The following is a 115,343-nucleotide window of genomic DNA, read 5'->3' as shown; positions in this document are numbered from 1 at the left end:
GCCTCACACGGTTGCGCGGCGCCGAAGACGCCGTAAGGCGGCCCGGCGAGGCCGCGCGGGAGGCCGCTGGGGAGGCCGCGCGGGTGCGCCCTGCCGGGCCCGCCAGCGCCGTTCGGCCGGCCGCGCCGCCCACCCCGGGTGCCGCCGAGGCGAAAAGGCGTTGGGGCGGCGGTGGCGTGTGCTTGGCTCCGGGGCATGGATGAGGTGCGCGAGTTCTACTCGGTGACCGGCGCCTGGTGGGCCCGGGCGGATGCCAGGGTGACGGAGCGGGACGCGTCGCGCGTCGAGGCGCTGCGCTCGCACACAGGGCCCGGCGTGCGGCGGGTGTTGGAGCTGGGCGCCGGTTACGGGGCCACGGCCGTGGCCACCGCGCGCGCCGGCTACGCCGTGACGGCCGTCGAACTCAGCGACCGCGCCGACCACGCGGCAGGGCTCGCGACTGGCCTCGGGGCCGGCTCGCTGACGTTCCACAAGGCGGACTTCTACGCCGTGCGCCTCGACGGCCGCTTCGACGCCGTCACCTACTGGAACGGCTTCGGCATCGGCGCCGACGCCGATCAGCGGCGGCTGCTGCACCGCATCGCCGACCACTGGCTGGCCCCCGCCGGGGTGGCGCTGGTCGACGTGTTCAACCCGTTCGTCTGGGCCGGCTGGGACGGCGACGAGGAGCACCTGCTGCCGGACCCGGAGGCCGGCTACGACCACGAGTTGTACGAGCGGACCCGGTTCGACCCCGTCACCTGCGCCGCGACCGACACCTGGCGTTCGGCCACCGAGCCCGGGCGCGAGTTCAGCCAGACCCTGCGCTGCTACACCCCCGCCGACCTGGCGTTGTTGCTCGCCGGGACCGGCCTCGAACTCGCGGACATCGTCGTCGGCGGCCGGTCGATCGGTCCGCCGGGTGCCCCCGCGGCACCGTCCACCGTGACGCGCGAACTCCTCCACCAGCACCACGAGTACCTGGCCGTGCTCCGGCACGCTCCCGCGTAGCAGCCGCGTGCCACGGCTTCCCGGCCTTCCGCATCCGGGCCCGTGACGCTGGCACCCGGACGCCCGGTTTCGCGTCCTCCTTCCTGGACGAACGCGGCCGAGGAGAACCATGAGCACACGATCGAGCTGGTGCAACACCCATCGGGGCCCCACCGAGCGGGCCATCGCGGTGGCGGTGATCGAGGTCAACTCCGGCCCCGGCGGCACCGTGTGGTCGTGCCCCGACTGCGTGGCGCGGTACGGGATCGTCCCGCTCGACGAGCAGTCACCCGACCACCCGGCCTCCCGCATCCAGTACCGCGACGCGCGGCCCCCGCGCGACGTGGCCGCTGACGCGCCCGTCACCGACGCGCCCGCCGCCGACGCGTCCGTCGCTACCGAGGATGCCGCTGCCGAGGATGCCGCTGCCGAGGACGCCGCCGGCGCACCCGGCCAACCGTAGGCGGGCGGCGGCCAGGCCGCCGAGAGGGCCGCACCGGGCCGGCCCGCGTGGCCACCGGCGCGGCGCGCCGGTCAGCGGAAGCGGTCCGCGTGCTCGGCCGCCCAGTCGGCGAAGCTCCGCGCGGGACGGCCAGTGACCTCCCGCACCGTCGGCACCACCGTGTACCCCTCGGGCGGCGGGTCGCGGTGCCACTCGGCCAGCATGTCGACGGCCTCCGGCGAGGCGCCCGACTCCCGCCACCGCTGGCGCGCCTGCTCCTCGGTGAGTTCGACGTAGCGCAGGTCGCGCCCGAGCGCCGCGCCCAACGTCGCGACCTTCTGCGGGACGGTCAACGCCTCGGGGCCGCTGAGGACGTAGCGCCGGCCGGCGTGGCCGTCCTCGGTGAGCGCGTGCACGGCCACCGCCGCCACGTCGCCCTCGTGGACCGAGGCGTTGCGCGCCCGCGCGAACGGCTCGCGCACCACGCCCTCGGTACGGATGGAATCCGCCCAGGTCAGCGCGTTGGACATGAACTCGCCCGGCTGGATGAAGGTCCAGGGCGTGGGGCCCTCCCGCAGCGCCTGCTCCACGCTGCCCTCGGAGCCGCTCCACAGCACCGAGACCCGCCGCGCCCCGGACCGCTCCACCAGCCTGGCGAGTTCGGGCCCGGTGGTCAGCGCCCCCTGGTCGGCGTTGTACGTCATGAGGTGGACCGCGCTCAGGCCCTCGAACGCCGCGTCCAGCGTGCCGGGCTCGGCGAGGTCGCCGCCCACCACCTCGACGCCGGCCGGCAGCGCGGCCCGCCCGGGGTCACGGCTCAGCGCCCGTACCCGGTGCCCCCGCTCGATGAGTTGCTCGACCACCTCGCGGCCCACGTTGCCGGTCGCCCCGGTCACCAGAATCGTCATGGCTGCTCACTGCCCCTTCGGGAGGTCCGCCCGGCCCCGCCACACGGCGCGGGCCGACCCGCCGCGGAGAGCGGGTTCGGTGAACGTAAAACTTCACCTAAGGTTCAAGTCAAGGCGAATCCGGTGGAGCGGCGCCGGGCACCCTGGCTAGGCTCGCGCGATGACCACTCGAACCTTCCGCATCATGGTCCGTGGCGTCTTCGACGGGCTCAGCGACGAGCAGCGGGCCGAACTGCTGGCGCGGGCCGCGGAGCACGACGTCCTGCGGGCGTCGTTCACCACCGAGGGCCACCTCAGTTACGACCTGGCCGCGCGGTCCGCCTTCACCTTCCGCTTCGCGGACACCGGCGAGGCCGAGGAGGACATCCTGGCGGCGACCGAGCGCGCCGAGGAGTGCGCCCGGGCCTGGCTCGACCAGCGCGGCTACGGCTACCGCGACCTCAGGGCGCGGGCCGAGGACCTCTCCCAGGCGCCGCTGGGCAAGCGGCAGCGCCGGGCCGCCGCCCAGCGGAACGCCTGACCCGGCGCGGGCTCCGACACCGGCCCCGACGCCGCTCCGGTACGGGCCCTGAAGCCGCCCCCGGCGGTGCGGCGACGGGGCCGGTCCGGGGCCTACCCCTTGACCGCCCCGCCGAGCGCGAACCCGCCGCCGAGGCGGCGCGCGATCAGCACGTACAGCAGGATCACCGGCGTCGAGTAGAGCAGCGAGAACGCGGCCAACTGGCCGTAGACGACGGAGTCGCGGCTGCCGAAGAAGGTGAACAGGGTGACCGAGGCGGGGAGTTGGTCGGGGGTGAGCAGCAGCATGAAGGGGACGAAGAAGTTCCCCCACATCATGATGAAGCTGTAGATCGTCACGACCGCCAGGCCCGGCCCCATCAGCGGCAGAATGATCCGCACCAGCGCCTGGTGCCAGGAGGCGCCGTCCGTCCAGGCGGCCTCCTCCAGGGCGATGGGCACGCCGTCCATGAAGTTCTTCATCAGCCAGATGGCGAACGGGAGTTGGGTCGCGGCCAGGAAGAGGGCCGTGCCGAGGAGGCTGTCGATCAGCTCCACCTGCACGTACAGGCCGTAGACCGGGACCATGATCGCGGTGACTGGCAGGCAGGTGGTGAACAGCACGGTCAGCAGGTACGGGCGGACCAGCCGGGAGCGGTAGCGGGAGAGCGGGTAGGCGGCCAGCGCCGCGCACACCACCGTCAGCAGCGTGGCCCCGCCGCACAGCAGCAGACTGTTGAGCATCGGGCGGAAGGTGATCTCCTCGTTCCACACCGCCTCGAAGTTCTCCGTCGTCGCGGGCGACGGCGCGCCGACCCGCAGGTCGGCCTCCGCGTCGACGGAGGCGAGCACCAGCCACACCAGGGGCAGGGCGAACAGCGCGGCGACGGCCAGGAGCACGAGGTCGACGCCCACGCGCCGGCGCCACCGGCGCCGCTCGGTCGGGGTGCGGCGGGCCGCGCGCGGCGAGGGGGCGCTGGGCGCGGCCACCTGGCCGGCGGCCGGCGTGGACGGGGCGGGAAGGCTGGGCGACGTCACGGTGCTCATACCTCCGTACGGAGCAGGCGCAGGTAGACGGCGGCGAACAGGGCCCCGATGAGCAGCAGCAGGAGGGCGACGGCCGTGCCGTAGCCGATGAGGGCCTTCAGGAACGCCTGGTCGTACATGAACACCGGCAGTGTCTGGCTGCGGTTGCCGGGGCCGCCACGCGTCATGGCCCAGATCAGGCCGAAGACCGAGAGCGTCTGCAACGTGTTGAGCATGAGGTTGGTGCCGATGGAGCGGCGGATCATCGGCAGCGTGATGTGCCACAGCCGGCGCCAGCCGCCGGCCCCGTCCACCTCGGCGGCCTCGGTGATCTCGCGGGGGATCTCGGCGAGCGCGGCGGAGTAGATGAGCATCGAGAACGCCGTGCCGCGCCACACGTTGGCCAGCGACACGGCGATGATGGGCGCGCTGTACAGCCAGTCCTGGGACGGCAGGTGGGCCCAGTCGAGCACGGCGTTCAGGGTGCCCTCGTCGCGGAAGAAGGCGTACAGCAGGAAACCGGCGACGATCTCCGGGACCACCCAGGCCGCGATGGTCAGCGAGCCGACCAGCGTGCGCACCGGCCCGGACGCGCGCCGCATCAGCAGGGCCAGGCCCAGGCCCAGGGTGTTCTGGCCGACGAGCGAGGACAGCACGGTGAAGACGAGGGTGAGCACGACGGCGTTGCGGAAGTGCTCGTCCTGGAAGGCGTGTCGGAAGTTGTCCAGGCCCACGAAGCTCGTCGAGGAGGAGCCGGTCAACTGCATGTCGGTGAAGGCGATGGCGACGCAGTAGACGATGGGACCGCCGAGGAAGAGCAGCAGCAGCGCGGTGGCCGGGGTCAGCGGCAGCCAGCGCAGCGCGCGGCGGCGCTGCCGGCCGCCGGTGGCCGGCCGGCCCGGCTTGGGCGCGGGGGGCCGCGAGGCGAGGGTGGTGGTCATCGGCCCCGGTTCACCACCTTGCCGTCGGTGATCGAGTCCAGCTCGTCGTCGTAGTCCCTGGCCGCGGCGGCCGGCGAGGTGTCGCTGGTGGTGACGGCCTCCATCGCCTCGCCGATGGCCGAGGAGACCCGTGGGTAGACCGGGAGCGCGGGCCGGTAGTGGGTGTGCCGGACCAGGCCGGTGAAGAACTCGATGCCGGGCATCGAGGTGCGGTAGCGGCGGTCGGCGGCGACGTCGGCGCGCACGGCGATCTGCGCGTCCCGCAGCGACCACTCGACCGCGTTCGGCTGGCTCTGCAACGTCTCCACCAGCTTCCACGCCAGGTCCGGCTTCTGGGACTTGGCCGGGATGGCCCAGGTCCAGCCGCCGGACATGCTGACCTTGCCGGGTGACTGGCCGTACTGGGTGGGCATCGGGGCCTGGCCCAGCTCCTTCGACCAGGCGGGCCAGGGGCGGCCGCCGGTCTTGATCCAGAACTGGCCCATCCAGGAGCCGTCCAGGGCGATGGCGACCTTCCTCTCCGGGAGGAGTTCGGTGGCCACCCGGGTGGGGACGTTGGGGTCCACCGCGTCCGAGGGGTGCGGGCCGAGCCCCTCGCCGTAGACCGTGTCGAGGAAGGTGAGCGCGTCCTCGAACCCCTGGCCACCGGCGACCCACCTGCCTGCCTTCGGGTCGTAGAGGGGGTCGGCGCCGGTGCCGTAGAGCAGCATCTCGAAGCCCTGCATCACCGACGCCTCGCCCGGGCCCTTGCCGGTGTAGACGTTGAGCGGGATGACGCCGGGGAGCCTCTTCTTCAGCGTGCGGGCCGTGCTCAGCAGCTCGTCCCAGCTCCGGGGCTGCCAGTCGGTGGGCAGTCCGGCCTTGGCGAACAGCTTCTTGTTGAACCACAGGGCCCGGGTGTCGGTGCCCATCGGCACCCCGTACGTCCTGCCGTCCTCGGCCCGGGCCGCCGCCCTGGCCCGGGGGAGGAACCGGTCCCAGTCGCGCCAGCGCTCCAGGTAGCGGTCGAGGGGGCGTAAGTAACCGCTGGCGACGTCGGAGTTGATGATGAAGGTGTCCTCGTACACCACGTCGGGCGTGGTCTTCGCCGAGCGCATCATCTGCTGGACCTTCACCCAGTAGTCCGGCTGAGCGGCCTGGATGGGGATGAGCTTGACCTTCTTGCCCGGGTGGGCGCGCTCGAACTCGTCCTTGACCCGCGACAGGTAGGCGTCCATGTGCCGGACCTTGTTGTCCGTGTTGCGCAGGTAGACGATCTTGAGGGTGTTCGGGTCGGTGCCGAACGCGCCACAGCCGGTGAGCGAGGTGGCCGCGACGGCGAGGGTGGCAGCGAGGATGAGCGGGGCGGTGGGGCGCACGGGCACGGCCTCCTTGGGCACAGCGCACCGCGGCGCGCAGGAGGCGCCGACGGGACGCGGCTGTGACTGCCCGGTGACCGTACGATCAACTCCGAGCGTCGGTCAATGACTCCGACCTCCCCTCATGACCGGGACCACCGGTACGGCGCAGTGCGGCGCGCCGCCCGGGCACGCGAGCGGCCCGGCACCGCGGGGGTGCCGGGCCGTGGGAGCGCGGGTGGGGCTCAGGGGGTCCAGAAGTTGTGCGTGACGACCAGCATCGACTGGAGCTGGATGCTGGCGGAGAAGTAGTCGTCGGAGCCGGGCGCGGTGGCGACCATCTTCTTCCACAGCGCGTCCAGCCACGCCTGACCGTCGGCGTCGTTCATCGCCGCGACCGCGAACGGCGCGAAGAACGCGGCGTCGTTGCCGTCGCCGTACGCCGTGCCGTTCAGCCGGTAGCCGTTGACCAGCTTGGACGGGTTGCCGCCGGCCTTCGACCTGGACCACGAACTCAGCTTGACGGCCGCCTTCTTGGAGGCCGCGTCGCCGGTCTGCGCGGCGTCGGTGCCAAGGCGCCACGGGTCGCGGCAGGCGTTCCAGTGGTAGTCCCCGTCGTGCGGGTCCTCGAGCACCTCGCCGGACGGGGGCCGGGGCGTGGAGGTGGTGTTCTCCACGAAGTCCGGCAGCAGCCCGGTCTTGGCCGCGTGCTTGGCCTGGAGGTCGGCGGTGACCTGCTGCGTCTTGTTCCGCACCGCGTCCCAGGTGCCGTCGCCGGTCGCCTTCTTGAACGCCTTGAAGTGGCCCGGAATCCAGTCCGACGTGCGCGAGACCTGGTCGTAGTCGCCCGACGACCAGTCGCCGAGCTTGGTGAGCTTGGTGCCGCTGTGCACCTCGCTCTTCTTGATCGCGTTGATCCGCTTGACCGCCAGCGCCTTGTAGTCGTACGCGCCGGAGCTGCCCCACTGCCGGTCGGCGAGGAGCAGCCCGTACGCGATGTCCAGGTCGCCGTCGGTCGCCGAGTCCGTGCCGTTGACGCTCTTGCAGCTCGCGTTCTGCTCGGCCGCGTGCAGGTCCTTGTTGATCGACGAGGGGTGGTCGAGGACGTACTTCAGGATGCCGTCGAAGATCTTCCGCGCGTCGGCGTCGGCCCCGGCCATGGTCGCGGTGATGACCATGCCGTAGCCCTGCGCCTCGGCGACGTAGTCGTGGTCGGCGTCGGGCGAGTACACCTGGTACCAGCCGTTGCCGCAGTTCTGCTTGATGAAGTTGGCCTTCCACTTCTGGTAGAAGGCCAGCACCTTGGCATCGTTGTCCTTCTGGCTGCCGGAGGGCTTGAGGGCGCCATCGGCGTACGAGAAGGAGTGGCTGCCGAACGGGATGGCGACAGCGGCCCGGGCGCGCGGGCCCTCGGCGACCGCGCCCCGCGCGGGGGCGGCGTCGGCGGTCTGGCTGCCGGGCACACCGGCGAGCCAGAACCCGCCACCACCGGCGAGGGCGGCGACAGTCAGTAGGGCGAGCGATCTGCGGTTCCTCACCATTGCCACGTCATGTCTCCATCCTTGGACGGGAGTTGGGGAGGCGAACGCTAGCGAGCGGGCGCGGGCGCGACAAGACGATGGTTAGGAAAGCTTCCTGTTTACCTCCCGGCCCCGCCACGTGCGCTCTCGTGTGCTCACCGGCCGCCGATGGGGGAAACGGAACGTCAGGCGCCGGGTGCGGCGGCCCGGACCCGGCGCCCCGGGCCCGGCCCCGCCGCGCGCCCTGGCGGAATGCCGCCGTCGGCGGGTGGCGGGGTGCCGACGCCGGCACGGGGCCGGCGCCCCGGCCCGGCGGGAGCGCCGACGCCGGTGGGCGGACGCGCCGTCGGCCCCGGCGGGGTCACGGGGCGGCGGGGGAGACCCAGCGGTAGGAGAGTTCGGGCCGGCCGACGGCGCCGTACTGCGGGGTGCGCGCCGCGCGGCCGGTGTCCACCAGGTGCTCCAGGTAGCGCCGGGCGGTGATCCGCGAGATGCCGAGCGCCTCCGCCGTGGCGTTCGCCGAGATGCCGGCGCTGGCCGCGCGCAGCACCTCGGTGACCGCCTGGAGGGTCGCCAGCGTGAGGCCCTTGGGCAGCTCGGCCGGCGCCTGCGGCGCGCGCAGCGCGGCGAGCGCCCGGTCCACCTCGGCCTGGCCGCTGGCCTCGCCCACGGTCACCGTCGCCCGGAACGCCGCGTACCGGGTCAGCCGCTCCCGCAGGGTGGCGAACGTGAACGGCTTCAGCACGTACTGGACTACCCCGAGCGAGACGCCCTCCCGGACGACGGCCAGGTCGCGCGCCGAGGTCACCGCGATGACGTCCACGCCGTGCCCGGTCGCCCGCAGCGTGCGCAGCAGCCGCAGCCCGTGCCCGTCGGGCAGGTAGAGGTCGAGCAGCAGCAGGTCCACGGCGGTACGGTCCAGCGCGCGGCGCGCCTGCGCGGCGGAGTGCACGGTGCCCACGACGGTGAAGCCGGGCACCCGGCCGACGTAGAGGGCGTGCGCGTCCGCCGCCAGGGCGTCGTCCTCCACGACGAGTACGCGGATCGGCCCGTCGGCCGCCGCGGGGCCGTTCTCCATGGCGCTCACGAGGCCACCCCGCCACCGGGCCCGTCGGCGGTGGGCCCGCCCGTGCTGGGCCTGTCCGCGCTGGGCCCGTCCGTGCTGGGCCCGGCCGTGCCCGGCGCGGGTTCGGCGGGTCGGGGCTCGGCGTCCGGGGGGGCCTCGTCCGTGGTGCGCAGGGGCAGCCGGACCGTGAACTCGGCGCCGCCCCGTGGGGAGCGGCCCAGCGTGATGGTGCCGCCGTTGCGGTGCACCGTCTGGCGCACGATGGCCAGGCCGAGCCCGTGGCCGGGCACGGCCTTGGTGCTCCAACCCCGCTGGAAGATCTCCTCGGCCGCGCCCGGGCCGACGCCGGGGCCGTTGTCCCCGACCCGCAGCGTCAACTCCTCGTCCCAGGCCCGAACCGTCACCGTGACCCGCCCCCGTCGGCCGTCCACGGGCGCCCCCGAGCGGCGGCCGGGGCCCGGGCCGCCCCGCGCGGACGGGGCGGTCTGGCCGCCCGCCGCGTCGATGGCGTTGTCCACCAGGTTGCCCAGGATGGTCACCAGGTCCCGGGCCGGCAGGCTGGCCGGCAGCAGCCCGTCGTCGATGTGGCTGTCGGGCGTCAGCTCGAAGTCCACCGCGTACTCGCTGGCCTGGGCCGCCTTGCCGAGCAGCAGCGCGGCGAGCACCGGCTCGGCCACCGCGCCCACCACCTGGTCGGTGAGCGCCTGGGCCAGTCGCAGCTCGGCGGTGGCGAACTCGACGGCCTCGTCGGCTCGGCCGAGTTCGATGAGGGAGACCACGGCGTGCAGCCGGTTGGCCGCCTCGTGGGCCTGCGAGCGCAGCGCCTCGGCGAAGCCGCGTACCGAGTCCAGCTCGCCCGAGAGGGCCTGGAGTTCGGTGTGGTCGCGCAGGGTCACCACGGAGCCGCGCCGGCCGTTGCTGCTCACCGGCGCGGTGTTGACGATCAGGACCCGGTCGGCGGTCAGGTGCAGCTCGTCCACCCGGGGTTCGGGGTCGAGCAGCGCCGCGGTCAGCGGCGGGGGCAGGCCGAGTTCGCCCACGTGCCGGCCGACGGGTGGCGCGCCGCGCCGGCCGGCCCGCGCGTCGATGGCGGGGGCGGCCTCCGACGAGCCGGCCGTGGCGGCGGCGTCCGGGCGGGGCAGGCCGAGGAGTTCGCGCCCGCCGTCGTTGATGAGCGCGATCCGGCGCTGCCCGTCGAGCATCACCAGGCCCTCCCGCACCGCTTGCAGCGTGGCCTGGTGGTAGTCGTGCATCTGGCTCAGCTCGTTGGCGTTCATGCCGTGCGTGTGCCGGCGCAGCCGCGCGTTGATGACGTAGGTGCCCAGCCCGCCGAGCACGAGCGCGGCCAGCGCGACGCCGGTGAGGGCGAGCACCTGGCGCCGCTCCCGCTCGGTGATCTCCTTGATCGTGATCCCGGCGCTCACCAGCGCGACCACCGGGCCCGGGCCGTCCGTGCCGCCGCCCTCGCGCACCGGGGCCACGACGCGCACGGAGGGGCCGAGGGTGCCGGTGTACGTCTCGGAGAACACCTCGCCGCGCAGCGCGGGCCCGGTGTGGCCGAGGAACTTCTCGCCGATCCGGCCGGGTTCCGGATGCGTCCAGCGGACCCCGCGCGGGTTCATGATCGTGACGAACGCGACGCCGGAGTCCAGCCGCACGCGCTCCGCGTACGGCTGGAGCACCGAGGTCGGGTCGGGCGAGCGGGCCGCCTCGACGACGGCGGGGGAGTTGGCGATGGTGGTGGCCGCGGTCAACGCCTGGCGCCGCGCGGCCTCCTGCGCCTCGCCCTTGGCCGTGACGTAGGTGAAGACGGCGCACCCGGCGACCACGGCGGCGACCAGCACGACCTGCATGGCGAAGAGCTGGCCAGCGAGGCTGCGAGGACGGGGGATGCGCATCGGCTCAGTCTGCACGCTGTCCCTGGCGTGAACGTAATGTACGCAAGGGTGACCGCCGTCACAGCGCGGTGCATAGTCGCCGGGACATCCCGCACGTGAGCCGCGCGTACCCCATGGCGCGGCCGGGCCGGATGTCCTCAGCAGCGGTGGCTGGGCCGTACCCACGCAGCTCTCAGCCCTGCCGAGCGGCAATGCACGACCGAAGGAGGCAGCCGTGGCTGCGCAGACCTCGCCGTCGGAGCCGGGAGACACGCCCCCCGACTCCGGCTCGACATCGCGACGGGCGGGACAGGCGACCGGGGAAGGCTCCGGGACGACACCGGGATCGAAGGCGTCGGGACCGAAGGCGCCCGGGCCGGCGAAGCGGGACAAGACCCACTATCTCTACATTTTCGTGATCGTGGCCGTGCTCCTCGGCATCACGCTGGGCTTCGCGGCGCCCGACTTCGCCGTGGAGCTCAAGCCGATCGGCACCGGCTTCGTGAACCTGATCAAGATGATGATCTCGCCGATCATCTTCTGCACGATCGTGCTCGGCGTGGGGTCGGTCCGCAAGGCCGCCAAGGTCGGCGCCGTCGGCGGCCTCGCGCTCGGCTACTTCCTGCTCATGTCCACCGTGGCGCTCGCCATCGGCCTGCTGGTCGGCAACATCCTGGAGCCGGGCAGCGGGCTGCACCTGACCAGCGAGGCGGCCAAGGCGGGCCAGGGCGAGGCCGAGGGCGCCAGCGAGTCGACCGAGGAGTTCCTGCTCGGCATCATCCCGACGAGCATGCTCTCCGCCTTCACCGAGGGCGAGGTGCTCCAGACCCTGCTGATCGCCCTGCTGGTCGGCTTCGCCCTACAGGCCATGGGCAAGGCGGGCGAGCCCGTCCTGCGCGGCATCGGCCACCTGCAGCGGCTCGTCTTCCGGGTGCTCGCGATGATCATGTGGGCGGCCCCGGTGGGCGCCTTCGGCGCCATCGCGGCGGTGATCGGCGAGACCGGCACCGACGCGCTGCGCTCGCTCGCGGTCATCATGGTCGGCTTCTACGTCACCTGCCTGATCTTCGTGGTCGTCGTGCTCGGCACGATCCTGCGCCTGGTGGCGGGCGTGAACCTGTTCCTGCTGCTGAAGTACCTGGCGCGGGAGTTCCTGCTGATCCTGTCGACCTCCTCGTCCGAGTCGGCGCTGCCGCGGCTGATCGCGAAGATGGAGCACGCGGGGGTCAGCAAGCCGGTGGTCGGCATCACCGTCCCCACCGGCTACTCCTTCAACCTCGACGGCACCGCCATCTACCTGACGATGGCCTCGCTGTTCATCGCCGAGGCGATGGGCGACCCGCTCTCCGTCGGGCAGCAGATCTCGCTGCTGCTGTTCATGATCGTGGCGTCCAAGGGGGCCGCGGGCGTCACCGGGGCCGGCCTCGCCACGCTCGCCGGTGGCCTCCAGTCGCACCGGCCGGAGCTGGTGGACGGCGTCGGGCTGATCGTCGGCATCGACCGCTTCATGAGCGAGGCGCGGGCCCTGACGAACTTCGCCGGGAACGCGGTGGCCACCGTGCTCGTCGGCACCTGGACCAAGGAGATCGACCGGGACCGGATGCGCGAGGTGCTGCACGGACGGATCCCGTTCGACGAGCGCACGCTGCTCAACGATGACCACGGCCACGCGCCCGACGACGAGCCCTCGGACGGGCCCGCCGAGCGGGTCGCCCTGGCCAAGCGGGCGGCCGCCGAGGCGGACGGCAAGGAGGCGGCCAAGGTCTGAGGCCCGCCGGGCCGGCCGCCACAAGCCTGGCCGCCCGACCGGAGGTCCCCACGGCCACCGGTCGGACTGGGACGCCCGCTGGCGGGGCAGGCGTACACCAGGAGGCCATTTCGCGGGGCGAGACCTCACCCCATCTCGCCCCACCCGCCGCCCCGTCCCGCTCCTCCGGGACGGGGCGGCGCTTTTGCCGGGACGGGGCGGCGCTCTGCCGGGGGTACGGGGCGCGGCCCCCGGTGTCGCCCGTACCGCCGGTCGGCCGGTGGCGCTACGCCGGCCGCAGCCAGACCGTCGCCAGCGGGGGCAGCACCGGCACGACGGAGGCCGGCCGGCCGTGCCAGCCGTACGGTTCGGCCTTGAGCGGGTCCGGGTTGCCGACCCCGCTGCCGCCGTACCGCTCCGCGTCGGTGTTCAGCACCTCCACCCAGGCCGGCACCTCGTCCGGGACGCCGATCCGGTACTCGTGCCGCACCACCGGCGACATGTTGCTGACGCACACCAGCGGCGTACCGTCCGCCGCGTGCCGGGAGAAGGCGAACACGTTGTCCTGCGCCGCGTCCCCGTCGATCCAGGCGAACCCCTCCGGCGCGGCGTCCCGCTGCCACAGCGCGGGCGTGGCCGCGTAGACCGTGTTGAGGTCACGCACCAGGTCCCGCACGCCGCGGTGGTCGGGCTCGGCCTCGTACGACGGGTCGAGCAGCCACCAGTCGGGTCCGTGCTCCTGCGACCACTCCGCTCCCTGCGCGAACTCCTGCCCCATGAAAAGAAGTTGCTTGCCCGGGTGGGCCCACATGAAGCCCAGGTAGGCGCGGTGGTTGGCGCGCCGCTGCCACCAGTCGCCCGGCATCTTGGAGACCAGCGCGCGCTTGCCGTGCACCACCTCGTCGTGCGAGATGGGCAGCACGTAGTTCTCCGAGTACGCGTACACCATCGAGAACGTCATCTCGTGGTGGTGGTACGCGCGGTGCACCGGGTCGTGCGCGACGTAACCCAGCGAGTCGTGCATCCAGCCCATGTTCCACTTCAGCCCGAACCCGAGTCCGCCGAAGCCGCCCGGCCTCACGTGGTGGGTCGCCCGGGTCACGCCGTCCCAGGCGGTGGACTCCTCGGCGATGGTCACCACGCCCGGGCAGCGCCGGTAGACCGTGGCGTTCATCTCCTGGAGGAACGCCACCGCGTCCAGGTCCTCCCGGCCGCCGTACGCGTTGGGCGACCAGGCGCCCGAGTCCCGCGAGTAGTCGAGGTAGAGCATCGAGGCCACGGCGTCCACCCGCAACCCGTCCACGTGGAACTCCTCGCACCAGTACACGGCGTTGGCCACCAGGAAGTTGCGCACCTCGCGCCGCCCGTAGTCGAAGACCAGCGTGCCCCAGTCCGGGTGCGCCGCCCGCGCCGGGTCGCCGTGCTCGTACAGCGGCCGGCCGTCGAACTCCGCGAGCGCCCAGTCGTCCCGTGGGAAGTGCGCCGGCACCCAGTCCACGAGCACGCCGATGCCGGCCCGGTGCAGCGCGTCCACCAGGTGCTTGAAGTCGTCCGGAGTGCCGAGCCTGGCCGTGGGCGCGTAGTAGCCGGTCACCTGGTAGCCCCACGAGCCGCCGAAGGGGTGCTCGGCCACCGGCATGAACTCCACGTGCGTGAACCCGAGGTCCTTGACGTACGCGGGGAGTTGCTCGGCCAGCTCCCGGTAGCCGAGCCCGGGGCGCCACGAGGGCAGGTGGACCTCGTAGACCGAGAACGGCGACTCGGTCACGGGCCGCCCGGTCCGGCCGGCCATCCACGCCTGGTCGTGCCAGCGGTGGTGCGAGGCGTGCACGATCGACGCCGTGGCGGGCGGACACTCGGTGCGCCGCGCCATCGGATCGGCGCGCACCGTGTGCGAGCCGTCGGGCCGGGTGATGTCGAACTTGTACAGCGCCCCCTCGCCGACGCCCGGCAGGAACAACTCCCACACCCCGCTGGCCCCCAACGACCGCATCGGGAACGCGGTCCCGTCCCAGCGGCAGAAGTCCCCGACCACCCGCACGCCGAGCGCGTTCGGCGCCCACACCGTGAACCGGGTCCCGGTCACCCCCTGGTGGACCATCGGCCGCGCGCCCAGCGCCTGCCACAGTTGTTCGTGCCGCCCCTCGCTGATCAGGTGCAGGTCGAACTCGCCGAGCGCGGGCAGGAAGCGGTACGGATCGTGCACCTCACGCCCACCGCCCCGGCCGTCGCCGCCGTCTCGACCGTGACCGCCGTCCCGACCGTCCTCGGCGTCGCCGTCCGCGTCGTACGAGACCAGCAGCCGGTACTCCGGGACCTCGCGCAGCGGCAGCACGCCCGAGAACAGGCCGTCCCCCTCGGAGCGCAGCGGCGCCCGCAGCCCGGGTGCGACCACCACGACCGAGCGGGCGAAGGGCCGCAGCGCCCGGAACCGCACCCCGGCCGGCTCCGAGTGCGCCCCGAGCAGCGCGTGCGGGTCGTGGTGCGCGCCGTCCAACAGCCGCCGCCGCTCGTCCCCCGCGAGCGGCGCGGCGGCCAGCACCACGCCGTGCGCCGCCTTCTCCCGGGACGGTGCCGGCCGCGCCGCATCGCCTCGCGCCGCCTCGCCCTCCTGGACCCCGTCCGGCTGTGCCGTCGAAACGGCGGGCGGCGACTGCGGGTGGGGCAGCGGCTGCCCCAGCACCCGGGCCGGGGGCCGGTCGCGGGGGCCGGCGGGGTGCGTTGGCCGGGGCTCGGGGGACGGGCGTGCGGTCACGTGGGGGCCTCCAAAGCTGAGGGGACGTCCGGGACCCGGCTCATGCCGTGTCCCGCGCGGCTGGCCCGGCGAGGCGCCGGATCGCGGACAGGGGGACGGGAAGCCAGTCCGGCCGGTGCCTGGCCTCGTAGAGCACTTCGTAGACGGCCTTGTCGGTCTCGTACGCGCGCAGCAACTCCGGCTCCGCGCGCGGGTCGTGGCCGCAGGCGGCGGCGTACCCGGCGCAGTACGCGGCCCGGCAGCGGCGCGCCCACTCGCGCGGCTCGCGCGGTGCGACGGCGCCCCCCGGGCCGCCGTGCGCGCCGCCGGCGCCCACCGCCGCCGCGTAGTCGAACGACCTGAGCATGCCGGCGATGTCGCGGACCACGGGTTGCAACCGCCGCCGCTCGGCCAGCGGACTCGCGGGCTCGCCCTCGAAGTCGATCAGGCTCCACCGGCCGTCCCGCGTGCCGCGCAGCGCCTGCCCGAGGTGCAGGTCGCCGTGGATGCGCTGGGCCGGCCAGGCGCGCCCGCTGTCGCCGAGCGCGGCGAGGTCGGCGTAGGCGCCGCGCAGCGCCCGGCGGAAGGGCCGGAGCGCGGGGACGGCGCCCGCCGCCGCGTCCAGCCGGCGCGACATGGCGGCCGTGAGGTGCGCGATCTGCGGGGGGCCGAGTTCGGCGGTCGGCAGCGAGCGCGCCAGCGCGAGGTGGACCTCGGCGGTGGCCTGCCCCAGCGCGTACGCGGCGGCGGTGAAGTCGGCGCCGCGCGCCAACTGGTCCAGGGCGTACTGCCAGCCGTCGGCGCAGTCGGCGAGGTAGGGCTGGAGTAGCCCGAGCGTCGCCGGGGCGCCAGGCCCGGCCGCCTCGAACCACGCGGTGGGCGGGGGCACCCGGCGGCAGCCGGTCCGGGCGAGGGCGAGCGCCACCTCCAGGTCGGGGTTGATGCCCGGCGCGATCCTGCGGAAGACCTTGAGGATGTACGCGTCGCCGTACACCACCGAGGAGTTGGACTGCTCGGCGGTCAGCGGGCGGGGCGTGAGTCCGGCCTCGATGGCGGCGCCCGGGGCACGCCGGAAACGCAGCGGGCCGAGCGTGCCGGGCAGCCGCAGGCGTTCGAGGAGCAGCGCGGCCTGTCGCGGGTCGGCGAGCGCCTCGTAGAGCAGGGCTCCGGCCAGCGGCCCGGTGGCGGGCCGGCCGATGAGGGCGTGGGCCAGCCGAGGCGGCAGCGCCGCCGCCTCCCGCGCCACGGCCCGCTCGCCCGCCCCGTTCGCGGCGGCGGGCCCGGGCTCGGCCCGCGCCGCCCCGTCCGCCGGCGGTGGCCCGGCGCCGTGCGGGTTCGGCGGCAGCACGCCGAGCAGCAGTTGGTAGCAGTCGGCCGGCTCGGCGGCCGGCCGCCGGCGCGCCCGGGACGCGGAGGATGGTTTCGCCAACGCCCCGGCCCCGGCCGTGGCCCGGCCGGCGGGCCCCGCCGCCCCGTCGCCCACGCCCGCGTCGGCGCTCACGCCAGCACCCGCCCCGTCGCCCACGCCCGCGTCGGCGCCCGGGTCGCCGTCCGCCTCGCCGCCGGCGCCACCCTCGACGCCGCCCTCGCCGCCCGCACCGTCCTCGTACGGACCCTGGTGGGCCCGTACCAGCAGGTGCAGCAGGCCCGCCGCGCTGTCGCGCGCCGCGCACGGGAGCAGCTCCGTCGCCGAGACCAGGGTGAAGCCCCTGATCGGGCGGCCCTTGCCGGCGAACCAGCGCTGCCGTGGCAGCCACTCGGTCAGCAGCGGCGCGAGCGAGGCCAGCAGCCCGTCGTCGGCGCCGCCGGCGGCCGGTCCCGCCGCCGTGACCTGGCCCGCGCCGCCGGTACGCGGTCCGGCCCCGCGCGGGCCCGTGGCCGGGCCCGTGGGGCGAGGCCGCGCTGCGCTCGCCGTCGGGGGCGAGGGGGTGGGGGGTGACCCCCGGGACATGGAGGAGTCCGACATGACGTCGCGTCCTTTCCCCGGGGCACACGACAGATAGGACGAAGTGTCCCGGATTGCTCCAATTTCTGGGCGGCGACGCGCTGTGGACGTACCTCGGGGAGCCGCCCGGGCGCGACGGTGCGGGGTGGCGGTCGGTGGACGCGCGGGTCGCTGGCGCCGCGCCACGGGCGCGCGAGACGTCACACGCGGGGGCTGGCCCGCCATGAGGGTGAAGAGGAACGAGCGCCGCGAGGGGGGCGCGGACGCGGGCCCGGTCGGGGGAGCGAGCCCGCCGGGGGCGCGGTGGAGAGGGGGCCCGTGCGGGTGGGGGAGCGCGCGCGGTGTCGGTCCGGCGGCACGGGTGGGGCGCCGGACCGACGGTGTCGCTCAGCCCACCGCCACCTGGTCGAGGGAGTCGTGGGTGTCCGCGCGGTCGGCGCCGTCGGCGGGCCGCAGTCGGAACCAGTAGAAGCCGTGGCCGGCCAGCGTGAGCAGGTACGGCAGCTCACCGATGGCGGGGAAGCGCACGCCGCCGATCAGCTCGACCGGGTGGCGGCCGTCGAACGCCTTGAGGTCCAGCTCCGTCGGCTGCGGGAACCGCGAGAAGTTGTTCACGCACAGCACCAGGTCGTCGCCGTACTCGCGCAGGAACGCCAGGACGGCCGGGTTGCTCGACGGGAGTTCGGTGAAGGAACCGAGCCCGAAGGCCGGGTTCTGCTTGCGGATCTCGATCATCCGACGGGTCCAGTGCAGCAGCGAGGACGGGCTGCTCATGGCCGCCTCGACGTTGGTCACCTGGTAGCCGTAGACCGGGTCCATGATCGTGGGCAGGAACAGCCGCCCCGGGTCGCACGAGGAGAAGCCCGCGTTGCGGTCCGGCGTCCACTGCATCGGCGTGCGTACGGCGTCCCGGTCGCCCAGCCAGATGTTGTCGCCCATGCCGATCTCGTCGCCGTAGTAGAGGATCGGCGACCCCGGCAGGGCCAGCAGCAGGGCGGTGAACAGCTCGATCTGGTTGCGATCGTTGTCGAGCAGCGGGGCGAGCCGGCGCCGGATGCCGATGTTGGCCCGCATCCGTGGGTCCTTGGCGTACTCCGCGTACATGTAGTCACGTTCCTCGTCCGTGACCATCTCCAGCGTCAGTTCGTCGTGGTTGCGCAGGAAGATGCCCCACTGACAGCCGGAGGGGATGGCCGGCGTCTTGGCGAGGATTTCCGAGACCGGGTAGCGGGACTCGCGGCGCACCGCCATGAAGATGCGCGGCATGACGGGGAAGTGGAAGGCCATGTGGCACTCGTCGCCGCCGCGCTCGAAGTCGCCGAAGTAGTCCACGACGTCCTCCGGCCACTGGTTGGCCTCGGCCAGCAGCACCGTGTCCGGGTAGTGCGCGTCGATCTCCGCCCGCACCCGCTTGAGCAGTTCGTGCGTGCGCGGCAGGTTCTCGCAGTTGGTGCCCTCCTCGGCGTACAGGTAGGGCACCGCGTCCAGCCGGAAGCCGTCGATGCCCAGGTCGAGCCAGAACCGCAGGGCCGCGATCACCTCCTCCTGCACGGCCGGGTTCTCGAAGTTGAGGTCGGGCTGGTGCGAGAAGAAGCGGTGCCAGTAGTACTGCTTGCGCACCGGGTCGAAGGTCCAGTTCGACGCCTCGGTGTCCACGAAGATGATGCGCGCGTCCGGGTACCGCTTGTCGTCGTCGGCCCAGACGTAGAAGTCGCCGTACGGCCCGCTCGGGTCCTTGCGGGACTGCTGGAACCACTCGTGCTGGTCGCTGGTGTGGTTCATGACGAAGTCGATGATCACGCGCATGCCGCGCTGGTGGGCGGCGTCCACGAACTCGACGAAGTCGGCCAGGTCCCCGAAGTCGGGGAGCACGGCGGTGTAGTCGGACACGTCGTAGCCGCCGTCGCGCAGCGGCGAGGCGAAGAACGGCGGCAGCCACAGGCAGTCGACGCCCAGCCATTGCAGGTAGTCGAGCTTGGCGGTGAGGCCCTTGAGGTCGCCGATGCCGTCCCCGTTGCTGTCCTGGAAGGAGCGGACCAGCACCTCGTAGAACACGGCCCGTTTGAACCAGTCCGGATGGCGGTCCCCGGCAGGCGTGTCCTCGAAGGTGTCCTGAACGGGCTCGTTGACGATCATGGTGTGGGTGACCCTCCGATCGGTGAGGACGGTCGCAGCGAGAACACGTGCGCGGGCGCGATGCCGCTGCCCGGCTCTAGGCGCACGTAGTTGTCGCTGCCCCAGTGGTAGGTGGTGCCGGTGAGCTCGTCGCGCACCGACAGGGACTCATGCCAGTCGAGGCCGAGTTCTGGCATGTCCAACGACACCGTCGCCTCGTGGGTGTGGTGGGGGTCGAGGTTGACCACGGTCAGCACGCAGTCCCCGCCCGCGCCTCGTCCGGCCGCCGCGTCCGCCTCCCGCCGCGCCCCGTGGCCCGGCCGCGCCCCGGGTCGCCGCGGTGCCGGCGGCTCGGACCTGCGTTCGGGCACCCGCTTGGAGTAGGCGATGACGGCGTCGTTGTCCGTGCGGTGGAAGCGCAGGTTACGGAGCTGGCGCAGGGCCGGGTGGTGCCGGCGCAGCCGGTTGAGCGTGGTGATCAGCGGGGTGATGGTGGCCCCGGACCGCTCCGCGCCGGCCCAGTCGCGCGGGCGCAGCTCGTACTTCTCCGAGTGCAGGTACTCCTCGCTGCCCGGGCGTAGCGCCGTGGCCTCGCACAGCTCGTACCCGGCGTACATGCCCCAGGACGGCGACAGCGTCGCCGCGAGGACGGCCCGGATCTCGAACGCGGACCGGCCGCCCTCCTGGAGGTAGGCGTGCAGGATGTCGGGGGTGTTGACGAAGAAGTTGGGCCGCATGCAGGCGGCGGCGTCCCCGGTCAGCTCGGTGAGGTAGTCGGTCAGCTCCCGCTTGGTGTTGCGCCAGGTGAAGTACGTGTACGACTGCTGGAAGCCGACCGCCGCCAGGGTGCGCATCATCGCCGGCCGGGTGAACGCCTCGGCGAGGAAGACGACCCCGGGGTCGGTGCGGTTGATCTCGGAGATCACCTTCTCCCAGAAGACCACCGGCTTGGTGTGCGGGTTGTCCACCCGGAAGATCCGCACCCCGCGCGCCATCCAGCAGCGCAGCACCCGCAGCGTCTCGCGGACGATGCCGGGGAAGTCCGCGTCGAAGGCGATGGGGTAGATGTCCTGGTACTTCTTCGGCGGGTTCTCCGCGTACGCGATCGACCCGTCCGCGCGGTGGTGGAACCACTGCGGGTGGCTGGTCACCCACGGGTGGTCGGGCGAGCACTGGAGCGCGAAGTCGAGGGCCACCTCAAGGCGCAGCTCGCGCGCCTTGGCGACGAAGTGGTCGAAGTCCTCCAGGGTGCCCAGGTCGGGGTGGATCGCGTCGTGCCCGCCGTCCGCTGAGCCGATCGCCCACGGCGAGCCGACGTCGTGCGGGCCGGCGGTCAGCGCGTTGTCGGGGCCCTTGCGGAACGAGGTGCCGATCGGGTGGATCGGCGGCAGGTACACCACGTCGAAGCCCATCGCGGCGATGGCCGGCAGCCGCTCGGCGGCGGTGCGCAGGGTGCCGCTGACCGGCGGCGCCCCGTCCGCCAGCACGGCGCCCTCGGAGCGCGGGAACATCTCGTACCAGGAGCCGAACAGCGCGCGCTCCCGCTCCACCTGGAGCGGCGCCGCGCGCGAGGTGGTCACCAGCTCGCGCAGCGGGTGACCGTCGAGGGCGGCGACCACCTCGGGCGCGAGCGCGGCGGCCAGCCGGTCCGCCACCGGGCGGCCCTCGTCGAGCAGCGCGTCGACGGCGCTGAGGACCGCCTCCCGGCCGGCGTTCTTGGGTACGTCGGCGGCGGCGCGCTCGTGCAGGTGGGCACCCTCGGTGAGCACCAACTCGGCGTCGATGCCGGCCGGCACCTTGACCCTGGCGTGCGCGCGCCAGGTGCCGATCGGGTCGCTCCACGCCTCGATGGTGAAGGTCCAGCGGCCCTCGCGGTCGGGGGTGACGTCCGCGCCCCAGCGGTCGGTGCCGGGTTCCAGCTCGCGCATCGGCGTCCACGGGCCACAGCGCCCGGCCGGGTCGCGCAGCACCACGTTGGCCCCGACCGCGTCGTGCCCCTCGCGGAAGACGGTGGCGCTGACCTGGAACGTCTCGCCCACCACCGCCTTCGCCGGGCGTCTGCCGCAGTCAACGAGCGGGCGGATGTCCAACACGGGGATACGGCCGATCATGGGATCACCTAACGGCGTCGCTGGCGTGCGGGGCATTGGTTCTTTCTACCGGGTGGGCAGGCCCTTCCCGGGGCACGCGCGGGGCCGCCGTGCGCCGCGTTCACCCGGCTGGCCGGACGCGACGGACCCGCCGCCGGACCGTCGCTGGTCCGGTCGCTGGCCGCCGTGGTGGTGACTGTCCGTCGCGGTGGTCGCGGCGGCTACGGCGCCTTCGGGCCCTCCGCGCGGGCGTCGTACGCGGCGCGGGCCTCGTCGATCCGGGACAGGTGCGCGACGCTCCACTCCAACAGCGGCGCCGTGGCCTCGCGCAGGGTGGCACCCATCTCCGTCAGCTCGTAACTGACGTGCGGCGGCATCACGTTGTGGACGGTACGGGTCAGTGTTGCCCGCCGCGTCCAACCCGTGACCCGGCATGTACTCGAACCGTACCGAGGCACGAAAGGTAACCACCAGGACCGCGCTCCGGCGGCCTCGACGTGGCCGTGCCCCGCTCCTCGTTCTCCCCGTACGACGAAGGGTCGACCTCCCATGTCCACATTCCTGTTGGGTGCACGGTGCCTGGCAGAGCGGACGGTGCTGGGAGCACACGGTGGCTACTCCTCGGGCCGGCGGACCAGGAAGACCTGGCGCCAGTGCTCGGCCGAGCGCGCGAGGTCCTCGCTGACGTGGTGGAGGAACTGGCTCAGGTTGTCGAGGCGGGCCCCGGCGGGGGTGGCGGGGTCCAGCGCCTGGGCGTGGCGCGCGGAGGCGGCGGCGATCTCGGCGTCGACGCGCGTGCTGGCCATCACGGTCCGGAACCACACGTCGTCACCGATGGCGTAGCGCTCGGCGCGGCGATGGGGGTCGCGTTGGCGCTGGATGACCCCCATCGTCTCCAGGACGCCGACGGCCTTGGAGACGGCGGCGGGGCTGACCCGCAGGCGCCGCACGAGTTCGGCCGACGAGAGGCTGCCGCTGTCGGTGGTCAGCAACGCGGCCAGGACCCTGGCCGCCATCGGCCGCATCCCGGTCCGTACGAACAGTTCCGTGGTGCGCGCGGTCACCTCCGCCACGACCCGGGGGTCGCGGCCACCGAGGTCGGCGCCGCCCGCCGCCGGGGCCGTCACGGCGGTCGTGGTCCGGCGCTTCCTACGCGTGCTGGCCTGGTGTGCCTGGTCGGCGTGGTAGCCCGTGGGCCCGCCGTTGCGCATCACCTCACGCGTGATGGTCGAGGTGGACCGCCCGAGCCGGCGGGCGACGGCGGCGTAGGTGAGTCCGTCACGCAGTCCCGCGGCGATCTCCCGCCGGTCCTGGCGGGTGAGTCTCTCTCCGGGCATCGGTGTCCTCGTCGGTCGGCGGTGGCACGAGCGTAGTGCAACAACGGCATTTGCATTAAGAGGCAGGGTCCTTGCAACGATTTCACGCTTCTGAACTGGCACTCTGCTATTAAGCGCGCTCGCGGTTGATTGACGACTTCGTGTATGCAACGTAATTTTCACCGCGTCGTGAAGATCCTCAACAGGCGGGAGCGGTGAGCATGAGCGAGACCGACGTACAGCGGGCGCTGGACTGGGCGGTGGCCAAGGGGGGCGTCCCCGGCATCGTGGCCGACGTCAGGGACGGTGACCGGAGGTGGTTCGGCGCCGCCGGCGTGGCCGACCTCGAAACGGGCGCCCCGCGCCGACCGGGCGAGTACGCGCACACCGGCAGCGGCGGCAAGGCGTTCATCGCCACCGTGCTGCTGGCGCTGGCGGCCGAGTCCAGGCTGAGCATCGACGACCCGGTCAACACCTGGCTGCCGGGCGTCCTTGACCACAACGGCTACGACGGCGACAAAATCACCATCAGGCACCTGCTCAGCAACACCGGCGGCCTCTTCTCCACCGGCATGGCGCCGGAGTTAACCAGCAGGTACGCCACCCGTGCCGCGTTCGCGAAGCACCGCTTCGACGCGTTCACCACCGAGCGACTGCTCGCCATGACGGTGTCACAGCCGCCGGTCGGCGCCCCCGGTGAGCGCTTCGAGTACTCCAACGGCGGCTTCTACGTCGCCGAGGCCATCATCGAGAAGGTCACCGGCAACAGCCTGGCCGAGGAGATCGAACGCCGGATCATCCGGCCACTCGGCCTGACCGGCACCTCCGTACGCTCCGCCGAGGACGCGCGGTACCCCGATCCGCACCCGCGGGCCTACTCCACGCTGTTCTACAAGGACGGCACCGACCCGGCCGAGGTCACCCCGGAGAACTGGGAGTCGGCGATGGAGGAACCCGGGCTCGACCCCCTCGACGTCACCGAGTTCAACACCTCGTGGGCGCCCGCCAACGTCGTCTCCACCACCGGCGACATGATCAGGTTCGTCGGCGCGCTGGCCGCCGGCACCCTGCTGCCGCCGGAGCAGCACCGCGCGATGTGGACCACGGTCTCCACCGAAGGGGGCAACTGGACGCCGCACACCCGGTACGGCCTCGGCGTCTTCGAGTTCGACCGGGCGGCCACGGGCGGCCTGACGCTGCGCGGCGTGGGCGGCAGCTTCTGGGGATGCCTCTTCTACACGGTGGGCACCGCCGACGGCGAGCACACCCTCTCCCTCCAGACCAACACCGAGTGGAAGAGCTGGGACGTGCTCTTCCGGCTCGTCGACGCGGAGTTCGGCGTCCACCTCGGCGGGTGAGGGCCGCCCGCGAACGGCGCCGTCCGGGCCCGCCGCACCGGGCGGACCCGGCGCGGCGGGCGCGCGGGGCGCCCGGCACGGCTAACGTACGGCCCGCTCGGCACGGCTAACGTACGGCCCGCCCGGCGCCTCGGGCCGTCGCCGGGCCCGGTGTCGCGCCCGCCGCCGGCGCGTCCGACGCCGACGGCACGCCCGGCGCGGTCGCCACGGAGCCGGCCAGCAGCCGCAGGCCCGCGTCCGAGGCCGAGTCCGGCTCCGCGCTGAAGGCCAGCACGCCCTGCCCGCCGGAGTCGGGCAGCCGCAACATCTGGAACGCCAGCTCCAGCGGCCCCACCAGCGGGTGGTGGAACACCTTCACGCCGCTGGTGCAGCCCCGCACCGGGTGCCGCGACCACAGCGCGGCGAAGTCCGCACTCTTCATCGTCAACTCACCGATGAGTTCCGCCAGTTGGCGATCGTCGGGGTGTTCGCCGGCGGCCAGGCGCAGCGAGGAGACCGCGCGCCGCGCCTCGAACTCCCAGTCCGGGTACAGCTCGCGTACGTGCGGGTCGAGGAAGAGTAGCCGCTGCGTGTTCGGGCGCTCGGCGGGTCGCTCCGGCGCCCCCGCGTCCAGGTGCCCGGCGAGCAGCGCGTGCCCCAGCGGGTTCCAGGCCAGTACGTCGTACCGCGCGTCGAGCACGAGCGCCGGCACCGCGCCCATCGCCGCGATGAGCTGACGGGTGGCGGGGCGGGCCGTGGCGGGGCGCGCGGCGGGGCGGCGCGCCGCGCGCCCGGGGCGGGCCAGGTTGCGCAGGTGCGCGTGCTCGTCCGGGGTCAGGCGCAGCGCGCGGGCGAGCGCGTCCAGGACGCCGTCCGACGCGTTGCCGCTCTGGCCCTGTTCCAGCCGGGTGTAGTACGCCACGCTCACGCCCGCGAGCTGCGCCAGCTCCTCGCGGCGCAACCCCGGCACCCGGCGCTGGCCTCCGTAGGAGACCAGCCCGACGTCGGCGGGCTGGAGCCGGGCGCGGCGGCTGCGCAGGAAGTTTCCCAACTCGGCTGGTGTGTCCATGCCCCCAGTCTCCGTCAGCGCCGCGCCCGCTGCCTGCCCCTGTCAGTGGCAGGCAGCGGCGGGCCGGGCCCGCCGCACGCGCGGAGCGGGCGCGCGCCCCCGTGGGCGCCCCCGCGCGGGGTCGGGGTCACCCGTTCAGGCAGTCGCAGAACGGATAAATGGCGTGGCTGCCTACAGACACGCGGAAATCTCTTGGATATGGGCGAATCGACCGGGTGACCGCCGTTACCGTCGGAGCGTGAAGGCCATTCGTCGTTTCAGCGTGCGCCCCGTCCTCCCGGACCCCCTCAGACCGCTCAGCGACCTCGCGCGCAACGTGCGCTGGTCCTGGCACCCCGAGACCCGCGAGCTGTTCCAGGCACTGGACCCGGACGGCTGGCGGGCCGCGGGCGGCGACCCGGTACGGCTCCTCGGCTCGGTCCCGGCCGACCGGCTGGCCCGCCTCGCCGCCGACCCCGTCTTCGTACGCCGCCTCGCCGCCGCCGCCGACGAGCTGCGCGCCTACCTGACCGGCCCCCGCTGGTACCAACAGCAGGTCGAGCGGCGCTCGGCCGACGGCGGGACCGGCGACGGCGGGACTGGCGACGGCCCCATGTCGGGCGCGCTGCCGCGGGCCATCGCGTACTTCTCGCCCGAGTTCGGCATCACCGCCGCCCTGCCCCAGTACTCCGGCGGCCTCGGCATCCTCGCCGGCGACCACCTCAAGTCCGCCAGCGACCTCGGCGTGCCGCTGATCGGCGTCGGGCTGCTCTACCGGCACGGCTACTTCCGGCAGACCCTCTCCCGCGACGGCTGGCAGCAGGAGCACTACCCCGTGCTCGACCCGAACGACCTGCCGCTCACGCTGCTGCGCGAGGCGGACGGCCGCCCCACGCGCGTCACCCTCGCGCTGCCGGGCGGGCGCTCGCTGCGCGCGCACGTCTGGCAGGCCAGCGTGGGCCGGGTGCCGCTGCTGCTGCTCGACTCCGACGTGGAGGAGAACGCGCAGCGCGAGCGGGACGTCACCGACCGGCTCTACGGCGGCGGCAGCGAGCACCGGCTGCTCCAGGAGATGCTGCTCGGCATCGGCGGGGTGCGCGCCGTGCGCGCGTACTGCGCCCGCACCGGGCACGCCGCACCCGAGGTCTTCCACACCAACGAGGGGCACGCCGGCTTCCTCGGCCTGGAGCGCATCCGCGAACTCATCGCCGCCGGGGCCGACTTCGACACCGCCCTGGAGTCCGTGCGCGCCGGCACCGTCTTCACCACCCACACCCCCGTGCCCGCCGGCATCGACCGCTTCGACCGCGAGCTGATCGCCCGCCACCTCGGCGACGGTGGCGAGCTGGGCGAACTACCCGTCGAGCGCGTCCTCGCGCTCGGCCAGGAGACCTACCCCGGCGGTGAGGATGGTCTCTTCAACATGGCCGTGATGGGGCTGCGGCTGGCCCAGCGCGCCAACGGCGTCTCCACGCTGCACGGCCAGGTCAGCCGCGAGATGTTCGCCGGCCTGTGGCCCGGGTTCGACGCCGCCGAGGTGCCCATCACCGCCATCACCAACGGCGTGCACGCCCCCACCTGGGTGGCGCCCGAGGTGGCCGGGCTCGGCGCGCGGGTGGCCGAGCGCACCGCGACCGACGCCGGTGCCCGACCGGCGGACGCGACGGCGGACACCTCCGACGCGGATCTGTGGGCGCTGCGCCGCACCCTGCGCGAGCGCCTCGTCGTCGAGGTGCGCGAACGCCTCGCCGCCTCCTGGCGGCAGCGCGGCGCCGACCGCGCCGAACTCGGCTGGATCGACGGCGTCCTCGACCCGGACGTGCTCACCATCGGCTTCGCCCGCCGCGTCCCGGCGTACAAGCGGCTCACCCTGATGCTGCACGACCGGGAGCGGCTCACCGAGTTGCTGCTGCACCCCGAGCGGCCGGTGCAGATCGTCGTGGCGGGCAAGGCGCACCCGGCCGACGACGGCGGCAAGCGCCTGATCCAGGAGCTGGTCCGGTTCGCCGACGACCCGAGGGTGCGGCACCGGCTGGTCTTCCTTCCCGACTACGGCATGGCCATGGCCCAGCGCCTCTACCCCGGCTGCGACGTGTGGCTGAACAACCCGCTGCGCCCGCTGGAGGCGTGCGGCACCTCCGGCATGAAGGCCGCCCTCAACGGCTGCCTCAACCTGTCGGTGCGGGACGGCTGGTGGGACGAGTGGTACGACCCGGACTTCGGCTGGGCCATCCCCACCGCCGACGCGTCGGCCGCCGTCGGCGAGTCGGCCGAGGCCGACCAGGACCGCCGCGACGCGCTGGAGGCCGCGGCCCTCTACGACCTGCTGGCCCACCAGATCACCCCCCGCTTCTACGAGCGCGGCGCCAGCGGCCTGCCCGACCACTGGCTCGCCATGGTGCGCCGCACCCTGACGACGCTGGGCCCCAGGGTCCTGGCGGGGCGGATGGTGCGCGAGTACGTGGAGAAGCTGTACGTACCGGCCGCCCGGGCCCACCGCGCCACCAGCGGGCCCGCCGCCCGGGAACTCGCCCAGTGGAAGGCCCGGGTGCGGGCGGCCTGGCCGGGTGTCGCGGTGGACCACGTCAAGGCCGAGAGTGAGCCACCCGAGGCGACCGCCCCCGCCTCGCCGCCCGCGCCGGCCGCGGCGTCGGGCGAGGGGGAGTGCGCCACGGTCGAGCTGGGCACCACGCTGACGCTGCGGGTCAGGGTCTCGCTCGGCGACCTGACGCCGGACGACGTCGAGGTGCAGGCGCTGGCCGGCCCGGTGGACGAGGCCGACCGGATCGGCGCCGCCCGCGCCGTCCCGCTCAAGCCGGTCGGCGGGCCGAGCCTGGAGGGGCACTGGTCGTACGCGGGCCCGCTCGCCCTCGACCGCTCGGGGCCCTACGGCTACACCGTCCGCATTCTGCCTTGCCACGAACTCCTGGCCAGCGGCGCCGAGTTGGGGCTGATCGCGGCGCCGACGGAGCGCACCGGCGAGGAGGCCGGGGTGCTGATGCGCTGAGCCGCGCCCGGCGCGCGGTCGCGCGGAGGCGACGTGGGGCGGGCCCGGGGAAGTGTCCCCGGGCCCGCCTCGCGTGCTGGTGCGGCGCCCCGCAGGGCGGTCGCCGATGTGCTGTGTCGGGTTACTTGACGCCGACGCCGGCCCAGGCCGCGTCCACGCCCTTGACCTCGGCGCTGTCCGCGCCGTACAGGTCGGTCGCCGCCTTGAGGGTGGCCTCGCGCGCGGCGGCGTAGTCGGTGTTGGAGGTCATGTAGGTGGTCAGGGCCTTGAACCAGATCTTCTCGGCCTTGTCCCGGCCGATGCCCTCGACCTTGGAGCCGTCGACGGTCGGGCTGTCGTAGGCGACGCCGTTGATCTCCTTGGCGCCGCTGCCCTCGGAGGCCAGGTAGAACCAGTGGTTGGCGATGCCGGACGAGTAGTGGACGTCCACGTCGCCGGCGTTCTCGTCCCAGTTGTCGAGCGAGCTGCCGTCCTTGGAGGGCTTGTCCATGTACCGCAGCGGGCTGCCGTCGCCGCGGATGTCGATCTCCTCGCCGATGAGGTAGTCGCCGACGTCCTCGCCGTTGTCGGCGTTGAACTCGACGGCCGTGGCGAAGATGTCGGAGGTGGCCTCGTTGAGGCCGCCGGACTCGCCGCTGTAGGTGAGGTTGGCGGTGGCCGAGGTGACGCCGTGCGTCATCTCGTGGGCCGCGACGTCGATCGAGGTCAGCGGGTGGGTGTTGCCCTCGCCGTCGCCGTAGGTCATGCAGAAGCAGGAGTCCTGCCAGAACGCGTTGGAGTAGTTCTGGCCGTAGTGCACGTTGGACGTGGCGCCCTGGCCGTCGCCCTTGATGCCGTCGCGACCGTGCACGGACTTGTAGTAGTCCCAGGTCAGGGCCGCGCCGTAGTGCGCGTCGACGGCGGCGGTCTGGGCGTCCTCCGGCTTGCCGGTGCCCCACTTGTCGTCGTCGTCGGTGAACGCCTCGCCCTGGCTGCCCTGCCCGTTCTTCAGGTTCAGCGTCTTGTGCCCGCCGCGCTCGCTGTCGGTCAGCGTGTAGCCGCTGCCCTCCTTGGCGGTGCCCAGCTCGACCTCGCCGCTGTACTGGCTGGAGCCGGTGCCGTTCTTGACGCCCTGGAAGGTGAAGAGTTCCTTGCCGGTGTTGGCGTCGGTGATGACGTGCAGCTCGTTGGGCGTGCCGTCGGCCTGCAGGCCGCCGACGACCGCCTCGTAGGCCAGGGTCGGCTTGCCGTCGGCCGCCCAGATCACCTTGCGGGGCGCCTTGTCGGCCTTGGCCAGCTTGGCGTCGTCGGCCCGCGCGGCCTTGATCGCGGCCCGCTCGGCGGTCGACGGGGCCAGCTTCGCCTTGGTGGAGGCGACCTTGATGGTGGCCTTCGTCGCCTTGGTGACGCCCTTGAGCTTGCCGCCCTTGGTCTCGTGCGTGATCAGGTCGCCGCCGAGCACCGGCAGGCCGGCGAAGGTGCGCTCGTAGCGGGTGTGCGTGGTGCCGTCGTTGTCCTTGACGACGTCCTTGACGACCAGCTTCTCCTGGGCGCCCAGGCCCAGCGCGCCGGCGGCCTTGGCGGTGGTGTCGTTCGCCTCGCGCAGCAGCTCCGCGCGCTGCGAGGGGCTCAGCTTGGCGGGGGTGGCCGAGGCCGCCGTGTCGGCGGTGTCGGCGGCGCCGGCCGTGCCGGTGGTCAGGCCCGTGGCCAGCAGCGCGGCGGCCGCGGCGACCGCGCCGGCGGCGGCGGCCGTACGGCGGGTGCGGGTGGAACGGGGTATGCCGGAAGACGTGCTCACGCGAACTCCTTCTTGCCGTGGGGGGCGGACCGGGCGGCGGACAGGAGCCGTCCGGTCTCACAAGAGGTGCGGGTGTGAAGCGCGTGGGCAGACTGTCACACGAGTCGCGGACATGTCATGGGGTCATCACTCTGGCGTCGATATTTTGTTCGTTGTTGGTGCGACGATCTCCGGATAACGGACGAAGCGGGAGAAGTGAGAGGCGCCGCCTGGGGGAACGTGCTCTCCCCAGGCGGCGCCTGTCGAGGGGGGCCCGCGTCACCGCCGGTCACGGGACGGGGGCCGGTGTGCCGCGGCCCGTCAGAAGGTCAGCTTCCAACTGTTGATGTAGCCGCGGTCGGTGGAGTAGATGTCCTGCACCTTGAGGTTCCAGGTGCCGCTCGCCGCCACGCCGCTGGCGTCCACGGTGTACGTCTCGTTCACGTTGTCCGCCGAGTCGTACGCGCTGGAGTTCTTCAGCCGGTAGCTCTTGCCGCCCGGCGCCACCAGGTCGATCACCAGGTCACCGCGGTAGGGGTGCACGATGTCCACGCCGACCTTGAGGGCCGCGCTGCCGTTGCCGCTCCGGTTGACGGTGATCGGCGAGTTGACCGCGTCGAGGCCGTCGGGGATCTGCACGTCGTTGGTGTTCTCGTAGACGCCGCCGTCCGCGTCGTTCACGGTCCACTTGAACGCCGCGGTCCCGGTCTTGCCGGCCGCGTCCGTGACCGTGACGGTCACCTGGCTGGTGCCCACGGTGGTCGGCGTGCCGGAGATCAGGCCGCTGGCCGCGTCGATGGTCAGGCCGGCGGGCAGCCCGGTGGCGGCGTAGCGCAGCGCCCCGGTGTTGCTGCTGGTCGCCTTGATCTGCAGGCTCGCGGCCTGGTTGACGACGCTGGTCTGGTCACCGGGGGCGGTGACGCTCACGCCGCCCGGCGTCGGCACCCGCTGCCCGACGTTGACCGCGGCCCAGGCGTTGGCGACACCCGCGTACTCGACGCTGTTCGTGCCGAACAGCTCGCCGGCCGCCCACAGCGTCGCGTCCCGGGCGCCCTTGTAGTCGGTGTTGGACTGCATGCGCTGCGACAGCGCCTTGAACCACACCTTCTCGGCGTTGACCCGGCCGATGGGCGTCACCGGCTGGTTGTCGTAGGTCGGGCTGTCGTGCGGGATGCCGTTGATGACCTTGGCGCCGCTGCCCTCGGAGGCCAGGTAGAACCAGTGGTTGGCCACGCCGGACGAGTAGTGGACGTCGATGCTGCCGATGCCCGAGTACCAGTTGTCCTTGGACCGGTTGTCCTTGGAGGGCTTGTCCATGTACCGCAGCGGCGTGCCGTTGCCGTTGATGTCGATCTCTTCGCCGACCCAGTAGTCGCCCTTGTCGTTGGGGTTGTCGGCGTGGAACTCCACGGCCGCCGCGAAGATGTCGGAGGTGGCCTCGTTCAGGCCGCCGGACTCGCCGCTGTAGACCAGCCGGGCGGTGTTGGCGGTGACGCCGTGCGTCATCTCGTGCGCGGCCACGTCGATCGAGGTCAGCGGGTGGGTGTTGCCCGAGCCGTCGCCGTAGGTCATGCAGAAGCAGGAGTCCTGCCAGAAGGCGTTGACGTAGTTGTTGCCGTAGTGGACGCGCGAGTACGCCCCGACGCCGTCGCCCTTGATGCCCGACCTGCCGTGCACGGACTTGTAGTAGTCCCAGGTCAGGGCCGCGCCGTAGTGCGCGTCGACGGCCGCGGTCTGGGTGTGGCTGCCGGTCCCGTCGCCCCACACGTCGTCGGCGTCGGTGAACAGCGTGCCCTGCCCCGAGGTGCCACGGTTGAGGTTGTACGTCTTGTGGTTGCCGCGCTGGGTGTCGGTCAGGTTGTACGAGCCCGAGCCGCCCGCGGTGCCCAGCGGCACCTCGCCGCTGTACTGGCTCTTGCCCGTGCCGTTGTGCACGCCCTGGTACTCGTAGAGCTTCTCGCCCGTGTTGGCGTCGGTGATGACGTGCAGCTCGTTGGGCGTGCCGTCCGCCTGTACGCCGCCGACGACCGTCTCGTACGCCAGCACCGGCTTGCCCGTCGCGGCCCAGACCACCTTCCGCGGGGCCTTGCTGGCCTCCGCCTTGCGGGTGTCGTCGGCCCGCGCCAGCCGCTCGGCGGACTCCTCGGCCACGGCAGGCCGCACCTTGGCGGTGGTCGAGGCCACCCGCACCGAGGACTTGGTGGCCTTGGCGACCGACTCGAAGGCACCGGCCCTCGTCTCCTGCACCACGAGGTCGCCGCCGAGCACCGGCAGGCCGGCGAAGGTGCGCTCGTAGCGGGTGTGCGTGGTGCCGTCCGCGTCCTTGGACACGTCCTTGACGACCAGCTTCTCCTGCGCGCCGAGCCGCAGCGTCCTGGCGGTCTCGGCCTTGGTGGCATCGGCGTCGCGCAACAACGCGGCCCGCTCGGCGGGGGAGAGCTTGACGGGCATCGCGCCACGGTTGGCCACGCTGGACATGGGGGCCGAGGCGTCGGGGGCGGCGCCGCCGTCGGCGGTGGCGCTGACGGCCTGCACGCCGACGGCGAGCATGGCGGCTACGGCGACGAACGCGCCGGTGGCGGCCGTTCGTCGATGGGGGGTGCGTCTCACGCGGAACTCCTTCTACTGCCGCCGCGGTGGCGGCGGCCCGGGGTGACCGGGCGGCTGGGTGGTCGCCCGGGCAGAGCGAAGCGAGCTGAACAGCGCGTGGGGGGGCGGTGCGACACGGGGGCCGGGCGCGCTGGCACGGCGCTCCCGGCGCCGCCCGGGGAGCGGTGACGTGGGCGGGGCGCGGTGGCGACGTACTACTGCGGGGACAGCGCGTGGCCCGATGTGCCGGACACGTGAGGAGCGACCGTCGCGCGGCGAGGTGCCGTGGGGGAGCCGCGTGGCGGACGAGGGGAAGAGTGCCACCGCGACGATGTACATGTCAGGGGCCCGTCGAGAAGTTGTCCAAAAACCGTCCGTTGACGAAACAGAGACGTCCGTATAGCGGATGTCGGGGCCGTCCGGGCCCCCGCCCGGCGGCCCGCCACCGCGCCCCGGCGCAGCCCGCGCCCCGGCGCGACGGGGCGGCGCCCGCCCGCCGCGCACCGCGCCGGGCCCGCCGCCACCTGGGGCCGCCGGGCCGGCGCGGGGCCCGCCCGGCGCGGCGGCCCCGGCGGCGCCGGGGCGGGCGGTGGCGCCCCCACGGCGGTTGCACCGACGCCCGCCACGGGCAAGCCGGGCGCGCACCCCAGGCCACGCCCGACCATCCGGGCCAGCCACGCCACCCACGCCACCCGGCCCGCGCCGCGCGCCGCGAACCGAGCGAAGCGACCGCCCACGGCCGGGGCGGTTTCCGTACGATCATGAGATGACGAACCCCGCTGACGCGCTCGACGAACCGCCCAGGGCCCTCACCGATCAGCGCGTGCTCCTCGACGGCTACCTCGACGCCTACCGCGACGCTCTGCACCGCAAGCTGGACGGCCTCAGCGAGCGGGAACTGCGCACCAGCCGGCTGCCCTCCGGCTGGACGCCGCTGCAACTGGTCAAGCACCTGACCCACGTCGAACTGCGCTGGCTGGTCTGGGGCTTCTGCGGCACGACGATGGCCGAGGGGCGCGCCTGGGGCGACCGCGGACCGGACGACCGCTGGTACGTCGCCGAGGACGAGAGCCCGGCCGACGTGCTGGCCGAGCACCGCCACCAGTGCGCGCGCTCGCGCGAGATCGCCGCCGGCGTGCCGGCCGAGCGCCGCGCGAGCCTCGGTGGCCGGTTCTCGACGGAGGAGGAGGCGCCGACGCTCGGTTGGATCCTCTTCCACCTCCTCCAGGAGTACGCCCGCCACCTCGGCCACCTCGACGTGGCCCGCGAGTTGGCGGACGGCCGCACGGGCGAGTGAGCGCGCCGGGGCACATCGGCGGCGGAGGCTGAAACAACACAGCGGCGGGGTGTGAGCCGGCCGCATCCGACTCACACCCCGCCGTCCCACGGCGGCCCGCTCCCGATGGTCCCCAGCCCACTGCTGGCCGGTCACGGTCCGCCGCCTACCCCGCGCACCACCGCGTCCGCGCGCCGTCCACGCCGCCGGTTTCGGGGGTACCGGTTCGACGGGTGACGCGCGGCGCGTGGCGGCCGGCTCCGTGGTGGGCGGGGTCACCCCCGCTCACCACCGGCCCGCGCGGGGCGCGCTCAGAAGTTGTACGGCTTGGCGGTGTTCCAGTTCGTCACGTCCGCGCTGGACCAGGTGAACTTCGAGACCGCGCCCTTGCTGGTGAAGGCGTTCAGCTCGACGGCCGGGCCGGTGTCGCCGCCCTGGTCGCGCAGCGCGAGCGACAGCTCCGTGGAGGTGTGCTTCTTCTTGCCGTCGGCGAAGAGGTTGACGGCCGAGTAGACCTTGGCGCCGGGCTTCAGGGTGATGCGGGCGGTGCCGCCGGGGGCGTCCTTCTTCGAGTGCGGCAGCACGTTCACCGTGTCGCCGAGCATGACGGAGGGGGACGCGGTGACCCAGCAGGGCTTGGAGTCGGCGTTCATCGCCGTCACCAGCAGGTGCTCACCGAGCTGCTTGGGGAACCGGTGCAGCACGTCGTACGAGATCTCGTCGCCCGAGCACTGCCGGACGCTGGTGCTCGTGGCCCGCGGTGCGGGCTTCTTCTTGGCGACCACGACGGTCTTCTTGGTGCTGGTCACGGTCTTCTTGGCGCTCGCCACGGTGACCTGCTGGCCGGCGGCCGCGGGTGCGGCGCCCTTGCTCGCGATGACCTGGCCGGCCGCCTGCTCCACGCTTCCGGTGCTGGTGTACGGCGCGGCGTGGGCCACGGTGCCGGTGTGGGTCTGGGTGCCGCTGTCGCTGCCCGAGTTGGCGTAGGCGGTGAAGCCGAGGGCGAGGGCGGTGGTGGCTCCGGCGACGGCGGCGATGCGGATGCGAGAGGTGCGCATGACGGGGGTCCCCCTGTTGTGCTGGTTCGGATTCAGCGGCGGTCATCTCCGCTGTTGACACCACTGTGCCGGGGGCCGCTGCCGCTTCGCTTACGCACGGCTGTCGTCTCGCTGACGTGCTGCTTCAGGCGGAAAACGGGGTGGCTAACGCGCCCGGGCGGCGATCGCGGCCAGCGCGCGCCCGCCGCTCACACCGCCGGCAGCGCGCGGGCGTGCGCGGCGGCCAGCGCGACCCGCGCGGCCCGGTCCGCGGTGGCCTCGTCGACCGGCTCGCCCGTGCACACCAGCCGGAAGTAGATCGGCGCGGCGAGGGCCTTGAGGAGTTCGGCGGGGTCGGTCTCCGCCGGGAGTTCGCCGCGCTCCACGGCGCGGGTGACCACGGGCTCCGCCCGCCGGAACCGGTCGTCGAAGAGCGCGCGCTTGACGTCGGCGAGCCGGGGGAGGCGGGCGGCCTCCGCGAGCACGGTGGTGATCAGGGCGCGCCCCGCCGGCGTGGTCACGCTGGCGACGAGCGCCCGGGCCAGCGCGCGCAGGTCGTCGGCCACCGATCCGGTGTCCGGTACCGGAATGTCGGTGGCGAAATGGCTGGTCAGCGCGTCGACGACCAGGCTGGGCGCGTCCTTCCAGTTCCGGTAGATCGTCGTCTTGTGCACGCCGGCCCGCTGGGCGACGCCCTCGACGGTCAGCCCCGCGTATCCGGTCGTCGCGAGTTCGTCGAGGGTCGCGGCCAGCACGGCGGCGCGCATCTTGCTGCCGCGTCCGACGGTGGGGGCGCGCCCGGTGGGCGTGGCGGCAGACTCCATTGCAACTCCTTGTTGCGTTGATGGCGGACGGTGCGGCAGGATCAGGCTATCGCAACTTCGAGTTGCGATGCGGCTGTGTCGTGCTGTGCCCTGTCGCGCGGCGCCCTGTCGCGCCGTAGCGCGCTGGCGTGCGCGCGACCGCCCCTCCGCCCTCCCCGCCCCCGGAATCGAGGCCCCATGCCCCGCCCTCCCCAGATGAGTGCCCGCACCGCGCCGCGCGACCACCCGCCCCAGCCGGCCCACCCGCCGACCGCCGCCCCACGCGCCCGCCGCCGCGCGGACGCGCGTCCGATCCGGGTGCCGAGTCCGCTCCCCGACCAGAGGGGCCGACTGGCCGTGGTCACCGGCGCCAACAGCGGCATCGGATACGTCACCGCCCGCGAACTCGCCCGGAGCGGGGCCCACACCGTGCTGGCCTGCCGCAACCCCGAGCGGGGGCGCGCCGCGGTGGAACGGCTGCGCGCCGAGGTCCCCGGCGCCCGCGCCGAACTGCGCGTACTCGACCTCGCCGACCTGGCGTCCGTGCGCGACTTCGCCACGGCCTGGCCACACGACCGGCTCGACCTGCTGGTCAACAACGCCGGCGTGGCCATGGTGCCGTTCTCCCGGACCGCCGACGGCTTCGAGTCCCAGTTCGGCATCAACCACCTGGGCACGTTCGCGCTCACCGGCCTCCTCCTGCCGTACCTGCTCGCGGCCGCCGACCCGCGCGTGGTCACGGTCAGCAGCGAGGGCCAGCGCTTCGCCCGCTTCGACATGACCAACCTCAACGCCGAGCGCCACTACCGAACGGCCTTCGCCTACGTGCAGTCCAAGCGGGCCAACCTCTACTTCGCCAAGGAACTCCAACGCAGGGCCGACGCCCGCAACCTGCGGCTGCGCAGCGTCGCGGTCGCCCCCGGACTCACCCGCTCCAACGTCCTCACCGGCGGCGCCCACCACACCCGGGGACGGGCCTACCGGCTCCTGGTGCGGCTGCTCGTGCGCGCCGCCTTCCGCCCCACGCCAGCCGGCGCCATGACCTCCCTCTACGCCGCCACCGCCCACCACGTGCCCGGCGGTGGCTACGTGGTGCCCGACGGCGCCTTCCAACTCCGCGGCGAGCCCGTCCTACGCACCCGGGAACGCGCCCTCCAGGACGCTGCCACGGCCCACCGGCTGTGGGCCCGCTCGGAACAGCTCACCGGCGTGCGGTACCCCTGGCCCACCGAGCCACCGCGCGCGGACTGACCGCGCCGGGGCCCGTCTCACGGCCGGCCCCGTCTCACGCCCGCCCCCGCCTCACGACCGGCAGCGCCGCCGGGCCGCCTCGTACCGTGCCCGCAAGCCCTCGTCCGCCGACACCCGCAACAGCACGCCCAGCGCCCGCACCGCACCGTCGTCGTAGCCGCACGTCTCCGCCTCGCGCGCCGCGTCCTCCAGGCGCCGTACGCCCTCGGCCCGCTCACCCAGGTCGAGCAGCGCCTCGCCGGCGGCCGAGAGCAGCAACACCCGGGAGGCCACCGAGATGTCCGGCTCGCCCGCCAGGCCCAGCGCCGCCAGCGCCGTCTCCAGGGCCTCCCGTGGGCGCTTGGCGTCCAGTTGGTGCCGGGCCAGGTGGTACATGGCCAGCCGCTCGGTGTGCCGGTCGTCGACGGCGCGGGCCAGTTCGGCGGCCCGTACACACCCCTGCTCCGCCTCGTCCAGGCTGCCGAGCGCCGCCTGCGCCAGCGACAGGTTGACCAGCGCGGTCGCCTCCGCGCGCCGGTCGCCGACCCGGCGGGCCAGCTCCGGCGCGGCCTCCAGGTGCGCCGCCGCCTCCCCCGGCCGGCCCTCCTCGATCAGCACCCACCCGAGGAGCGCCAACACCCGGGACTCGCCCCGGGGGTCGGCGTCGGCTCGCGCCGCCGTCAGGGCCAGGCCGAGCAGCGGGGCCCAACTGTCCCGCACCCGCCACACCATCAGCGGCCACAGGCCGAGCACGATCCGCCAGGCCCGCCCGTGCCAGCCGGCCGCGTGCGCCGCGCCGGCGAGCAGCGCCAGGTCCTCGCGCTCGGCCGCGTACCAGGTCATGGCCTGATCGCGGCCGGCGAACGCCCGGATCGCCGGCGGCGGGCGGAAGTCCGAGGGCAGCGCGAAGCACTCCTCCTCGCCCGGCTCGGCCGCCCCGGCCGCGGCCAGGGCGGTGGCCACGCACTGGTCGAGCACCCGCACCAGGGCCTCACCGTCCGCGTCGAGCCCGCGCGCGTACAGCCGCACCAGATCGTGCAGCGTCCAACAGTTCGGCGCCGTCCGGATGACCAGGTGGGCCGAGGCGAGCTGGTCCATGGCGGCCTCGGCCGTCTGCGGGTCCGTGCCGGCCAGCGCCGCCACCGCGTACCGGTCCACATGGGTGCCGGGGTAGCGGCCGAGGTGGGCGAAGTGGTGCGCCACACCGTCGGGCAACCCGCGCACGGTGAGCCGCAGCGCCGCCCGAACCCCCGTGTCCTCCACGTCCAGCAGGTGCAACCGGCGCGACTCGTCCGACAGTTCGGCGCTCATCGCCTCCAGCGACCACCCGGGCTGGTCCGCCAGGCGTGCCGCCGTCACCCGCAGCGCCAGCGGCAGCCCGCCGCACAGCTCGGCCAGCCGCCGGGCCGCCGCCTCCTCCGCCGCCACCCGCTCGGGCCCGAGCACCGCCGCCAGCAGCGCCGTGCTGTCCGCCGGCTCCAACACGTCCACCGGGACGGGGTGGGCCGCGTCGGAGGCGATCAGGCCGTGCAGCCGGTTCCGGCTGGTGACCACCGTCACGCAGCGCGCGCCGCCCGGCAGCAACTCCCTGACCTGCGCCGAGTCGCGCGCGTTGTCGAGCACCACCAGGAGCTGCCGGTCGGCGGTCAGGCAGCGGAACAGCGCGGAGGCGGCCTGCGCCGACTCGGGCACCTGCCGCGGCGGAACCCGCAACGCCAACAGGAACTCCCGCAACACCTCCAGGTGCGCCGGCTCGCGGGTGTCGCTGAAGCCGCGCAGGTCGGCGTAGAGCAGCCCGTCCGGGAACCCGGCGCGGTTGCGGTGCGCCCACCGCACCACGAGCGCCGTCTTGCCCACCCCGGCCGGCCCGGTGACCAGACAGAGGGGAGCCGTACCGACCGTGGCCCGGGACAGCGCGGCCAACTCCGCCGCGCGCCCGTGGAACCCGCGCGGCATGCGCGGCAGCAGGTCCACCGTGCCGGGCAGCGGCGGCCCGAGCGGCGCGCTGGGCAACCTCGGCGCGCCCGCGCCCGGGGCCGGCTGCGCCTCGTCCCCCTCACCGCGCAGCGCCAGCGCGTACGCGTCCGCCAGCTCGGGACCCGGGTCCACGCCCAGCTCGTCGGCCAGCAGCCGCCGGGTGCGGTGGAACCAGTCCAGCGCCTCCGAGCGCCGCCCCGCCCGCTGGAGCGCCGTCATCAGCGCGGCCGACAGCGACTCGCGCAGCGGATGGGCCGCGGCCTCCGCGCGCAGCACGGCGGCGGCCCGGGCGTGCTCGCCGAGGCGCGCGTACGCCGCGGCCAGCAGCTCGACGGAGGTCAGCCGCCGCTCCTCCAGCGCCTCGGCCGCGGCCACCACCGTGGGACTCGGGTACGCCCCGGTCAGCGCCGGCCCCTGCCACAGCGACAGCGCCTCCTCGTACAGCGCCACCGCGTCCGCGCCGGCCCGCTGGCTGCCGGCGAGCGTCACCAACTCCTCGAAGCGGTGCGCGTCCAGCAGGCTCTCCGGCATCCGCAGCACGTACGCCGCGCCCTGGGTGGCCAGCTCGACCCCGAACGCCCCGGCGTCCGCCTCGGCGAGCAGCGCCCGCAGCCGCGACACGTGGCCCTGGATGACGGTACGGGCGCGCAGCGGCGGCTCGTCGTCCCACAGGGTGGCCATCAGGTGCTCCACCGGCACCGGCCGGTTCGGCCGCAGCAGCAGGGCCGTGAGCAGGCTGCGCCTCTTGGCCGGGCCGACCGACAACTCGCCGGCCTCGGTAGCCACGGAAACCGCTCCGAGCAGCCGGAACTCCACTGACGCAACCTCCTGAAGGAATGAGTCAGATTACCTCCAGCAGGCGGTGCCCCAGCGCGCGGCGACCCCCGACCGGGGCGGGCGGCGCCCGGCCTACACCAGGCTGTCCCGCCACGCCTGGTGCAGGTCGGCGAAGCGGCCCCGACCGGCGATCAGCTCCGAGGGCGGGCCGTCCTCGACGATGCGGCCCCCGGCCATCACCAGCACCCGGTCGGCGATCTCCACCGTGGACAGCCGGTGCGCGATGACGACGGCCGTACGGCCCCGCAGCACCGTGTCCATCGCCCGCTGCACGGCCCGCTCGCCCGGGATGTCGAGCGAGGAGGTCGCCTCGTCCAGGATGAGCACGCCGGGGTCGGCGAGCAGCGCCCGGGCGAAGGCCACGAGTTGCCGCTGACCGGCCGATATTCGCCCGCCCCGCTTGCGGACGTCCGTGTCGTACCCGTCCGGCAGGGCGGCGATGAAGTCGTGCGCGCCGATGGCCTTGGCGGCCCGCTCGATGTCCTCCCGGGTGGCGTCCGGCCGGCCGATGGCGATGTTGTCGGCCACCGTCCCGGAGAACAGGAACGCCTCCTGTGTGACCATCACCACCCCCCGGCGCAGGTCGGGCGTGGCCAGCTCGCGCAGGTCCACGCCGTCGAGCAGGACGCGTCCGTTGCCGCGCTCGCCGGACGGCACCGGCGGCGGGTCGTAGAACCGCGCCAGCAGCTTGGCCAGCGTGGACTTGCCGGCGCCGGTCGCCCCGACCACCGCGACCGTCTGCCCGGCGGGCAGCGTCAGGTCGAAGCGCGGCAGCACCTCGCCGCCCGTGCGGTACGCGAACCGCACCCCGTCGAAGACGACCTCCCGGCCGGGCCGCCCGGCCGGCCGCTCGGGCAGCGGCTTGGGATCCACCGCCTCGGGCACCGACGGGCGCTGGGCCAGCAGGCCGGCGATCTTGTCCAGCGAGGCGGCGGCGGACTGGTAGGCGTTGAGGAACATCCCGAGCCGGTCGATCGGGTCGTAGAGCCGGCGCAGGTAGAGCGCCGCCGCCGCCAGCACGCCCAGCTCCAGGCCGCCCGAGGCCACCCGGTAGGCGCCCCACATCACGATCGCGGCCACCGCGAAGTTCGCCACCAGGCGCGAGCCGACCACGTACCGGGCCATCTCCAGCATGGCGGTGCCGTTGACCCGCTCGTGGCTCGCGTTGAGCTTGCCGAAGTCCCGCTCGTTCGCCCGCTCGCGGCGGAACGCCTGCACCGGGCGGATGCCGTTCATCGTCTCGGTGAACTTGACGATGAACGCCGCCGTCGCCGTCGAGCGCTCGGCGTACACGCGCCGGGAGCGCCGCTGGAACATCCGCACGAGCAGGACCAGCGGGGCGAACGAGGCGATGGCCGCGGCGCCCAGGCCCCAGTCCAGGTAGAGCAGGAGGAAGGAGATGTAGATGACGGAGAGGAAGACGCCGAGCAGCTCCTCCAGGCCCTCGGTGAGCAGTTCGCGCAGCGACTCGACGTCGGAGGTGGACCGGGCGATCAGCCGGCCCGAGGTGTAGCGCTCGTGGAAGTCCACGCTCAGCGCCTGCCCGTGCCGGAAGATCCGGCCCCGCAGGTCGAGCAGCACGCCCTGGCTCACGTAGGCCGACACGCGCACGAACGCGTACTGCAACAGGCCGGCCAGCATCGCGCTGCCCAGGTACGCCACGGCCACGGCGATCAGCGGCCCGTTGTCGTCGGAGCGGAAGGCGGGCACGGCGGTGTCGATGGCGTACGCGACCAGCAGCGGGCCGGCCTGCACGGTGGCCTGCTGGAGCAGGATCAGCACGGCCGCCAGCCACACGTGCCGGCGCAGCGGCGCGAGCAGCGAGCGCAGCAGCGTGCGCGAGGCGCCCTTGGGGGTGGGCAGGTCGTCCCGGTCGAACGGGTCGCCCGCGCCGGGGGTGGTCGGGCCCGCGCCGTCACCGCTGCCGCCGGTGCCGCCGTCGCCGCCGGTGCCCCGGCCGCCTCCGCTGCCCGGTCCGGAGGGCCCGTCGCCCTGCCCGGGACCGTCGCCGGGGCCGTTGCCGTCGGTGTGACCGCTGGCGACGGGCTCGCTGGAGACGCTGGTGGTCATGGCTGGTCGCTCCCCTCGCCGGACATCAGGGCCGCGTACTCGGCGTTCGTACGCAGCAGTTCGTGGTGGGTGCCCACGGCGCTGACGCGACCGTCGGACAGCAGTGCCACTCGGTCGGCGAGCAGCACCGTGGAGGGGCGGTGCGCGACGACCAGGGCGGTGGTCTTGGCGAGCACCTGCCTAAGCGCCGCCTCGACCAGCGCCTCGGTGTGCACGTCCAGCGCGGAGAGCGGGTCGTCCAGGATCAGGAAGCGCGGGTTGCCGACGACGGCGCGGGCCAGCGCGAGCCGCTGCCGCTGACCGCCCGACAGGCTCAGCCCCTGCTCGCCGACCTGGGTGTCGACGCCCTTCGGCAGCGCGTGGACGAACCCCGCCTGCGCCACCTCCAGGGCCCGCTCCAACTCGCGCGGCCCGGCGTCGGCCGCCCCCATCAGCACGTTCTCCCCGGCCGTCGCCGAGAACAGCGTCGGCTCCTCGAAGGCCACGGCCACCAGGGCGCGCAACTCGCTCCGGGACAGGGCGGTGATGTCCACACCGTCCACGGTGATGCGGCCCTCGGTGTGCTCAAGGAGCCGGGGCACCAGCGCGGTCAGCGTCGTCTTGCCGCTGCCGGTCGTCCCGACCAGGGCCATCGTCTCGCCGGAGCGGATGTGCAGGTTGACGCCGCGCAGCAGCGGCGGGGAGTCGGGGGGCGCGTCGGGATACCGGAAGGAGACGTCCACGAACCGCAGCCCGTCGTGGGCCGCGTCCGCCCGCCCGGTGCGGGCGGCCGGTGCGGACTCCGTGCCCGTCGCGGCGGCGGGCGCCGGGCTCGCCGTGGCGGAGGCCGACGGGGCGCCCGTGGGCGCGGCCTCGGCCTCCGGCGCGTCCATCACCTCGAAGTAGCGGTCCGTCGCCGTCGCCGTGTCGTTGCTCACCGCGATCAGGAAGCCGATCGACTCCACCGGCCAGCGCAGCGCGAGGGCGGTGGACAGGAACGCCACCAGCGTGCCCGCCGAGAGGTCCCCGTCGGCGACCTGCACCGTGCCGAGCACCAGGGCCGCGCCGAGCGCCAGCTCGGGCAAGGTCATGATCAGCGCCCACAGGCTGGCCAGCAGGCTTCCCTTGCGCAGCTCCGTCTCCCGCAGCCGCATCCCCAGCGAACGGAACGCCCGCGCCTGACCCCGGTGCTGCCCGAAGCCCTTGACGATGCGGATGCCGAGGACGCTCTCCTCCACGAGGGTGGTCAGATCGCCGATCTGGTCCTGGGCCCTGCGCGCCGCCAGCGAGTACCGCTTCTCGAAGTACGAGCACAGGATCACCATCGGCACCGCGGGCACCATCAGGACCAGCCCGAGATGCCAGTCCTGCGCCAGCAGGATGCCGAACCCGATCAGGATCGTCGCACCGTTGACCACCAGGAAGGTGAGCGGGAACGCCAGAAAGAGGCGTACGAGCTGCAGGTCGGTGGTGGCCCGCGACAGGAGCTGGCCCGAGGCCCAGCGGTCGTGGAAGGAGACCGGCAGCCGCTGCAGGTGCCGGTACAGGTCGGCCCGCATCGCCGCCTCCACCGACGCGAGCGGCCGGGCCACCAGCCAGCGCCGGATGCCGAACAGGACGGCCTCGGCCACGCCGATCGCCAGCAGCAGCGCGCCGCCGAGCCACGCGCCGCCCGGGTCCCGGTCGGCCACCGGCCCGTCCACGATCCACTTGAGCGTGATCGGGATGACCAGGCTCATGCAGGAGGCGACGATCGCCACCAGCGCCGCGGTGATCAACCGCCCACGGATGGGCCGGACGTACGGCCACAACCGCAGCAACGAGCGCACGGTCGACCGGCCCTTCGCCGGTCCCGCATCCTCGCGGGCACCCTCCGGGGAGGGCGCCTCCCGCTCCGTCGTCGTCGCTTCACCTGTCGCAGCCATCAGGGGCGAGACTACGGTTCACCACTGACATCGCTCACTGGATTTTTTGGCCGACCTCGGCGGGCCTACGCCCCGCGCACCCCCGTGACCTCGTACGACACCCCACGCCGCAGCCGGGGAGCATCCGCCGGCACCCCGCCCGCCCCGAGGCGCGACGGGCGCACCGTCGTCGGCGGTACGCCCCGTCGGCGCCGCCGGCGCACAGCAGCCGGCGCGGCGCGCCCGCCCCGAGCCGTGGGGCACCGGGCCACGCGTCGACGAGCCGATCGCGCGCCGGGCGAGCCGACCGCGCATCGGGCGAGCCGACCGCGCGCCGCCGACAGAACCCAGCGAGACCGGTCGCCGGCCCCGGAAGGCCGTGTACGCCCGCCGCCCCGCACCGAGCGTCGGCGTACCGTCACGGTCGGCAGCGCGCGGCCCCCGGGGGCAGTGGTACGAACCGACAGAATCCGCGCGCGGAACGCGGAAACGGGGGGCCGCCGCCCGGTTCCGTGCCACCGACCCCTGCGAACGGGGCGCGCGGAGGCGCATACTGAGGCTAATGACAAAGCCTGTTGCTCCGAAGCGTCGTTTGCCTACCAGCCCCTTCAAAGCCCCGGTCGTCCCAGGGCCCAAGCACTTCGCCGTGGGTGACCAGGTCACCCACGACATGTACGGCCTCGGCCGCGTCATCGGCGTCGAGGAGGGGATCGCCGCGCTCGTGGACTTCGGTCCGGCGCAGATGCGCATCCTGAGCCCCTACGCCAAGATGACCAAGCTGTAGGACCCGCCGTGCCCGCCCGCGGCACGCCAGGCCCCACAGGGGGCCTGTAACCCATAGGGAGACCTCTCATCGAACCGACGCCGCTGTTCTCCGCTCCGGAAGGGCAGCCCCGCCGTTCCGTCACGGCATCGCCGTCCCCGGCGACCAACCCCTTCCAGGCCGCGGACTTCGGGGAGGACGACATCGCCCCGGCCCCGGCCCCGGACGTGCGGCGGCCCGCCACCGGTCCGCGCGCCGCGCGTTCCACCGCCGCCTAGTTCGGCACGAGCGACGGCGGCAGCGCCCGCCGGGCGCTGGCCGCCCCCGTCGCCGAACTCGACCGCCGCGGCCGGCACTCGCCGAGTGCCGGCCGAAAACGCGCCCGGCGACCGCCCCGGCCGCATCCGCGCGCATGGGGCGGGGGCGCACTCGTCTCACCCCGCCCAGCCCCGGTAGCCACCGGCTCCGGCGACCGGTTCGGCCCGCGTTCGCGCGCCGTGCTCCCTTGCCGCACCCGGGTGCCGCCTCCCCAGGAGTCCCCGCCCCGTCGTCCCCGCGCGTGCGGGGACGAGCGCCCGTGGCCTCGCCCCCGCGACGGGCCGGCCGCGTCTGACGTGGCCGGCCCGTCGCGCTGTGCTGACGCGGCCGGAACCCCCGTCCCGGTACGTCGATTGGCCCGCCCGTGGCGCGGTGCGCGAGCGCGGTGACGGCTGCGGGTCCGGCGGCCCGCCGCGCTCGCTCATGGCCCGCGTTCCGCGTCTGACTTGGAACGGAACGGTGACATTCGCAGTCAGTCCACTTTCCATACGTTGTGGTTATCTATCGCCATGCGTGCAGGTGTTCGCACGACGGGGGAGCCGCGGGGCGCGGCCGTTTGAGGGGAGACGACCGGGTGAACGTGCAGGGGATATCCGGGGCGCGACGGCGCCGGGGGCTGCTCGGGGTGCTGCTGGGGACGACGGTGCTGCTGGTGTCCGCGTGCGGTGGCGGCGACTCGGGTGACGACGACGGTGACAAGGGCAAGGGCAAGGGCGGCGACAACAAGGCGTCGCAGGCCGTGGTCTCCATCGCGCCCCGCGACGGCGCCGTCGACGTCGTTACCAGTGGTGTCCTGAAGGTCACCGCGGACAAGGGCAAGCTCAGCTCGGTCAAGGTGGCGGACAGTAAGGGCAACGTTGTCGCCGGCAAGATCACCGACAACGGGGCGAGCTGGCGGCCGACCGGCCACCTGGGCGCCTCCACCAAGTACACGGTGGACGCCGTCGCCAAGGACGGCGAGGGCCGCGAGTCGGCCAAGCACGCGACGTTCACCACCCTGGTCCCCAAGGACACCTTCGTCGGCCACTTCACCCCCGAGAACGGGGACACGGTCGGCGTCGGCATGCCGGTCTCGCTCAACTTCAGCCGCGCGATCACCAACCGGGCGGCCGTGGAGCGCGCCATCAGCGTCACCGCGCAGCCCTCCGTGCCGATCGAGGGCCACTGGTTCGGCAACCAGCGCCTCGACTTCCGCCCCGAGAAGTACTGGGCCGCGGGCACCAAGGTCACGCTCAACCTGCGGCTCGACGGCGTCGAGGGCACCCGCGGGGTCTACGGCACGCAGGCCAAGACCGTGCGGTTCACCGTGGGGCGCAGCCAGGTCAGCACCGTGGACGCGAAGACCAAGAAGATGACGGTCGAGCGGGACGGCAAGGTCATCAAGACCCTCCCGATCACCGCCGGAGCGCCGGGTACCGAGACGTACAACGGCACGATGGTGGTCAGCGAGAAGCACACCGTGACCCGGATGAACGGCGAGACGGTCGGCTTCGGGGGCGAGTACGACATCAAGGACGTGCCGCACGCGATGCGCCTGTCGACCTCGGGCACCTTCATCCACGGCAACTACTGGTCCGGCAGGCCGACCTTCGGTTCGGTCAACGCGAGCCACGGCTGCATCGGCCTCTTCGACCAGCGCGGCGGCGGTGACAGCTCCACGCCGGGCGCCTGGTTCTTCCGTAACTCGCAGGTCGGCGACGTGGTCGTGGTCAAGAACTCGCAGGACGAGACCATCAAGCCCGACAACGGCTTCAGCGGCTGGAACATGCCCTGGTCGGAGTGGACCGCCAAGCAGTGAGCACCCGTGGCCCCGCGCTCGGCCGCGGGGCCCGGCCGGCCACCCGCCTGTGATCTGTGTCGGGTGGCCTCCCGGCGCCCTGTTAGCGGACGCTAACCTGCGCTCATGACTGAGACTGTGCACCTTGAGGTCGCCGACGGCGTCGGCGTCATCCGCCTGGACCGCCCGCCGATGAACGCGCTGGACGTCGCCCTGCAGGACCGGCTGGGCGAGCTGGCCGCCGAGGTCTCCGGCCGCGCGGACGTGCGCTCGGTCGTCCTGTGGGGCGGCGAGAAGGTGTTCGCCGCGGGGGCGGACATCAAGGAGATGCAGGTGATGGATCACGCCGCGATGGTGGCGCGGGCCCGCGGCCTGCAGGACGCGTTCACGGCCGTGGCCCGCATCCCCAAGCCCGTGGTGGCCGCCGTGACCGGGTACGCGCTCGGCGGCGGCTGCGAACTCGCGCTCTGCGCCGACTACCGGATCGCCGCCGACAACGCCAAGCTGGGCCAGCCCGAGATCCTGCTCGGCGTGATCCCCGGCGCGGGCGGCACCCAGCGGCTGCCGCGGCTGATCGGCCCGTCCAAGGCCAAGGACCTGATCTTCACCGGCCGCATGGTCAAGGCCGACGAGGCGCTCTCCCTCGGCCTCGTCGACCGGGTCGTGCCCGCCGACGAGGTCTACGAGCAGGCGCACGCCTGGGCGGCGCGGCTCGCGCAGGGCCCGGCGATCGCGCTGCGCGCGGCCAAGGAGTCGGTGGACGCCGGCCTGGAGACCGACATCGACACCGGCCTGACCATCGAGCGCGGCTGGTTCGCCGGACTGTTCGCGACCGAGGACCGGGAGATCGGCATGCGCAGCTTCGTGGAGGAGGGCCCGGGCAAGGCCAAGTTCCGCTGATCCGGAGCGAGTTGTGCACGGGGCCCGCCGACGGTGGGCCCCGTGCCCCGTGCGGGCGAATCGAGGGCGCGGAAGCGCGCGGGGCCGCGCTGGCGCGCACGCGCCGTCGCACGCAACGTCATCACATGTGTGCGTGTCGTCACGGCAGGTCAAGTGGGCGATCGAACGGTTGTACCTGCCTTTGGCATATGTCGTGGCGGAGTTGTGTGGCGTTGCGTACGGGCGCGCCGAATCCCACGGTTCCGCCCCGAGCCGCCCGCTCGGCGGCCATGATGGGGGCATGGCGGGCTTGGAGGGAATGGACCAGTCGCGCCGGGACGCCGAATCCGCTCCCGCGCGCTGGGTGACGACCATTGACGATGAACTCGCCACGAAGGCGCTCGACCTCTACGGCAACCCCGCCGCGGCCGAGGTGCGCCTGCTCTCCCGCCCCGAGTCGGCCGCCGCCGCCCGCCGGCTGACGCAGAGCGTGGTGCTCCGCCAGTGGGGCCTCGGCCCCCAGATGGCCGAGCACGCGGTGCTGCTCGTCTCCGAACTCGTCGGCAACGCCGTGCGGCACACCGGCGCCCGGGCCTTCGGGCTGCGCCTGCTGCGCCGACGCGGCTGGATCAGGGTCGAGGTCCGTGACCCCTCGCGCGGGCTGCCGTGCCTGATGCCGGTGCACGAGCTGGACGTCAGCGGGCGCGGCCTCTTCCTCGTGGACAAGCTCTCCGACCGCTGGGGCGTGGACCTGCTGCCGTGCGGCAAGACGACGTGGTTCGAGATGCGCGTGCCCGAGCGGTGATTCCCCGCCTCGGCGGCGGGCGGACCCGGCGGGAGCGGCGCCGCCTCGGGCGGCAGCGAAGAGGCCCCCGCCGCGTCCTGGGACGGGCAGGGGCCTCTTCGTACCGCTGTCGCCACGGCGCGAGGGGGTGTGGCCGTGGCGTTGCTCGACGACCTGGCCCGGGTCAATGGGGGTCGCTGCTTCGACTATCGCAGACAGGGTGCGAGGCTTTCAAAGCGGCATGAGGATCTTAGCGGATCAAATGCGACATTTTAGATGTCAAATTAAGGTGAACTGCGCCACGTGCCTTGCAAGCAGCGGGTGAATGTCAAAAATATGAAGGAATACATGCGACCCTCAGACCCTTTCAAGGGTCTGGACAAGGCGTCGGGAACTTTCTTTGCCGGCCGTACGTCGGCTGTGCGGCTGGTCGTCTTGGCAGCGTCCCCGCGAACGTTCACGATGTGGGGAAGTGTCATGTCCCTGCCTTCCGTCGCACGCCATTCCCCCCGCACCGCGCGCCTTTCGCCCCACGTACGGACGCGCGCACCGCACGCCCGGCGGCCGAACCCGTGCCGACGGTGCCCCACCGAACCACGGACTCGGGAGACCCCATGGAAGACCACGCCCCCCACGCCTCCCGCCGCAACGTGTTGCGCGGCGCCCTGCTCGGTGCCACCGCCCTCGGGCTGGTGAGCGCCGCCGCCCCGCTGGCCGCGGCCAGACCGGACTGGCGGGCCGGTGACGTCGACTACCCGGGGGCCCGCTGGGCGCCCGCGAGCACCGAGAACTACACCGCCTCCAGCCGCCCCGACGCGTACCCGATCGACTTCGTCGTGGTCCACGTGACACAGGAGACGTTCAAGGACACCATCGACATCTTCCAGAACCCCGCCAAGCAGGTCTCGGCGCACTACGTGGTGCGCTCGGTGGACGGCCTCGTCGGGCAGTGCGTGCGGGAACGGGACATCGGCTGGCACGCGGGGAACTGGAACTACAACACGCGCAGCGTCGGCATCGAGCACGAGGGCTGGGTGGACAAGCCCGAGTACTTCACCGACGCGCTCTACCGGTCATCGGCAGCGCTGACCGCCTCGCTCTGCGACCGCTACGGGCTGCCGGTCGACCGCCAGCACATCATCGGGCACAACGAGGTGCCCGGCGCGACGCACACCGACCCCGGCCCGCACTGGGACTGGCCGCGCTACCTCAGGCTGGTCAAGGCGGCGCGGCAGCGCTGAGGTGTGCCGGTAGGCTACGGCGCCACGCCGAGAGGTCGCTAATGTGTGCTGGTCAAAAGCAACCACACGAAAAGGGGCGGCCCAGGTGGCGGACATCGAGGCGGCGCGCACGGCGTTTGAGCGGTACGACCTGGACAAGGACGGATACATCTCCGCGTCCGAGTACAAGAGCGTGATGGCCCAACTGGGGGACCCGTTCGTCACGGAGTCCGTCGCGGAGGCCATCATCAAGTCGGCCGACAACAACCAGGACGGCAAGCTCTCCTTCGACGAGTTCTGGGCCATCCAGAACCGCTGACGGCCTGTCGAACTGCCCGAAGCCCCCGCGGAACCGGCGCCCCGCGCGCCGCTCCCGGGGGCTTCCGGCATCCTGGGCCCGACGCGTCCGCGCCACCCCGTGGAGGAGCGCGGCGCGGCCGGACCCGGCGCGACGGGCTCAGCGGCCGCCGCGGCGCTGCGCGCTGGCGCGCCGACGCCGGTCGTTGCACAGCAGGCAGCGGCCCCACCCCGGCGGCAGCGGGTCGTCCTTGTCCCCGTACAGCGGGTCCGTGGCACCGCGCGGGTGCTCCGCGCAGCCCGTGGTGCCGTGCCCGGCCCCGAGCGCGCCGGCCGCGGCCAGCGCGCGCCGCAGCGCGTCCGTGAGCTGGTCGGTCTCCAACGCGGACGGCTCCGGCCCCAGCGAGAAGGCGATGTCCGATGCCGTGGTGAGCGCGCTCTGCAGCTCGCGCACATCTGCGTAACTCATGCGGGGAGCCTAAGCGCTCCCTCTGACAACGCTCCCGGGCATCACCCGTGACCTGGGCGTTCACCGTGGCTGGCCGGCTCACGGGCGGCCAGGCCGCCTGATCGCCGGGCTACTGGCTGTCGGGCTGCCGGGCTGCGCGCTGTCGCGCTGCCGGGCTGTCGGGCCGGCGGGCGAGGTCGGGGGTTAGGAGGTGGCCCAGTCGCGCAGGGCCGCCTCGCTCCCGAAGTCGGCCACGTCCTTGTCCAGCGGCCGGTCGGTGTACTGGTGGATGCGCCACTTGGCCTTGATGCGGGGCTTCCCGGCCGTCACGTAGTCGGCTATCCACAGGCCGTCGCCCGCGTACGAGGTGGTGTCGTGGTTGAGCCAGAACGTGCGGTTGCAGTACAGCAGCACCCGGTGGTCCGGGCGCAGTCGCTTGACCTCGCGGATGAACCTGTCCTTCTCGGCGTTGCTGGCGCGGGTGCCCTCGCTGGTGTTCTCCCAGTCGACGGCGAGCAGGTCGCCCTTCCTGGACGCGCACTTCTCGACGAAGTACTCGGCCTGGGCGGTGAGGTTGCCCGGCCACAGGAAGTGGTAGAAGCCGACGACGCAGCCGGCGTTACGGGCGCGGCTGGCCTGCGCCGACTGCTTGGGGTTGATGTAGGAGCGGCCCTCGGTCGCCTTGACGAAGACGAACGAGAGCCCCTCGGTGCTGAAATCGCTCGACTGGTGCGAGCTGACGTCGATTCCGCGCAGCATCGTGCTGCCTCCCGGGGTGATGGGGGGATAGGAGGGTGAGCGTGGTGGGGGGAGGGTGGGGGGTGGCTTGTTCTCCTTGTTCCCGGTAACGGACGGTACGGAACCGGTCACGGACGTCGAATGGTGGCGGTTGCCCGACGGGCGGGGTCAGTCGGTGGGAGCCGGCGGATACGCGCGGCGCGCCCGCTCCGCCAGTTGGCGCCCGTGCGCGGCCAGTCTGCCCCCGCGCGCCCAGGCCAACAGGAGCGTGTAGCGCGCCGCGTCGTCGTCCAGCGGGAGGAAGACCACGCCGGGCAGCGGCGCGGGGGCCGGGAAGGCGGGCACCGCCGCGCTGGCGGCGCGCACCATCGCCGCGGCCACGGCCCCGTCCGTGGCGCGGGACAGGCGCAGGTCGACACCGCTGTGTCCGGCGGCGCCCGACACTCGGCGGCGCAACGTGCCGTGGTGCGCGTCGACCAGGACGCGGGTGTGCGGCGCCAGGTCGCGCAGGGTCACCGAGCGCCGGCCGGCGAGTGGGTGCCCCTCGCCGAGGCCGACGAGCAGTCCCTCGTGGGCGATGACGGCGCTGTCGATGTCGGCGGGCGACGGGTCGTCCAGGCAGGGAAAGTGCCGTACGAGGGCGAGCTCCACCTTCTGGGCGCGCACCAGGTCCAGCAGCGCGGCGCTGGACTCCTCGGTGCGCACGTCGAGCGGGGCGCCGGGCAGCAGCGCGTACAGGGCGCCCACCAGGGCGGGCAGCGCGGGGTGGCCGACGGCGCCGACGCGCACCGTGTCGGCCGGGCCGCCCGGGCCCGGCCACGGGGCGGTGTGCTCGGCCGCGGCGTCCAGCAGCCAGTCGACCAGCGGGAGCAGCGTGTCGGCGCCGCTGAGCACGAGCCGCCCCGCCGCGGTCGGCGTCGTCCCGCGCGGGCCGCGGCAGAACAGCGTGACCCCGGCGCCGCGTTCGATGCGCTGGAGCCTGCGGCTGACGCTCGCCTGGTGGGTGCCGAGCGCGCGGGCCGCGCCGGCCAGGCTGCCCGCGCTGGCGATGGCGCGCAGGACGCGCAGGTCATGGATTTCCAGCGTCATGACCAACAGACGTGCCGGGGCGGCGTAAGGATGTGCCAGGCGCGGCGATCGGCGCGCGGTGGCCGATCGGTGTGGTGGGCACGGCGGCGCCGCGGCCGCTGGCCCCGCGCTCGCGCACCAACTCGTCGTGCGCCACGGCCAGGAGCCGCGCGAGCGGCGGCAGCAGGCCGGCCGCAGGGTTGCCGGGCAGCGTGGCGAGCCAGTGCCGCATGCGCGAGGGCAGGTCGATGACCCTGCGGTGGACGGTGCCCGGCGCGACCGGGCGGATCTGCTGGGTGAGGGCCACGCAGCCCTGGTGTCGGATGACGTCGCAGCGCGGGCCCGACACCGGCACGTCGTAGCTGATCCTCGGTACGAAGCCGAAGGGGCCGCACAGCCTGCGCAGCGCCTCCTGGCAGCCGTCCGGGCCGAGTACGGAGATCCACTCCTCGGAGGCGAGGTCGGCCATGCGCAGCGACGGGACGCGGGCCAGCGGGTGGTCCTCGGCCAGTGCGAGGAAGACGGCGGTCTCGGCCACCTGGGCCAGCACGAGCCCGTCGGTGGCCGGCTGTTCGACCTCGGTGCTCATGCTGAACAGCCCGATGTCCACCTCACCGGCGCGCAGCAGGGCGTTCAGCTCGGACGAGGAGTCGACGGTCACGATGCGCAGTCGCCCGTCGGGGCGCAGTTGCCACAGGCAGTTGAGCAGGGCCTCGGAGAGCGGGCCCGCGTCCCAGCCGACGCGCAGCGTGCGGCGCTGGTGTTGGCGGTGGGCGTGCAGTTGGGCGTCGAGTTCGTCGAAGCGCCGGACGATGTTCTCGGCGTGCCCGAGCACGCTCTCGCCGAGCGGGGTGAGCCGGACGCCGTAGGTGTCGCGCTGGAACAGGGCGCCGCCGAGCAGGCCCTCCAGACGGCGGACCTGTCGGCTGAGTGCGGGCTGTGGCAATCCGAGTTCGGCCGCCGCTTTGTTGAGGCTGCCCGCGGTCGCTACGGCACAGAGATTGCGCAAATGGCGAAGCTGCAACTCCATGGCCATGAAGATATGCCGCGCGAGTCCTGAACGCCAGAGTCAGGAAGGGCAATTCATGAACGCCGGACTTTCCTCTGTCGCGGCCTTCCCCGGTACGGCGCGAGGCGGGTGTTTGTGCCGTTTGCCCGCCGGTCACGCTCCGACCTGTGGCCCCATTGAGGATTTTGGTCCGTACCTTTTTGTGCTACGCGCGCAGCATTTATGGACGGGTCGAGGTATGCGCGTGGGGCATAGCCCGCTGACACTACCCGGGCATTCGGTGAAGCGTGAAGATCCTGCTGGCGGTCTCATCCCGGAACGGCCCCACCGTGGCCGTGCGCGGAGCAGGTCATACGAGTCGTTGGCGAGGTCGAGACATGTTCAACTCTGAACCACTTACCGAGCGGTGTGGCGCGCTGCTGCCGACCGTCTCGCACGTGTGTATCGGAGTCAGCCCCTTCAATAGCTATTTCAACACGGAGCGGCTGACGGCACTGGCGAAATGGGCGTTAACTCGCTTCGAACAGTGTCATTTCTTCATCCCGGACACGGTCACCGCGTACACCCTGGAGGCCCTCGGCTACTCCCCGGGCCGGGCCCGGCACAAGGCCAGCCGGCAGGGCCAGTACGCGCACAACAAGGTGGCCGCCGCGCTGCGCGCGCTTGACGTGCCGGAGCCGGAGCGGCTGATCCTGGGCATGGCGCGGCTGAGGGAGCACCCGCGCTACCGCGAGCTGGTCGAGGAGGCGGGCGCGCTCTTCGAGCGGAACGCCGCCTTCCGGGCGGCCTGCCTTGAGGCCACGCACTGGGTGCTCGACCGCAAACTGCCGCCCGGGGACACGCCCACCGACGAGCAGTCACTGCTCGCCGTGCGCTACTTCATCGCCGAACTCCCGCTGTTCGCCGACTCCGGCGGAATCTGCGGCGTCGGGGCCTCGCTGTTCGTCTACCACCAGCGGGTCGCGTTCCTGGAGAAGTTCTACGCCGGGCAACTGCCGTGGCACCCCGCCCCGGGACAGGGATTCCTCGTCGTACGGGAAAAGGACGACACCACACCGGACCTCTCTCTTATCGGAGTGGGCGGCTGATGGCCGCCGAAGCGGACCGGCTCGACGATTACGCGCTGACCCGCGTGCCGGCCGAGGCCCGGCATTCCTGGATATCCGTCGCGGTGCAGCGATTCGGTCAGGTTTCCTCGTTCCAACAGTTTCTGGTGGGCGCCGTACTCGGTTTCGGAATGGACTTCACCGATGCCGTCATCGCCATCACCGTCGGCTCGGTCCTGTTGGAGATCATCACGATTCTGCTCGGCATCGCCGGCGTACGCGAGGGATTGTCGGTCTCGTTGCTCGCCCGTTGGTCCGGATTCGGGCGCAAAGGCTCGGCTTTGGTGGGCCTGTTGATCGCGTTGAGCCTCGCCGGGTGGTTCGGTGTGCAGAACGGGGTCTTCGCCCAGGGAATGCACGATCTCGCCGGCGGAACTCCGGAATGGGCGTGGGCGCTGGTCGGCGGCGCGGTCATCACGGCCATCACGGTGTACGGGTTCACCGTGATGGCCTGGACGGCCTACCTGACCGTGCCCGCCTTCCTCGTCCTGGCCGGCTACTCGATCGTCGACGCGCTCGCCGAGCACTCCGTCGGCGACCTCGTGACCTCCGCGCCGGCCGGGCCGGCCATGTCGCTCGCGGAGGGCACCACGCTGGTCTCCGGCGCCTTCATCCTGGGCGCGCTCATGACGCCGGACATGACGCGGTTCAACCGGCGCCCGTCGGACGTCGTCAAGCAGACGCTGATCAGCGTGACGCTGGGGGAGTACCTGATCGGGCTCACCGCGGTGCTGCTCGCGCACGCCGCCAGGACCTCGGACATCGTCGGCATCATCACCTCGTCCTCCGGTGTCCTGGGCACGCTCGTGCTGGCCACCGCGATCCTGAAGATCAACGACTGGAACCTGTACTCGTCCTCGCTCGGCCTGGTGAACTCCATCGACGTGCTGTGCGGCCGACGGGTCGGCAGACGCGCCGTCACGCTCGTCATCGGGGCCGCCGGCACCGCCCTGTCCGCCGTCGGCATCGTGGACAACTTCACCGACTTCCTGGAAACCATCGGCGTCCTCGCGCCGCCGGTGGCCGGCGTCATCATCGCCGAGTACTTCGTCGTGCGTCGCTTCCGCGCCGAACTCGACCGGGCCCGCGAGAGCGGAACGCTGCCCGCCGGCGGGGCCGACTGGATGCCGCTCTCCCTGGTGTGCTGGGCGGCCGGCGCCCTGGTCGGCGAATACCTGGAGAGCGGAATTCCCGCCGTCAACGCGGTCGTCACCGCGCTGCTTCTGTACTCCGTCGTCGGAAAGCTCACCGCGCCCCGGCGCACGCCCCCCGTTGACCATTCCCCGCCCCCGCTGGCCGAGGTCAACACGACACAATCCGGAGGTTGATGTGCTGCCACTGATCACAAGAGAACAGCTCCGCAAGGAAATCGCGGCCAATGCGGTCGTTGTGATCGACACGATGCCCGCCGACTACTACGCGCGCGAACACCTGCCCGGCGCGGTGAACATCCCCGGATTCCCCTACGAGGAAGCCGCCCGATTCACCGAGGAACTCGCCCCGCGACTGCTTCCGGACCCCGGCGTACCGCTGGTCGTCTACTGCGCGAACGTGCCCTGCCGCAACAGCGAACTCGTGGGGGCCCGGCTCGTGGAGCTCGGCTACCCGAACGTGCGCAAGTACCGGGAGGGAATCGAGGACTGGGTCAGCGGCGAACTGCCGACGGAATCGGCCGCCGCCTGACCCCGTGCCCCGCGGCAGCGCGGCAAGCGCGGCAGCACGGGGGCGCCGCACCGCACCGGCGCCCCCGCCACGGCCGCGCCGCGACCGCACGATCCGCACCATCCGCGACCGCGACACCGCGGGGCAGCACGACGGGCGCCGCCGGCGCACCCCCACGCCCGGCCCGCCCGGCTCGTACGGCAACCACCCACCGCACCACAACGAGAGGAAGAGCCCCATGCTCCGTAAGTCAACCGTCATCGCGACGGCCGTGGCCGCGCTCCTGACGGGGGCCGCGCTGCCGGCCGCCGCGTCCCAGACCCCGCACGGCGCCGCACGGCAGGTCGCGGCGGAGCCCTCCGTCGTCGACGTGACGGCCGCCAACTACGAGCAGGTCATGCGGATGTCGGCCACCCGCCCGGTGGTGCTCAACTTCACCGCGTCCTGGTGCCACTGGTGCCAGAAGATGAAGCCCTACCTCCAGCAGTACAACACCGCGGACAACGGTTCCTGGGTGTGGGCCCGGGTGGACGCGGACGCCAATCGCGCGATCATGCAGAAGTACGGCGTGCGGGGCATCCCCACGCTGGTCAACGTCCAGAACGGCCAGGAGGCCGGCAGCCGCATGGTCGGCTACGACGGGCCGCAGGCCCTGCGCACCTGGCTGAACAACCTGTAACGGCGCCACGGGCCGGGCCGCCCCGCCGCGTGCGCCGGCGGCCCGGCACCCCGTGCGCACACCCCGGACGCTTCCCCCACCCCATGGCCTGAGACCGCCACCGAAGGCCCGACCGGGCCCGCGCCGTGCCGCACGGCCCGGCCCCCGACAGGTCCGGGCCCGCCCGCGCCCCCCACGCGGGCGGGCCCGGGCCCGCGACCGGGGCCCGGCGCCCGCCCCGACCGGCGCCGGGCCCCGTTCCCCACCCCCCGGAAAGCCCCCGCGCGACGAGAGGTTCCCCATGACGAAGAAGACGCTCCCACGGTTGGCGGTGACGGCGGCCGCCACCTGTGCCCTGGTGCTGCCGCTGATCGGACCGGCACCCGCCGCCAGCGCCGGTACGCCCGCGCGCGCCGACGACACCGGCGTGTACGTGGTGCACCTCCTGCGCACCGACCCGACACCCGAGGCGGTCCGCGCGGCGGCCGAGCGGCTCGTCGCCGACGCCGGCGGCCAACTGCGCCGCACGTACCACGCCGCGCTCCAGGGCTTCTCGGTCACCCTGACCGAGGCTCAGGTGGGCGCGTACCTCAAGGACACCCGCGTCGGTTCGGTCACCCGCGACCGCGCCTACCGCGTCGCCGGCGCCCTCGACGGCCGCCCGCACCGTGGCCGGGTCGCGCCCTGGGGCCTGGACCGCCTGGACCAGCGCGACCTGCCGCTGGACGGCACGTACACCGCCCCCAACAGCGCGCCGAACGTGCCCGTGTACGTCGTGGACACCGGCGTGCGCGGCAGTCACGAGGAGTTGCGCGGCCGGGTCACCGCCGCCTACGACGCGATCCGGGACCGCGCCGGCGGATGGGCCACCGACTGCCACGGTCACGGCACCGCCACCGCGTCGCTGGTCGCGGGCGCGCGCAGCGGGGTGGCGAAGCAGGCCCGGATCGCGTCCGTGCGCGCGCTGGGCTGCGACGGCACGGGGCGCCTGGAGCACCTGGTCTCGGCCGTCGACTGGATCAGCGCGCACGCCCCGAAACCCGCGCTGGCCAGCCTCGGGTTCTCCGGCGATCCCGGCTCCGTACTCGACCTCCAGCTCTACGAGATGGCGGCCCAGGGCATCGCCTACACCGCGCCCGCCGGCAACGGCGACGCGGACGGCCAGCCGATCGACGCCTGCGACGCGACGCCGGGCCGCCAGACCACCGCGCTCACGGTCTCCGCCACCGACCAGGCCGACCGCCGGATGGCCGCCGCCAACACCGGCTCCTGCGTGCACCTGTTCGCGCCCGGCGCCGGCATACCCGTCGCCAGCGGCCTCGGCGACCGGTACTACACCCGGCTCAGCGGCACCTCGGCCAGCGCGGCCCAGGTCGCCGGCGTCGCGGCCACCTACCTCCACGACCACCCCGACACCTCGGCCACCGACCTGGACGCGGCGCTGACCCGCGCGGCGACCCCGGACCGCGTCCAGGACCCGGGCGCCGACACCCGGAACCTGCTGGCCTACGTCGGGCCCCCCGACGCCGCGACCGGCCGAGGTCCCGCGCCCGCCGACCGCGCGGCCGCGACCGGGGCCCGGACGGGGCAGCGGTGATGGGCGGCCCCGTGCGGGACACGATCGTCATCGGCTCGGGCCCGGCCGGCTACACCGCCGCCCTCTACACCGCGCGCGCCAGCCTGCGTCCGCTGGTCTTCTGCGGCGCGCTCTACGTCGGCGGCGCCCTGATGACCACCACCGAGGTGGAGAACTACCCCGGCTTCCCGGCGGGCGTGCAGGGCCCCGACCTGATGGCCGACATGCGCGCCCAGGCCGCGCGGTTCGGGGCCGAACTCGTGGACCGGGAGGTGGTCTCCGTCGACCTCGCCGGCCCCGTCAAGGAGGTCACCGACGACCGGGGCGCCACCCACCGCGCCCGCACCGTGATCGTCGCCACCGGCTCCGGCTACCGCAAGCTCGGCCTGCCGGACGAGGAGCGGCTCGCGGGCCGGGGCGTGTCCTGGTGCGCGACCTGCGACGGGTTCTTCTTCAAGGGGCAGGACCTCGCGGTGGTCGGCGGCGGCGACACCGCCCTCGAGGAGGCCACCTTCCTCACCCGCTACGCCCGCTCGGTGACGGTCGTACACCGCCGGCGGACGCTGCGCGCCTCCAAGGTGATGCAGGCCAGGGCGTTCGCCGACGACAAGATCAGCTTCGCGTACGACAGCGAGGTGGTCGCCCTGCACGGCGACGCGCGGCTGAGCGCCGTGACCCTGCGCGACCGGCCCACCGGCGCCACCCGACAGCTCGCGGTGACCGGCCTCTTCGTCGCGATCGGCCACGATCCGCGCAGCGACCTGTTCGCCGGCCAACTCGACCGTGACGCGGCCGGCTACCTGCGCGTCCTGGCACCCGCCACGCACACCAACGTGCCCGGCGTCTTCGCCGCGGGCGACGTGGTCGACCACACCTACCGGCAGGCCGTCACCGCCGCCGGCACCGGCTGCGCCGCGGCCCTGGACGCCGAGCGCTACCTGGCCTCGCTCGCGGACGTGCGGCGCGCGGGCGAGGAGGCGCGGGCGAGTCGAGCCGACCGGGAGGCGCCCACCGCGCCACAACGGGCGGCCTCCTAGCGGCGGCGCCACGACCGGGCCCCGGCCCCGGCCTCGACACGGGGCCGGGGCATCGGGTTGTCGGGGCGCCAGTACGCCGGTACGGGGCCGCGCCGGACCGCACGCGGGCGCGCGGGGGGCGTGGCGGGCGCTCCGTACGCCGACGGGCCCCGTACGCCGACGGGCCCCATACGCCGGCAGCGGCTCCGTACGCCGACGTGGGCCCCGTACCGACGTGGGCCCCGTACCGACGTGAGCCCCGTACCGACGTGGCCCCGTGCGCCGACGCCGGCACCGTCTCCGTACGTGGGACGGGGCGCGGACGGTGCGGAGTCGGCCGACGGTGGGCCGGGGTGTGTGACGGTCGCCGTCGAGAGTCTGGGCTTCGGGAATCCGGTCGGCCATACTCAGCCGAATGGACCTGGAGGTGCGGCACCTGCGGTTCGTCGCGGCGATCGAGGCGGCGGGCAGCGTCACCAAGGCGGCGGCGAGCCTGGGCGTGTCGCAACCGGCGCTGACGGCGCAGGTGCGACGGATCGAACGCGCCGTCGGCGGCACCCTCTTCGACCGTGGCCGGCACGGCGCGCGCCCCACGCCGCTCGGCGACGTACTGCTGCCGCACGTGCGCGACGTGCTCGGCGCGCTGGAGGAACTGGAGCGCGCCGTACGGCACTTCCGCAACCGCGCCGGCTCGCGCACGCTGCGGCTCGCCGTCCGCCAGACGCCGCTGGCCGCCCGGCTCGGCGACGTCGTCGGCGCGGTGTGCCCCGAAGACGTGGTGGACCTGGCGGTGGTGGACCGGCAGGCGACGGTGCTCGCCGCGCTCGCCGACGGCACCGTGGACCTTGCCCTGCACGTGGACTTCCCCGGCCGGGAGCCCGTCCTGCCGGCCGGTGTCGAGCGCACCGTCGTCGGCTCCGAACCCATGTTTGTCATGCTCGCGACCGATCACTCGTTGGCCGGCCGGGACGAGGTGGAGCTGTCCGAACTGGCCGGCTCCACCTGGCTGCTCGCGGTCAACGGCGACGATGAGTTTGACCGACACCTGGCGGACCAGTGCGAGCTGGCCGGCATCGGGCCCATCACCGTGCGGGCGTACGAGCCGCTGGTCATCAGCCAGTTGCTGCGGCGCGGCGACCCCGTCGCCGTGCCCGCGCAGGCCCTCGACACCGGCCTGCCGCTGATCGGCACGGTGCTCGCGGTCCGTGGGGCGCCGGTGCGGGTGCGGCACGTCCTGCTGTGGTCGAAGGACGGGCCGATCGACGCCGCCGTGGCCGGCCGCGTCCGCGACGGCCTCGCCGCCGCCTACCGCTCCATGGTCGGCCCCATGGGCCGCGTCCCCGGCTGGTGGGACCGGAACCCGGGCTGGCTCGGCTCGCCCGAACCGGCCCCGGCACCCGACCACCGGGCCCCGGACACGGCCCCCGACCACCCGGCCCCGGGCACGGCCCCCGACCCGCCACCGGCGGCGGACCACCCCGCGCCGGCCCCGGCCCCCGGGACCGCCCGCGCGGGCCACCCGCCCGTGCCCTACGCCCCCGGCGCGTACTCCGCCACCATCCGCGGGGGCGTCGTCCCCCACTCCGGGTGGCGCTCCAGCCACGCCTGATACACCGGCGTCCGCTCGACGATCTCGTGCTGCGCCCGCACCAGCTCCCGCCACACCCCCTCGACCAGGGACTCGCTCAGCGGCCCGTCGGCGTGCCAGAACAGACTGGTGCGCTGCCGCAGCGGGGAGCCGCGCAGCGGCACCATGGTCAGCCCCGTGCGCGGCCGGTTGCCCGGCATCATGGGCAGCACCGCCTGGGCGAGTTCGGCGAGCTGGAAGGCCGAGGTGTAGTCGGCCTGCCGCACGCACGGCGTGAACCCGGCCTCCCGGCAGCGCTGGTCCAGGTGGCGCACGCCCTCGCTGCGCGGGCCGTCGGCCACGCACCAGGTCTCGTCGGCCAGTTCGGCCAACTCGATCTCCACCTCGCCGGCCAGCCGGTGCCCACTGGCCACGGCGACGAACAACGGCTCGACGGAGACCACGGCGCACTCGATGCCCGTCCCTGCGGGCGCCCGCGGCCCCGGGTTGCCCGCGATCAGGGCCGCCTCGACGCGCCGGTCGGCCAACAGGGCCAGTTGCACCGCCGGGTCGTTCCCCGTGCGCGTCTCGACCGAGGTGCCGAGCACCTGCGGCGCCACCACCGTCAGATGCGCCACCAACAGCCCCGGCGTGCAGCCGAACCGCACCGACGACGGCAGGGTGCCCGCCTGGTGCCGGGCGGTGGCGGCGGCCAGCCGGTCCATCGCGGTGAGCACCGTCCCCGCGTGCGCGGCGAGCAACTCGCCGAGCGGGGTGGGCACCGCGCCGTGCGCGTCGCGGCGGAACAGGGGCGCGCCGGTGATCCGCTCCGCGCGCCGCAGGGCCTCGGTCACCGAAGGCTGGGTCATGCCCAGTTCGGCCGCCGCGGCCGTCAGGGTCCCGTGGTCCGCGATGGCCCGCACCACCCGCAAGTGCCGGAACTCCAGTTCCATGGGCGGACTCTATGCAACCGGGCATCGTTACGGAAGTTCACGGTCCGCACCGAGTGACGCCACGCCCCGTCCCCCGCCCGGCCTCCCGGGGCGGTCATCGCCGGCTCGGCGACGACCGCCCCGGGTTCAGCGCGACACGCGCGGGCCGGCGGCGAGCGGGACGCCGGTGCGCAGGCTCTGCAAGACGGACGGCAGCGAGTCCCGGCTGCGCGCGGCCTCCAGCGGAATGACCGGTTCGCGCACCGGCTGCCCACCGGGCGGCGCGTACCCCGCGAGCCCCGCCGCGCCCCACACGTACGGGTCCGCCTGCGCGCTGCCGTACGCCGACCAGGCCAGTCGGCTCTGGCCGGTCCTGTCCGCCGTGTCGGAGTCGTAGACCAGCACGTTGGCCGTCAGGGCCGCCGGGTCCACGGGGGCGGGCAGCAGCCGCAACGGGATCCTCACCTCGACGGTGTAGCCGCTGTACGGCCCCTGGCTGACCCGGGCCGCCCACTCCATCCCGGGGGCCGTCGTCGCGGCCGGCCCCTGGTGCTGGTCGGCGTCCCGGGCCGCGCACGCGCCGCCGTCGGCGGTGAAGGGCAGCACCGCGGCCTTGAACGTGGTCGAGGTGTCGTCGGAGGCACCCCGCGGGTCGAGCGCGAACTCCACCGCGTCGGTACGCCAGTGCCGCTTGCAGTCGCTCGCCTCCAACGCGGCGCCCCGTACGTCGTCGGCGACCCGCACCGTGGCGTACAGGTCGTCCCCGTGCCGTACGAACCGGGCCGAGGCCGCGCAGTCAGCGGCCGCGCACCGCTCGCCCTGCCAGTGCGTGAGCGACAACTCCTCGCCGGCCCCGTACTCGCCGGGCCCGGCGGCGCCGTCCACGGTGGGAGGGGTGGCCACGGCCGGGACCGTGGTGGCGGGGGCGGCCGGGTAGGCCGGCTGCGCCCCGTTGGCCAGCCACGGCATGCCGACCCGCTCGGCCCACGCGCGGAACTCGGCGAACACCGGGCGCAGGTCCCGCTGCGGGCGCACCGGCGCGCGCACCGGCTCACCGTCCTCGGCCAGGACCGAGAACCAGTCACAGCCCAGCTTCTCGCGCGGGGTGGTGATCTTCTCGGGCAGCGCGCCGAAGCCCTGCGAGACGTACTCGCGCGCGGCCGTGCGCTCCTGCTGCGCCCAGGTGGTGCGGTGCCGCGAGGACCACGCGCCCTCCCACACGCCCTGCTGTGGCAGCCCCGTCGCCGGGTCGCGCGGCTCGGTCGTGGCGCAGGCGGGCCCGGTGGGCCCCCGCAGTCGCCAGTTCTGCGCGAGCAGTCGCGACGGCTGCCAGGGGCGGTACCCCTCGCGGGTGATCTGGTGCGGGAAGGCCGTGGGGTCGGCGGCGAGCTGGAACGCCTCGACGGCCAGCCGGCCGGCGAGTTGGTGGGCGCCGTGCTGGTCGAAGGGGCGCGGGTCCATCGTCACGATGGTCCGCGGGGTAGTGGCGCGCACCAGTCGCACCAGCCGCTCCAACGTGTCCGCCGCGCGGGGCGGCCCGTCCCAGACGCGGGCGGTGAGCGGCGCCGAGAGAGTGTACCAGAAGTCCGGCTTGTCCAGGTAGAACACGTCGCGCAGGCCCGCGTGGCGCACCGCATCGCGCTCCTCGCGCTCCCGCAGCAGCCCGAGCGGGGCGCCCTCCTGCGGCCCGGCGGCGTTGCCGCCGCCCTCGCCGCGGGTGATCGTCACGACGCCGGTGGACAGCCCGTCCCGCTCGCGCCACTGCCCGAAGGTGGACAGCGACGCGTACTCGTCGTCCGGGTGGGCCCCGATGAACAGCACGTCGTGGTGGGCCCGCCCGGAGCGGCCCCGCTCCGTGCCCCGCCCCGTACCCCGTACCGCGTTCGGCCCCGTGCGCGGCTCCGTCCGTGGTCCGGTGCGCGGCTCCGTGCCGGTCGTGCCGATGGCCGCCGTGCCGCCGGCCGCCGGGTGCGTGGCGTCCGGGCCGGTGGCCGACGCGGGCGCGGAGCCGAGCACGCACGTCGCGACGAGACCCAGCGCGACGACGGCCAGCGCGCCCCGGGCCCCGCGCCGGCGCGGTCGGCCGGAGCGGCGCGGCGCGGGCCGGGTGGCGCCGGTGCCCGTGGGCGGCGGTTCCTGGCGTGGTACGGGGGCGGCTACGTCAGACGGCACGAGGCGACTCCTTCACCCGGTCCTGCACCCAGCTCGGCTCAACGGTCCATCTCTGCCCAGGAGCGGGGGCATCCCGAACACGTCCGATCGGGTCCGGTCGCCGCCAGCCCCGTCTCGTCGCCTGGCCGGCGTCCTCCGTTCCCGCCGTGCTCCGTTCAGCCGAGCAGATGCAGGTTGGGCGCCATCGCGGCCGGCCCGTACTCGGCCAGCTCCAGGACCGTGACGCCCGCCGCCGCCAGCGGCCCCGCCCCGTCCGCCCCGTCCGGCGCGGGCGTGCGCCGGGCCGTGACCACGCGCCCGATGCCGGCCGCCGTGAGGAGCCCCGCGCACGACCGGGGCCGGGAGGTCCGGTGGGCGCAGGGCTCCAGGGAGACGTAGAGCGTGGCCGTCGCCACCTGCGGATCGTCCGCGTCGAGCTTGCGCAACGCGCCTTCCTCGGCGTGGTCGTTCGGGTCCAGCTCCCGCGCGTACCCGCGCGCCAGCTCGGTGCCGTCGGCGGCGACGATGACCGCCCCGACACTGTACGCCGTCGCCGAGCGCGGACTCGCCCGCGCCAGTCGGCAGGCGAGCGCGAGCCAGGCCCGGTCCGCGGTGGTGACGGCGCCGCCGGGCCCCGGGGCCCCGAAGGCGTGTGAGGACGCGCCGCTGCTCGTCATGGGCCCTCCGTTGGAATCACTCAGGGCGTGCCTGTGGGAGGACGCCAGCACCGATTCGCCGTGCCTCCAGCAACCGCATGCGACGGGAGGGGCCGCCCGGGTGACGGCCACGAACGAGCATACGGGCCGCCCCCCGCGGGCTCACCAGCAACGGCACGACATTCAGGGGGAGTTCACGGGTCACGATCCGGTCGGGCCGGGGGAGCTGGGGGTCCGCCGGCCGCCCGGTGCGGGCGCGCGGACCGCGCCGCTGGTAGCGCGGCGCGACAGGGGCCGGCGGGCGTCGGTCGTGCCGCCGAGTACGGTGATCGGCACGCCGCTGACGTGCGGTTCCACGGGGGAGGGGGCGGACGATGCCGGGGTGGGTGCCGCTGACGACGCTTGTCGTGGCCCTGACGTTGGCCACCTGTCTGTGCGCGTCGATCAGCACGCGCGCGAGGATCGGGTCGCTGTGGACGCACCACGCGCGGTGGTGGGGCGACGGAGCGCTGCTGTGCGCGCTGCTCGCCAGCCTCGCGTACGGCTACGGCATCTACGAGGCCACCGCCATCGACAGCGACGCCCGCGTGGTGTGCGCGGCGGAACGCTCGGCCAGCGGCGGCGTGCCCGAGGGCGCGGCGGTGCTCTCGCGCGAGGTGGCGCCGTTCCCGTTGCGGGCCCAGTGCCGGTGGACCGACGGCACGTTCGACGCCGTGCCGGGCTGGGTCAACCCGAGCGTGTACGTCGCCCTCGCCGGCGCCACGCTGTGCGCCGGCACCGTGCTGGTCCGCCACGAGCTGGCGCAGCACCGGGCGGTACGCGCCGCGCGGGCGGCGGAGGAGGCGGCGGAGACAGCGGGCGCGGAGGCAGGGCGGGCTGCGGCGGGGGAGGCGGCAGGGGAGGCGGCGGGAACGGAGCGGGCCGGTGCGTGATGAGCGGTGCCGGGGCCCGCGCCCTTCGTGGCGCCCCGTCAGCGGGCAGCGCTGGCGGAGTGTTCCGCGCGCCCCCGTACGCCTCGGAGCGCACGCCACCGCTCCTCGGACGCGAGAGAGCCGCCCCCGTCCGGCTGACGGGGGCGGCTCCGCACGCATGACACGGCACGCTCGGCCGGGCGGGGCGAGGGCGCTACCCGCTCCCTGTGGCCCGAGGGTCAGCGACTGAGGTCGCAGCCCATCTCGGTGGTCAGGAAGTAGTTGGCGTCCTTCGCGTAGCTCTTCTCCAACTTGGTGTAGAAGCCCGCCTTGCCGAACGACCAGGCGACGTTCCGCTGCGGATCGGCGTTGAGCGTCGGCGCCTGGTCGTCGAACTCGGCCAACGTCCCCGGCAGCGCGGGCAGCAACTCGGAACCGTCACCGGTCGGGGCGTTCAGGCTGTACAGCGCCCAGCGGTGCAGTTCGGGGCTGCGCCAACTGAAGGTCATGCCCAGGCATCCCGTCCTGGCCAGGGAGCCCATCATCTTGCCGTAGTCCGGCGCGTCGGCGAGCGATCCGCTGGTCTCGTCCACGAGCTTGCGCAGCCATTCCGCGTTCCTGCACTCGGGCTCGATGACGGGATAGAGGTTCATCGTCTCACCGTGGAAGTCGGAGGCGACGAAGAACGCCCTGCGCAGACCGTGCCGGGCGAAGAACTCGGCGTGCGCGGGAACCGACTCGGGTATCGCCGAGAGCCCGAAGAGGTCCTCGATCGGTCGCACTCCCGTGAACGTCCACACCTTTGCCAGGCCGCGCCCCGCTTCGAAATCCAGTCCAGCCTGTGTGGCATTGCTGAACGTGTCGAGCACCTCGCGCTGGAGCCGGTCGATCGGTTCGGTGCCACGCCGCAGCAGGTCGTTTCGACGCGCGATGTCGACCAGATCGTTTTCCCACTTGTAGAAGAAACGGTAGTAGAGACCGTCTCCCGGCTTGGTCGTGGTCTTCGTCTGGACGACGGAACGGTCAATTTCCTTCGCGAAAACGTCGAGACTCTTGCGCACCATGGCGCCGTCGAACGGAACGGACCTCTTGTCGGCCAGGTTCTGGAGGTCCGCGTAAAACTGCCCGGGCTCGTACGAGACGTCGTCAAAGATTTCGATCATGGTTCCCCCGTTGCGAAAGTGCAGAAGTGCAGAAGTGCAAAGGTGCGGAAGTGCGGAAATACGGAAGTGCGACCGCGCTGGTGCTAACCCACTTGCCGGCTCAGAGAATCTGAATCCGCTGCAGATGGCGCGTGGAATCCCCGTGGAAAGCGTTGCGGCCGTGCAGCAACGCGTGGTTGTCCACGATCACGATATCGTTGTCGCGCCATTCGTGCGCATAGCAGACAGCCGGGTCGTGCAGACGCGTGCTGAGGTCTTCCAGGGCCGCCTTGCCCTGGTCGGCCGGAACGCCCTGCACGTCGAGGAAGAGCGGGTTCAGATAACGCTCCGGGTCGAGCGGCTCGGCATAGCGAATGGTGCGCTCGCCGCTTGCCGGGTGCTCGCCGAGGAGCGGCGTGGTGACCAGGCCGCCGTAGTGCTCGACCTTGTCCGTCCGGTACGTGATCTCCATCTTCTCCCAGAGCGCGACGTCCTCGGGGCTTGCCTCCCGCAGGACCCTGACCGTGTCGGAGAAGACGGTCTCGCCGCCGCCACCGGCGGGCGGCGCCGTGATGCACTGGAAGAGGAAGAACCGCGGCACGGCGGAGGCGAACGCGCCGTCCCAGTGGAAGGGCACGTCGCCCTTGGCGAAGAGGTAGTTCTGCGGCTCATCCCTGATTTCGAGGTCGAGCACCGGGCCGAAATCCCATTCCAGGATCTTGCCCCACTCGCGGCAGTACTCGACGAGCTCCTCCTTCGGGAGCATCTCCAGGCCGCGCAACACGACGACCCGGTGCTTCCGCGTCAGTTCGTCGAGCTCCGCGACCGGAAGGGACCGCAGGTCCGCGCCGCTCTCGTGCTTGTTGAGGACAATCCCGAACGGTTGCAGTTCGGTTGCTTCGTCCATGACACCGCTGTGCGACACATCAACACCTTTTCTGCTGGGGTTCGGAATGTGCGAGGCGGCCGGGGCGGCGAGGCTGCCGAGGGAACTCCGCGCCCAGGTGCCCGGTGACGAGCCGTGAACTCGTCGGGTCCCGGGGGCTGGTGATCGAGGGCAACCCCGTGTTCCACCGTCAGCCGCTGACCGTGCGTGCGAACGGGGCGAAGGTCGGTCCCGGCGGCGCGTGGAGCACGACGCCGGAGGGGGCGGGCGATGTGATGTCGGCGTGCGTTTCCCGGAAGAGGGGCGACCCTAGGCGACGGGGTGTCGGGCGATCTCGTACGCCGTCGTCGCCTTGTGCGTGAGTCGACTCTCGTGCTTGCCGTTTCGGTGCACAGAAACATCCTCCGCGGGATTTCCATGGATTCCGTGGAACACCTTGCGAGCGTCCGTGCGGTTCTCGCTCGCCGGCGAACTGCTGCCAGCGATACCGCTCAATCCGGGAATGGGGATGATCGATCGTCGTTGCGCTGCATGCCAGATAAGCCTTCCCCCCGACCCTGGGCGGTTCGTCGATCCGTCAACGTGCCCATGCATCAGACGTCGTCCACGCGCCCCGCATGTCAATGACTCTGCCGTGAGAATTCCCGACACGTCACCGAATACGCGACCGCTTAAGCAGATTATCATGCGGATGCCCGGCCGAAGTGGACATATCGACTCGATGGTGAAGCTTCACAATCGAACTGATCGCCACCGGCTTGACATATCGGCCGCCGTGCGCGCGTCGGCTACTTATGGCCAGACCCGCAAGGGCCGCGAACGGGAGCCGGTGTCGCCCGGCTCACCCGACGGCCACCGCCCCGCACCATCGGGCTGACGTGCCACGGAGGCGGCGGCACCGGCGAGGTCCGCGAGGTGGTCGGGCGCGGTCGGTGATCGTCTCCGCGATCGGAATGCGCCCCGGAGCGCGGGCCGAGGCGGGCGGGAAGCCGGGGAGCGCCCGCCGGCGCCGGGGCGAACTGTGGTCCACATGGTGAGCAAAGCCGCCTGCCGCGCGTGAACAACGCGGAGTTGGCGCCCCCCCCTGTGCCATGAACGGACGCTCGCTTTCCGCGGCGGCGCGCACCCGCACGCGGGCGAGCCGCGACCGTCGGGGGCGTCGGTCGGTCCGCCTCTCACCTGCGGTGGTCGCCCGAGCGCGAACTCCCGCGCTCCTTCTTCCGAGCCCTCGAACTCCCGGCCTCCGCATTCGGGTCCACGACCTTTCCGGGACTCGCCTTGGCACGTGGCCCGCCAATGGTGGCGGTCCGCTCACGAAAGGGCTGTCGAGGTGCTTTCGGGAAATGCCGTTCTCTATACCCCTAGCGCCTTTTCCACGCACTTTTCGAGGCGGTTGGCACGGCGGATATCCGGTGTTGGTATCTGGTCCCGGTACCTGGCGCCGCGATTTCGGCTCGGAGTTTTCCGCGGAAAGTAAGGAGAAGGGGGCGGGGCGGGTACAGGGCCCGAGTCCCGGTGGCGAAACGCGGCCGGACCCGGCCCCGTTCGCACGGGACCGGGGACCGGGACCGGGGACCGGAGACCGGGGGCCGAGTGCCGGGGAGCCGGGGAAGCAGCGGGGTCACTGCCCCCTGGCCGCTGCACACGGTGGCCCGTTGGCGTCGCCGCGCGCCGGGTCAGCCCGTGGGCCGACTGCCCGGGAAGCCGTGCCGGCGCGCGGCGAGGACGACCGCGAGCACCGGGACGAGGAGCAGCAGGACGGCCCACGGGAACGAGTCGCTGCCGAACCCGTCGAGCAGGAGGCCACCGAGTACGCCGCCGCCCGCCATGGCGCCGTTCCAGAGCGTGACGAGCATGGCCTGCGCGGCGTCGGCGGCCTTCCCACCGGCGTCGGCGGCGGCGGTCTGCAACAGGGTGGGCACCCCGCCCCAGCCCAGGCCCCACAGGACGGCGGCGACGTAGACGAGGGCGGCGTGGTCGGAGAGGACGGCCAACAGCGCGGCACCCACCGCGACCAGCAGGGTGCTGGCGATGGTCAGGACGCGCAGTCGGTGGTGGATCTGCGCGCCGACGACCCAGATGCTGGCCAGCGACGCGACGCCGAAGACGAGGAGAACCATGTCGGTGCTGTCGCCCAGGCCCAGGTCGTCGAGGTACGGGGCGATGTACGCGTACAGGATGGTGTGGGCCAGGACGAAGACGAGCGTGACGAACAGGACCGGGGCCACGCCCGGTACGCGCAGCGCCCGCAGCATCCTCGGCCGCTCGCCACGCCCCTGCCCGGGGTGGTCCGGTACCGCCGCGACGATCCACACCAGCAACACCACCGTCAGCGCCGTCATGGCGAGGAACGCCACCCGCCAGTCGGTCACCTTGCCGAGGAAGGTCCCGGCGGGCACGCCGAGCGAGAGCGCGAGCGGGATGCCCGCCATGGCGATGGCGATCGCCTTGCCCTGGAGGTGAGCGGGCGCCATACGCCGCGCGTACCCCGCGAGCAACGCCCAGGCCAGGCCGGCCGCGACACCGGCGACGAACCGCGCCGCCATCGTCAGCCCGTAGTGGGACGACACGGCGGTGACGGTGTTGGCCAGCGCGAAGCCGGCCATGGCGGCCAACAGCAGCCGCTTGCGGCGCCAGCCCGCCGTGGCAGCGGTCAGCGGGATGGCCGTCAGGGCGGTGCCGATCGCGTAGATGGTCACCGTCTGCCCGGCTGCGGACTCGCTGACCCGGAGGTCGTGGCTCATCGCGGGCAACAGGCCGGCCGGGAGCGTCTCGGTGAGGCTGGTGACGAAGACGGCGGTGGCCAGCGCGAGCAGGGCGAACAGCGGGAGCCGCTGCCGATCCTGCCCGCCGCCCCGCGCGCCACCCCCGGCGTCGGGGCCGGGGCCGGCGGGGGGACCGAGCGCGGTGTCTGATGCGGTGCTCATGCGAGGTACTCCGGTTCTGGTGAGATGCGTGGCTCGGCGGCCGGGCCGCACGGGGCCGGGACTGTGTGTCTGGGTTGGTGTGGGTGGTGAGTGGCGGGTGGTGGGTGGCGATGGTGGGTCGGAGGCTGCGCGCGGGGCGCGGCGTACGCAGCACGGGCACGGGGCCGTGGAGCACGGGGCGTGGAGTGCCGGGTACGGGGCCGTGTGGCGGCGCCGCGCGGGTCACGCGTGGCCGAGGCCGCCGTCGACGGGGAGCCGCGCACCCGTGGTGAAGGTCGCCTCCGTCGCCAGGAAGAGCGCGGCGCGGGCCACCTCCTCGGCGGCGCCCAGCCGACCCAGGGGCGGGAGGGGCACGGCGGCGGCGCTCGGCGCCGCGATACAGCTCGCGGTCACCGCGTTGACGCGGATGCCGCGGGTGGCCAGTTCGGCGGCGAGCGCGTGCGCGGCGGCGGGGCGGAGGGGAGCGAGGCACGGAGCAGCGGTGGGGGACGGAGCAACGGGGCACGGAGCGGCGGTGGGTGGGGCGGGAACGGTGAGCACCACCGCGCCGCCGTCCCGCAGGTACGGGGCCAGGGAACGTACGGCCGCTACGGCGTCGGCGAACACCAGGTCCACACCGCCGGCGGCGGCGAGTCGGGCGCCGAGCGCGCCGGGGGCCACCACGTCGGCGGCGGGGCCCAGTTCGCGGCGCAGCCGGGCGTGCTCCCGTGGCGTACCGGCGGTCAGCAGGACCCGGGCGCCGCCCTCCACGAGGCGCTTGGCGATGGCCAGCCCGATGTCGCTCGCCGCGCCGACGATCACGGCCTCGGTCCCCGCGTACCTGGTCATGCGTGCCACTCCCGTCCCGCACCCGTCGTCCGCGCCGGGTGTGCGGTGTGTCCCGGCGAGAAGGACTGTGCACGGGGTCGCTTCGGAAAACCTTCGGATCGGCTGCGGCCCCCACACCCACGAGCCGCCCCACGCTCGCCCCGTGCCCCGTGCCCCGTGCCCCGTGCCCCGTCCCTCCGGCGGAGCCGCCCCGTGCCCCGTACCGCACAGACGGGGCCACGCCGCCCCGCCCCGTACTGCCGCCCCGTGGCCCCGTACCGCTCAGGAACCGCCGCCCAGACGCGGCTATACAGTGACGCGCATGCGGTTTGGGGTGCTGGGGCCACTGGTGGTGTGGGACGAGGCGGGGAAGGCGGTCACGGTCCCCGAGGTGAAGGTCCGGGCGCTGCTCGCGGACCTGCTCGCGCACGACGGGGGTCCGGTCGCGACGGATCGCCTCATCCACGACCTGTGGGGCGACCAGCCGCCGAGCAGGCCGACGGGCGCCCTGCAGTCCCGGGTCTCCCAGTTGCGCCGGGTCATCGGCCGGGACCGGGTGGTGCGGCAACCGCCCGGTTACGGGCTGCGGCTGCGCGAACCTGATGGCCCTGCCGGCGCCGCCGGTGCCGCCGACGAGGTGGACGCCGCCCGGTTCGAGGCCCTGGTCGCCGAGGCCCGCCAGGTACGCGAACCCGGCGCGCGCGCCGCGCGGTTCGCCGAGGCGCTCGCCCTCTGGCGGGGGCCCGCCTACGCGGACTTCGCCGACGAGGAGTTCGTACGCCCCGCCGCGCGGCGCCTGACGGAGCAGCGGCTGTCCGCGCTGGAGGAGCGGGCGCGGGCGCGACTGGCCGTGGGGGACCACGCGGCCGTCGCCGGCGAACTCACCGACCTCGTGGTGCGGCACCCGCTGCGCGAGCGCATGCGCGCCCTCCAGATGCGGGCCCTGTACGGGGCGGGGCGGCAGAGCGAGGCGCTCGCCTCGTACGAGGAGTTGCGGGTCCGTCTCGCGGAGGAGTTGGGGGTCGATCCGAGCCCCGAACTCAGCGAACTGCACCAGGCGGTGCTCCGGCAGGACCCGCGCCTCCTCCCCACCCCGTCGCCACCGGGCCCCGCCGCCCCGTCCGCCCCACCGGCGACCCCGCCTGCCCCACAACCCGCGTCCGCGCCGTATCAGCGCGAACCGACCCGCCCGGCCGAAAGCTCGGCCGAGGGCTCGCCCGCCGAGGCGGTCGCACCGCCCCTCGCGGGCCCCGGTGCACGGTTGCCCGCGCCCCTGACCTCCCTGATCGGTCGCGGGCAGGACCTCGCCGAGGTCGGGCGGCTCCTCGACGCCGCGCGCCTGGTGACCCTCACCGGGCCGGGCGGCGTGGGCAAGACGCGGCTGGCCGTGGCCGCGGCGAGGGAGGTGGCGGGCGATGCCGAGCGGTTCCCCGACGGCGTCTGGCTCGTCGAGTTCGCCGGCCTCCGCGCCGCGACCGCCGATGACCTGGCGCAGGCGGTCGCCGCCGCCGTCGGCATCCGGGACGATGCCGCGCTGGCGCCGCGCGGCACCCACACCCCCGCCCCGCCGTACCGCCTCGCCGCCGCCCTGCGCGACCGCCGCGCCCTGCTCGTCCTGGACAACTGCGAACATGTCGTGGACGCCGCCGCCGAACTCGTGACCCTCCTCCTGCACACCGCTCCCGGCCTGCGCGTGCTGACCACCAGCCAGGAGCCGCTGGGCCGCACCGGCGAGTCTGTGTTCCTGGTCGAGCCGCTGCCGACCGCCGACGCCGTGCGACTCTTCCGGGAGCGCGCCGCCGCCCGCGCCCCCCGGCTTCCCCGCCGACCCGGGCCCCGCTGACTCCACCGACCCCGCCGACCGGGACGCCGTCGAGGAGATCTGCCGGCGCCTGGACGGCCTCCCGCTCGCGCTGGAACTGGCGGCCACGCGTGTGCGCGCGCTGGGCGTGCGGGAGCTGGCCGCCCGGCTCGGCGACCGGTTCCGCGTCCTGACCACCGGTCAGCGCGGGGCGCCCGCCCGCCAACAGACGCTGCGGGCGGTGATCGACTGGAGCTGGGAACTCCTCAGCGCGCCTGAGCGGATCGTGCTGCGCCGGCTGGCGGCGTTCGGCGGCGGCTGCGACCTGCCGGCCGCCGAGGCGGTCTGCGCGGGGGACGGGGTCGCCCACGACGACGTGCTCGACCTGGTGACGCGGCTGGTCGACCGGTCCCTGGTGGTCGTCGTGGACGCGCCGACCGGGCGGCGCTACCGGCTCCTTGAGTCGGTCGCCGCGTACGCGCGCGAGCGGCTGGCCGACATGGCGGACCTCGACGCCGTACGCGAACGCCACCTGCGCCACTACCGCGCGCTCGCCGAACGCGCCGCGCCCCGTCTGCACGGCGCCGAACAGCGGGTGTGGCTGGCCCGCCTGGACGCCGAGGCCGACAACCTGCGCCAGGCGCTGGACGAGGCGACGGGGCCCGCCGCCGCGCCGGGCGCGGCCGACGACGCCGCACGGCTGGCCACGGCGCTGGCCTGGTGGTGGCTGCTGCGGGGCCGGCTCACCGAGGGCCGGCGCGGCCTGCGGGCCGCCCGCGCCGCCCGCCCCGTGGGCGCCGCCGGAGCCGACCCCGGGGCCGCCGAACTGACCCTGCTGCACGCCGCGTTCGCGCTGCTCACGGGCGACCGCGAGGTGGCCGTCGAACGGTCCGTCGCCGACGCGGTCCCAGACCCCGCGCGCCGCGCCCGCGCCCTGTGGCTGTGCGCGTACGGCCTCTTCAGCGCGGGCGCCACCGCCGAGAGCGACGAACTGAACGCCCACACCCTCGCCCTGTGCACCGCCGCGGGGGACCGGTGGGGCACGGCCGCCGCCCTCGCCCTGCGGGCGATGCTCGCCCTGGTCCGTGGCGACCTGGCCGCGCTCAGCCGCGACGGGTTGCGCGGCGCCGAACTCTTCCGTGAACTCGGCGACCGCTGGGGCGAGTTGCAGACCGTCTCGCCGCTGGCCGCGCTGGCCGAGATCAAGGGCGCGTACGAGGAGGCGGCGCGCCGCCAGCACGAGGGGCTGCGCATGGCGCGGGAACTGGGGCTCGCGGCGGAGGTCTCCGCCCGGCTCTCCGGCCTCGGCCGCCTCGCGCTGCTGTCCCGCGACTGGGATCGGGCCCGCGACCTGCACGAGCGGGCCCGGCGCGGCGCCGCCGAGCAGGGCTACACCTACGGTGTGATCCACTCCGAGATGGGCCTGGCGCTCGGCGCGCGCCGCACGCACGACCTGGACGCCGCCGAGGCACACCTGCGGCACATCGGCGACGGCTACGCGGCGGTCTCGTCGCGGGCCGGCGACCACCTGCGCCTGGCCGAGCTGGGCTTCGTCGCGGAGCTGCGCGGGGACGCGGCCCTGGCCGCCACGTACCACCTGCGCGGCCTGGACGTCGCCCGCTCCCTGGACGAGCCGCGCGCCATCGCCCTCTCCCTGGAGGGCATCGCGGGCGCGCTCACCCGCTCCGCCGACGAGCCCGCCGCCGCCAGCGCGGCCCTGCTGCTCGGCGCAGCCGACGCGGCCCGGCGCTCCGTGGGCGCCCCGTTGCCGCCCGCCGAGCGCGGCGACGTCGACCGTGCCACGGCGGCGGCCCGCGCCATCCTGGGCGCTCCCGCGTTCGCGGCGGCGTTCGCCCGTGGCGCCCGCCTGACCACGGCGGACGCGGCCCGGCAGGCCCGCGCGGCGGCCGAGCGGCTACGGGGCGGGGTCGAGCGCGCCGCGAACGACGGCCGAGGGCGCTAGCCGGTCACCCGCCGTCGGCCTTGCCGAGCAGGTAGCGGCGTTCGACCTCGTTGTCGGTGAGGTCCGCGGCCTCGCGGTACAGGGCGGCGGCGCGGCCGGCGTCGCCGGACAGGTGGGTCAGGTGGGCGCGGACGGCGCGTTCGCGTTGCCGGGTGAGCGTGTGGCGGTCCAGGCCGTGGCGCCGGTTGAGGTCGTCGAGGAGGGCGAGCCCCCGGGCGGGCCCGAACGCCTGGGCGACGGCGACCACGCGGCTGAGCCGGACCGGGGCGCTCGGGGCGAGCCGTTCCCACCACAGGTAGAGCATCGCGATCTGCGGCCAGTCGGTCTGCCGGGAGGAGGGGGCCGCCGCGTGCAGGGCCGCGATGGCCGCCTGGAGCTGGTACGGCCCCGCCGCGCGGCGGCCCCAGACGCCGTCGATCAGCGCGGTGCCCTCGCGGATGAGGTCACGGTCCCACCGCGTACGGTCCTGCTCGTCCAGCGGTACGAGCCCGCCGTCCGGGCCGGTGCGGGCGGCCCGCCGGGACTCGATGAGCAGCATGAGCGCCAGCAACCCGCTCGCCTCGGCGTCCTCGGGCGCGGCGGCGTGCAGCATGCGCGCCAGCCGGATCGCCTCGCCGGTGAGGTCGAGCCGGGTGAGGGCGGGCCCGGCGGTGGCGGTGTACCCCTCGTTGAAGACCAGGTAGAGCACCCGCATGACGGCGGCCATCCGGCTCTCGCGGTCGGCGCCGGTCGGCGGCGTGAAGCGGGCGCCGGCGCGGGCCAGCCGCTGTTTGGCGCGGCTGATCCGGGTGCCCATGGTGGCCTCGGACGTGCCGTGGGCGTGCGCGATCTCGGCGGTCGTCAGCCCGCCGACGGCGCGCAGGGTGAGCGCGACCTGGGAGGCGGGCGCCAACTCGGGGTGGCAGCACAGCAGGAGCAGGGTGAGGCTGTCGTCCGTCGCGGGCGCGGGCTCCGCCGTCCGGGAGGCGAGTTCGACCAGGCTGACGTCCCGCTCGCGCCGCTGCCTGGCCTGTTCGGAGCGGAGCAGGTCCACCATGCGCCGGTAGCCGACGCGGATCAGCCAGCCGCGCGGTTGGGCGGGAACACCCTCGGTGGTCCAGGCCGCGTGCGCGGCGAGCAGCGCCTCCTGCACGGCGTCCTCGGCGATGTCGAAGCGGCCGAAGCGTCGCGTCAACGCACCGAGCACGTGCGGCGCCTCGGTGCGCAGCAGATGCTCGACCTCCCTGGCGTCCCCGGCCGTGCCGGCCCCGACGCCCACGCCGGCCCCGTCGCTCCCGTCGGCTATGCCAGCCTTGTCGGTTACGTCGCTCATCGCCCGCCCCGGTGGGCCGCTCCCGCCCGGTCGTACGGCGGGCGGAGGCGAGGGTGGCGGCCTGGCGAGGCGGTCACGGTGCGAAGTCCTCGCCCATGACCGGCCGGATCTCGATCGGCTCGCCCAACGCCCGTACGATCCGGGCGGCGATCTCCGTGGCCCGCTCCCGGTCGCGGACGTCGATGACGGCGAAGCTGGCCAGCACTTCCTTCAACTCGGCGAACGGCCCGTCGGTCGCCACCACACCCTCCGGCGTCGGGCGCACCGTCGTGCTGACCGCCGGGTGACCCAGCCCCTCGGTGCTGACCAGTTCGCCGGAGGCGATCAGCTCCTTCTCGAACTCCCGGTACACCGCGAAGGCGGCCAGCGCCTCCTCGGACGGGGCGTCGGCGGTCGCCGCGTCCCACGCTTCGGCCGGTGTGTAACCCAACAGCAGGTACTTCACGGGGCACTCCCAGTTCTCGGTTCGACGATGTTACGGGCGGTCACCCGGATGGTGAGGGCGAGCGCGACGGGGCCGGCTCGGCCCCCGCCCGCAACCTCGGAGCCACGAACCCACCTTCGACATCCGACCGATGTGACGTGCATCACGGCGGCGGCCTGTCGAGAACCCGGCCCGGGCCACGAGGTACCGGGCAAGCAACCCACCGAGAGGGAGAACCCGATGTCCGAGACGACCACGACCGAGACCAGCCACGCGCACCAGCCGCCCGCCGAGCCGACCGCCGAACTCCGCGCCCTCGCACCGCTGGTCGGCACCTGGAAGGTGACCGGCGGAGTGGAGGGGACCGTCCGCTACGAGTGGCTGGCCGGCGGGTACTTCCTGGTCCAGCACGTCGACCTGGTCCAGTTCGGCGAGCCGGTCACCGGCATGGAGGTCATCGGCAATCTCCGCCCCTACGGCGAGCCGACCGGCGCGGACGTGGCCTCCCGCTACTACGACTCGCAGGGCAACACCTTCGACTACGTCTACGAGCTGACCGGCGACCAGCTCACCATCTGGGCCGGAGCCAAGGGCAGCCCCGCCTACTTCCGGGGCACCTTCACCGCCGACGGCACCACCATGACCGGCGACTGGGTCTACCCCGGCGGGGGCGGCTACACCTCGACCATGACCCGCATCTGACCGGGCCCCGCACACCTTCCGCGGCCCGGCGGGGTCAGACCTTGACGACGCGGATGTCGGGGCGGCGGCACAGCACGAGGAGATCCTCGGGGTCCGACGTGAGTACGGTCACGGGAGCGGGCGCGGCGAGTGCGGTGGCGGCCACGATGGCGTCGAGTGCGTACTTGTGGCCGTGCAGGCCGGCAGCGGCGAGGAGCTTGCTGGCGTGGCGGGCGATGGCCTCGGTGGGCGGGACGATGTTCACGCGGGAGACGGCATAGTCGAAGCGGGCCTGGTTGACCTTGGGGTCGCGGGCTTCGACCAGCGTGACGGAGCTGGTGATCACGCGGACGTCCTCCTCCTCGGCCGCGACCAGCCACTCGGTGACTTCGGGGGAGCGTCGTACGAGTTTGGACAATCCTTCACAGTCCAGGACGAGCGTCCCGCTCACGCCGCGTCCACCGAGCCGGCCGTGTCGCCGCGGAGAATCGCTCGCTTGGTTTCGACCGCCGCCCTGTCCACCGTGCCGTGTTCGGTTTCGGCGTCTTCGATGAGCTCACGCAGCCGCTCCCGCTCAAGCTGGCGCTGGATGAGGGCTTCGACGTAGGCGGACATCCCTCGCTTGCCGGTACGTGCCTTGAGGGCGGCGATCGTGCCTTCGTGGAGGGAAACGGAGACCGGACGCACGGGGCCTTCACCGGGTGCGGAAGGGGCAGCCATAGGCCCACTTTAACAAAACTCTTGTTATTGGGTCATCGCCATCTACCGGCCCGGTCCCTCACCTGGGTCTCGTTCGCCGTTGTCACCGGCAGGACCGCTCCCCACGGCACCCGGGTAGGAGCCGAGCCGAGCAGGTGCGACGAACCCCAGGTGGCATGCCGATCCACGAAGGTTCTCCGAGGTTTGTCACACCTCTCCCGGCGCCGCCCCGGAGAGCACGCGAACAGGGAAGCCCCGACCGGGGCGGAAGACGCTGAACCGCCGGTCGGGGCCCCTCCCCTCAGCACTCGATGACGTTCACCGCCAGCCCGCCCCGCGCCGTCTCCTTGTACTTGACCTTCATGTCCGCGCCCGTCTCCTTCATGGTCTTGATGACCTTGTCGAGCGAGACGTGGTGGCGGCCGTCGCCACGCAGCGCCATGCGGGCGGCGGTGACGGCCTTGACCGAGGCCATGCCGTTGCGCTCGATGCACGGGATCTGCACCAGGCCGCCGACCGGGTCGCAGGTCAGGCCGAGGTTGTGCTCCATGCCGATCTCGGCCGCGTTCTCCACCTGCTCCGTGGAGCCGCCGAGCACCTCGGCCAGGCCGCCGGCCGCCATCGAGCAGGCCGAGCCCACCTCGCCCTGGCAGCCGACCTCGGCGCCGGAGATGGACGCGTTCTCCTTGAACAGCATGCCGATCGCGCCGGCCGCCAGCAGGAAGCGGACGATGCCGTCCTCCTGCTCGCTCTGCGTCGAACCCTTCGCCACGAAGTTGACGTAGTAGTGCAGGACGGCGGGGATGATGCCGGCCGCGCCGTTGGTCGGGGCGGTCACCACGCGGCCACCGGCCGCGTTCTCCTCGTTGACCGCCATCGCGTACAGCGTGACCCACTCCATCGCGTGCGCGGCCGGGTCACCCTCGGCGCGCAGCGCGCGGGCGGCCGTCGCGGCCCGGCGGCGGACCTTGAGGCCGCCGGGCAGGATGCCCTCGCGGGACATGCCGCGCGTCACGCACGCCTGCATCACCCGCCAGATCTCCAGCAGGCCCTCGCGGATCTCCTCCTCGGTGCGCCACGCCTTCTCGTTCTCCAGCATCAGCCCCGAGATGGACAGGCCCGTCTCCCGGGACAGCCGCAGCAACTCGTCGCCGGTCCGGAAGGGGTGCGTGAGCACCGTGTCGTCCAGCTTGATCCGGTCCTCGCCGACCGCGTCCTCGTCCACGACGAAGCCGCCGCCGACCGAGTAGTACGTCTTCTCCAGGAGCGGCACCCCCTCCGCGTCGTACGCGAAGAGCGTCATGCCGTTGGCGTGGTAGGGCAGCGAGCGGCGGCGGTGCAGGATCAGTTCGTTCGGCTCGTCGAAGTCGATCTCGTGGTCGGTGCCGATCTCCGCGCCGAGCAGCCGCAGCCGCTTGGTCTGGCGGATGCGCTGGACCTCGTCGTCGGCGCGCTCCACGTCCACGGTCTTCGGCGAGTAGCCCTCAAGCCCGAGCAGCACCGCCTTGGGCGTGCCGTGGCCGTGTCCGGTGGCGCCCAGCGAGCCGAACAGTTCGGCCCGTACGGCGGTGGTGTGGGCCAGCAGGCCCTCGTTCTTCAGCCGGCGCACGAACATGCGGGCGGCGCGCATCGGGCCGACGGTGTGGGAGCTGGAGGGACCGATGCCGATGGAGAAGAGATCGAATACGGAGATGGCCACGGTGGCTGACCCCTTTGTCTGCTCGGTGTGGGCGGTTCGGAGTGCGAAGGGAGAGAGGCTGGCGGTGCGGGCCGGGGTTGCGCGCCCATGGGGCTTGGGACTGAGGGGACCCCGGGGGCGACGGACGGGAGGGGACGGGTAGTGGCGGCCCTTGGAACGGGCGGGGCGGGGTGGCGCCGCTGGTGCGGTGCCGGATGCGGTTGTCGGGACGTACGGGCCGGGCGGGCCGGCGGGTGGTGCGCCCGGCCGGGCGCGGGCCGGCGATCACCCCCGTCCGGACGCGGGACGGGGCACCGGCCCACTACCAGTGTGCGCGGTGCCCCGGAAAAGGCGCCCAGCCGAGGGGTTACAGCGTGGAGTACAGCGGGTGCTTCGCGGCCAGCGCGCTCACCCGACCGCGCAGCGCCTCGGCGTCGTAGACCGGCTTAAGCGCCTGCGCGATGACGTCGGCGACCTCGCGGAAGTCCTCGGTCGTGAAGCCACGGGTGGCCAGCGCCGGGGTGCCGATCCGCAGGCCCGAGGTGACCATCGGGGGGCGCGGGTCGTTCGGGATGGCGTTGCGGTTGACGGTGATGCCGACCTCGTGCAGCCGGTCCTCCGCCTGCTGGCCGTCCAGCTCGGAGTTGCGCAGGTCCACCAGGACCAGGTGCACGTCCGTGCCGCCGGACAGCACGGCCACGCCCGCCTCGGCCACGTCGGCCTGGGTCAGCCGCTCGGCCAGGATGCGCGAGCCCTCAAGGGTGCGCTGCTGGCGCTCCTTGAACTCCTCCGAGGCCGCCATCTTGAAGGCGACGGCCTTGGCCGCGATCACGTGCTCCAGCGGGCCACCCTGCTGACCGGGGAAGACCGCCGAGTTGATCTTCTTGGCGAGTTCGGCCGTGGACAGGATCACGCCGCCGCGCGGGCCGCCGAGCGTCTTGTGCGTGGTGGTGGTCACCACGTGCGCGTGCGGCACCGGCGAGGGGTGCAGACCCGCGGCGACCAGGCCGGCGAAGTGCGCCATGTCCACCATCAGGTACGCGCCGACCTCGTCGGCCACCCGGCGGAAGGCCGCGAAGTCGAGCTGGCGCGGGTACGCGGACCAGCCGGCCACGATCAGCTTCGGACGGTGCTCCTTGGCCAGCCGCTGGATCTCGTCCATGTCGACCTGACCGGTCTGCTCGTCCACGTGGTAGGCGACCACGTTGTAGAGCTTGCCGGAGAAGTTGATCTTCATGCCGTGGGTCAGGTGCCCACCGTGCGCGAGGTTCAGGCCCATGATCGTGTCGCCGGGCTTGAGCAGCGCGAACATCGCGGCGGCGTTCGCCTGCGCGCCCGAGTGCGGCTGCACGTTGGCCGCCTCGGCGCCGAACAGCGCCTTGATGCGGTCGATGGCGATCCGCTCGATGACGTCCACGTGCTCGCAGCCGCCGTAGTAGCGGCGGCCCGGGTAGCCCTCGGCGTACTTGTTGGTGAGGACCGTGCCCTGGGCCTCCAGGACGGCGACCGGAGCGAAGTTCTCCGACGCGATCATCTCCAGGGTGGACTGCTGGCGGTGGAGCTCGGCGTCGACGGCGGCGGCGACGTCCGGGTCGAACTCGTGGAGGGAACTGTTGAAAGTCGACATCGGCATCCCGATCAGATCAGAGGCGTCAGGGTCACGTGGAAAGGTGCTCAGCTTTCGGTGAAGGCCGTGTACTCGTCGGCGGAGAGCAGGTCGTCCGGCTCGTCCGAAATCTTCACCTTGAACAGCCAGCCACCCTCGAAGGGGGCCGTGTTCACCAGCGACGGGTCGTCCACGACGTCCTGGTTGACCTCGGTGATCTCACCGGTTACCGGCGCGTACAGGTCGCTGACCGACTTGGTCGACTCCAGCTCACCGCAGGGTTCGCCCGCGGTGACCTCGGCGCCGACCTCCGGGAGCTGGACGAAGACGACATCGCCGAGCGCGCCCGCGGCGTGCTCGGTGATGCCGACCGTCGACACGCCGTCCTCGGCGGCCGACAGCCACTCGTGCTCCTTGCTGTAGCGAAGCTGCTGGGGGTTGCTCATGACCTGATTCTCCTGTACGCGATGGCGTGGTCGTGCAAGGGGGCGGGAAAACGATGGAACGGACAAACGCCGCCGAGGTGCCGTACGGAAAGCAAACGGACACCTCGGTCGGGTGGGACCGGGGCGGCGGCTAGCGCTCGCGCTTGTAGAAGGGGAGCGCGACGACCTCGTACGGCTCGTGCGTCCCACGGATGTCCACGGCCACGCCCTCGGTGCCCGGAGCGGCGTGCTCCGCGTCCACGTAGGCCATGGCGATCGGCTTGCCGAGGGTGGGCGACGGGGCGCCGGAGGTCACCTCGCCGATCACGGTGCCGTCGGCGGCCACGACGGAGAACCCGGCGCGCGGCACCCGACGGCCCGTGGCGACCAGCCCGACCAGCTTGCGCGGCGGGGCCTCGGCGGCCCGCTTGGCCGCCCCCTCCAACGGCTCGCGGCCGACGAAGCGGCCACCGTTGGTCGTCTTCTCGAACTTCACCACGCGGCCGAGCCCGGCGTCGAAGGGCGTGGTCGCGGTGGTCAGCTCGTTGCCGTACAGCGGCATGCCCGCCTCAAGGCGCAGCGTGTCGCGGCAGGAGAGCCCGCACGGGATCAGCCCGACCGGCGCGCCGGCCTCGGTCAGCGCCTGCCACAGGGTCTCGGCGTCGCCCGGGGCGACGAACAGCTCGAAACCGTCCTCACCGGTGTACCCGGTACGGGCGATCAGCGCCTGGACGCCGGCGACGGTGCCGGGCAGGCCCGCGTAGTACTTGAGCCCGTCCAGGTCGGCGTCGGTCAGCGACTTCAGAATGCCGGGGGACTCGGGGCCCTGGACGGCGAGCAGCGCGTACGCGTCGCGGTCGTCCCGGACGGCGGCGTCGAAGCCGGCGGCGCGCTCGGTCAGCGCGTCCAGCACGGTCTGCGCGTTGGAGGCGTTGGCCACCACCAGGTACGTCTGGTCGGCCAGCCGGTAGACGATCAGGTCGTCCAGGATGCCGCCGTCGGCGTCGCAGATCATGGTGTAGCGGGCGCGGCCGACGGCCACCGAGGACAGGTTGCCGACGAGGGCGAAGTCGAGCGCCTCGGCGGCCTGCGGGCCGGTCAGCGTGATCTCGCCCATGTGGGAGAGGTCGAACAGGCCGGCGCGGGTGCGGACGGCGACGTGCTCCTCGCGCTCACTGCCGTACCGCAGCGGCATGTCCCAGCCCGCGAAGTCGGTCATGGTGGCGCCGAGCGCGCGATGGGTCGCGTCGAGGGCGGTGCGGCGCGGAGAATCGGGCAGGCTGCTCATCGGTGCGGACTCCCAGGGGGTGGGCAGGGCTGGCGAGGACATCCTCCCCATCTGTCATCGGAACCTGAGAGGTTCGCCTTGACCCCCCGCGGAGCGGGGCAGGCTTGCACCTTGGGTGGAGCCGCGCGAACGGCTCGCTTTTCAGATCTGCCTCATCCACGCGGTATCGGGGCCTGAGAGATTCAAGGGAGGACTTGCTCCTTCGGCGTCCCGGGCGGCTGATCGAGCAGATCATCGCTGGTCCGGGAACTCTCCCGCATGGATTCAAGCGGCCAGTATGCAGTTGCGCGCACATCATGACACGGACAGGCGAGCGATGGACCCCCGGTCCGGCACCCAAATCTCCGGTGGGGCGTATTACCTCTTCTTTACACTCGGTGGATACGGACCGTGGTGACCGCCGCCGTCATGCTCGGGGAGGACGATCACGTTGCAGGGTCAGGGCACGCAGGCGGGACAGTCACGAACACCTCCAGTGACCGCGCCAGCCGCGCCGTCGCGGCAGCGGGCGCGGGCGGCCGGGGAACTGGTGCGGCCGGGCCGCGGCCCCCGGGTCCGCGACCTGCGCGCCGGCGGCCGGGCCCACGCCCAGCCGGCGGACCGGGCCCGCACGCAGCCCGGCGCGACGCTGACGGACTTAGCCGACCGCTCCACGGCCGACCGCTCCACGGCTGACCGCTCCACTGCCGACCACTCCACGGCTGACGGCCCCTCGGGCGAGCGCCTCTCGGCCGACCCCGGCGTCGGCGAACGGCGCGCCGGGGGCCCGCCCGGCGAGGAGCCCGCCAGTAGCCCCACGCCCCCGGAGTCCGCCGGTGACCAGGGCCCGCGCGTGCCCGACGGCGGCGGCCACCTCCCACGGGCGCGCGCCGCCGGCGCCCCACCGCGACCGCCGGTCCCGGCCGTCCCGACGGCTCCGTCAGCCCCGCCGACCCCGTCAGCCCCGCCCACGGCAGCCGTGGCAGCCGCCCCGCCGGCCCGGGTGCGCGAGCTGCGCTACGTCGCCGGTGACCTGGTCGTCGTCTCCGGGCTGCCCGGCAGCGGGAAGAGCACCCTGATCCGCCGGGTGGTGCCGGCCCGTGACGCGCAGGGCCGGCCGGTGCGGCGGGTCGACTCGCAGGACGCCAGGGACCGCTGGGAACGCCGGATGCCACCGTGGCTGGCCTACTCCGCCTACCGACCGCTGGTGCGCCTGGCGCACTACGCGGGGTTGCGCCGGGCCGTGCGCTCCGGCGACAGCGTCGTCGTCCACGACTGCGGCACCATGCCGTGGGTACGCCGCTGGCTGGCCCGCTGCGCGCGGCGTCGCGGCGTCGCCCTCCACCTGGTCCTGCTGGACGTGCCGCCGGGCGTGGCCCTGGCCGGGCAGGCGGCGCGGGGCCGTGGGGTCTCCCCGTACGCCTTCGGCCGCCACCGCGCCGCGGTCGGTCGGCTGCGCGCGGAGGCGCTCGCGGGAGCCCCGCCGGCCGGCTGCGCGTCGGCGGTCCTGCTGGACCGCGCGGCGGCCGGGGCGCTGGCCGACATCGGGTTCGACTAGACCCGTAGCCGCCCGCGCTCGCGCCCGCGCGGCGAGGGCGGCCCGGCGCGCCGGGTACGGGGCGCCCCGAGATGCAACGGGACACGACGGGGCGCCACCTCCGTGCACCCGTACGCGGCGCCCCGCGCGTCTGTCTGTACGCGGGGCACCCCACGCGCCCGACGGGGCGCCGGCGGCTCCCGCGCCCGCGCCGCGTGCCGGCGCGGGACCCGGTGGGCAGGCGCCCGCGAAGGGTGCCGTGCGCCCGGGCGGGCGGTGGCCCGCGGGAGCGGGGGCGGGTGCAGCCGTTAGGGTGCGTAGGCAGGTCGGACGAGACGGTGGTTGGACGAGATGAGCATCCCTGAGCGACACGAAACCTCCCCGGCTGTCGGCGGTTTCCCGTGCAACGAGCTCGAAGAGGTGCTGGCCGCCTCGCTCGCGCTGGGCCCGGACGGACAACAGCGGACGGGCGCGGGCGCCCGCGTCGTCGAGGTACTCGGGCGCAGCCTGATATGGGTGCCGCTGCCGCGCGGCGGTGGCCCGGACAGCACCGAGTTGGACCTCGCCACCATCGAACTGGACGGCGCCGCCTTCACCCCGGTCTTCAGCTCCGAGGCGCAGTTCCACGCGCTCACCGGCGGCCAGATGTCCTTCACCGTCGCCCCGGCCGTCGAGTTCGCCCGTGGGCTGCCCCCACAGGTGGGCATCGTCGTGAACCCGGGCGGCGCGGTCGGCGTCCCGCTCCCGACGCCCGCCGTCGCCGAACTGTGCCGCGCCGGCCGCACCCCCCTGGACGGGGCCGCGTCGGGCGGCCGGGTGCTGCTCTACGAGCCCGACTGGCAAGACGAGCCGGTCGACTTCCTGGCCGCGGCCGGCATCGAGTTCACGGCGACGCCCGGCGTGCGGACCGCGCGCCGGGCCCTGGCCAGCGTCGAGGGCCAGCCCCCGGCCCTGTTCGTCGGCGTCGAGGTGGACCGGCCCGACCCGCAGGCGCGCGCCCTGGTGCTGGACGCGCTCGGCCGGGCGCTCGGCGCGGTCCCGGTGGCCTGGCCGGTACAGCTCGTCCTGCTGGACATCGCCCAGGACCCGGTGGCGGACTGGATGCTGGGGCGGGTGCGACCGTTCTTCGACCGGGACGTGTGACGTCGTGCGGGAGCTGTCGAGGGGGACTCGTAAGCTGGTTGGATGACCGGGCGGGGCGTGCGACGACGCCCCGGACATCGGCCGACAGAAGGGGCGTAACCAGGTGAGCGCGGGCGCGGACAGGGGGGTGCGCAGCGACTCGTATCTCGGCGGTGGCGGGCGAGGCGGGGCGGGTGTGCCCGCCGGGCAGGTCGAGGAGGCGCTGGGGCAGGTCTCCCCAGGGCGCTTCGACGCGTACGAGCGCCTCCTGCACGCCCTCGTCGAGGGCCAGGTGTGGATGCTCCTGTGGCACGGCCAGCCGGGATCACCCGACGCCCAGTACGGAAACATGGACATCGACGGCCTCGGCTACGCGCCGTGCGTGACCTCCGCGCACGAGCTGGCCGCCAGCGGCTGGCACCGCTCCCACGAGGTGGTCACCGGCCGGCAGGTCGCCGCCGCGCTCTTCCCCGAGCGCTGGGGCCTGTGGCTCAACCCGCACGCCCCCGGCGGCGGCGTCGGCGTCCCCTGGGCCGACCTGCGGCGCGTGGCGGGGGGCCTGGACCGACTGCCCGCGGGGCCGCTGCGGCTGAGCGAACCCACGGTGGAGATGCACCAGTTCTACGCCCTGCTCGGGCAGCACGCGCACCGCACGCCCGCGGTGCGCTCGCTGCGCCGCGCCTGGGTACAGCCGGCGCTCGGCAGCCCGTACCTGGCCATCGGCCTTGAGCTGTACGACACGAGCCAACAGGCCGTGGAATCCGTACGGTTGATGATGCGTCAGGCCATCGGGGTGGTGCCCGACGGGCTGCCGGTCTCCACGGTCGCGATGGCCGACGCGTACGACCCGGTGGCGATGTGGATGCAGGCCAACAGCCGCCCCTTCTTCGACCGCGACCTCTACGGACCCGCGCCCGCGCCCACGGCCGGATACGGCTACCCGCCGCAACCCCAGCCGTACTGAGCGCCCCCGGCCGCCCCGGCTCACAGCCCCACACGCGCCCACGCCCGTAGCCCCCACACGCGCCCGCGCCCGTAGCCCCCACACGCGCCCGCGCCCGTAGCCCACGCCCGTAGCTCCCGGTCCGGGGCTTGCGGCGGGCGCCGCCGGCCCGAACTCGGGCCGCCCGCCTGCCCGCTGGCGCGCCGGCGCCGCTCGCCCGGGACGCATGCCCGGTACGCACTCCCTGCCGGAGACGCGGCGTTCACCCGATATGCCGCACCCCGCCCAGCGCCCCGTCGCACCCTGCCCAGCGCCCCGTCGCACCCCGCGCGATGCCCCGCTGGGCCCCGGGTGGTGCCCCGGCGCACACCGCGTGTTGCCCCGCCGTTGCCCGCGGCCTCCCGTCGCGGCCCCTCGCGGGGACCCGCCATGGTGGCGGGAACGCGCCAATCCCGGCCGGTGCGTCAGGGGCGCACCAGGGAGTTTGTCCCTCCGCCTGGCGCGGGCGGCCGTCGCTGGCCACAACCCCTGTTCGCGAGTGGGTAATCGGCCGACTGCGCCCCGCTCATCCGGCTCCACTGTTCGGATAACGGAACCTTCCTGGCCACATCACAGTTGCGCATCCATTACCGATGAGGTCTGGCGGGTGATCGCGGCAGCGTTGAAGACTCCCGCTCCAAGGGACGTGTGGCGCGTCACACGACCCGAACGGGTGACGCGCCGCGGGTGAACTTCCCGGTCCGTCCGCACTCTTCGCGCCGAGCCCGTGCCAACGTTCTCGCGCTTGGCCGTACTCAGGGCCACGAGGGCGGATCTCGCTTCGCAGCTCTCGCACCATCAGCGGTACCCGCACGCCAAGTTCAGTCCATTTGCACCAGCTCAGCAGCTTTTGCTCCATCGGCTTTCGCTCCAACTGATGTGAACCAGCCGCTACAGCGGCGGTCGTGGGCCGGTCACCACCCGGCCGAGAGGGGTCCCCACCACGATGACGGCACCACTGCACGACACGAGCGCGGCCGAGACCGCGGCTGTCGACGTCGCGGCCGACGCCCCGGCCAAGGAGATCGCGGGCCGTTCGCCCGCCCAGATCGCCTGGGTGCGACTGAAACGGGACAAGCTGGCGTTCGTCGGTGGCGGCGTCGTGCTGTTCCTGATCCTCGTGGCGATCTTCGCCCCGCTGATCGTCAGTTGGTTCGGCCACCCGCCCAACGAGTTCCACGACGGCCCGGAGACGATCGACGCCTTCGGCGGTGGCCAACCGGTGGGCGACTGGGGCGGCATCAGCAAGGACTTCCTGTTCGGCGTCGAACCGACCAACGGCCGCGACACCTTCAGCCGGGTGGTCTACGGCACCCGCATCTCGCTGATCGTGGCCTTCCTCTCGGCGATATTCGCCGTCCTGCTCGGCACCGTCTTCGGCATCATCGCCGGCTACTTCGGCGGCGTCGTCGACGCGATCATCAGCCGCACCATGGACCTGCTGCTCGCCTTCCCGCAGCTCCTGTTCATCCTGGCGCTGGTCTCGGTGGTGCCCAGCGAGCTGTGGGGGCTGAGCGGTTCGGGCGTCCGCATGGGCGTGCTGATCGTGGTGATCGGCTTCTTCGGCTGGCCCTACGTGGGACGCATCGTGCGTGGCCAGACGCTGTCGCTGCGCGAGCGCGAGTACGTGGAGGCGGCGCAGAGCCTCGGTGCCGGCCGCCGCTACATCCTCTTCCGGGAACTGCTGCCCAACCTGGTCGCGCCGATCACGGTCTACATGACCCTGATGATCCCGACCAACATCCTCACCGAGGCCGCGCTGAGCTTCCTGGGCGCGGGCGTCAAGCCGCCCACCGCCTCGTGGGGACAGATGCTGTCGACGGCGGTGCGCACGTACGAGATCGCGCCCATGTTCCTGATCTTCCCCGGGTTGGCCATCTTCGTGACCGTGCTGGCCTTCAACCTCCTCGGCGACGGCGTCCGAGACGCCCTCGACCCCAAGGGGAACCGCTGACCCCAACACCCCAGCAGTCCCACGCCGCTCCGCCGGCAGTCCCACCACGCAAGCCAAAGAAACGTCACCACCACGGAGGTTGCGAGATCGTGACAACCCATCGCACATCGAAGCGCAGACTGGTCGCGGGGTCGGCCGTCGTCGTCGCGGCTCTGTTGACCACCGCCGGCTGCGGGGGCGGTGGCAAGAAGAGCGAGGGCAGTGGCCCGGGCTTCAACGCCGCCCAGAACAAGATCGCCAACCCGTCGGACAAGAAGGGCGGCACCCTCAAGTTCATCGGGACCCAGGACGCCGACTCCTGGGACCCGCAGCGCGGCTACTACGGCTTCGTCTGGGACTACGCCCGCTACTACACCCGCCAGCTGATCACCTACAAGCCGGCCCCCGGCAAGGAGAGCCAGGAACTGGTGCCGGACCTGGCCACCGCCGCGGCCAAGATCAGTGAGGGCGGCAAGCGGTACGAGTACACCCTGCGGCCCGACGTGACCTGGCAGGACGGCAAGCCGATCACGTCCAAGGACATCAAGTACGGCATCGAGCGGATCTGGGCCCAGGACGTGCTGTCCGGCGGCCCGATCTACCTCAAGGACACGCTCGACCCCAAGGGCGAGTACAAGGGCCCGTACAAGGACAAGCACCCGGAGAAGCTGGGCCTGAAGGCCATCGAGACGCCGGACGACAAGACCATCGTCTTCAAGTTGCCCAAGCCCAACGGCGACTTCGAGCAGATGCTGGCCATGCCCGCCGCCTCCCCGGCCCGCCAGGACAAGGACACCGGCTCGCGCTACGGCCAGAAGCCGTTCTCCTCGGGCCCGTACCAGTGGGTCTCGTACGAGCCCAAGAAGTCCATGGTGCTGACCCGCAACCCCAACTGGAAGAAGTCCTCGGACCCCGTCCGCAAGGCCCTTCCGGACAAGATCACCCTGACGCTCATCACCAACTCCGATGAGATGGACAAGCGCCTCATCAAGGGCGACTACGACATCGACCTGAACGCGACGGGCATCGGCCAGGCCGGCCGCGTGGAGGCCCTGCGCAAGCACAAGGGCAACCTCGACAACCCGATGACCGGGTTCATCCGGTACGCGGTCTTCCCGCAGACGGTCAAGCCGTTCGACAAGCTCGAGTGCCGCAAGGCCGTCATCTACGGTGCCGACAAGCAGTCGCTGCAGACCGCCCGCGGTGGCCCGCAGGCCGGTGGTGACATCGCCACCAACATGCTGCCGCCGGTCGTCAAGGGTTCGGACCCGAAGTACGACCCGTACGGCGCGCTGGAGAACGGCGGCGCCCCGAACACCGCCAAGGCCAAGGAAGCCTTGAAGAAGTGCGGTCACCCGAACGGCTTCAAGACCACCATCGCGGTGCGTAACAACAAGCCGGTCGAGGTCGCCACCGCCGAGTCGCTCCAGGCGTCGCTGAAGAAGATCGGCATCCAGGCCGAGATCGAGCAGTACGACGGCTCGATGACCGCCGGCATCATCGGCAACCCGGCGTACGTCAAGAAGCACAACTTCGGGATCATCATCATGGGCTGGGGCCCGGACTTCCCGACCGGCCAGGGCTTCTCGCAGCCGCTCGTCCACAGCAAGTACATCCTGGACAACGGCAACAACAACTACAGCATGCTCAACGACCCCAAGATCGACGCCAAGTTCACGCAGGCGCAGTCCGAGCTGGACGAGGACAAGGCGGCGAAGATCTACACCGAGATGAACAAGATGGTCTCGGAGCACGCCGTCTACCTGCCGTTCGTGTTCGAGAAGAACGTCATCTGGCGCAGCAGCCGGCTCACCAACGTCTACACGGCCGACGCCTTCAACGGCCGCTACGACTACCAGGCGCTGGGCGTCGTCAAGTGATCGCCACCACCCGTATCCGTAGGTCTGGCGTGAGGCCAGCCGCATCCCGGCGCACCCGCCGCTAGGCACGAAGGGCAGGTGATGGCCGCGTTCCGCGGCGGGGAACCACCGGACGAACGCCGGTAGTTCCCCGCCGCGGCCGGGCCGAAAGCAGTGCTCGCATACCTCATCCGGCGGCTGTTCGCCGTCGTCCTGACGCTGATGGTCGTCATCCTGGTGACCTTCGGCATCTTCTTCATCATCCCGAAGTGGACCGGCGTCGACCCGGCGACGATGTACGTCGGCAAGCAGTCCGACGCGCAGGCCATCGAGGCCATCCGCCAGAAGCTCGGGCTCGACGACCCGATCGTGGTGCAGTTCTGGGAGTTCCTGCGCGGCCTGTTCATGGGGCGTGACTACACCAGCGGCGCCGACACCGTGCACTGCTCGGCTCCGTGCTTCGGGTACTCCTTCCGCAACGAGCAGCCCATCTGGCCGGTCCTGACCGACCGACTGCCGGTCACCCTCGGCCTCGCCGGCGGCGCGGCCCTGCTCTGGGTCATCGGCGGCGTGGCCACCGGCATCGTCTCGGCGCTCAAGCGCGGCACGATCTGGGACCGCACGGCCATGACCGTCGCCCTGGCGGGCGTCTCGCTCCCCATCTACTTCACCGGCGTCGTCTCGCTGGCGATCTTCTCGTACCAGCTCGACTGGGTGAGCAACGAGTACACCGAGTTCGGCACCGACCCCGCGCTGTGGTTCAGCGGCATGATCCTGCCCTGGGTCACGCTCGCCTTCCTGTACGCGGCGATGTACGCCAGGCTCACCCGCGCCACCATGCTCGAAGTGCTCGGCGAGGACTACATCCGCACCGCGCGCGCCAAGGGACTGCGCGAGCCGGTCGTGATCGGCAAGCACGCGATGCGCTCCACCATGACGCCGGTGCTCACCATCCTCGGCATGGACCTGGGCGCGCTGGTCGGCGGGGCCATCCTCACCGAGACCACGTTCAGCCTCCCGGGCCTCGGCCAGGCGGCTGTGTCGGCCATCGGCGAACGCGACCTGCCGGTCATCCTGGGGGTCACGCTGCTCACGGCGGGCGCCGTCGTGATCGCCAACCTCGTCGTGGACCTCTTGTACGCCGTGATCGACCCCCGAGTGAGGCTCTCATGACGACGGAATCCACCCCCGGGGCCGGGCGCGCGGTCAGCAAGACGAGTGGCCGGCCCGCGCGGCGGGCCGGCGCCGTGGGCGAGCCGACGACCGCCGGCACCCCGGACTCGGGCGTCTTCCTGGACGTACGCGACCTGCGGGTGCACTTCCCGACCGACGACGGCCTGGTCAAGTCCGTCGACGGACTCTCCTTCCAGTTGGAGCGCGGCAAGACGCTGGGCATCGTCGGCGAGTCGGGATCGGGGAAGTCGGTCACCTCGCTCGGCATCATGGGACTGCACACCGTCGGCCAGTACGGCCGGGGCAAGGCGCGGATCTCCGGCGAGATCTGGTTCGACGGCACCGACCTGCTGGCCGCCCACCCGGACGAGGTCCGGCGGCTGCGGGGCCGCGAGATGTCGATGATCTTCCAGGACCCGCTCTCCGCGATGCACCCGTACTTCACGGTCGGCGCGCAGATCATGGAGGCGTACCGGGTCCACAACAAGGTCGACAAGCAGAAGGCGCGGCGGCGCGCGGTCGAGCTGCTTGACCGGGTCGGCATCCCGCAGCCCGACCGCAGGGTCGACGACTACCCGCACCAGTTCTCCGGCGGCATGCGGCAGCGCGCCATGATCGCGATGGCGCTCGTCAACAACCCCGAACTGCTCATCGCCGACGAGCCCACCACCGCCCTGGACGTCACCGTGCAGGCGCAGATCCTCGACCTGATCCGGGACCTGCAGAAGGAGTTCGGCTCGGCCGTCATCATCATCACCCACGACCTGGGCGTCGTCGCCGAGCTCGCCGACGACATCCTGGTGATGTACGGCGGCCGGTGCGTGGAGCGCGGCCCGGCGGAGAAGGTCTTCTACGAGCCCCAACACCCTTACACCTGGGGCCTGTTGGGTTCGATGCCGCGCATCGACCGGGACCAGACCGACCGGCTGATCCCCGTGCACGGCTCGCCGCCCAGCCTGATCAACGTGCCGCAGGGGTGCGCCTTCAACCCCCGCTGCCCGTACGCGGACGTGCCGGCCGACAACCGCACCCGCACCGAGCGGCCGGAGCTGAAGGAGGTCGGCAGCCGTCACTTCTCCGCGTGCCACATGTCGCAGGAGGAGCGGACGCGGATCTGGACCGAAGAGATTGCGCCCAAGCTGTGAAGGACCAAGCTGTGTCGGAGAACAACGTGACGTTGCAGAAGCAGCGGCCAGCCGCGGGCGAGACCCTGCTCAAGGTGACCGGCCTGGTCAAGCACTTCCCGATCACCAAGGGGCTGCTGCGCCGGCAGGTCGGCGCGGTCCAGGCCGTGGACGGGCTGAGCTTCGACGTGAGGTCGGGCGAGACGCTGGGCGTGGTCGGCGAGTCCGGCTGCGGCAAGTCCACCATGGGGCGGCTCATCACCCGCCTGCTCGAACCCACCGGCGGCACGGTGGAGTTCGAGGGCCGGGACATCACCCACCTGAACGTCGCCGGCATGCGCCCGCTGCGCCGCGACGTCCAGATGATCTTCCAGGACCCGTACTCGTCGCTGAACCCGCGCCACACGGTCGGCACCATCGTCAGCGCCCCCTTCAAGCTCCAGCGCATCACCCCCGAGGGCGGCGTCAAGGCGGAGGTGCAGCGACTCCTGGCGCGCGTCGGCCTGAACCCGGAGCACTACAACCGGTACCCGCACGAGTTCTCCGGCGGCCAGCGCCAGCGCATCGGCATCGCCCGCGCGCTGGCCCTGAACCCGAAGCTGGTCGTCGCGGACGAGCCGGTCTCGGCCCTCGACGTGTCGATCCAGGCCCAGGTGGTCAACCTGCTGGACGACCTCCAGGAGGAGCTGGGCCTGACGTACGTGATCATCGCGCACGACCTGTCGGTCATCCGGCACGTCTCGGACCGGATCGCGGTGATGTACCTCGGCAAGATCGTCGAGCTGACTGACCGGAAATCGCTGTACGAGCGGCCGATGCACCCGTACACCCGGGCGCTGCTCTCGGCGGTCCCGGTGCCCGACCCGAGGCGTCGCGGCAAGCGCGACCGCATCCTGCTCCGTGGCGACGTGCCCTCGCCCATCGCCCCGCCGAGCGGCTGCCGGTTCCACACCCGGTGCTGGAAGGCCACGGTGGTGTGCACGGTGGAGGAGCCGCCGCTGCTCGCGCTGAAGACGGGCCACCAGGTGGCGTGCCACCACCCCGAGAACCACGAGGACCTCAAGCCGGGCGACGCCGCGCTGGCCGAGGACGCGGCGGGCGGTGGCAAGGGCGCCCGCACCCAGGCGCCGAGCGCGGCGGCGCCGGCGGCGGGGTCGACCACGACGGCTGAGAAGGCGCCGGCCAAGGCCGCGAAGACGGCGACGGCCGGGGCGAAGACGGCTGACCGGGCTCCGGACGGGGCCGCGGACAAGGCGTCCGCCAAGCCCTCGGCGGAGGCAGCGGGGAAGGCGTCGAAGGAGCCGGCGAAGCAGTCCGCGAAGCAGTCCGCGGAGCCCGCGAAGCCCGTGAAGAAGGAGCCCGGGGCCGCCGAGGGCTGACCACGGGCGCGGCGGTGACGGATATCACGGCCGGGGCGGTGGGCGAGGTGGCGCGGTGGCCGTGACCGCGGATGTGGGCGGTGTGGGCACGTACGACGCTAGGAAGCGGGCCCGGCGGCCGGGCCGCGCGCGGGGCCGGGGCGGGCCGGTAGTGGCCCCGGGCCCCGTTGATCAGATCGGGCATCCCGGACCCGCGGGGTAAAAATAGCGGGTGCTCACCGATCTGTTCACGCCATCCGTGCTGCGCTCCTTGGACCTCGCCGGGATCTTCGTCTTCGCGATCTCGGGCGCGCTCCTCGCCGTACGCAAGAACTTCGACGTCTTCGGCATAGCCGTGCTCGCCGAGGTCACCGCGCTGGGCGGCGGGCTGATCCGCGACCTGATCATCGGGGCCGTGCCGCCCGCGGCCTTCACCGACTTCGGTTACTTCGTGACCCCGCTGATAGCCGCCAGCCTGGTGTTCTTCCTCCATCCCGAGGTGGAGCGGATCAACGGGGCGGTCGGCGTGTTCGACGCGGCGGGCCTCGGCCTGTTCTGCGTGGCCGGCACCACCAAGGCGTACGAGTACGGGCTGAGCCTGACCGCCTCGGTCACGCTGGGCGTCGCCACGGCGGCGGGCGGCGGCGTGCTGCGCGACGTGCTGGCCAACGAGGTGCCCTCACTGCTGCGCTGGGACCGCGAGATCTACGCCGTACCGGCCCTGGTCGGCTCCTCCGTGGTGGCCCTGCTGGTGCACTTCGACGCGCTGAGCGGCGGCACGAGCGCGCTCGCCGCCCTGCTGGCCTTCGCCCTCCGGCTGTGCGCGATGCGCTTCGGCTGGCGCGCCCCCCGCGCCTGGAACCGCCGCAGCACGGCCCGCGAGGAGGCGGAGGGAACCTAGCGCCGGCGCGGGCCGGCCGACCCCATGGGGTGGAGTGCGCGCGGCGCCTGCGCGGCGCTTGCGGGGGTGGCGGGGCTTGGGGCACGGGGCGGTGTCGTACGGGGCGCGGGGCTACGGGGCACGGCGCGCGGGGCACGGGGCGCGGGACGGTGATCGCGTACGGGGCACGGGGCACGGGGCGGGGGTGTACGGGGCACGGAGACCGACACGGGGCGTGGGGCCGCCGGAGGGTGGGAGTGGGCGGGGGCCGGGGGAGGGGTGGGCGAACCGGGCCCGGAGGAACCTACCCGTCGGTAATTTTGGCGTGTACGGTGCTTTCCATGGCACAGGCAACCATCGGTAACAGCGAGTTCGACCGGGACACGACGGTGACCCGCCGCGCCCCCGGGACGGGCTCCGCCGCCGAGTCCGGCGCTCCTTCCGCCGCGGTCACCGCGACCTACGACGCCGACCTCTCCGCACGCTGGAGCATCCTCAAGGCGCTGAACGGCGGCTACCTGCTGGCCGTGCTCGGCCGGGCGCTCGGCGACACCCTGCCGCACCCCGACCCGTTCTCGATCACCGCGCACTACCTGACCGCCTCGCAGCCCGGGCCCGCCGTGATCCGCACCGAGACGGTCCGTACTGGTCGCACCCTCTCCACCGGTCAGGCGTCCCTCGTCCAGTTCGACGAGGACGGGGCCGAGGTGGAGCGCATCCGCGTGCTGGCCACCTACGGACACCTGGACGCGCTGCCCAACGACGTGCGCACCACCGCCACGCCGCCGGCCATGCCCCCGTACGAACACTGCCTCGGCGCGGACGACGCCCCCGACGGCGAGGTGCCGCTCAGCGACAGCTCCGAGATAGTGGACCGGTTCGACATGCGCCTCGACCCGGCGACCGCGGGCTGGGCGGTCGGCCAGCCCAGCGGGGTCGGCGACATGCGGGCCTGGTTCGGGCTCGCCGACGGCAGGGACCCCGACCCGCTGTCGCTGCTGCTGACCGTGGACGCGTTGCCGCCCACCGCGTTCGACCTCGGGCTGAGTGGCTGGGTGCCCACGGTGGAGCTGACCGCGCACGTCCGCCGCCGTCCCGCCCCCGGTCGGCTGCGCGTCGCCATCACCACCCGCAACCTGGCCGGCGGCTTCCTGGAGGAGGACGTCCAGGTCTGGGACAGCGCGGACCAACTCGTCGCGCAGGCCCGCCAACTGGCCCGGGTGAAGCTGGGCTAGCGGCGGCCGCGCTCCGCACGGGGCGACCGCGCACCGGAGCGCGGCTGCGAGCCCCGACTGTCTGATGGGCGTTCACCTCCCCTCACGGCGGCGATAGTTGAGGCGTGTGAGACGTGTGGGGCGTGGTGGTTCGGCTGGGTGTGCGCGGCGGGTTCGGGGGCGCGGAACGAGGCGTTCGTACGCTCCCGGCGCCCGGCTCCGCGTGCCACACTGATCGCCATGGGGGACCTCGCTCTGACATTTGACGACGGCACCGTCGCCTGGTTGCGTCTCACTCCGGTCGCCGACGGGGCGCGCCCAGCGCCCGTCGGCCCGGCGGGGGCGACGGGCGGCGGGGCGCCGGACTCCGCTCACGGTTCTGAGAGCGGTGACGGCGGTGACCACGGGGACGGCGGTGCCGATGACCGTGACGGCGCGCCCGACGGCCCGTACGGTCAGCCGCCCGAGCCTGACCTCGAACTGCCCTCGGGGTTCGGCGGGGCCCGCGCGGTCAGCGTCGACAGCAGGACCGCGCGCGCCCTGTCCGCGGGCGGGCAGGCGCTGGCGAACGCGTTGCGCCCGCTGAGTGGGGTGTTGGAGAGCATCCACACCTCTCTCGCGGACTCACCGCGCCGCCCGGACGAGGTGACGGTGCAGTTCGGCGTCACCCTCGGTACCGATCTCAGCCTCGGCGTCTTCACCGGCAAGGGAGAGGCCAACTTCTCGGTCTCCGCCACCTGGAACCTCGGCTCGACGTCCGCGTAAGGCAGCGTGATCGACATGCACGCTGACGTGGAGGACGCCGCGCTGCACGCCGCGTTCGTCTCGGTGCTCGGCAACGGTGGGCCGGTCGGTGCCGGCGTGTTGATCGCCGACGACCTGGTGTTGACCTGCGCGCACGTCGTCAACAGTGCTCTGGGCCGGGGCCAGTTCGACCAGGCGGCCCCGCCCCGTGACGCCCTGCTGCGGCTGGCCTTTCCGCTGGTGGACCGGGAGCGTGAGGTGAGCGCCCGGGTGGAGCCAGGCGGGTGGCGGCCCCCGCGCGCGGACGCCACCGGCCGCGCGCCGGTGGTACCCGGGCGGCTCGCGCACCACGGCGATCTCGCGGTGCTCCGGTTGGAGGGGAGCGTTCCGCCGGGCGCCGAGCCGGCGCCGTTCCAGCTCCACGACTGCGAGCGCGAGGTCGTCGCGCTGTGGGCCAGCGGGAACCCGGCGACGACGATCCGGGCCAGGCCGCGCGTGGTGGCCGCCCCGTGGGTCGCGCTGGACGTCGTCGGCGGGGTGGGCGTGAGCGCCGGGTACAGCGGCGGCCCGCTGTGGGACCGCGCGCGCCAGGCGGTGGTCGGGCTGGTGGTGGCCGTCCACGAGGACGCGCAGGCCGTGCGGGCGCGCGCCGGCGCCGGCGCCGGCGGGCACCAGGACCGGTCGCCGGCTGTCGTCTATGGCATCAGCCTGCCGGCGATCGAGTCGGAGCTGCCCCGCATGCCGCCACTGCGGGTGCCCGCCGCCCGGCGCGGCGTGCAGCAACTCCTCGCCGCGCTGGAGGACGTGCTCGCCACGCCGGCGTCGGTGGCGCAGTGCGAGCGGTGGCTCGCGGCGCGGTTCGGGTTCCCCGCGCGCGACCTCGGCACCGACCACGCGCGCCTGGTACGGCTCGCCGTGGGCAGCCGGCGCGGCGTGCCCGAACTCCTCGAAGCCGCCCGCGGCACCCTCGCGCCCGACGGCGGTACGGCTGGCGCGCCCGGTGCGGTGGGGGTGGCCGGTGCGGTGGGGGTGGCCGGTGCGGTGGGCGTGGCCGGGGCGGCGTGGGAGCGGTTGCGCAGGGCCGCGCGCATCGTGAGCCCCACCGAGTGCCTGACCCTGGACCAACGGCGCGACCTGGCCGGGCTGCTCGCCCGCTGCCGCCAGGCGACGCCGGACGCCCTGCTCGCCGCCGTACTGCCCTACGACGCGGAGCCGCGGGCGCTGTCCGGACTGGCCGACGTGATCGACGTGTTGGAGGCGTACGAGCCGACGGACAGCCAGCCCGTGCCGCCGCTGCTGCGCGCGGTCGTCCTGGTGGCGGGCGCGGAGCGGCAGACCGCGGACCTGCTCACCGAGGACCTCCAGGCGTGGACGGAGCGGGTGGCGCGCCGGATGGGCGTGCCGTGGGCCGCGGTGTGCCAGTTCCAGGCGGACGTGGCGGACCGCGGCGTCGCGGCGAAGCCGCCGCCGGCTCCGCCGCCGCCCGTGGACGGGGCGGGTGGCGGCGCCGGGCGGCTGGGTCGGGCCGTGCCTCGGGTCCAGATCGAGCTGTTGCCCACCGGCGGCAGCAAGCTCTTCACGTACCAGATATGGGCCTGGGACGCCGGCGCGCAGCCCAGGCTCGTCGTGGTGCAGGATCGCGACGCCGCCAGCACCCGGGTGGTCGAGGACATCCGGCGGGTGCTGCGCACCGAGGTGCGCGAGGACCCCGAGACGGCGCTCGTGGAGTTCTTCGTCGCGCCCGAGTGGCTGGGGCTGGCCATCGACACCTGGGAGTCCGACGAGGGGGACGAGGGCGGCGCGTTCGTACCGGGGCTGACCCGACGCCTGGTCGTGCGCACCACGAGCAGGACGCGCGAGTGCTACGCGGGGTGGAAGCGCCGCACGGCCGCACTGGCCAGCGCCGGACGCCTGGTCTTCGGCGAGAAGTACGCCGACCACAAGGTGGCGCGGGCCAACCTGGAGGTCCGCCCGGACGTGGGCACCGTCGTGCTGTGCTGCGACCCGGCGCGGCACGGCCAGTTGCTGCGGCAGTGCGTACAGGCCGGCGTGCACACGGTGCTCTGGCACCGTACGGACCACGGGGAGCAGGTCGGCCTCGACCTGTCGAGCGTGCTGGAGGGCACCGAACCGCGCGGGGTGCCCGAGGCGGTACGGCTGGAGCGGGCCAAGGCGATGGCCGAGCCCGGCATCCCGACGCACCGGGGTGGCCAACTGTCGCTGCTGCACGACCCGCCCGACCACCGGCCCCCGCCGCTCGCCCCGGAGCCCTGGGTCCTCGCGGAGCCGGCGTCATGACCGGCCACCGCCAGCCCCGGGGCGTGGCGCGCGCCCCTGGCCGCCCGCCCGGTGCCCGTCCGCGCCGCCCGGGCCCCGTCCACGCGCCGCGCGCCGCCCGCGCTCCCGCGCCCCTCGTGCGCCCGGCGCCCGGCCACGCCGTTCCGCGCTGGCCACGACGGTCCCGTCGTTCCGGGCCCTGGCCCCTGCCGGCGCCCCCGCCCACGCTCACGCCCACGACGATCAAGGAGAGTACGCCGTGGCCCCACCAGCCGGATCGGGCAGTGCCCAGAGCGAACCGGGCGCGGATCGTCCGCACGAGGTGAACGAGCCGAACGGGGCGGGCGAGGTGAACGAGCCGAACGAGCCGAACGTGCCCAACCAGCCGGCCACGGAGGCCGGCTCCCCGGAGGCACGTTCACCGGAGGGCGGGGCGGCGGGGACGTCGGGCGAGAGGTGGTGGGCCTTCCGGGGCCCCGCGGCGCTGCCGCAGCCGCCGCCCTGGCGCCGGTTCGCTACCACCCGGCACGCCGGCCCCACGCCGCCGTACCTGATGGGCCGTGACGAGATCGCCATCGTCAACGCCGCCCTGCACCTGCACCGCCCGCTGCTGGTCACCGGGCGCCCCGGCACCGGCAAGTCCGAACTGGCCCACGCCATCGCCCGCGAACTCGGGCTCGGCCCGGTGCTGCGCTGGTCCGTGAACAGCCGCGCCACCCTGGCGGACGCCCTCTACCGGTACGACGCGGTAGGCAGGCTGCGCGAGGCGTCGCTGCGCCGCGAGCGCGCGATGGGGGCCGCCGCCGCACGGGGCAGCATGCGTGGCGGCGCCGGCCCGCGCGGCAAGGGCACCGGCGCCCGCGCGCTCCGTGGCGCGCGGGGCGGCGCGCACGGAGCGCTGCACGCCGGCCGCCGGGCCTCGGGCTACCGGGCCGCGGCCCCGGAGCCGGACATCGGCCAGTACCTGCGGCTCGGCCCGCTCGGCACGGCGCTGGCCGCCGCGCACCGGCCGCGCGTGCTGCTCATCGACGAGCTCGACAAGGCCGACATCGACCTGCCCAACGACCTGCTGGTGGTCCTGGAGGAGGGCGAGTTCGAGATCCCCGAGCTGGCCCGGCTGCCCGAGCAGCAGCGCGATGTGGACGTGCTGGTCAGCGGGGGACGGGAGCGGGCCAGGGTGCGACGCGGCGTCGTCGCCTGCACGCACTTCCCCATCGTGGTCATGACCAGCAACGGGGAGCGCGACTTTCCCCCCGCGTTCCTGCGCCGCTGCGTCCGCCTCGACCTGCCTGACCCGGACGCCGACCGCCTGCGCGACATCGTCCGCGGCAGCCTGGGCGAGGTGGCGTTGGCCAAGGCGGAGGACCTCATCGCCGCGTTCCTGCGCCGCTCCGCCACCGAGACCCTGGCCACCGACCAGCTCCTGGCCGCGGTCCACCTGCGCATCGCGGGCGCCGACATGAGTCGGGACCAGCTCCTCGCGGCCGTCATGCACCGGCTCGACGAGACGTTACCGACGTGATCGACCGGCTGCGGCAGGCGCTCGTCGGCGTGGGGTACGAACCCGGCGCCGACGAGCTGCTCGACGTGCTGTGGCTGGCCCAGGTCATCGCGGACGCCGAGCGGAGCGACGCGCGCCAGGCCGCGCCCGACCCCGCCCCACCGGCCGCGCCCCCGCCGCCCGACTCCCTCCCGTCCGACCCCGCCCCGTCCAACCCTGCCCCGCCCGATCACCGCGCCGTACCCGCCCCGTCCGCCCTGTCCGACCCATCCGCCGGACCCGCCCCCGAGGCCGACGCCGAAGAGCCACGGCCGGGCCACGCCCCCGAGGACGGCCGCGACACCCTCCCCGGCAACACCCCCGCCGACGCCCCCGTGGGGCCCGCGCGCGGCGCGTCGGCCGGGTGGCCGGCGGCCCCGGAGCCCGACGGGGCGGGCGCACGGGGCGCCGTCCCGCTGCCCGGGCCCGGCGGGCTGGCCGCGCCGCCGACCGGCGCACCGCCGTCGGCGCCGGATACGACGGGGGCCGGCCCCGCCGCCCCGTCCGGCGGGAAGCGACCACCACGGCGCGCCCTGTTCAGCCACGGCAGCGCGGGCGGCGACGGGGCCGGGCGGGGCGCGCGGGGGAGCCGGGTACCGGGCGGGCGGATGCTGCCCGAGGCGCAGCGGCTGGCGCGTGCGCTGCGCCCGCTGACCCGCTACCACGACCACCCGCAGCGCACCGTCACCGACATCGAGGCCACGGTGCGGCTCACCGCCGAGACGGGGCTGTTCGACCTGGTGACCACGGCGGTCCCCGAACGCGCCCTGACGGCCGTGCTCTGGGTCGACCGGTCGCCCTCCATGCGGGTGTGGCACCCGATCGCCGCCGAGGTACGGGCGGTGCTGCGACGCAGCGGCGCCTTCCGGTCCGTACGGCAGCAGCGGTTCGACCCGGCGCGGGCCGGGGCCCGGGGGCGGCGCGCCCCGTCCATGGCCGACGGGCCCGGCGCCGTCGTCCTCATCCTCACCGACGGCGTGCACCCGGCCTGGCGCGATCCGCGTACCCTGCGCGCCCTCCTCGCGCAGCACCGGTGGGGCCCCGTGGCCGTGCTGCACGCGTTGCCGCGCCGGCTGTGGCGGGGCAGTGGCCTCGACGCCCAGCCGCGACTGCTCACCGCCACGGCGCCGCTCAGTCCGGCGCACCGGCTCGGCGTGGCCGACCCGCTCACCGGCGAGCGCGATCCGAGCGCCGAACACCACGTGGCGCTGCCGGTGTTGCGGCTGGCGCCGGCCGCGCTGGCGCCGTGGGTCGCCCTCCAGACCCGACCGGGCACCCCGCGCCACGTCGAGACGGTGCTGGTGCCGATGGAGCGTGCGCCGGGTGTGGCGGGCGCGGCGGCGCGCCGGGCGGCGCCCGCCGGTCCGCCACCCCTCGCGCCTGAGCTGTCCGCGCCGGAGGCCGGACCGGGCCCGGCCGAGCCGGACGCGGTCCGGCGCGGCCTGTCGGCGTACCCGGGGACGTTGGTCGCGCCGGAGACGGGTGCGCTGCTCGCGCCGGACGCGGGCGGGCCGGTCGAGCCGTGGCGGGCCACGTCGCCGGGGGCCAGGTCACGCGGGGCGGCGTCACGCGGGACGCCGTCAGGGGGCGGGCCCGGCGCCGGGGCGGTGGGGCTGTCCGCCGAGGAGCGGATCGAGCGGTTTCGGAGCACGTTCTCACCGGAGGCGTACCGGCTGGCGGTCCGGCTCTCCGCGGTTCGCCCGCTGACCACGCCCGTCATGCACCTGGTCAGGTCGGCCGTGCTGCCCGAGGCGACCGCCGCCCAGGTGGCGGAGGTGCAACTCGGCGGCCTCCTCACCCAGCTCACCCCGGCCTCGCCGACCGCCGCGCGGGTTGCGGAGATCGAGGCGCTGACCCGCCGCCTGGTCCCGGCCGACGCCGCCCAGCCCGTGTACGACTTCGCCGACGGGGTGCGCGAACTCCTCTTCAGCGCCCTGGGCGTCGAGCGCTCCATCGAGATCGTCGAGGCGGTGGGCCGCGCCCTGGCCCCGTACCTGGGTAGCCTGCCCAACTTCCCAGCCCTGATGGCCGACCCGGAGGGCCTGCTGCGCCTCACGGGCACCGCCCGGGCGTTCGCCGTGCTCGTGGGCCCGGTCTGCGAGCGGCTCGGCCTCCCGGCGGCCGAGCCCGGCCCCGCCCTACGTACCGAGGCCGCCGCTGTCCGGACCGACGTGCCCGTGCTCGGTGGGCACCGCTCCCTCACGCGCACATCCGTCGAACCCCAGCTCCCCGTGGCCGGGGCGGCGCCGTCGGACCCGGCGAAGCGCGGCCCGTACGACGCGGATCGCACCGCCCCGGCCCCCACCGACCCGGCCCCGGTCGCCCCGAAAACCGGCCGGGCCCCGCCCCCCGGTGGGCCTCCGCCGCGACCCGACAGAGCGGGCGAGCCGACGCCGGACGGAGCGGACGCCGAGGCGCTGCCGGACGGGACGGATGTCGAGGCGCCGTCCGACGGGGCGGGCCAGCCGCCACCGCCGCTCGTGGAGCCGGTACGGGCCGACCGGTTGCGCTTCGAACTGCTCGGCCCCGTACGCGCCTGGCGCGACGAGGTCGAGGTGTCTCCCCGCTGGCCCCGTCAGCAGACGCTGCTGTGCCTGCTGCTGCTCCGCAAGGGGCGCGCGGTCACCGTGCACGAGGCCGCGACGGCGCTGTGGGGCGCCCAACAACCGGCGCAGACACCGGCCGTCATCCACAGCTACGTGGCCCAGCTCCGCCGCACCGTGGGGGCGGAAGTGCTGCGCGGCGCCGGCCCGGACGGCTACGTACTGGACGGCGACGTACGCACCGACGTCGGCGAGTTCCAGCTCCGTGAGGCGGGGGCGGACCAGGCGCTGCGGCGCGGGGACCGGCGCGCGGCGCGCGCCCTGCTCGGCGAGGTGCTGGAGCGGTGGCGGAGCGACCGCGAGCCGCTGGCGCAGGTGCCGGGCCCGTTCGCCGCCGCCGAGCGCGCGCGGCTCACCGAGTGGCGGCTCGAACTCCAGGAACGCGCGCTGGGCCTCGACCTCGCCCTGGGCCGCGTCGACCAGACCGTCCCCCAACTCGCCGCCCTGGTCGCGCGGCACCCGCTGCGCGAGCCGTTGTACCACCTGCTGATGACGGCGCTGCACCGCGCGGGACGCACGGCCGAGGCCGTCGCCGCCTACCGGAACTGCCACCGGCTGCTCTCCGACGAACTCGGCATGGAGCCCACGACCGAGGTACAGGACCTGTACGAGCGCATCCTGCGCGGCGCCCACGTGCCCGCCCCCGACCCCCGCGCGCCCAGCGGCCCGGGGCCCCGCCTCTCCGTCCAACTCCCCGCGCCGCCGGCCCACTTCGTCGGCCGCGAGGCGGACCTCGCCGAGCTGCGGGGCGCGCTGCGCGGAACCGGGCACACGGCGCCGGTCTGCGGCATCGGCGGGCTGGGCGGCATCGGCAAGACCACGCTCGCCCTGGCCGCCGCGCACGAACTCGCCCTGGCCTTCCCGGACGGGCGGCTCTTCGTGGACCTGCACGGCGGCGAACGCGGCAGGCCCGCCATCGGCCGCGTCCTGGAGGCCCTGCTGCTCGCCCTGGGGGCCGCGCCGGACGACATCCCGTACGGCACGCGGGCGCGCCACGCGCGGTACCAGGCGATGCTGGAGGGGCGGCGGGTGCTCGTGGTCATCGACCGGGCGCACGGCTGGGCGCAGGCGGCGCCGCTGCTGCCGGACGCCCCCGGCTGCGCCGCCATCGTCACCAGCCGCAGGACGCACGCCGCGCCGGAACGGGTGCCGTGGGTGGCGCTGCGCGAGTTCAGCCAGCGGGAGGGGCTGGACTTCCTGGCGCGCCTGCTCGGGCGCGCGCGGGTGGTTCAGGACGCCAACGGGGCGCACCGGCTGTTCCGGTACTGCGGCGGGTTGCCGCTGGCCCTGCGCATCGCCGGCGAGCTGGTGCGCCGGCAGCACCAACGCTTCCCCTGGCCCCTGACCCGGCTGGCCGACCGGCTCGCGGCCCCCGCGTACCGGCTGACCGGGCTGCGCGTCGGTGACCTCTCGGTCGCCGCCGGCTTCGAGCAGACCTTCCGCCGGCTGAGCACGGAGCGGCGACGCGCCTTCTGCCTGCTGTCCGTGCTCGACCACGACGAGATCAGCCGGTTCAGCTCGGCGGCGCTCCTCGACCGTACGCAGCTCGTGGCGGAGGACCTGCTGGACGCGCTGGCCTCCGCGTCCCTGCTGCACCGCGAGGACCGCGACCGGTACCGCTTCAACGCCCTGGCCCTCCTCTACGCCCAGCAGGAGCTGGCCAAGCACGGCTTCGGCGCGGCGGACGCGCCGAGCAAGCACCTGGCGGGGCGCGAGAGCGACGCCGCCGTGCTGCGCCTGGCCGACCGCTACCTGATCGCCGGCGCCGCCACGCTGCGCCACCTCGATCCGGGCGACACCCTGCCCCGGCACCTGACCTCCCACGGCGCGCGGCTCGACCGGGCGGCGGCGCGCCACGTCGAACCCCCGGCGCGGTGGCTGCGCGACGAGGCGCCCCGACTGCTGCGCGTGCTGCGCCGCGCGGCGCAGCCCGGCCGCGTCTCGGCGGCCCTGCTCCAACGCCTGGCCGACCTGGCGCTGGCCGCCCGGGCGCTGGCCGACGACGAGGCGTACGCCCGGCACTTCACCGAGAGCGTCGAGGCCCTCTCCCTGCCGGCGAGCGGAACCCGTACCCAGGCCGTGCGGCAGCGCGCCCTGGCGGCGCTGGCCCACGCGCACAACCGGGCGGGCCGCTTCCCCGCGGCGGAGCGCGCGGCGGCGCAGGCGATGCACCAGTACGCGAACGCCGCGGACCCGCCCGACCCCGTCGTCCAGGCGCTGGCCCCGCACGAGCGGGCCGCCGCCGTGTACAGCCTGGGCCGCCTGGCCGAGGCCGAGAAGCTCCTGGAGCTGGCCGAGCGGGCCTACGAGAGCGACGGCAACCTGTCCGGCCTGGCGCGGGTGTGGGCCGACCGGTCCCGCGTCCTCCTCTCGCGCGGCCGGCCCGACCAGGCGCGCGAACTCGCCGAACACGCCCTGGACATCGCGGAGCGGGCCGGCCGCGCCCCGTCCGGCGCACCCGCCCCGTCGGCCGGCACGCTCCCGACGGGGCGGGGCCTCGCGGTCGCGCACGCCTCCCACGCCCTGGGCTGCGCGCTGACCGCCGACGGGCGCCCCTCGGACGCGCTGCCGGCGCTCCAGCGTGCGCTGGACCTCTTCGCGGGCGCCGGCCGGTACGTGGCCGAGGCCAGCACCCGCGCCAGGATCGCCGAGGCGCGGCTCGCCACGGGGGACGCCGGCACCGCGGTCGAACTGGCCAACCAGGCCGTCGCCACCTTCGACCGGCACGGCGGCGACTGGCGCCGCGCGGACGCCCTGGTGGTCCTCGGCCGGGCCATGCGGCGCCAGGGCCGTCCCCGGGGGGCCGTGACCTGTTGGGTGCAGGCGTTCGACGTCTACCAGACGCTGGGCGCCCGCGAGGCGGACACGGTCGCCGACCTGCTGGCCGACCTCCAGGCGCACGGCGCGCCGGACGGCGCCCCGGACCGGGCGTCGCGCCGGCGCGGGAGCGCGCGGTGAGCGCGCGGTATGAGGGGACTGGAGCGCCGTACGGCCCGCGTACGGCGGGCCGCGAGCCCAGCCGGGCAACGCATCACCACCGAGGCCGGGAGAGCGGGCCATCCGACACCGGAAACCGACGGAGGACACCATGAGGAACGCATTCCGACGCGGCGGCTACGGGGCCGCCGCAGTCGCCCTGGCCGCCGCGCTGACGGCCGGGGCGGCGGGCACGGCGGGCGCCGCCGACGCCGACCGGACGCCGCGGCACGGCGCGCCGGACGGGGCGCGGACCGCCGGCCTCCAGGGCCCCGTCGTCACCCACCCGGAGTCCAGGCCCTACGAGTACCCGGCGGGCGAGGTCTGCCCGTTCCGGGCCCGCGCCGAGTTCCCGGTCAGCGAACTGCGGCTGCGCACCTGGACCGACGGCGCCGGGCGCCCCGTGTTCGCCGTCGAGGACGGCCCCCTGGTGCTGCGCGCGACCAACCTGGACACCGGAAAGACGGTGGAGCGCGAGGTCTCGGGAACGGCGACCATCACCTACCCCGCCTACCCCCGCTCCGACGTCTACGTCATGAGCGGCGACAACTGGGCGACGGGCTTCCACGCGCACGACCAGCCGGCCGGCAAGTGGCTCGTCAGCCGTGGCTACATGTCGGTGCGCATCAGCCCGGCCGACGAGGGGACCGCGGGCACGGCGAAGAAGCTGCTGGGGCTGTACGGGCCGTACGAGGATCTCTGCGCGACCCTCGCCGCCCGGTAGCCGCGCCCCGACCCGGCATCCTGCCCCGTCGCCCCGTCGCCCCGTCGCCCCGTCGCCCCGTCGCGGGCGGTCGGGGGCTCGGCGGGCCGGGTTCGGGGGCGGGGCGGACGAGGCGGAGGAGTCAGGCGCCTTGGTCGCGCAGGAACCCGGTGAGCGCGGCGGTCAGCTCGGCGGGGGCGTCCTCCTGGACCAGATGGCCCGCGCCCTCGATGAGCCGTAGGCGCGCCCCGGGTACGAGCGCGGCCAACTCGTGCCCCTTCGCGACGGGAATCCACATGTCGTCGGCGCCCCAACACACCAGCACCGGCAACCGCAGTTCGCCGTACCGGCCCTGGATCTCGTCGGTGAACCGCTGGTCGTTCTGGGCGATCTGCCGGTAGAAGGCGGGCTGTCCCGCCGCGCCGCACCACGGGGCGACCAGGCGGTCGAGGACGTCCGGACGCAGCCCCGGCGCGCTGGCGGAGGCGACGTACTCGCGGACCATCGCCCGGTGCAGGGCGGGCGGCAACTGTTCGAAGACGGCGGCGTTTTCGCCCAGGAGCCGGTACGTGGGCGTGCCCCACGGGGCCAGCGCCACGGCGTCCACGAGCGCCAGCGCCCGGTAGGCGGCGCCGTGCAGCAGGTGGGCGCGGAGCGCGACGCAGCCGCCGAAGTCGTGCGCGACGACGTACGGGGCGGAGGAGGGGGCGGCGGCGTCGACCCCGTCACGCTCGCCGACGGACAGGCCCCAGTGCGCCAGCAACTCCGTGAACACGGTCGCCTGCGCCGCCAGGGACACGTCCTGCCCCGCACGCTGCTCGGACGCGCCGTACCCCGGCATGTCCCAGACCAGCACCCGGTACCGGTCGGCCAGGGCGCGGGCCACGCCGCGCCAGACGTACGAGGAGAACGGCGTGCCGTGCAGCAGTACGACCGGCGGCGCGCCGGGGTCGCCCAGCTCCGCCCACCGCACGGTGCCGGAGGAGGAGTGGAAGGTGCGGTCCAGGTCCCATGTCATGACCGTAATGCTAAACACTCATGACATGGGGCGTCGAGATCGACGCGGCGCCGGCGTGGCCGCCCGCCCCCGCGCCGCCGGCCGCTCGGGCGGCCACGTGCGCGCTCCGGGGCGCGGGCGGCGCATCCGATGACCTACGCCGTTGCCCGGCCTCACCTGGAGCGACTCCGCGTGCCGTCGGACGCGCCCGCGCGTGCCAATGCCGTGCGCCCCCACGCGCCTCTCGTGCGCGCCGCCCCGGCTCGTAGAATCGACGCATCATGGCCTACCTCGACCACGCCGCCACCACTCCGATGCTCCCGGAGGCGGTGCGGGCGATGACCGACCAGCTCGCCGTCACCGGCAACGCCTCCTCCCTCCACGCCGCGGGGCGGCGGGCGCGCCGCACCGTGGAGGAGTCCCGCGAGTCGCTCGCCGCCGCGCTGGGCGCCCGCCCCAGCGAGGTGGTGTTCACCGCGGGCGGCACCGAGGCCGACAACCTCGCCGTCAAGGGCCTCTACTGGGCCCGCCGCGCCGCCGACCCGGCCCGCACCCGGCTGCTCGCCAGCCCCGTGGAGCACCACGCCGTGCTCGACGCGGTGGACTGGCTCGCCACGCACGAGGGCGCGCGCGTGGAGTGGCTGCCGGTCGACGGGCACGGCAGGGTCAGCCCGGACGCGCTGCGCGAGGCCATCGCCCGCGACCCGTCGGACGTGGCGCTGGCCACCGTGATGTGGGCCAACAACGAGATCGGCACGATCATGCCGGTCGCCGAACTGGCCGAGGTGGCGCGAGAGTTCGACGTTCCGCTGCACGCCGACGCGGTGCAGGCGTTCGGCCAGGTCGAGGTGGACTTCGCGGCCTCAGGGCTGGCCGCGATGACGGTCACCGGCCACAAGATCGGCGGCCCGTACGGGATCGGGGCGCTGCTCCTCGGCCGCTCGTACGCGCCCGTGCCGCTGCTGCACGGCGGCGGTCAGGAGCGGCACGTGCGCTCCGGCACGCTGGACGTGCCCGCCATAGCTTCGTTCGCGGTGGCCGGCGAGCTGGCCGCCGCGCGTCGCGAGGAGTTCGCGCACGAGATCGGCGGACTGCGGGACGCGCTCGTCGCGGCGGTCACGGAGGCTGTCCCGGACGCGGTGCTGGGCGGCGACCCGGACCCGGCGGGCCGACTGCCCGCCAACGCGCACTTTTCCTTCCCCGGGTGCGAGGGCGACTCCCTGTTGCTGCTGCTCGACGCGCAGGGCATCGAGTGCTCCACGGGCTCCGCCTGCACCGCGGGCGTCGCGCAGCCCAGCCACGTGGTCCTCGCCACCGGCTCGCCCCCGGAACTGGCCCGCGGCACGCTGCGGTTCTCCCTCGGGCACACCTCCACGAAGGCGGACGTGGAAGCGGTGGCGGCGGCCATCGGCCCCGCGGTCGCCCGCGCCCGCACGGCGGGGCTCAGCTAGCGACGGCGCGTCCCGACCCGGCATCCTGCCCCGTCGCCCCGTCGCCCCGTCGCCCCGTCGCCCCGTCGCCCCGTCGCCCCGTCGCCCCGTCGCCCCGTCGCCCCGTCGCCCCGTCGCCCCGTTACGGGGCGGGGCGGGTGTGGGCACGGAGCGCGGTGGGGCCGAATCGCGGCGACGTACCGGCTGGCGCACCCGTACCCTGGAACGGCTATGACTGACTTCCCGGGCGCCCCCGATCCTTCCGCTCCGCGCGATGGCCGTCGCCTCCGTGTGCTCGCCGCGATGTCCGGCGGCGTCGACTCCGCCGTCGCCGCCGCGCGGGCCGCCGAGGCCGGGCACGAGGTGACCGGCGTGCACCTCGCGCTCTCCGCCAACCCGCAGTCGTTCCGCACCGGCGCGCGCGGCTGTTGCACCATCGAGGACTCACGCGACGCGCGCCGTGCCGCCGACGTCATCGGCATCCCCTTCTACGTCTGGGACCTGGCCGAGCGGTTCCGGGAGGACGTGGTCGAGGACTTCGTCGCCGAGTACGCGGCCGGCCGCACGCCCAACCCCTGCCTGCGCTGCAACGAGAAGATCAAGTTCGCGGCGCTGCTCGACAAGGCGCTCGCGCTCGGCTTCGACGCCGTGTGCACGGGCCACTACGCCACCGTCGTCACCCGCGACGACGGCACCCGCGAGCTGCACCGCGCCTCCGACCTCGCCAAGGACCAGAGCTACGTGCTCGGCGTCCTCGACGACCGGCAGCTCGCGCACGCGATGTTCCCCCTCGGCGACACCCTCACCACCAAGGACGAGATCCGCGCGGAGGCCGAGCGGCGCGGCCTCGCGGTCGCGAAGAAGCCCGACAGCCACGACATCTGCTTCATCGCCGACGGCGACACGCAGGGCTTCCTGGCCAAGCGGCTCGGCACGGCCGAGGGCGACATCGTCGACGAGGACGGCACGAAGCTGGGCACCCACGAGGGCGCGTACGGCTTCACCATCGGCCAGCGCAAGGGCCTGCGCCTCGGCGTCCCGGCCGCCGACGGCAAGCCGCGCTACGTGCTCGACATCTCCCCGGTGAACAACACCGTCACGGTGGGCCCGGCCGGCGCGCTCGACATCGCCTCGCTCAGCGCGATCAAGCCCCGCTGGTGCGGCACCCCGCCGACCGGCCCCGGCACGTACACCGCCCAGCTCCGCGCGCACGGCAGCGAGACGCCGGTCGCGGCGGAGCTGGTGGGCGACGTGCTGGAGGTGCGCTTCGACGCGCCGGTACGGGGCGTGGCGCCGGGCCAGGCGATCGTGCTCTACGACGGCACGCGGGTGGTGGGCTCGGCGACGATCGCCAGCACGGAGCGCGCGGCGCCGGCGGCCACGGCGTCCGCCGACCCGGCGGCCTGAGCGTGTGGCGGCCCGGCGGCCCGAGCGGCCGCCGGCCCGCCCGCCGCCCACAGAGCCCCGTCGCCCAGCTCCTCGGCGCCCCGTCCTCCCGCCCCGTACCGGCCGCACGGCGCGCCGTACGGGGCGGATGCCGGACCCGACCGACCCCGCCCGGCCCGCCGGCCGGGCGGGGTGAACGGTCGGCCGGGCTTCGAACGCCGGCTCGGACGGGCTCTCGTACAGTGGCGGGCATGAACATCTGCGTCTTCTGCTCCGCCGCCGACCTCGACGAGCGCTACGTCACACCGGCCCGCGAGTTCGCCGAGCTGCTCGGCAAGGGCGGCCACACGCTGGTCTGGGGCGGTTCGGAGGCCGGCCTGATGAAGGTCATGGCCGACGGGGTGCAGGAGCACGGCGGGCGACTGGTCGGCGTCTCGGTGGAGTTCCTCCGCGACAAGGCGCGGCAGAACGCCGACGAGATGCTGATCACCAGGGACCTGGCCGAGCGCAAGGCACAGCTCCTCGCACGCGCCGACGCGATCGTGATCATGGTGGGCGGCACCGGCACGCTGGACGAGGCGACCGAGATCCTGGAGCTGAAGAAGCACGGCCTGCACACCAAGCCGGTGGTACTGCTCAACGCGGCCGGTTTCTACGACGGCCTCAAGCGGCAGCTCCAGCGGATGGAGCAGGAGGGCTTCCTGCCGATTCCGCTCACCGACCTCGTCTTCTTCGCCGAGGACGGGGTGGGCGCGCTGGCCTACCTGGAGGAGCAGGCGGGCGTCCAGCCGTAGCACACCCGGGCCGCCCGCGCCCCGCCCCGTCCCCCGGGGTGCCCCGCCCCCCCCCAGGCGCCCCGGTCACCCGGCAACCGTCGTTAGGATCGCCGCATGGGTACGCATCTGATCACCGGAGCAGGCTCGGGCATCGGCACCGTCGTCGCGGAGCGACTGTGCGCACGCGGCGACGAGCTGTGGTTGCTGGCGCGCGACGCCGGGCGGGCGAAGCAGTTGGCGGAGCGCTACCCCGGGGCCAGGACGCTCGTCGGCGACCTGGCGGAGCCGGAGCGACTGTCCTGGGCCCTCAGCCACCAGCAGGTGCCCGAACGCCTCGACTCGCTGCTGCACATCGCCGGCGTCGTGGAACTCGGCGACGTCGGTGACCTCACCCCCAAGGCGTGGAACCAGCAACTGGCCGCCAACCTCGTCTCGCCGGCCGAACTCACCCGCCTGCTGCTGCCCCAGCTCCGGCTGGCCAAGGGGCACGTGGTGTTCGTGAACTCGGGCGCGGGGCTGCGCGCCAACGCCCAGTGGAGCGCGTACGCGGCCAGCAAGCACGGCCTCAAGGCGCTGGCCGACGCGCTGCGCTGGGAGGAGAGCGGCAACGGCATCCGGGTCACCACCGTCTACCCGGGCCGCACCGCGACGCCCATGCAGGTCAAGGTGCACCAGCAGGAGGGCAAGGAGTACGACCCGGAGCGCTGGATGACCCCCGAGTCGGTGGCCACCACCCTGCTCACCGCCCTGGACCTGCCGCGCGACGCGGAGATCACCGACCTGTCGGTCCGCCCCAGCGCCTGACCCCACCCGGGCCCGGGCGGGCGCGCCGAGCCGGCCGGTGGCCACGGCGCGCACCGTACCGGTACGGGGCGACGGCGCCGCGCCCCGCGCCTCGTACGCTTCCTGCGTGAGTGTGAGCGAGAACGACGAGATGAGCTGGGGCGCGGGCGCCGCGACCGGCATCGGCTCCATGCCGGGCGAGGACGTCCGGGAGGCCGCCAGGACCGTGACCGGGTCGCTGGAGCGGCTGCCGTACCTGCCGGAGCTGCCGGCACGGGGCCCCGGCGCGGACATGATCGGGCGCACCGCCGGAATGCTCGTGGAGCTGTACGCGCGCGTGGAGCCCAGCGGCTGGCGGATCGGCGACCACCCCGGCCGTGACACCCGGCGCGCGCGGTCCTGGCTCGGCGAGGACCTGGACGCGCTGGAGGAGTACACCCAGGGCTACACCGGGACGCTCAAGGTGTCCGCCGTCGGGCCCTGGACGCTGGCCGCCGCGCTGGAGCTGCGCGGCGGCGAGGTCATGCTCAGCGATCCCGGGGCCTGCCGGGACCTGGTCGGGTCGCTGGCCGAGGGGCTGCGCGCGCACCTGGCCGACGTGCGACGCCGGGTGCCCGGCGCCCGCGTGGTGCTCCAGCTCGACGAGCCGTCGCTGCGCGCCGTCCTGGAGGGCCGGGTCCGCTCCGCCAGCGGCTACCGCACCCACCCCGCCGTCGACCGGGTGGTGGTCGAGGGCGCCCTGCGCGAGATGTGCGCGCTGCACGACGGGCCCGTGGTCGTGCACTGCTGCGCGCCCGGGGTCCCGTTCGGCCTGCTGCACCGCTCCGGGGCGGCGGGCGTCTCCTTCGACTTCTCGCTCGTCACGGAGCGTGAGGAGGAAGCGATCGGCGAGGCGGTCGAGGGTGGCCTCACGCTGTTCGCCGGTGTGCTGCCGGGCACGGACCCGCAATCGGGGCCATTGTCAGACCCTGCCGGTAGCGTCATGGGTGTCAGGACGCTGTGGCGCAGGTTGGGGCTGTCGCCGGGGACCCTCGCGGAGTCCGTGGTGGTCACCCCCTCCTGCGGGCTCGCGGGCGCCTCGCCGAGGTACGCGCGAACCGCGTTGGACCACTGCGTCCGGGCGGCGACATCGCTCGTGGACAACCCTGAGTGATGACGCCCGCCCCGCGGCGTGGTGTCCGCGAGGCGGTCGACGGATGAGGTTACGGGAGGTCGAGACGGTGGCTGGCGAAACGGTGTCCGGAGGCGAGAGCGCGCCCGGGGGCGCGGCGGACGGGGAGCGCGTGGCGGTGCCCGCCGAGGCGCGGTCCGAGGTGCCGTCCGAGGCCCGGGAGAAGCATCAGCGCCTGGCCGAGGAGGTCGAGGAGCACCGCTTCCGGTACTACGTGAAGGACGCGCCGGTCATCAGCGACGCGGAGTTCGACAAGCTGCTGCGCGCGCTGGAGGCGCTGGAGGCCGAGCACCCGCAGCTGCGGACGCCCGACTCGCCGACCCAGAAGGTGGCGGGGGCGTACGAGACGGAGTTCACCGAGGTCGAGCACCGCGAGCGGATGCTCAGCCTGGACAACGCCTTCGACGAGGAGGAGTTGGCCGCCTGGACCGACCGGATCGCCAAGGACGTCGGCGAGGACGCCTCGTACCACTTCCTGTGCGAGCTGAAGGTGGACGGCCTCGCGGTCAACCTCACCTACGAGCACGGGCGGCTGACCCGCGCCGCCACCCGGGGCGACGGCCGCACGGGTGAGGACATCACGCCCAACGTGCGCACCATCGCGGAGATCCCCGACCGGCTGGTCGGCGAGGGCGTGCCCGCCCTGGTCGAGGTGCGGGGCGAGGTCTTCATCCCGATGGAGCGGTTCGAGGAGCTCAACGCCGGCCTGGTGGAGGCCGGCAAGCCGCCGTTCGCCAACCCGCGGAACGCGGCGGCCGGCTCGCTGCGGCAGAAGGATCCCAAGGTCACCGCCAGCCGCCCGCTGCACATGGTGGTGCACGGCATCGGCGCCCGCGAGGGCTTCGACATCGACTGTCAGTCCCACGCGTACGCGCTGCTCCGCGAATGGGGTCTGCCCACCTCGCGCCACATCGAGGTGGTCGATACACCAGATGGCGTACGGGCCTTCATCGCCCGGTTCGGCGACCCCAGGCGGCGCCACTCGGTGGAGCACGAGATCGACGGCGTGGTCGTCAAGCTGGACGAGATCCCGCTCCAGGGGCGGCTGGGCTCCACCTCGCGGGCGCCGCGCTGGGCGATCGCCTGGAAGTACCCGCCGGAGGAGGTCAACACCAAGCTGGTGGACATCCGGGTCGGCGTCGGCCGCACCGGCCGGGTGACGCCCTACGCGGTGGTCGAGCCCGTGACGGTGGCCGGCTCCGAGGTGGAGTTCGCGACGCTGCACAACCAGGAGGTCGTCAAGGCCAAGGGCGTCCTCATCGGCGACACCGTGGTGCTCCGCAAGGCGGGCGACGTCATCCCGGAGATCCTCGGCCCGGTGGCCGACCTGCGGGACGGCAGCGAGCGGGAGTTCGTCATGCCCGCCGAGTGCCCGGACTGCGGCACCGCGCTCCAGCCGATGAAGGAGGGCGACATCGACCTGCGCTGCCCCAACGCCCGGTACTGCCCGGCGCAGATCCGCGAGCGCGTCTTCTACCTCGCCGGCCGCAAGAGCCTGGACATCGAACACCTGGGGTACGTGGCCGCCGCCGCGCTCACCCAGCCGCTCGAACCCGACGAGCCGCCGCTGCGCAACGAGGGCGACCTGTTCAACCTCGACATCGACGCCCTGCTCCCCATCCGTTCGCACGTCCTCGACCCGGACAGCGGCCTGCCCAAGCGCGACCCGGAGTCCGGCGAGGAGAAGGTCGTCACCTTCTTCGCCAACCAGAAGGGCGAACCGAAGAAGAACGCCCTGTCCATGCTGGAGAACATCCAGGCCGCCAAGGAACGGCCGCTGGCCCGCGTCATCACCGGCCTGTCGATCCGGCACGTCGGCCCGGTGGCCGCCGAGGCGTTGGCCCGCGAGTTCCGCTCGCTCGACCGCATCGCGGAGGCGAGCGAGGAGGAGCTGGCGGCGGTCGAGGGGGTGGGCGGCATCATCGCCGCCTCGGTGAAGCAGTGGTTCGCCGAGGAGTGGCACCGGGAGATCGTCGAGAAATGGCGGGCCGCGGGGGTGCGCCTCGAAGAGGAGGCCGGCGAGGATGAGGGCCCCAGACCACTCGCCGGGCTGACCGTCGTCGTCACCGGAACGCTCCAGTCGTACACGCGGGACGGCGCGAAGGAGGCTCTGCAGAACCAGGGAGCGAAGGTGACCGGGTCGGTTTCCAAGAAGACGCATTTCGTGGTCGTCGGTGACAACCCAGGCTCCAAGTACGACAAGGCCATGCAGGCGAAGGTGCCCGTACTGGACGATCAGG

The 115,343-nt window shown here is 73.8% G+C and carries 82 protein-coding genes, 4 pseudogenes and 1 riboswitch (1 of these 87 running past the window's edge); of the genes and pseudogenes, 45 read left to right on the top strand and 41 right to left on the bottom strand.

Going from position 1 to position 115,343, the window contains the following annotated elements; all coding sequences use genetic code 11:
* Window positions 1-195 precede the first annotated feature (195 nt).
* Window positions 196-990: a class I SAM-dependent methyltransferase gene (locus OYE22_RS08625; protein WP_277319855.1), complete on the top strand. Its 795-nt coding sequence runs from the start codon at window positions 196-198 to the stop codon at window positions 988-990.
* Window positions 991-1,099: 109 nt separating this feature from the next.
* A complete protein-coding gene (locus OYE22_RS08620) occupies window positions 1,100-1,432 on the top strand; it encodes a hypothetical protein (RefSeq protein WP_277319854.1) in 333 nt (110 codons plus the stop codon).
* Between the two features lie 71 nt (window positions 1,433-1,503).
* On the opposite strand, the gene OYE22_RS08615 is transcribed toward OYE22_RS08620, so the two are convergent.
* Window positions 1,504-2,319 (bottom strand): NAD(P)H-binding protein, encoded by an 816-nt coding sequence (locus tag OYE22_RS08615; RefSeq protein WP_277319853.1) that lies wholly within the window; start codon window positions 2,317-2,319, stop codon window positions 1,504-1,506.
* A gap of 160 nt (window positions 2,320-2,479) precedes the next feature.
* On the opposite strand from OYE22_RS08615, the gene OYE22_RS08610 reads away from it, so the two are divergent.
* On the top strand, window positions 2,480-2,839 hold the full coding sequence (locus OYE22_RS08610; protein WP_277319852.1) for a DUF6204 family protein: 360 nt from the start codon (window positions 2,480-2,482) through the stop codon (window positions 2,837-2,839).
* Between the two features lie 92 nt (window positions 2,840-2,931).
* Here the strand turns inward: OYE22_RS08610 and OYE22_RS08605 are convergent, their stop codons facing one another.
* The 6 genes from OYE22_RS08605 to OYE22_RS08580 all read right to left on the bottom strand — a co-directional run bounded on the left by OYE22_RS08605 (window position 2,932) and on the right by OYE22_RS08580 (window position 10,605).
* The gene (locus OYE22_RS08605; protein WP_277319851.1) at window positions 2,932-3,864 is read right to left on the bottom strand and encodes a carbohydrate ABC transporter permease; all 933 of its coding nucleotides are present in this window, start codon (window positions 3,862-3,864) and stop codon (window positions 2,932-2,934) included.
* A complete protein-coding gene (locus OYE22_RS08600) occupies window positions 3,861-4,784 on the bottom strand; it encodes a sugar ABC transporter permease (protein WP_277319850.1) in 924 nt (307 codons plus the stop codon). Before OYE22_RS08600 ends, OYE22_RS08605 begins: the two co-directional genes overlap by 4 nt.
* A complete protein-coding gene (locus tag OYE22_RS08595) occupies window positions 4,781-6,142 on the bottom strand; it encodes an extracellular solute-binding protein (RefSeq protein ID WP_277319849.1) in 1,362 nt (453 codons plus the stop codon). Before OYE22_RS08595 ends, OYE22_RS08600 begins: the two co-directional genes overlap by 4 nt.
* A gap of 224 nt (window positions 6,143-6,366) precedes the next feature.
* Entirely contained in the window at window positions 6,367-7,662 is a 1,296-nt protein-coding gene (locus OYE22_RS08590; protein WP_277324052.1) for a glycosyl hydrolase family 8, read from the bottom strand.
* A gap of 340 nt (window positions 7,663-8,002) precedes the next feature.
* Window positions 8,003-8,719, bottom strand: coding sequence for a response regulator (locus tag OYE22_RS08585; RefSeq protein ID WP_277324051.1), 717 nt, complete (start codon window positions 8,717-8,719; stop codon window positions 8,003-8,005).
* A gap of 5 nt (window positions 8,720-8,724) precedes the next feature.
* On the bottom strand, window positions 8,725-10,605 hold the full coding sequence (locus OYE22_RS08580; protein ID WP_277319848.1) for a sensor histidine kinase: 1,881 nt from the start codon (window positions 10,603-10,605) through the stop codon (window positions 8,725-8,727).
* Window positions 10,606-10,999: 394 nt separating this feature from the next.
* On the opposite strand from OYE22_RS08580, the gene OYE22_RS08575 reads away from it, so the two are divergent.
* Window positions 11,000-12,352: a cation:dicarboxylase symporter family transporter gene (locus tag OYE22_RS08575; protein ID WP_277324050.1), complete on the top strand. Its 1,353-nt coding sequence runs from the start codon at window positions 11,000-11,002 to the stop codon at window positions 12,350-12,352.
* A 265-nt stretch (window positions 12,353-12,617) separates the two neighbouring features.
* On the opposite strand, the gene glgB is transcribed toward OYE22_RS08575, so the two are convergent.
* From glgB to OYE22_RS08545, 6 genes and pseudogenes are all read right to left on the bottom strand, one after another.
* Window positions 12,618-14,876 carry a 1,4-alpha-glucan branching enzyme gene (gene glgB, locus OYE22_RS08570; RefSeq protein ID WP_348652268.1) on the bottom strand — a complete coding sequence of 753 codons (2,259 nt, stop codon included), beginning with the start codon at window positions 14,874-14,876 and terminating at the stop codon, window positions 12,618-12,620.
* 250 nt (window positions 14,877-15,126) lie between these two features.
* Window positions 15,127-17,031, bottom strand: a complete 1,905-nt coding sequence (locus tag OYE22_RS08565) for a maltokinase (RefSeq protein WP_277319847.1) — start codon at window positions 17,029-17,031, stop codon at window positions 15,127-15,129.
* 366 nt (window positions 17,032-17,397) lie between these two features.
* Window positions 17,398-19,146: a maltose alpha-D-glucosyltransferase gene (treS, locus tag OYE22_RS08560; protein ID WP_277319846.1), complete on the bottom strand. Its 1,749-nt coding sequence runs from the start codon at window positions 19,144-19,146 to the stop codon at window positions 17,398-17,400.
* Entirely contained in the window at window positions 19,143-21,236 is a 2,094-nt protein-coding gene (locus OYE22_RS08555; RefSeq protein ID WP_277319845.1) for an alpha-1,4-glucan--maltose-1-phosphate maltosyltransferase, read from the bottom strand. The genes treS and OYE22_RS08555 overlap by 4 nt, the downstream gene beginning before the upstream one ends.
* Window positions 21,237-21,436: 200 nt before the next feature.
* Window positions 21,437-21,616, bottom strand: a pseudogene (locus OYE22_RS08550) (winged helix-turn-helix transcriptional regulator); the annotation flags it as partial.
* A 213-nt stretch (window positions 21,617-21,829) separates the two neighbouring features.
* A complete protein-coding gene (locus tag OYE22_RS08545; protein WP_277319844.1) occupies window positions 21,830-22,552 on the bottom strand; it encodes a helix-turn-helix domain-containing protein in 723 nt (240 codons plus the stop codon).
* Between the two features lie 200 nt (window positions 22,553-22,752).
* Here OYE22_RS08545 and OYE22_RS08540 point away from each other — a divergent pair, with 200 nt between their 5' ends.
* Window positions 22,753-23,889, top strand: coding sequence for a serine hydrolase domain-containing protein (locus tag OYE22_RS08540; protein ID WP_277319843.1), 1,137 nt, complete (start codon window positions 22,753-22,755; stop codon window positions 23,887-23,889).
* A 106-nt stretch (window positions 23,890-23,995) separates the two neighbouring features.
* Here OYE22_RS08540 and OYE22_RS08535 read toward each other — a convergent pair whose 3' ends face one another.
* Window positions 23,996-24,937: a helix-turn-helix transcriptional regulator gene (locus tag OYE22_RS08535; RefSeq protein WP_277319842.1), complete on the bottom strand. Its 942-nt coding sequence runs from the start codon at window positions 24,935-24,937 to the stop codon at window positions 23,996-23,998.
* A gap of 238 nt (window positions 24,938-25,175) precedes the next feature.
* Between OYE22_RS08535 and glgP the strand changes: the two genes are divergently transcribed.
* Entirely contained in the window at window positions 25,176-27,923 is a 2,748-nt protein-coding gene (gene glgP / locus OYE22_RS08530) for an alpha-glucan family phosphorylase (protein WP_277319841.1), read from the top strand.
* Between the two features lie 121 nt (window positions 27,924-28,044).
* On the opposite strand, the gene OYE22_RS08525 is transcribed toward glgP, so the two are convergent.
* Window positions 28,045-29,700: a M4 family metallopeptidase gene (locus OYE22_RS08525; RefSeq protein ID WP_277319840.1), complete on the bottom strand. Its 1,656-nt coding sequence runs from the start codon at window positions 29,698-29,700 to the stop codon at window positions 28,045-28,047.
* A gap of 300 nt (window positions 29,701-30,000) precedes the next feature.
* A complete protein-coding gene (locus OYE22_RS08520; RefSeq protein ID WP_277319839.1) occupies window positions 30,001-32,289 on the bottom strand; it encodes a M4 family metallopeptidase in 2,289 nt (762 codons plus the stop codon).
* A gap of 745 nt (window positions 32,290-33,034) precedes the next feature.
* On the opposite strand from OYE22_RS08520, the gene OYE22_RS08515 reads away from it, so the two are divergent.
* Entirely contained in the window at window positions 33,035-33,565 is a 531-nt protein-coding gene (locus tag OYE22_RS08515) for a DinB family protein (protein ID WP_277319838.1), read from the top strand.
* A 290-nt stretch (window positions 33,566-33,855) separates the two neighbouring features.
* Here the strand turns inward: OYE22_RS08515 and OYE22_RS08510 are convergent, their stop codons facing one another.
* Both OYE22_RS08510 and OYE22_RS08505 read right to left on the bottom strand, forming a co-directional pair.
* Window positions 33,856-34,602 carry a DUF4232 domain-containing protein gene (locus OYE22_RS08510; protein WP_277319837.1) on the bottom strand — a complete coding sequence of 249 codons (747 nt, stop codon included), beginning with the start codon at window positions 34,600-34,602 and terminating at the stop codon, window positions 33,856-33,858.
* Window positions 34,603-34,790: 188 nt separating this feature from the next.
* Window positions 34,791-35,405, bottom strand: coding sequence for a TetR/AcrR family transcriptional regulator (locus OYE22_RS08505; RefSeq protein ID WP_277319836.1), 615 nt, complete (start codon window positions 35,403-35,405; stop codon window positions 34,791-34,793).
* 195 nt (window positions 35,406-35,600) lie between these two features.
* Between OYE22_RS08505 and OYE22_RS08500 the strand changes: the two genes are divergently transcribed.
* The gene (locus OYE22_RS08500) at window positions 35,601-36,635 is read left to right on the top strand and encodes an oxidoreductase (protein WP_277319835.1); all 1,035 of its coding nucleotides are present in this window, start codon (window positions 35,601-35,603) and stop codon (window positions 36,633-36,635) included.
* 51 nt (window positions 36,636-36,686) lie between these two features.
* Here OYE22_RS08500 and OYE22_RS08495 read toward each other — a convergent pair whose 3' ends face one another.
* The 3 genes from OYE22_RS08495 to OYE22_RS08485 all read right to left on the bottom strand — a co-directional run bounded on the left by OYE22_RS08495 (window position 36,687) and on the right by OYE22_RS08485 (window position 43,402).
* Window positions 36,687-39,407: a BTAD domain-containing putative transcriptional regulator gene (locus OYE22_RS08495; RefSeq protein WP_277319834.1), complete on the bottom strand. Its 2,721-nt coding sequence runs from the start codon at window positions 39,405-39,407 to the stop codon at window positions 36,687-36,689.
* 93 nt (window positions 39,408-39,500) lie between these two features.
* The gene (locus OYE22_RS08490; RefSeq protein ID WP_277319833.1) at window positions 39,501-41,498 is read right to left on the bottom strand and encodes an ABC transporter ATP-binding protein; all 1,998 of its coding nucleotides are present in this window, start codon (window positions 41,496-41,498) and stop codon (window positions 39,501-39,503) included.
* Window positions 41,495-43,402, bottom strand: a complete 1,908-nt coding sequence (locus OYE22_RS08485; RefSeq protein WP_277319832.1) for an ABC transporter ATP-binding protein — start codon at window positions 43,400-43,402, stop codon at window positions 41,495-41,497. The genes OYE22_RS08490 and OYE22_RS08485 overlap by 4 nt, the downstream gene beginning before the upstream one ends.
* Window positions 43,403-43,943: 541 nt before the next feature.
* Between OYE22_RS08485 and OYE22_RS08480 the strand changes: the two genes are divergently transcribed.
* The 6 genes from OYE22_RS08480 (at window position 43,944) to OYE22_RS08455 (ending at window position 49,441) form a co-directional block, all read left to right on the top strand.
* Window positions 43,944-44,165 (top strand): hypothetical protein, encoded by a 222-nt coding sequence (locus OYE22_RS08480; RefSeq protein WP_277319831.1) that lies wholly within the window; start codon window positions 43,944-43,946, stop codon window positions 44,163-44,165.
* A gap of 871 nt (window positions 44,166-45,036) precedes the next feature.
* Window positions 45,037-46,260 carry an Ig-like domain-containing protein gene (locus tag OYE22_RS08475; RefSeq protein WP_277319830.1) on the top strand — a complete coding sequence of 408 codons (1,224 nt, stop codon included), beginning with the start codon at window positions 45,037-45,039 and terminating at the stop codon, window positions 46,258-46,260.
* A gap of 105 nt (window positions 46,261-46,365) precedes the next feature.
* On the top strand, window positions 46,366-47,139 hold the full coding sequence (locus OYE22_RS08470; RefSeq protein ID WP_277319829.1) for an enoyl-CoA hydratase-related protein: 774 nt from the start codon (window positions 46,366-46,368) through the stop codon (window positions 47,137-47,139).
* Window positions 47,140-47,419: 280 nt separating this feature from the next.
* The gene (locus OYE22_RS08465; protein WP_277319828.1) at window positions 47,420-47,923 is read left to right on the top strand and encodes an ATP-binding protein; all 504 of its coding nucleotides are present in this window, start codon (window positions 47,420-47,422) and stop codon (window positions 47,921-47,923) included.
* Between the two features lie 593 nt (window positions 47,924-48,516).
* On the top strand, window positions 48,517-49,143 hold the full coding sequence (locus tag OYE22_RS08460; RefSeq protein ID WP_277319827.1) for a peptidoglycan recognition family protein: 627 nt from the start codon (window positions 48,517-48,519) through the stop codon (window positions 49,141-49,143).
* A gap of 85 nt (window positions 49,144-49,228) precedes the next feature.
* Window positions 49,229-49,441, top strand: coding sequence for an EF-hand domain-containing protein (locus OYE22_RS08455; RefSeq protein WP_277319826.1), 213 nt, complete (start codon window positions 49,229-49,231; stop codon window positions 49,439-49,441).
* A 138-nt stretch (window positions 49,442-49,579) separates the two neighbouring features.
* Here OYE22_RS08455 and OYE22_RS08450 read toward each other — a convergent pair whose 3' ends face one another.
* The 4 genes from OYE22_RS08450 to OYE22_RS08435 all read right to left on the bottom strand — a co-directional run bounded on the left by OYE22_RS08450 (window position 49,580) and on the right by OYE22_RS08435 (window position 52,703).
* Window positions 49,580-49,888: a hypothetical protein gene (locus OYE22_RS08450; RefSeq protein ID WP_277319825.1), complete on the bottom strand. Its 309-nt coding sequence runs from the start codon at window positions 49,886-49,888 to the stop codon at window positions 49,580-49,582.
* Window positions 49,889-50,071: 183 nt separating this feature from the next.
* Window positions 50,072-50,626 carry a glycoside hydrolase family 25 protein gene (locus OYE22_RS08445; protein WP_277319824.1) on the bottom strand — a complete coding sequence of 185 codons (555 nt, stop codon included), beginning with the start codon at window positions 50,624-50,626 and terminating at the stop codon, window positions 50,072-50,074.
* A 147-nt stretch (window positions 50,627-50,773) separates the two neighbouring features.
* A complete protein-coding gene (locus OYE22_RS08440) occupies window positions 50,774-51,694 on the bottom strand; it encodes a LysR family transcriptional regulator (protein ID WP_277319823.1) in 921 nt (306 codons plus the stop codon).
* Window positions 51,675-52,703 carry a LysR family transcriptional regulator gene (locus tag OYE22_RS08435; RefSeq protein WP_277319822.1) on the bottom strand — a complete coding sequence of 343 codons (1,029 nt, stop codon included), beginning with the start codon at window positions 52,701-52,703 and terminating at the stop codon, window positions 51,675-51,677. Before OYE22_RS08435 ends, OYE22_RS08440 begins: the two co-directional genes overlap by 20 nt.
* 356 nt (window positions 52,704-53,059) lie before the next feature.
* Between OYE22_RS08435 and OYE22_RS08430 the strand changes: the two genes are divergently transcribed.
* The 7 genes from OYE22_RS08430 to OYE22_RS08400 all read left to right on the top strand — a co-directional run bounded on the left by OYE22_RS08430 (window position 53,060) and on the right by OYE22_RS08400 (window position 60,309).
* Window positions 53,060-53,770 (top strand): tRNA-dependent cyclodipeptide synthase, encoded by a 711-nt coding sequence (locus tag OYE22_RS08430; RefSeq protein WP_277319821.1) that lies wholly within the window; start codon window positions 53,060-53,062, stop codon window positions 53,768-53,770.
* On the top strand, window positions 53,770-55,116 hold the full coding sequence (locus tag OYE22_RS08425; RefSeq protein WP_277319820.1) for a cytosine permease: 1,347 nt from the start codon (window positions 53,770-53,772) through the stop codon (window positions 55,114-55,116). The genes OYE22_RS08430 and OYE22_RS08425 overlap by 1 nt, the downstream gene beginning before the upstream one ends.
* A 1-nt stretch (window position 55,117) precedes the next feature.
* Window positions 55,118-55,471 (top strand): rhodanese-like domain-containing protein, encoded by a 354-nt coding sequence (locus tag OYE22_RS08420; protein ID WP_277319819.1) that lies wholly within the window; start codon window positions 55,118-55,120, stop codon window positions 55,469-55,471.
* Between the two features lie 217 nt (window positions 55,472-55,688).
* Window positions 55,689-56,129 carry a thioredoxin family protein gene (locus OYE22_RS08415; RefSeq protein WP_277319818.1) on the top strand — a complete coding sequence of 147 codons (441 nt, stop codon included), beginning with the start codon at window positions 55,689-55,691 and terminating at the stop codon, window positions 56,127-56,129.
* A gap of 280 nt (window positions 56,130-56,409) precedes the next feature.
* Window positions 56,410-57,705, top strand: coding sequence for a S8 family peptidase (locus OYE22_RS08410; RefSeq protein WP_277319817.1), 1,296 nt, complete (start codon window positions 56,410-56,412; stop codon window positions 57,703-57,705).
* On the top strand, window positions 57,705-58,721 hold the full coding sequence (trxB, locus tag OYE22_RS08405; RefSeq protein WP_277319816.1) for a thioredoxin-disulfide reductase: 1,017 nt from the start codon (window positions 57,705-57,707) through the stop codon (window positions 58,719-58,721). The genes OYE22_RS08410 and trxB overlap by 1 nt, the downstream gene beginning before the upstream one ends.
* Before the next feature lie 394 nt (window positions 58,722-59,115).
* Complete coding sequence (locus OYE22_RS08400) at window positions 59,116-60,309, top strand: LysR family transcriptional regulator (protein WP_277319815.1); 1,194 nt, start codon at window positions 59,116-59,118, stop codon at window positions 60,307-60,309.
* On the opposite strand, the gene OYE22_RS08395 is transcribed toward OYE22_RS08400, so the two are convergent.
* The 3 genes and pseudogenes from OYE22_RS08395 to OYE22_RS08385 form a co-directional block, all read right to left on the bottom strand.
* Entirely contained in the window at window positions 60,231-61,220 is a 990-nt protein-coding gene (locus tag OYE22_RS08395; protein WP_277319814.1) for a LysR family transcriptional regulator, read from the bottom strand. The two genes, OYE22_RS08400 and OYE22_RS08395, sit on opposite strands and share 79 nt — an antisense overlap.
* Before the next feature lie 126 nt (window positions 61,221-61,346).
* Complete coding sequence (locus OYE22_RS08390) at window positions 61,347-63,371, bottom strand: sugar-binding protein (RefSeq protein WP_277319813.1); 2,025 nt, start codon at window positions 63,369-63,371, stop codon at window positions 61,347-61,349.
* Window positions 63,372-63,526: 155 nt separating this feature from the next.
* Window positions 63,527-63,991 (bottom strand): annotated as a pseudogene (locus OYE22_RS08385) (deaminase); the annotation flags it as partial.
* A gap of 389 nt (window positions 63,992-64,380) precedes the next feature.
* On the opposite strand from OYE22_RS08385, the gene OYE22_RS08380 reads away from it, so the two are divergent.
* Entirely contained in the window at window positions 64,381-64,938 is a 558-nt protein-coding gene (locus tag OYE22_RS08380) for a hypothetical protein (protein ID WP_277319812.1), read from the top strand.
* 218 nt (window positions 64,939-65,156) lie between these two features.
* Here OYE22_RS08380 and OYE22_RS08375 read toward each other — a convergent pair whose 3' ends face one another.
* The 4 genes from OYE22_RS08375 to OYE22_RS08360 all read right to left on the bottom strand — a co-directional run bounded on the left by OYE22_RS08375 (window position 65,157) and on the right by OYE22_RS08360 (window position 70,700).
* Entirely contained in the window at window positions 65,157-66,080 is a 924-nt protein-coding gene (locus OYE22_RS08375; protein ID WP_277319811.1) for an aromatic prenyltransferase, read from the bottom strand.
* Window positions 66,081-66,180: 100 nt separating this feature from the next.
* A complete protein-coding gene (locus tag OYE22_RS08370) occupies window positions 66,181-66,966 on the bottom strand; it encodes a TauD/TfdA family dioxygenase (protein ID WP_277319810.1) in 786 nt (261 codons plus the stop codon).
* Window positions 66,967-68,621: 1,655 nt separating this feature from the next.
* Window positions 68,622-69,872 (bottom strand): MFS transporter, encoded by a 1,251-nt coding sequence (locus tag OYE22_RS08365; RefSeq protein WP_277319809.1) that lies wholly within the window; start codon window positions 69,870-69,872, stop codon window positions 68,622-68,624.
* 222 nt (window positions 69,873-70,094) lie between these two features.
* Window positions 70,095-70,700: an SDR family oxidoreductase gene (locus OYE22_RS08360; RefSeq protein WP_277319808.1), complete on the bottom strand. Its 606-nt coding sequence runs from the start codon at window positions 70,698-70,700 to the stop codon at window positions 70,095-70,097.
* Between the two features lie 301 nt (window positions 70,701-71,001).
* Between OYE22_RS08360 and OYE22_RS08355 the strand changes: the two are divergent.
* A pseudogene (locus tag OYE22_RS08355) lies at window positions 71,002-74,443 on the top strand (BTAD domain-containing putative transcriptional regulator).
* Between the two features lie 4 nt (window positions 74,444-74,447).
* Here OYE22_RS08355 and OYE22_RS08350 read toward each other — a convergent pair.
* Both OYE22_RS08350 and OYE22_RS08345 read right to left on the bottom strand, forming a co-directional pair.
* The gene (locus tag OYE22_RS08350; protein WP_277319807.1) at window positions 74,448-75,755 is read right to left on the bottom strand and encodes a sigma-70 family RNA polymerase sigma factor; all 1,308 of its coding nucleotides are present in this window, start codon (window positions 75,753-75,755) and stop codon (window positions 74,448-74,450) included.
* A gap of 73 nt (window positions 75,756-75,828) precedes the next feature.
* A complete protein-coding gene (locus OYE22_RS08345; protein ID WP_277319806.1) occupies window positions 75,829-76,200 on the bottom strand; it encodes a YciI family protein in 372 nt (123 codons plus the stop codon).
* A gap of 219 nt (window positions 76,201-76,419) precedes the next feature.
* On the opposite strand from OYE22_RS08345, the gene OYE22_RS08340 reads away from it, so the two are divergent.
* Window positions 76,420-76,881 (top strand): hypothetical protein, encoded by a 462-nt coding sequence (locus tag OYE22_RS08340; RefSeq protein WP_277319805.1) that lies wholly within the window; start codon window positions 76,420-76,422, stop codon window positions 76,879-76,881.
* Between the two features lie 34 nt (window positions 76,882-76,915).
* Here the strand turns inward: OYE22_RS08340 and OYE22_RS08335 are convergent, their stop codons facing one another.
* From OYE22_RS08335 to gcvT, 6 genes are all read right to left on the bottom strand, one after another.
* Window positions 76,916-77,311 (bottom strand): PIN domain-containing protein, encoded by a 396-nt coding sequence (locus OYE22_RS08335; protein ID WP_277319804.1) that lies wholly within the window; start codon window positions 77,309-77,311, stop codon window positions 76,916-76,918.
* Window positions 77,308-77,580 (bottom strand): hypothetical protein, encoded by a 273-nt coding sequence (locus OYE22_RS08330; RefSeq protein ID WP_277319803.1) that lies wholly within the window; start codon window positions 77,578-77,580, stop codon window positions 77,308-77,310. Before OYE22_RS08330 ends, OYE22_RS08335 begins: the two co-directional genes overlap by 4 nt.
* A gap of 280 nt (window positions 77,581-77,860) precedes the next feature.
* A complete protein-coding gene (locus tag OYE22_RS08325; protein ID WP_277319802.1) occupies window positions 77,861-79,258 on the bottom strand; it encodes an L-serine ammonia-lyase in 1,398 nt (465 codons plus the stop codon).
* 346 nt (window positions 79,259-79,604) lie between these two features.
* Entirely contained in the window at window positions 79,605-80,864 is a 1,260-nt protein-coding gene (gene glyA / locus OYE22_RS08320; protein ID WP_277324048.1) for a serine hydroxymethyltransferase, read from the bottom strand.
* Window positions 80,865-80,911: 47 nt separating this feature from the next.
* Complete coding sequence (gene gcvH / locus OYE22_RS08315) at window positions 80,912-81,289, bottom strand: glycine cleavage system protein GcvH (protein ID WP_277319801.1); 378 nt, start codon at window positions 81,287-81,289, stop codon at window positions 80,912-80,914.
* Between the two features lie 130 nt (window positions 81,290-81,419).
* Entirely contained in the window at window positions 81,420-82,556 is a 1,137-nt protein-coding gene (gene gcvT / locus OYE22_RS08310) for a glycine cleavage system aminomethyltransferase GcvT (RefSeq protein ID WP_277324047.1), read from the bottom strand.
* 151 nt (window positions 82,557-82,707) lie between these two features.
* A riboswitch (glycine riboswitch) is annotated at window positions 82,708-82,823 on the bottom strand.
* Window positions 82,824-83,544: 721 nt separating this feature from the next.
* On the opposite strand from gcvT, the pseudogene OYE22_RS08305 reads away from it, so the two are divergent.
* The 15 genes and pseudogenes from OYE22_RS08305 to OYE22_RS08235 form a co-directional block, all read left to right on the top strand.
* Window positions 83,545-84,093: pseudogene (locus tag OYE22_RS08305) on the top strand (AAA family ATPase); the annotation flags it as partial.
* Window positions 84,094-84,423: 330 nt separating this feature from the next.
* Complete coding sequence (locus OYE22_RS08300; RefSeq protein WP_277319800.1) at window positions 84,424-85,215, top strand: enhanced serine sensitivity protein SseB; 792 nt, start codon at window positions 84,424-84,426, stop codon at window positions 85,213-85,215.
* A 175-nt stretch (window positions 85,216-85,390) separates the two neighbouring features.
* On the top strand, window positions 85,391-86,158 hold the full coding sequence (locus OYE22_RS08295) for an enhanced serine sensitivity protein SseB C-terminal domain-containing protein (protein ID WP_277324046.1): 768 nt from the start codon (window positions 85,391-85,393) through the stop codon (window positions 86,156-86,158).
* Window positions 86,159-87,122: 964 nt separating this feature from the next.
* Entirely contained in the window at window positions 87,123-88,130 is a 1,008-nt protein-coding gene (locus OYE22_RS08290) for an ABC transporter permease (RefSeq protein ID WP_277319799.1), read from the top strand.
* Window positions 88,131-88,219: 89 nt separating this feature from the next.
* Window positions 88,220-89,989, top strand: a complete 1,770-nt coding sequence (locus tag OYE22_RS08285; protein WP_277319798.1) for an ABC transporter substrate-binding protein — start codon at window positions 88,220-88,222, stop codon at window positions 89,987-89,989.
* A gap of 153 nt (window positions 89,990-90,142) precedes the next feature.
* Window positions 90,143-91,141, top strand: coding sequence for an ABC transporter permease (locus OYE22_RS08280; RefSeq protein WP_277319797.1), 999 nt, complete (start codon window positions 90,143-90,145; stop codon window positions 91,139-91,141).
* Window positions 91,138-92,286, top strand: coding sequence for an ABC transporter ATP-binding protein (locus OYE22_RS08275; RefSeq protein ID WP_277319796.1), 1,149 nt, complete (start codon window positions 91,138-91,140; stop codon window positions 92,284-92,286). Before OYE22_RS08280 ends, OYE22_RS08275 begins: the two co-directional genes overlap by 4 nt.
* An 11-nt stretch (window positions 92,287-92,297) precedes the next feature.
* The gene (locus OYE22_RS08270) at window positions 92,298-93,644 is read left to right on the top strand and encodes a dipeptide ABC transporter ATP-binding protein (protein ID WP_277319795.1); all 1,347 of its coding nucleotides are present in this window, start codon (window positions 92,298-92,300) and stop codon (window positions 93,642-93,644) included.
* Window positions 93,645-93,855: 211 nt separating this feature from the next.
* Window positions 93,856-94,524, top strand: a complete 669-nt coding sequence (locus OYE22_RS08265; RefSeq protein ID WP_277319794.1) for a trimeric intracellular cation channel family protein — start codon at window positions 93,856-93,858, stop codon at window positions 94,522-94,524.
* A 320-nt stretch (window positions 94,525-94,844) separates the two neighbouring features.
* Window positions 94,845-95,738 carry a thioesterase family protein gene (locus OYE22_RS08260; RefSeq protein WP_277319793.1) on the top strand — a complete coding sequence of 298 codons (894 nt, stop codon included), beginning with the start codon at window positions 94,845-94,847 and terminating at the stop codon, window positions 95,736-95,738.
* Between the two features lie 219 nt (window positions 95,739-95,957).
* Window positions 95,958-96,482 carry a CU044_2847 family protein gene (locus tag OYE22_RS08255; RefSeq protein ID WP_277319792.1) on the top strand — a complete coding sequence of 175 codons (525 nt, stop codon included), beginning with the start codon at window positions 95,958-95,960 and terminating at the stop codon, window positions 96,480-96,482.
* Window positions 96,483-96,497: 15 nt separating this feature from the next.
* Complete coding sequence (locus OYE22_RS08250; protein ID WP_277319791.1) at window positions 96,498-98,759, top strand: trypsin-like peptidase domain-containing protein; 2,262 nt, start codon at window positions 96,498-96,500, stop codon at window positions 98,757-98,759.
* A 238-nt stretch (window positions 98,760-98,997) separates the two neighbouring features.
* A complete protein-coding gene (locus tag OYE22_RS08245) occupies window positions 98,998-100,260 on the top strand; it encodes a MoxR family ATPase (protein ID WP_277319790.1) in 1,263 nt (420 codons plus the stop codon).
* Entirely contained in the window at window positions 100,257-105,839 is a 5,583-nt protein-coding gene (locus tag OYE22_RS08240) for a BTAD domain-containing putative transcriptional regulator (RefSeq protein ID WP_277319789.1), read from the top strand. The genes OYE22_RS08245 and OYE22_RS08240 overlap by 4 nt, the downstream gene beginning before the upstream one ends.
* A 130-nt stretch (window positions 105,840-105,969) precedes the next feature.
* Window positions 105,970-106,581 (top strand): hypothetical protein, encoded by a 612-nt coding sequence (locus tag OYE22_RS08235; protein ID WP_277319788.1) that lies wholly within the window; start codon window positions 105,970-105,972, stop codon window positions 106,579-106,581.
* A 121-nt stretch (window positions 106,582-106,702) separates the two neighbouring features.
* Here OYE22_RS08235 and OYE22_RS08230 read toward each other — a convergent pair whose 3' ends face one another.
* A complete protein-coding gene (locus OYE22_RS08230) occupies window positions 106,703-107,578 on the bottom strand; it encodes an alpha/beta fold hydrolase (RefSeq protein WP_277319787.1) in 876 nt (291 codons plus the stop codon).
* A 260-nt stretch (window positions 107,579-107,838) separates the two neighbouring features.
* On the opposite strand from OYE22_RS08230, the gene OYE22_RS08225 reads away from it, so the two are divergent.
* The 6 genes from OYE22_RS08225 to ligA form a co-directional block, all read left to right on the top strand.
* Entirely contained in the window at window positions 107,839-109,008 is a 1,170-nt protein-coding gene (locus tag OYE22_RS08225) for a cysteine desulfurase family protein (RefSeq protein WP_277319786.1), read from the top strand.
* 210 nt (window positions 109,009-109,218) lie between these two features.
* Entirely contained in the window at window positions 109,219-110,394 is a 1,176-nt protein-coding gene (gene mnmA, locus OYE22_RS08220) for a tRNA 2-thiouridine(34) synthase MnmA (RefSeq protein ID WP_277319785.1), read from the top strand.
* A gap of 230 nt (window positions 110,395-110,624) precedes the next feature.
* Complete coding sequence (locus OYE22_RS08215; protein WP_277319783.1) at window positions 110,625-111,167, top strand: TIGR00730 family Rossman fold protein; 543 nt, start codon at window positions 110,625-110,627, stop codon at window positions 111,165-111,167.
* Window positions 111,168-111,263: 96 nt separating this feature from the next.
* Window positions 111,264-111,953 carry an SDR family oxidoreductase gene (locus tag OYE22_RS08210; RefSeq protein WP_277319782.1) on the top strand — a complete coding sequence of 230 codons (690 nt, stop codon included), beginning with the start codon at window positions 111,264-111,266 and terminating at the stop codon, window positions 111,951-111,953.
* 130 nt (window positions 111,954-112,083) lie between these two features.
* Entirely contained in the window at window positions 112,084-113,085 is a 1,002-nt protein-coding gene (locus OYE22_RS08205; protein WP_277324045.1) for a methionine synthase, read from the top strand.
* A 136-nt stretch (window positions 113,086-113,221) separates the two neighbouring features.
* Window positions 113,222-115,343, top strand: the 5' portion of a protein-coding gene (gene ligA, locus OYE22_RS08200; protein ID WP_277324044.1) for an NAD-dependent DNA ligase LigA. 77 nt of this gene lie beyond the right edge of the window; only the first 2,122 of its 2,199 coding nucleotides appear in the window; its start codon is at window positions 113,222-113,224; its stop codon lies off the right edge, out of view.

It is taken from the genome of Streptomyces sp. 71268 (assembly GCF_029392895.1).
In the GTDB taxonomy this organism is placed as follows: domain Bacteria; phylum Actinomycetota; class Actinomycetes; order Streptomycetales; family Streptomycetaceae; genus Streptomyces.
The sequence above is the reverse complement of the archived record's forward strand: the minus strand, read 5'-3'. Positions and strand labels throughout refer to the sequence as shown.

Bases quoted from the DNA above. Each gene is read 5' to 3' on its own strand.
- OYE22_RS08625 (WP_277319855.1), top strand. From the start codon at position 196: ATGGATGAGGTGCGCGAGTTCTACTCGGTGACCGGCGCCTGGTGGGCC.
- OYE22_RS08620 (WP_277319854.1), top strand. From the start codon at position 1,100: ATGAGCACACGATCGAGCTGGTGCAACACCCATCGGGGCCCCACCGAG.
- OYE22_RS08615 (WP_277319853.1), bottom strand. From the start codon at position 2,319: ATGACGATTCTGGTGACCGGGGCGACCGGCAACGTGGGCCGCGAGGTG.
- OYE22_RS08610 (WP_277319852.1), top strand. From the start codon at position 2,480: ATGACCACTCGAACCTTCCGCATCATGGTCCGTGGCGTCTTCGACGGG.
- OYE22_RS08605 (WP_277319851.1), bottom strand. From the start codon at position 3,864: ATGAGCACCGTGACGTCGCCCAGCCTTCCCGCCCCGTCCACGCCGGCC.
- OYE22_RS08600 (WP_277319850.1), bottom strand. From the start codon at position 4,784: ATGACCACCACCCTCGCCTCGCGGCCCCCCGCGCCCAAGCCGGGCCGG.
- OYE22_RS08590 (WP_277324052.1), bottom strand. From the start codon at position 7,662: ATGGTGAGGAACCGCAGATCGCTCGCCCTACTGACTGTCGCCGCCCTC.
- OYE22_RS08585 (WP_277324051.1), bottom strand. From the start codon at position 8,719: ATGGAGAACGGCCCCGCGGCGGCCGACGGGCCGATCCGCGTACTCGTC.
- OYE22_RS08580 (WP_277319848.1), bottom strand. From the start codon at position 10,605: ATGCGCATCCCCCGTCCTCGCAGCCTCGCTGGCCAGCTCTTCGCCATG.
- OYE22_RS08565 (WP_277319847.1), bottom strand. From the start codon at position 17,031: ATGTCGGACTCCTCCATGTCCCGGGGGTCACCCCCCACCCCCTCGCCC.
- treS (WP_277319846.1), bottom strand. From the start codon at position 19,146: ATGATCGTCAACGAGCCCGTTCAGGACACCTTCGAGGACACGCCTGCC.
- OYE22_RS08555 (WP_277319845.1), bottom strand. From the start codon at position 21,236: ATGATCGGCCGTATCCCCGTGTTGGACATCCGCCCGCTCGTTGACTGC.
- OYE22_RS08545 (WP_277319844.1), bottom strand. From the start codon at position 22,552: ATGCCCGGAGAGAGACTCACCCGCCAGGACCGGCGGGAGATCGCCGCG.
- OYE22_RS08540 (WP_277319843.1), top strand. From the start codon at position 22,753: ATGAGCGAGACCGACGTACAGCGGGCGCTGGACTGGGCGGTGGCCAAG.
- OYE22_RS08535 (WP_277319842.1), bottom strand. From the start codon at position 24,937: ATGGACACACCAGCCGAGTTGGGAAACTTCCTGCGCAGCCGCCGCGCC.
- OYE22_RS08515 (WP_277319838.1), top strand. From the start codon at position 33,035: ATGACGAACCCCGCTGACGCGCTCGACGAACCGCCCAGGGCCCTCACC.
- OYE22_RS08510 (WP_277319837.1), bottom strand. From the start codon at position 34,602: ATGCGCACCTCTCGCATCCGCATCGCCGCCGTCGCCGGAGCCACCACC.
- OYE22_RS08505 (WP_277319836.1), bottom strand. From the start codon at position 35,405: ATGGAGTCTGCCGCCACGCCCACCGGGCGCGCCCCCACCGTCGGACGC.
- OYE22_RS08500 (WP_277319835.1), top strand. From the start codon at position 35,601: ATGAGTGCCCGCACCGCGCCGCGCGACCACCCGCCCCAGCCGGCCCAC.
- OYE22_RS08490 (WP_277319833.1), bottom strand. From the start codon at position 41,498: ATGACCACCAGCGTCTCCAGCGAGCCCGTCGCCAGCGGTCACACCGAC.
- OYE22_RS08485 (WP_277319832.1), bottom strand. From the start codon at position 43,402: ATGGCTGCGACAGGTGAAGCGACGACGACGGAGCGGGAGGCGCCCTCC.
- OYE22_RS08480 (WP_277319831.1), top strand. From the start codon at position 43,944: ATGACAAAGCCTGTTGCTCCGAAGCGTCGTTTGCCTACCAGCCCCTTC.
- OYE22_RS08470 (WP_277319829.1), top strand. From the start codon at position 46,366: ATGACTGAGACTGTGCACCTTGAGGTCGCCGACGGCGTCGGCGTCATC.
- OYE22_RS08465 (WP_277319828.1), top strand. From the start codon at position 47,420: ATGGCGGGCTTGGAGGGAATGGACCAGTCGCGCCGGGACGCCGAATCC.
- OYE22_RS08460 (WP_277319827.1), top strand. From the start codon at position 48,517: ATGGAAGACCACGCCCCCCACGCCTCCCGCCGCAACGTGTTGCGCGGC.
- OYE22_RS08450 (WP_277319825.1), bottom strand. From the start codon at position 49,888: ATGAGTTACGCAGATGTGCGCGAGCTGCAGAGCGCGCTCACCACGGCA.
- OYE22_RS08445 (WP_277319824.1), bottom strand. From the start codon at position 50,626: ATGCTGCGCGGAATCGACGTCAGCTCGCACCAGTCGAGCGATTTCAGC.
- OYE22_RS08440 (WP_277319823.1), bottom strand. From the start codon at position 51,694: ATGACGCTGGAAATCCATGACCTGCGCGTCCTGCGCGCCATCGCCAGC.
- OYE22_RS08435 (WP_277319822.1), bottom strand. From the start codon at position 52,703: ATGGAGTTGCAGCTTCGCCATTTGCGCAATCTCTGTGCCGTAGCGACC.
- OYE22_RS08430 (WP_277319821.1), top strand. From the start codon at position 53,060: ATGTTCAACTCTGAACCACTTACCGAGCGGTGTGGCGCGCTGCTGCCG.
- OYE22_RS08425 (WP_277319820.1), top strand. From the start codon at position 53,770: ATGGCCGCCGAAGCGGACCGGCTCGACGATTACGCGCTGACCCGCGTG.
- OYE22_RS08415 (WP_277319818.1), top strand. From the start codon at position 55,689: ATGCTCCGTAAGTCAACCGTCATCGCGACGGCCGTGGCCGCGCTCCTG.
- OYE22_RS08410 (WP_277319817.1), top strand. From the start codon at position 56,410: ATGACGAAGAAGACGCTCCCACGGTTGGCGGTGACGGCGGCCGCCACC.
- trxB (WP_277319816.1), top strand. From the start codon at position 57,705: ATGGGCGGCCCCGTGCGGGACACGATCGTCATCGGCTCGGGCCCGGCC.
- OYE22_RS08400 (WP_277319815.1), top strand. From the start codon at position 59,116: ATGGACCTGGAGGTGCGGCACCTGCGGTTCGTCGCGGCGATCGAGGCG.
- OYE22_RS08395 (WP_277319814.1), bottom strand. From the start codon at position 61,220: ATGGAACTGGAGTTCCGGCACTTGCGGGTGGTGCGGGCCATCGCGGAC.
- OYE22_RS08380 (WP_277319812.1), top strand. From the start codon at position 64,381: ATGCCGGGGTGGGTGCCGCTGACGACGCTTGTCGTGGCCCTGACGTTG.
- OYE22_RS08375 (WP_277319811.1), bottom strand. From the start codon at position 66,080: ATGATCGAAATCTTTGACGACGTCTCGTACGAGCCCGGGCAGTTTTAC.
- OYE22_RS08370 (WP_277319810.1), bottom strand. From the start codon at position 66,966: ATGGACGAAGCAACCGAACTGCAACCGTTCGGGATTGTCCTCAACAAG.
- OYE22_RS08365 (WP_277319809.1), bottom strand. From the start codon at position 69,872: ATGAGCACCGCATCAGACACCGCGCTCGGTCCCCCCGCCGGCCCCGGC.
- OYE22_RS08360 (WP_277319808.1), bottom strand. From the start codon at position 70,700: ATGACCAGGTACGCGGGGACCGAGGCCGTGATCGTCGGCGCGGCGAGC.
- OYE22_RS08350 (WP_277319807.1), bottom strand. From the start codon at position 75,755: ATGAGCGACGTAACCGACAAGGCTGGCATAGCCGACGGGAGCGACGGG.
- OYE22_RS08340 (WP_277319805.1), top strand. From the start codon at position 76,420: ATGTCCGAGACGACCACGACCGAGACCAGCCACGCGCACCAGCCGCCC.
- OYE22_RS08330 (WP_277319803.1), bottom strand. From the start codon at position 77,580: ATGGCTGCCCCTTCCGCACCCGGTGAAGGCCCCGTGCGTCCGGTCTCC.
- glyA (WP_277324048.1), bottom strand. From the start codon at position 80,864: ATGTCGACTTTCAACAGTTCCCTCCACGAGTTCGACCCGGACGTCGCC.
- gcvH (WP_277319801.1), bottom strand. From the start codon at position 81,289: ATGAGCAACCCCCAGCAGCTTCGCTACAGCAAGGAGCACGAGTGGCTG.
- gcvT (WP_277324047.1), bottom strand. From the start codon at position 82,556: ATGAGCAGCCTGCCCGATTCTCCGCGCCGCACCGCCCTCGACGCGACC.
- OYE22_RS08300 (WP_277319800.1), top strand. From the start codon at position 84,424: ATGAGCATCCCTGAGCGACACGAAACCTCCCCGGCTGTCGGCGGTTTC.
- OYE22_RS08290 (WP_277319799.1), top strand. From the start codon at position 87,123: ATGACGGCACCACTGCACGACACGAGCGCGGCCGAGACCGCGGCTGTC.
- OYE22_RS08275 (WP_277319796.1), top strand. From the start codon at position 91,138: ATGACGACGGAATCCACCCCCGGGGCCGGGCGCGCGGTCAGCAAGACG.
- OYE22_RS08260 (WP_277319793.1), top strand. From the start codon at position 94,845: ATGGCACAGGCAACCATCGGTAACAGCGAGTTCGACCGGGACACGACG.
- OYE22_RS08255 (WP_277319792.1), top strand. From the start codon at position 95,958: ATGGGGGACCTCGCTCTGACATTTGACGACGGCACCGTCGCCTGGTTG.
- OYE22_RS08250 (WP_277319791.1), top strand. From the start codon at position 96,498: ATGCACGCTGACGTGGAGGACGCCGCGCTGCACGCCGCGTTCGTCTCG.
- OYE22_RS08235 (WP_277319788.1), top strand. From the start codon at position 105,970: ATGAGGAACGCATTCCGACGCGGCGGCTACGGGGCCGCCGCAGTCGCC.
- OYE22_RS08230 (WP_277319787.1), bottom strand. From the start codon at position 107,578: ATGACATGGGACCTGGACCGCACCTTCCACTCCTCCTCCGGCACCGTG.
- OYE22_RS08225 (WP_277319786.1), top strand. From the start codon at position 107,839: ATGGCCTACCTCGACCACGCCGCCACCACTCCGATGCTCCCGGAGGCG.
- mnmA (WP_277319785.1), top strand. From the start codon at position 109,219: ATGACTGACTTCCCGGGCGCCCCCGATCCTTCCGCTCCGCGCGATGGC.
- OYE22_RS08215 (WP_277319783.1), top strand. From the start codon at position 110,625: ATGAACATCTGCGTCTTCTGCTCCGCCGCCGACCTCGACGAGCGCTAC.
- OYE22_RS08210 (WP_277319782.1), top strand. From the start codon at position 111,264: ATGGGTACGCATCTGATCACCGGAGCAGGCTCGGGCATCGGCACCGTC.
- OYE22_RS08205 (WP_277324045.1), top strand. From the start codon at position 112,084: ATGAGCTGGGGCGCGGGCGCCGCGACCGGCATCGGCTCCATGCCGGGC.